Source organism: Rhodococcus sp. HM1, assembly GCF_023218075.1.
GTDB lineage: Bacteria > Actinomycetota > Actinomycetes > Mycobacteriales > Mycobacteriaceae > Rhodococcus.
Genome location: NZ_JALPTB010000003.1, coordinates 55,978 through 169,138, shown reverse-complemented (window position 1 = coordinate 169,138; position 113,161 = coordinate 55,978). Strand labels below are relative to the sequence as shown.

At 69.2% G+C, this 113,161-nt stretch carries 112 protein-coding genes and 1 pseudogene (2 of these 113 running past the window's edge); 48 read left to right on the top strand and 65 right to left on the bottom strand.

What is annotated here, in order from left to right:
- The 4 genes from M1M07_RS03065 to M1M07_RS03050 form a co-directional block, all read right to left on the bottom strand.
- Positions 1-1,409, bottom strand: partial view of a sensor histidine kinase gene (locus tag M1M07_RS03065; RefSeq protein WP_197252778.1) — the 5' portion only. The gene continues 70 nt to the left of window position 1, outside the view; the window shows 1,409 of its 1,479 coding nt (coding positions 1-1,409); its start codon is at positions 1,407-1,409; its stop codon lies beyond the left edge, outside the window.
- Between the two features lie 14 nt (positions 1,410-1,423).
- On the bottom strand, positions 1,424-1,639 hold the full coding sequence (locus M1M07_RS03060) for a biotin/lipoyl-binding carrier protein (protein ID WP_197252777.1): 216 nt from the start codon (positions 1,637-1,639) through the stop codon (positions 1,424-1,426).
- A 259-nt stretch (positions 1,640-1,898) separates the two neighbouring features.
- Complete coding sequence (gene rsrA / locus M1M07_RS03055) at positions 1,899-2,180, bottom strand: mycothiol system anti-sigma-R factor (protein WP_197252776.1); 282 nt, start codon at positions 2,178-2,180, stop codon at positions 1,899-1,901.
- On the bottom strand, positions 2,177-2,827 hold the full coding sequence (locus M1M07_RS03050) for a sigma-70 family RNA polymerase sigma factor (RefSeq protein ID WP_248673298.1): 651 nt from the start codon (positions 2,825-2,827) through the stop codon (positions 2,177-2,179). Before M1M07_RS03050 ends, rsrA begins: the two co-directional genes overlap by 4 nt.
- Before the next feature lie 205 nt (positions 2,828-3,032).
- Here M1M07_RS03050 and ybaK point away from each other — a divergent pair, with 205 nt between their 5' ends.
- The 7 genes from ybaK to M1M07_RS03015 all read left to right on the top strand — a co-directional run bounded on the left by ybaK (position 3,033) and on the right by M1M07_RS03015 (position 9,667).
- A complete protein-coding gene (gene ybaK, locus M1M07_RS03045) occupies positions 3,033-3,530 on the top strand; it encodes a Cys-tRNA(Pro) deacylase (protein ID WP_197252774.1) in 498 nt (165 codons plus the stop codon).
- 155 nt (positions 3,531-3,685) lie between these two features.
- On the top strand, positions 3,686-4,480 hold the full coding sequence (locus tag M1M07_RS03040; RefSeq protein ID WP_197252773.1) for an enoyl-CoA hydratase-related protein: 795 nt from the start codon (positions 3,686-3,688) through the stop codon (positions 4,478-4,480).
- Between the two features lie 35 nt (positions 4,481-4,515).
- The gene (locus M1M07_RS03035) at positions 4,516-5,247 is read left to right on the top strand and encodes an SDR family NAD(P)-dependent oxidoreductase (protein ID WP_197252772.1); all 732 of its coding nucleotides are present in this window, start codon (positions 4,516-4,518) and stop codon (positions 5,245-5,247) included.
- A gap of 26 nt (positions 5,248-5,273) precedes the next feature.
- Positions 5,274-6,944, top strand: coding sequence for a class I adenylate-forming enzyme family protein (locus M1M07_RS03030; protein WP_197252771.1), 1,671 nt, complete (start codon positions 5,274-5,276; stop codon positions 6,942-6,944).
- Between the two features lie 32 nt (positions 6,945-6,976).
- Positions 6,977-8,125 (top strand): acyl-CoA dehydrogenase family protein, encoded by a 1,149-nt coding sequence (locus M1M07_RS03025; RefSeq protein WP_197252770.1) that lies wholly within the window; start codon positions 6,977-6,979, stop codon positions 8,123-8,125.
- A 59-nt stretch (positions 8,126-8,184) separates the two neighbouring features.
- Positions 8,185-8,937 (top strand): enoyl-CoA hydratase/isomerase family protein, encoded by a 753-nt coding sequence (locus M1M07_RS03020; RefSeq protein WP_197252769.1) that lies wholly within the window; start codon positions 8,185-8,187, stop codon positions 8,935-8,937.
- A gap of 61 nt (positions 8,938-8,998) precedes the next feature.
- Complete coding sequence (locus tag M1M07_RS03015) at positions 8,999-9,667, top strand: TetR/AcrR family transcriptional regulator (protein WP_248673269.1); 669 nt, start codon at positions 8,999-9,001, stop codon at positions 9,665-9,667.
- Positions 9,668-9,670: 3 nt separating this feature from the next.
- On the opposite strand, the gene M1M07_RS03010 is transcribed toward M1M07_RS03015, so the two are convergent.
- Positions 9,671-10,444 (bottom strand): SOS response-associated peptidase, encoded by a 774-nt coding sequence (locus M1M07_RS03010; RefSeq protein WP_197252767.1) that lies wholly within the window; start codon positions 10,442-10,444, stop codon positions 9,671-9,673.
- Between the two features lie 75 nt (positions 10,445-10,519).
- On the opposite strand from M1M07_RS03010, the gene aroA reads away from it, so the two are divergent.
- Both aroA and rsgA read left to right on the top strand, forming a co-directional pair.
- Positions 10,520-11,806 carry a 3-phosphoshikimate 1-carboxyvinyltransferase gene (gene aroA / locus M1M07_RS03005; RefSeq protein ID WP_197252766.1) on the top strand — a complete coding sequence of 429 codons (1,287 nt, stop codon included), beginning with the start codon at positions 10,520-10,522 and terminating at the stop codon, positions 11,804-11,806.
- A complete protein-coding gene (gene rsgA, locus M1M07_RS03000) occupies positions 11,773-12,798 on the top strand; it encodes a ribosome small subunit-dependent GTPase A (RefSeq protein ID WP_197252765.1) in 1,026 nt (341 codons plus the stop codon). The genes aroA and rsgA overlap by 34 nt, the downstream gene beginning before the upstream one ends.
- 60 nt (positions 12,799-12,858) lie before the next feature.
- Here the strand turns inward: rsgA and M1M07_RS02995 are convergent, their stop codons facing one another.
- From M1M07_RS02995 to M1M07_RS02970, 6 genes are all read right to left on the bottom strand, one after another.
- On the bottom strand, positions 12,859-14,094 hold the full coding sequence (locus M1M07_RS02995) for an acyl-CoA desaturase (RefSeq protein WP_197252764.1): 1,236 nt from the start codon (positions 14,092-14,094) through the stop codon (positions 12,859-12,861).
- 67 nt (positions 14,095-14,161) lie between these two features.
- Entirely contained in the window at positions 14,162-15,418 is a 1,257-nt protein-coding gene (locus tag M1M07_RS02990; RefSeq protein ID WP_248673268.1) for a fatty acid desaturase, read from the bottom strand.
- Positions 15,419-15,451: 33 nt separating this feature from the next.
- On the bottom strand, positions 15,452-16,582 hold the full coding sequence (locus M1M07_RS02985) for a ferredoxin reductase (protein ID WP_248673267.1): 1,131 nt from the start codon (positions 16,580-16,582) through the stop codon (positions 15,452-15,454).
- 109 nt (positions 16,583-16,691) lie between these two features.
- The gene (locus M1M07_RS02980; RefSeq protein WP_197252761.1) at positions 16,692-17,237 is read right to left on the bottom strand and encodes a hypothetical protein; all 546 of its coding nucleotides are present in this window, start codon (positions 17,235-17,237) and stop codon (positions 16,692-16,694) included.
- Complete coding sequence (locus M1M07_RS02975) at positions 17,224-18,642, bottom strand: wax ester/triacylglycerol synthase family O-acyltransferase (RefSeq protein WP_248673266.1); 1,419 nt, start codon at positions 18,640-18,642, stop codon at positions 17,224-17,226. Before M1M07_RS02975 ends, M1M07_RS02980 begins: the two co-directional genes overlap by 14 nt.
- Positions 18,639-19,127 (bottom strand): HAD-IA family hydrolase, encoded by a 489-nt coding sequence (locus M1M07_RS02970; protein ID WP_197252759.1) that lies wholly within the window; start codon positions 19,125-19,127, stop codon positions 18,639-18,641. Before M1M07_RS02970 ends, M1M07_RS02975 begins: the two co-directional genes overlap by 4 nt.
- A gap of 180 nt (positions 19,128-19,307) precedes the next feature.
- Between M1M07_RS02970 and M1M07_RS02965 the strand changes: the two genes are divergently transcribed.
- The gene (locus M1M07_RS02965; protein ID WP_197252758.1) at positions 19,308-19,811 is read left to right on the top strand and encodes an Rv3235 family protein; all 504 of its coding nucleotides are present in this window, start codon (positions 19,308-19,310) and stop codon (positions 19,809-19,811) included.
- A gap of 34 nt (positions 19,812-19,845) precedes the next feature.
- Here the strand turns inward: M1M07_RS02965 and secA are convergent, their stop codons facing one another.
- The 13 genes from secA to M1M07_RS02900 all read right to left on the bottom strand — a co-directional run bounded on the left by secA (position 19,846) and on the right by M1M07_RS02900 (position 35,781).
- Positions 19,846-22,653: a preprotein translocase subunit SecA gene (gene secA / locus M1M07_RS02960; RefSeq protein WP_308200763.1), complete on the bottom strand. Its 2,808-nt coding sequence runs from the start codon at positions 22,651-22,653 to the stop codon at positions 19,846-19,848.
- A 134-nt stretch (positions 22,654-22,787) separates the two neighbouring features.
- A complete protein-coding gene (gene raiA / locus M1M07_RS02955; protein ID WP_197252756.1) occupies positions 22,788-23,453 on the bottom strand; it encodes a ribosome-associated translation inhibitor RaiA in 666 nt (221 codons plus the stop codon).
- A gap of 187 nt (positions 23,454-23,640) precedes the next feature.
- On the bottom strand, positions 23,641-24,288 hold the full coding sequence (locus M1M07_RS02950) for a ComF family protein (RefSeq protein WP_197252755.1): 648 nt from the start codon (positions 24,286-24,288) through the stop codon (positions 23,641-23,643).
- A 34-nt stretch (positions 24,289-24,322) separates the two neighbouring features.
- Positions 24,323-26,104, bottom strand: coding sequence for an MtrAB system accessory lipoprotein LpqB (gene lpqB / locus M1M07_RS02945; protein WP_248673265.1), 1,782 nt, complete (start codon positions 26,102-26,104; stop codon positions 24,323-24,325).
- On the bottom strand, positions 26,101-27,801 hold the full coding sequence (gene mtrB / locus M1M07_RS02940) for an MtrAB system histidine kinase MtrB (protein WP_197252754.1): 1,701 nt from the start codon (positions 27,799-27,801) through the stop codon (positions 26,101-26,103). Before mtrB ends, lpqB begins: the two co-directional genes overlap by 4 nt.
- Positions 27,798-28,484, bottom strand: a complete 687-nt coding sequence (gene mtrA, locus M1M07_RS02935; RefSeq protein WP_197252797.1) for an MtrAB system response regulator MtrA — start codon at positions 28,482-28,484, stop codon at positions 27,798-27,800. The genes mtrB and mtrA overlap by 4 nt, the downstream gene beginning before the upstream one ends.
- The gene (locus M1M07_RS02930; RefSeq protein ID WP_197252753.1) at positions 28,481-29,146 is read right to left on the bottom strand and encodes a dTMP kinase; all 666 of its coding nucleotides are present in this window, start codon (positions 29,144-29,146) and stop codon (positions 28,481-28,483) included. Before M1M07_RS02930 ends, mtrA begins: the two co-directional genes overlap by 4 nt.
- A gap of 23 nt (positions 29,147-29,169) precedes the next feature.
- Positions 29,170-30,639: an adenosylhomocysteinase gene (ahcY, locus tag M1M07_RS02925; protein WP_248673264.1), complete on the bottom strand. Its 1,470-nt coding sequence runs from the start codon at positions 30,637-30,639 to the stop codon at positions 29,170-29,172.
- A 101-nt stretch (positions 30,640-30,740) separates the two neighbouring features.
- On the bottom strand, positions 30,741-31,400 hold the full coding sequence (locus M1M07_RS02920) for a TetR/AcrR family transcriptional regulator (RefSeq protein WP_197252751.1): 660 nt from the start codon (positions 31,398-31,400) through the stop codon (positions 30,741-30,743).
- Between the two features lie 93 nt (positions 31,401-31,493).
- On the bottom strand, positions 31,494-32,729 hold the full coding sequence (manA, locus tag M1M07_RS02915; protein WP_197252750.1) for a mannose-6-phosphate isomerase, class I: 1,236 nt from the start codon (positions 32,727-32,729) through the stop codon (positions 31,494-31,496).
- Positions 32,729-33,814, bottom strand: a complete 1,086-nt coding sequence (locus tag M1M07_RS02910) for a tobH protein (RefSeq protein ID WP_248673263.1) — start codon at positions 33,812-33,814, stop codon at positions 32,729-32,731. Before M1M07_RS02910 ends, manA begins: the two co-directional genes overlap by 1 nt.
- 103 nt (positions 33,815-33,917) lie before the next feature.
- A complete protein-coding gene (locus M1M07_RS02905; protein WP_197253090.1) occupies positions 33,918-35,291 on the bottom strand; it encodes a phosphomannomutase/phosphoglucomutase in 1,374 nt (457 codons plus the stop codon).
- 94 nt (positions 35,292-35,385) lie between these two features.
- Positions 35,386-35,781, bottom strand: a complete 396-nt coding sequence (locus M1M07_RS02900; protein WP_197253089.1) for a DUF3499 domain-containing protein — start codon at positions 35,779-35,781, stop codon at positions 35,386-35,388.
- A gap of 89 nt (positions 35,782-35,870) precedes the next feature.
- Here M1M07_RS02900 and M1M07_RS02895 point away from each other — a divergent pair, with 89 nt between their 5' ends.
- Positions 35,871-36,365, top strand: coding sequence for a metallopeptidase family protein (locus M1M07_RS02895; RefSeq protein ID WP_197253088.1), 495 nt, complete (start codon positions 35,871-35,873; stop codon positions 36,363-36,365).
- Positions 36,366-36,521: 156 nt separating this feature from the next.
- Here M1M07_RS02895 and M1M07_RS02890 read toward each other — a convergent pair whose 3' ends face one another.
- Positions 36,522-36,782 (bottom strand): WhiB family transcriptional regulator, encoded by a 261-nt coding sequence (locus tag M1M07_RS02890; protein ID WP_169917902.1) that lies wholly within the window; start codon positions 36,780-36,782, stop codon positions 36,522-36,524.
- Between the two features lie 430 nt (positions 36,783-37,212).
- On the opposite strand from M1M07_RS02890, the gene cofD reads away from it, so the two are divergent.
- From cofD to M1M07_RS02875, 3 genes are read left to right on the top strand one after another with little or no spacing between them, the layout of a single operon-like run.
- Positions 37,213-38,202, top strand: coding sequence for a 2-phospho-L-lactate transferase (gene cofD / locus M1M07_RS02885; RefSeq protein ID WP_197253087.1), 990 nt, complete (start codon positions 37,213-37,215; stop codon positions 38,200-38,202).
- A complete protein-coding gene (locus M1M07_RS02880) occupies positions 38,202-39,572 on the top strand; it encodes a coenzyme F420-0:L-glutamate ligase (RefSeq protein ID WP_197253095.1) in 1,371 nt (456 codons plus the stop codon). Before cofD ends, M1M07_RS02880 begins: the two co-directional genes overlap by 1 nt.
- Positions 39,573-39,574: 2 nt before the next feature.
- Positions 39,575-40,195, top strand: a complete 621-nt coding sequence (locus tag M1M07_RS02875; RefSeq protein WP_197253086.1) for an NUDIX hydrolase — start codon at positions 39,575-39,577, stop codon at positions 40,193-40,195.
- Here the strand turns inward: M1M07_RS02875 and M1M07_RS02870 are convergent.
- From M1M07_RS02870 to rfbD, 5 genes are all read right to left on the bottom strand, one after another.
- Positions 40,121-40,891, bottom strand: coding sequence for a crotonase/enoyl-CoA hydratase family protein (locus M1M07_RS02870; protein ID WP_248673262.1), 771 nt, complete (start codon positions 40,889-40,891; stop codon positions 40,121-40,123). The genes M1M07_RS02875 and M1M07_RS02870 overlap by 75 nt on opposite strands.
- Before the next feature lie 13 nt (positions 40,892-40,904).
- Complete coding sequence (locus tag M1M07_RS02865) at positions 40,905-41,696, bottom strand: SGNH/GDSL hydrolase family protein (RefSeq protein ID WP_248673261.1); 792 nt, start codon at positions 41,694-41,696, stop codon at positions 40,905-40,907.
- A gap of 41 nt (positions 41,697-41,737) precedes the next feature.
- The gene (locus M1M07_RS02860) at positions 41,738-42,823 is read right to left on the bottom strand and encodes a sugar phosphate nucleotidyltransferase (RefSeq protein WP_248673260.1); all 1,086 of its coding nucleotides are present in this window, start codon (positions 42,821-42,823) and stop codon (positions 41,738-41,740) included.
- Positions 42,820-43,740: a glycosyltransferase family 2 protein gene (locus tag M1M07_RS02855; RefSeq protein ID WP_248673259.1), complete on the bottom strand. Its 921-nt coding sequence runs from the start codon at positions 43,738-43,740 to the stop codon at positions 42,820-42,822. Before M1M07_RS02855 ends, M1M07_RS02860 begins: the two co-directional genes overlap by 4 nt.
- Before the next feature lie 107 nt (positions 43,741-43,847).
- Positions 43,848-44,717 (bottom strand): dTDP-4-dehydrorhamnose reductase, encoded by an 870-nt coding sequence (rfbD, locus tag M1M07_RS02850; protein ID WP_248673258.1) that lies wholly within the window; start codon positions 44,715-44,717, stop codon positions 43,848-43,850.
- Positions 44,718-44,974: 257 nt separating this feature from the next.
- Between rfbD and M1M07_RS02845 the strand changes: the two genes are divergently transcribed.
- Both M1M07_RS02845 and M1M07_RS02840 read left to right on the top strand, forming a co-directional pair.
- Entirely contained in the window at positions 44,975-46,435 is a 1,461-nt protein-coding gene (locus tag M1M07_RS02845) for an LCP family protein (protein ID WP_248673296.1), read from the top strand.
- Between the two features lie 22 nt (positions 46,436-46,457).
- Positions 46,458-47,165 (top strand): TIGR03089 family protein, encoded by a 708-nt coding sequence (locus M1M07_RS02840; RefSeq protein ID WP_197253080.1) that lies wholly within the window; start codon positions 46,458-46,460, stop codon positions 47,163-47,165.
- 99 nt (positions 47,166-47,264) lie between these two features.
- On the opposite strand, the gene M1M07_RS02835 is transcribed toward M1M07_RS02840, so the two are convergent.
- From M1M07_RS02835 to M1M07_RS02795, 9 genes and pseudogenes are all read right to left on the bottom strand, one after another.
- Positions 47,265-47,636: a hypothetical protein gene (locus tag M1M07_RS02835; RefSeq protein ID WP_197253093.1), complete on the bottom strand. Its 372-nt coding sequence runs from the start codon at positions 47,634-47,636 to the stop codon at positions 47,265-47,267.
- A gap of 38 nt (positions 47,637-47,674) precedes the next feature.
- A pseudogene (locus M1M07_RS02830) lies at positions 47,675-48,676 on the bottom strand (HEAT repeat domain-containing protein); the annotation flags it as partial.
- A 16-nt stretch (positions 48,677-48,692) separates the two neighbouring features.
- Positions 48,693-49,466: a HEAT repeat domain-containing protein gene (locus M1M07_RS02825; RefSeq protein ID WP_248673295.1), complete on the bottom strand. Its 774-nt coding sequence runs from the start codon at positions 49,464-49,466 to the stop codon at positions 48,693-48,695.
- 57 nt (positions 49,467-49,523) lie between these two features.
- The gene (locus tag M1M07_RS02820) at positions 49,524-51,992 is read right to left on the bottom strand and encodes an FtsX-like permease family protein (RefSeq protein ID WP_248673257.1); all 2,469 of its coding nucleotides are present in this window, start codon (positions 51,990-51,992) and stop codon (positions 49,524-49,526) included.
- A complete protein-coding gene (locus tag M1M07_RS02815) occupies positions 51,989-52,789 on the bottom strand; it encodes an ABC transporter ATP-binding protein (RefSeq protein WP_248673256.1) in 801 nt (266 codons plus the stop codon). Before M1M07_RS02815 ends, M1M07_RS02820 begins: the two co-directional genes overlap by 4 nt.
- 114 nt (positions 52,790-52,903) lie before the next feature.
- Positions 52,904-53,626: a response regulator transcription factor gene (locus M1M07_RS02810; RefSeq protein ID WP_248673255.1), complete on the bottom strand. Its 723-nt coding sequence runs from the start codon at positions 53,624-53,626 to the stop codon at positions 52,904-52,906.
- Between the two features lie 10 nt (positions 53,627-53,636).
- Positions 53,637-54,815, bottom strand: coding sequence for a histidine kinase (locus tag M1M07_RS02805; RefSeq protein ID WP_248673254.1), 1,179 nt, complete (start codon positions 54,813-54,815; stop codon positions 53,637-53,639).
- Between the two features lie 13 nt (positions 54,816-54,828).
- Positions 54,829-55,341, bottom strand: coding sequence for a 5-(carboxyamino)imidazole ribonucleotide mutase (purE, locus tag M1M07_RS02800; protein ID WP_308200762.1), 513 nt, complete (start codon positions 55,339-55,341; stop codon positions 54,829-54,831).
- Positions 55,334-56,608: a 5-(carboxyamino)imidazole ribonucleotide synthase gene (locus M1M07_RS02795; protein ID WP_308200761.1), complete on the bottom strand. Its 1,275-nt coding sequence runs from the start codon at positions 56,606-56,608 to the stop codon at positions 55,334-55,336. Before M1M07_RS02795 ends, purE begins: the two co-directional genes overlap by 8 nt.
- Before the next feature lie 165 nt (positions 56,609-56,773).
- Between M1M07_RS02795 and M1M07_RS02790 the strand changes: the two genes are divergently transcribed.
- Entirely contained in the window at positions 56,774-57,307 is a 534-nt protein-coding gene (locus tag M1M07_RS02790) for a GtrA family protein (RefSeq protein ID WP_248673253.1), read from the top strand.
- Positions 57,308-57,334: 27 nt separating this feature from the next.
- Here the strand turns inward: M1M07_RS02790 and M1M07_RS02785 are convergent, their stop codons facing one another.
- From M1M07_RS02785 to M1M07_RS02770, 4 genes are read right to left on the bottom strand one after another with little or no spacing between them, the layout of a single operon-like run.
- A complete protein-coding gene (locus M1M07_RS02785) occupies positions 57,335-58,633 on the bottom strand; it encodes a HAMP domain-containing sensor histidine kinase (RefSeq protein WP_248673252.1) in 1,299 nt (432 codons plus the stop codon).
- Positions 58,634-58,645: 12 nt separating this feature from the next.
- Positions 58,646-59,329 carry a response regulator transcription factor gene (locus tag M1M07_RS02780; RefSeq protein ID WP_197253070.1) on the bottom strand — a complete coding sequence of 228 codons (684 nt, stop codon included), beginning with the start codon at positions 59,327-59,329 and terminating at the stop codon, positions 58,646-58,648.
- Between the two features lie 38 nt (positions 59,330-59,367).
- Positions 59,368-59,964, bottom strand: a complete 597-nt coding sequence (locus M1M07_RS02775; RefSeq protein WP_197253069.1) for a PH domain-containing protein — start codon at positions 59,962-59,964, stop codon at positions 59,368-59,370.
- A 33-nt stretch (positions 59,965-59,997) separates the two neighbouring features.
- On the bottom strand, positions 59,998-60,864 hold the full coding sequence (locus M1M07_RS02770; protein ID WP_248673251.1) for a biotin--[acetyl-CoA-carboxylase] ligase: 867 nt from the start codon (positions 60,862-60,864) through the stop codon (positions 59,998-60,000).
- Positions 60,865-60,998: 134 nt separating this feature from the next.
- Here M1M07_RS02770 and M1M07_RS02765 point away from each other — a divergent pair, with 134 nt between their 5' ends.
- From M1M07_RS02765 to M1M07_RS02755, 3 genes are read left to right on the top strand one after another with little or no spacing between them, the layout of a single operon-like run.
- Entirely contained in the window at positions 60,999-62,639 is a 1,641-nt protein-coding gene (locus tag M1M07_RS02765; protein ID WP_197253067.1) for an acyl-CoA carboxylase subunit beta, read from the top strand.
- Entirely contained in the window at positions 62,636-62,974 is a 339-nt protein-coding gene (locus M1M07_RS32980) for an acyl-CoA carboxylase subunit epsilon (RefSeq protein WP_197253066.1), read from the top strand. The genes M1M07_RS02765 and M1M07_RS32980 overlap by 4 nt, the downstream gene beginning before the upstream one ends.
- Before the next feature lies 1 nt (position 62,975).
- Positions 62,976-63,635, top strand: a complete 660-nt coding sequence (locus M1M07_RS02755) for a nucleoside triphosphate pyrophosphatase (protein ID WP_197253065.1) — start codon at positions 62,976-62,978, stop codon at positions 63,633-63,635.
- Here the strand turns inward: M1M07_RS02755 and M1M07_RS02750 are convergent.
- A complete protein-coding gene (locus M1M07_RS02750) occupies positions 63,625-64,029 on the bottom strand; it encodes a group III truncated hemoglobin (RefSeq protein WP_197253091.1) in 405 nt (134 codons plus the stop codon). The genes M1M07_RS02755 and M1M07_RS02750 overlap by 11 nt on opposite strands.
- A 63-nt stretch (positions 64,030-64,092) precedes the next feature.
- Between M1M07_RS02750 and M1M07_RS02745 the strand changes: the two genes are divergently transcribed.
- The 8 genes from M1M07_RS02745 to M1M07_RS02710 all read left to right on the top strand — a co-directional run bounded on the left by M1M07_RS02745 (position 64,093) and on the right by M1M07_RS02710 (position 70,748).
- On the top strand, positions 64,093-64,986 hold the full coding sequence (locus M1M07_RS02745) for a sulfurtransferase (protein ID WP_248673250.1): 894 nt from the start codon (positions 64,093-64,095) through the stop codon (positions 64,984-64,986).
- Positions 64,983-65,396, top strand: a complete 414-nt coding sequence (locus M1M07_RS02740; RefSeq protein WP_248673249.1) for a SufE family protein — start codon at positions 64,983-64,985, stop codon at positions 65,394-65,396. The genes M1M07_RS02745 and M1M07_RS02740 overlap by 4 nt, the downstream gene beginning before the upstream one ends.
- 186 nt (positions 65,397-65,582) lie before the next feature.
- Positions 65,583-67,373: an acetyl/propionyl/methylcrotonyl-CoA carboxylase subunit alpha gene (locus M1M07_RS02735; RefSeq protein ID WP_248673248.1), complete on the top strand. Its 1,791-nt coding sequence runs from the start codon at positions 65,583-65,585 to the stop codon at positions 67,371-67,373.
- Between the two features lie 113 nt (positions 67,374-67,486).
- Positions 67,487-68,977: an HNH endonuclease signature motif containing protein gene (locus M1M07_RS02730; protein WP_248673247.1), complete on the top strand. Its 1,491-nt coding sequence runs from the start codon at positions 67,487-67,489 to the stop codon at positions 68,975-68,977.
- 46 nt (positions 68,978-69,023) lie between these two features.
- Positions 69,024-69,656: a DUF1707 domain-containing protein gene (locus tag M1M07_RS02725; RefSeq protein WP_197253790.1), complete on the top strand. Its 633-nt coding sequence runs from the start codon at positions 69,024-69,026 to the stop codon at positions 69,654-69,656.
- 43 nt (positions 69,657-69,699) lie between these two features.
- Positions 69,700-70,134 (top strand): DUF1707 domain-containing protein, encoded by a 435-nt coding sequence (locus tag M1M07_RS02720; RefSeq protein ID WP_197253792.1) that lies wholly within the window; start codon positions 69,700-69,702, stop codon positions 70,132-70,134.
- Positions 70,134-70,391: a hypothetical protein gene (locus tag M1M07_RS02715; protein WP_197253794.1), complete on the top strand. Its 258-nt coding sequence runs from the start codon at positions 70,134-70,136 to the stop codon at positions 70,389-70,391. Before M1M07_RS02720 ends, M1M07_RS02715 begins: the two co-directional genes overlap by 1 nt.
- 3 nt (positions 70,392-70,394) lie before the next feature.
- Positions 70,395-70,748, top strand: coding sequence for a VanZ family protein (locus M1M07_RS02710; protein ID WP_248673246.1), 354 nt, complete (start codon positions 70,395-70,397; stop codon positions 70,746-70,748).
- Between the two features lie 50 nt (positions 70,749-70,798).
- Here the strand turns inward: M1M07_RS02710 and M1M07_RS02705 are convergent, their stop codons facing one another.
- The 4 genes from M1M07_RS02705 to M1M07_RS02690 form a co-directional block, all read right to left on the bottom strand.
- Positions 70,799-71,641: a tyrosine-protein phosphatase gene (locus tag M1M07_RS02705; protein WP_197253796.1), complete on the bottom strand. Its 843-nt coding sequence runs from the start codon at positions 71,639-71,641 to the stop codon at positions 70,799-70,801.
- A gap of 10 nt (positions 71,642-71,651) precedes the next feature.
- Positions 71,652-72,071, bottom strand: a complete 420-nt coding sequence (locus tag M1M07_RS02700; RefSeq protein ID WP_248673245.1) for a pyridoxamine 5'-phosphate oxidase family protein — start codon at positions 72,069-72,071, stop codon at positions 71,652-71,654.
- 182 nt (positions 72,072-72,253) lie between these two features.
- A complete protein-coding gene (lat, locus tag M1M07_RS02695) occupies positions 72,254-73,588 on the bottom strand; it encodes an L-lysine 6-transaminase (protein ID WP_248673244.1) in 1,335 nt (444 codons plus the stop codon).
- A gap of 69 nt (positions 73,589-73,657) precedes the next feature.
- Complete coding sequence (locus tag M1M07_RS02690) at positions 73,658-74,107, bottom strand: Lrp/AsnC family transcriptional regulator (protein ID WP_197253800.1); 450 nt, start codon at positions 74,105-74,107, stop codon at positions 73,658-73,660.
- A gap of 36 nt (positions 74,108-74,143) precedes the next feature.
- On the opposite strand from M1M07_RS02690, the gene M1M07_RS02685 reads away from it, so the two are divergent.
- Positions 74,144-75,679 (top strand): aldehyde dehydrogenase family protein, encoded by a 1,536-nt coding sequence (locus M1M07_RS02685; protein WP_248673243.1) that lies wholly within the window; start codon positions 74,144-74,146, stop codon positions 75,677-75,679.
- Between the two features lie 3 nt (positions 75,680-75,682).
- Here the strand turns inward: M1M07_RS02685 and M1M07_RS02680 are convergent, their stop codons facing one another.
- From M1M07_RS02680 to M1M07_RS02640, 9 genes are all read right to left on the bottom strand, one after another.
- Positions 75,683-76,069, bottom strand: a complete 387-nt coding sequence (locus tag M1M07_RS02680) for a hypothetical protein (RefSeq protein WP_197253804.1) — start codon at positions 76,067-76,069, stop codon at positions 75,683-75,685.
- The gene (locus tag M1M07_RS02675; protein WP_197253806.1) at positions 76,066-76,677 is read right to left on the bottom strand and encodes a hypothetical protein; all 612 of its coding nucleotides are present in this window, start codon (positions 76,675-76,677) and stop codon (positions 76,066-76,068) included. Before M1M07_RS02675 ends, M1M07_RS02680 begins: the two co-directional genes overlap by 4 nt.
- Positions 76,678-76,689: 12 nt before the next feature.
- Positions 76,690-77,838, bottom strand: a complete 1,149-nt coding sequence (locus M1M07_RS02670) for a zinc-dependent alcohol dehydrogenase (RefSeq protein ID WP_197253807.1) — start codon at positions 77,836-77,838, stop codon at positions 76,690-76,692.
- 50 nt (positions 77,839-77,888) lie between these two features.
- Positions 77,889-78,038 (bottom strand): hypothetical protein, encoded by a 150-nt coding sequence (locus M1M07_RS02665; protein ID WP_197253809.1) that lies wholly within the window; start codon positions 78,036-78,038, stop codon positions 77,889-77,891.
- Positions 78,039-78,095: 57 nt separating this feature from the next.
- Positions 78,096-78,839 carry an MBL fold metallo-hydrolase gene (locus M1M07_RS02660; RefSeq protein WP_248673242.1) on the bottom strand — a complete coding sequence of 248 codons (744 nt, stop codon included), beginning with the start codon at positions 78,837-78,839 and terminating at the stop codon, positions 78,096-78,098.
- A gap of 7 nt (positions 78,840-78,846) precedes the next feature.
- Complete coding sequence (locus M1M07_RS02655; protein ID WP_197253815.1) at positions 78,847-79,362, bottom strand: DUF1360 domain-containing protein; 516 nt, start codon at positions 79,360-79,362, stop codon at positions 78,847-78,849.
- Positions 79,363-79,440: 78 nt separating this feature from the next.
- Positions 79,441-79,884: a pyridoxamine 5'-phosphate oxidase family protein gene (locus tag M1M07_RS02650; protein ID WP_248673241.1), complete on the bottom strand. Its 444-nt coding sequence runs from the start codon at positions 79,882-79,884 to the stop codon at positions 79,441-79,443.
- Positions 79,881-80,243: a hypothetical protein gene (locus tag M1M07_RS02645; protein WP_248673240.1), complete on the bottom strand. Its 363-nt coding sequence runs from the start codon at positions 80,241-80,243 to the stop codon at positions 79,881-79,883. Before M1M07_RS02645 ends, M1M07_RS02650 begins: the two co-directional genes overlap by 4 nt.
- A gap of 20 nt (positions 80,244-80,263) precedes the next feature.
- Positions 80,264-81,202, bottom strand: coding sequence for a hypothetical protein (locus tag M1M07_RS02640; RefSeq protein WP_197253818.1), 939 nt, complete (start codon positions 81,200-81,202; stop codon positions 80,264-80,266).
- Between the two features lie 136 nt (positions 81,203-81,338).
- Here M1M07_RS02640 and M1M07_RS02635 point away from each other — a divergent pair, with 136 nt between their 5' ends.
- From M1M07_RS02635 to M1M07_RS02625, 3 genes are read left to right on the top strand one after another with little or no spacing between them, the layout of a single operon-like run.
- On the top strand, positions 81,339-82,883 hold the full coding sequence (locus M1M07_RS02635) for an AMP-binding protein (protein WP_197253819.1): 1,545 nt from the start codon (positions 81,339-81,341) through the stop codon (positions 82,881-82,883).
- Positions 82,880-84,265, top strand: a complete 1,386-nt coding sequence (locus M1M07_RS02630) for an FAD-binding oxidoreductase (protein WP_248673239.1) — start codon at positions 82,880-82,882, stop codon at positions 84,263-84,265. The genes M1M07_RS02635 and M1M07_RS02630 overlap by 4 nt, the downstream gene beginning before the upstream one ends.
- A gap of 44 nt (positions 84,266-84,309) precedes the next feature.
- Positions 84,310-84,873, top strand: coding sequence for a hypothetical protein (locus tag M1M07_RS02625; protein WP_248673238.1), 564 nt, complete (start codon positions 84,310-84,312; stop codon positions 84,871-84,873).
- Positions 84,874-84,885: 12 nt separating this feature from the next.
- Here the strand turns inward: M1M07_RS02625 and M1M07_RS02620 are convergent, their stop codons facing one another.
- A complete protein-coding gene (locus M1M07_RS02620; RefSeq protein WP_248673237.1) occupies positions 84,886-85,872 on the bottom strand; it encodes a helix-turn-helix domain-containing protein in 987 nt (328 codons plus the stop codon).
- Between the two features lie 674 nt (positions 85,873-86,546).
- Here M1M07_RS02620 and M1M07_RS02615 point away from each other — a divergent pair.
- The 9 genes from M1M07_RS02615 to M1M07_RS02575 all read left to right on the top strand — a co-directional run bounded on the left by M1M07_RS02615 (position 86,547) and on the right by M1M07_RS02575 (position 96,832).
- Positions 86,547-87,824, top strand: a complete 1,278-nt coding sequence (locus M1M07_RS02615; RefSeq protein WP_248673236.1) for an amidohydrolase family protein — start codon at positions 86,547-86,549, stop codon at positions 87,822-87,824.
- 41 nt (positions 87,825-87,865) lie between these two features.
- Positions 87,866-88,660 carry a hypothetical protein gene (locus M1M07_RS02610; protein ID WP_248673235.1) on the top strand — a complete coding sequence of 265 codons (795 nt, stop codon included), beginning with the start codon at positions 87,866-87,868 and terminating at the stop codon, positions 88,658-88,660.
- 3 nt (positions 88,661-88,663) lie between these two features.
- Positions 88,664-90,625, top strand: a complete 1,962-nt coding sequence (locus tag M1M07_RS02605) for a YhgE/Pip domain-containing protein (protein ID WP_248673234.1) — start codon at positions 88,664-88,666, stop codon at positions 90,623-90,625.
- Positions 90,626-90,710: 85 nt separating this feature from the next.
- On the top strand, positions 90,711-92,129 hold the full coding sequence (locus M1M07_RS02600) for a glutamate decarboxylase (RefSeq protein ID WP_248673233.1): 1,419 nt from the start codon (positions 90,711-90,713) through the stop codon (positions 92,127-92,129).
- A gap of 71 nt (positions 92,130-92,200) precedes the next feature.
- Complete coding sequence (locus tag M1M07_RS02595; protein ID WP_248673232.1) at positions 92,201-92,893, top strand: hypothetical protein; 693 nt, start codon at positions 92,201-92,203, stop codon at positions 92,891-92,893.
- Between the two features lie 7 nt (positions 92,894-92,900).
- Positions 92,901-93,818, top strand: a complete 918-nt coding sequence (locus M1M07_RS02590; protein WP_248673231.1) for a mechanosensitive ion channel family protein — start codon at positions 92,901-92,903, stop codon at positions 93,816-93,818.
- The gene (locus M1M07_RS02585) at positions 93,815-94,270 is read left to right on the top strand and encodes a hypothetical protein (protein WP_248673230.1); all 456 of its coding nucleotides are present in this window, start codon (positions 93,815-93,817) and stop codon (positions 94,268-94,270) included. Before M1M07_RS02590 ends, M1M07_RS02585 begins: the two co-directional genes overlap by 4 nt.
- A 101-nt stretch (positions 94,271-94,371) precedes the next feature.
- The gene (locus M1M07_RS02580; RefSeq protein WP_248673229.1) at positions 94,372-96,024 is read left to right on the top strand and encodes an MFS transporter; all 1,653 of its coding nucleotides are present in this window, start codon (positions 94,372-94,374) and stop codon (positions 96,022-96,024) included.
- 142 nt (positions 96,025-96,166) lie between these two features.
- Positions 96,167-96,832, top strand: coding sequence for a hypothetical protein (locus M1M07_RS02575; RefSeq protein ID WP_248673228.1), 666 nt, complete (start codon positions 96,167-96,169; stop codon positions 96,830-96,832).
- Here M1M07_RS02575 and M1M07_RS02570 read toward each other — a convergent pair.
- Entirely contained in the window at positions 96,816-97,523 is a 708-nt protein-coding gene (locus M1M07_RS02570; RefSeq protein WP_248673227.1) for an SGNH/GDSL hydrolase family protein, read from the bottom strand. The genes M1M07_RS02575 and M1M07_RS02570 overlap by 17 nt on opposite strands.
- A gap of 94 nt (positions 97,524-97,617) precedes the next feature.
- Between M1M07_RS02570 and M1M07_RS02565 the strand changes: the two genes are divergently transcribed.
- Positions 97,618-98,244 carry a TetR/AcrR family transcriptional regulator gene (locus tag M1M07_RS02565; RefSeq protein WP_248673226.1) on the top strand — a complete coding sequence of 209 codons (627 nt, stop codon included), beginning with the start codon at positions 97,618-97,620 and terminating at the stop codon, positions 98,242-98,244.
- A 27-nt stretch (positions 98,245-98,271) separates the two neighbouring features.
- Here the strand turns inward: M1M07_RS02565 and M1M07_RS02560 are convergent, their stop codons facing one another.
- Entirely contained in the window at positions 98,272-98,712 is a 441-nt protein-coding gene (locus tag M1M07_RS02560; RefSeq protein WP_197253864.1) for a DUF4383 domain-containing protein, read from the bottom strand.
- Positions 98,713-98,973: 261 nt separating this feature from the next.
- Between M1M07_RS02560 and M1M07_RS02555 the strand changes: the two genes are divergently transcribed.
- Positions 98,974-103,518, top strand: a complete 4,545-nt coding sequence (locus M1M07_RS02555; protein WP_248673225.1) for an ATP-dependent helicase — start codon at positions 98,974-98,976, stop codon at positions 103,516-103,518.
- Position 103,519: 1 nt separating this feature from the next.
- A complete protein-coding gene (locus tag M1M07_RS02550) occupies positions 103,520-104,311 on the top strand; it encodes a DNA-formamidopyrimidine glycosylase family protein (protein ID WP_248673224.1) in 792 nt (263 codons plus the stop codon).
- 73 nt (positions 104,312-104,384) lie between these two features.
- Here M1M07_RS02550 and M1M07_RS02545 read toward each other — a convergent pair whose 3' ends face one another.
- Positions 104,385-104,642 (bottom strand): Rho termination factor N-terminal domain-containing protein, encoded by a 258-nt coding sequence (locus M1M07_RS02545; protein ID WP_248673223.1) that lies wholly within the window; start codon positions 104,640-104,642, stop codon positions 104,385-104,387.
- 71 nt (positions 104,643-104,713) lie between these two features.
- Positions 104,714-105,307 carry a TetR/AcrR family transcriptional regulator gene (locus M1M07_RS02540; protein ID WP_197253833.1) on the bottom strand — a complete coding sequence of 198 codons (594 nt, stop codon included), beginning with the start codon at positions 105,305-105,307 and terminating at the stop codon, positions 104,714-104,716.
- Positions 105,308-105,357: 50 nt separating this feature from the next.
- On the opposite strand from M1M07_RS02540, the gene M1M07_RS02535 reads away from it, so the two are divergent.
- From M1M07_RS02535 to M1M07_RS02525, 3 genes are all read left to right on the top strand, one after another.
- Positions 105,358-106,305: an oxygenase MpaB family protein gene (locus M1M07_RS02535; RefSeq protein WP_248673222.1), complete on the top strand. Its 948-nt coding sequence runs from the start codon at positions 105,358-105,360 to the stop codon at positions 106,303-106,305.
- 72 nt (positions 106,306-106,377) lie between these two features.
- Positions 106,378-106,914, top strand: coding sequence for a hypothetical protein (locus M1M07_RS02530; protein ID WP_248673221.1), 537 nt, complete (start codon positions 106,378-106,380; stop codon positions 106,912-106,914).
- A 53-nt stretch (positions 106,915-106,967) separates the two neighbouring features.
- Positions 106,968-107,516, top strand: coding sequence for a hypothetical protein (locus M1M07_RS02525; protein WP_248673220.1), 549 nt, complete (start codon positions 106,968-106,970; stop codon positions 107,514-107,516).
- A gap of 43 nt (positions 107,517-107,559) precedes the next feature.
- Here the strand turns inward: M1M07_RS02525 and glpD are convergent, their stop codons facing one another.
- Positions 107,560-109,293: a glycerol-3-phosphate dehydrogenase gene (gene glpD, locus M1M07_RS02520; RefSeq protein ID WP_248673219.1), complete on the bottom strand. Its 1,734-nt coding sequence runs from the start codon at positions 109,291-109,293 to the stop codon at positions 107,560-107,562.
- 109 nt (positions 109,294-109,402) lie between these two features.
- Here glpD and glpK point away from each other — a divergent pair, with 109 nt between their 5' ends.
- On the top strand, positions 109,403-110,917 hold the full coding sequence (gene glpK, locus M1M07_RS02515; protein ID WP_248673218.1) for a glycerol kinase GlpK: 1,515 nt from the start codon (positions 109,403-109,405) through the stop codon (positions 110,915-110,917).
- Here glpK and M1M07_RS02510 read toward each other — a convergent pair.
- Entirely contained in the window at positions 110,902-112,113 is a 1,212-nt protein-coding gene (locus M1M07_RS02510) for a PLP-dependent aminotransferase family protein (protein ID WP_248673217.1), read from the bottom strand. The genes glpK and M1M07_RS02510 overlap by 16 nt on opposite strands.
- A 186-nt stretch (positions 112,114-112,299) precedes the next feature.
- Positions 112,300-113,161: the 3' portion of an NAD(P)H-quinone dehydrogenase gene (locus M1M07_RS02505; protein WP_197253845.1), read on the bottom strand. 536 nt of this gene lie beyond the right edge of the window; the window shows 862 of its 1,398 coding nt (coding positions 537-1,398); its start codon lies off the right edge, out of view — the gene reads right to left on this strand; its stop codon occupies positions 112,300-112,302.

The window sequence follows — 113,161 nt, the reverse complement described above, 5'->3', positions numbered from 1 at the left end:
AGCCGCAGCGTCCCGCCGAGCTCTGCAGCGACCAGCGTCCGCACGATCTGCAACCCGAGCCGGTCGGCCTCCTCGAGCACGAAACCTTCCGGCAGGCCCTTGCCGTCGTCGTGGACGACCACGTCGAGCCACCGCGCCGAACGGTCCGCACGCAGCGTCACGGTCCCGTGCGCGCCCGGCTCGAATGCGTGCTCGACGGAGTTCTGCACCAGCTCGGTCAGCACCATGACGAGTGGGGTGGCCCGGTCCGCCGGGAACACGCCGAGACTGCCTTCGCGTCGCACCCGGATCTGGTTGCCCACCGTCGCGACGTCGATGACGATCGGGATCAACCGGTCGACGACATCGTCCAGGTCCACTTCCTCGTCGACGGACATCGACAGCGCCTCGTGCACCAGCGCGATCGACGTCACGCGTCGCACCGCCTCCCCGAGGGCCTGCTGGGCCTCGGCGTTCCCGGTGCGCCGCGCCTGCAGCCGCAGCAGCGCCGCGACCGTCTGCAGGTTGTTCTTCACCCGGTGATGGATCTCGCGGATCGTCGCGTCCTTGCTCAGCAACGCGCGGTCGCGACGCTTGACCTCGGTGACGTCGCGGATCACCACCGCCGCACCCTCGAGTCGGCCGCCGGGTGCCAGAACCAGCGCCCGCAGCAACACCGTCGCACCGCGCGCCTCGATCTCCATGCGCTGACCGATACGGCCCTGCACGGCACCGCTGAGGTAGTCGGCGACGTCGCCGCTCTCGAACGGATCGGTGACCAGCGCCCTCGTCGTCTCGATCAGGTCCTGGCCGACCAGGTCGGAGTTCAGACCCATGCGGTGGTAGGCGGACAGAGCGTTGGGGCTCGCGTACACCACGCGCCCCTCACGGTCGAGACGGATGAACCCGTCACCGGCGCGCGGGCTCGACTTGGTGTCCGACCGGGACTCCGGCGTCGGGAACGTGCCCTCGCAGATCATCCGGTACAGCGCGTCGGCGCATTCCAGATAGGCGGTCTCGAGCGCACTCGTCGAACGACGGGACACGCGCGCCGCATCACGGCTCAGCACCGCGATGACCTTGCCGTCCCAGCGCACCGGCACGGCCTGGCGGCGCAGCGGCACCGGGTCGTTCGGATCGACGTCCGCGACGACGATCTTTCCGCTCTCGAACGCCTTCCGGACGTACGGGTGCTCGTCCTCGGACACGATCGTCCCGACGGAGTCCTCGGGCAGCACGGTCGAGGCCGTGGTGGGCCGGCACTGGGCGACGCACACGATGTCGCTGGGTTCCGCATTGACCCACAGCAGCACGTCCGCGAACGACAGATCCGCGAGCAACTGCCATTCCCCGACGACGCGCTGGAGATGGTCCACCGCCGCACCCGGCAGGTCGGTGTGCTGGGCGAGCAGGGCACTGAGTGTGGACACCGGTTTCCCGCCGTTCAGGAGATGACTGCGATGAGATCGCCCGCCTGGATGACATCACCCACGGCGACATCGAGCGCGGTGACCGTGCCGGCGGACTCGGCGATGACCGGGATCTCCATCTTCATCGATTCGAGGATCACGAGGGTGTCGCCCACGTCGACGACGTCCCCCTTGCTCACCACCACCTCGAAGACGGTGGAAACCATCTCGGCGCGTACGTCTTCAGCCATCGAAACCCCAATCCGTGGACGTGACGGTGGACCTGCCGACAGGCCCACCCAACCACACGTGAAACACTGTAATGAACGAGAAAGGAGTCCCGACCATGGGTAAGCGAGGCCGCAAGAAGCGCAGCCGCAAGGGTAACGCCGCCAACCACGGTAAGCGTCCCAACGCCTGAGGCGTAGGCACAGACGTCGAAGGGGCCGGAAAGCACACGCTTTCCGGCCCCTTCGATGGTTCTCGGGCGGTTCGATCGGCCTTCGGCCGTCAGCCCTCCGTCTCGGTGCGCTTCACCACGACGTTCCGGCGGATCTCGATCATCAGGCGTTCCCGCAGCCCTTCGGGAGCGTGCTCGCCCCCGCACTTGCGGCTGAGCAACGATTTGATCTTCTCCTCGATGCCGTACGCCTCGAGGCACGGGCCGCACTCGTGCAGGTGATGCTCCAGCCGCGCGCGGGACGTCTCGTCGCACTCGGAGTCGAGCAGCAGGTACACGTCCGCGATCACCGCGGAGCAGTCGATCGGTTCGAATTCGGTCGGCTCGCTCACCGAGCTCCCCCCTTCTCGTTCGCGGTCTTCGTTTCTGCTGCCGCGGCGACGGCGGCGTCGACCGCGCCGTCCCGGTTGAATCCCCGTTCACGCGCCACGTCGGCGAGCAGGCCGCGCAGCTGCTTGCGTCCGCGATGCAGGCGCGACATCACCGTGCCGATGGGCGTGCCCATGATCTCGGCGATCTCCTTGTAGGGGAATCCTTCGACGTCGGCGTAGTACACAGCCATCCGGAACTCCTCGGGAAGTTCCTGCAGCGCCTGCTTGATCGCGTCGTCCGGCAGCGCGTCGAGGGCCTCGACCTCGGCCGACCGCAGACCGGTGGACATGTGTTCGGCGGTCGCGGCGAGCTGCCAGTCGGTGATCTCGTCCGTCGGATACTGCGCCGGTTGACGCTGCTTCTTGCGGTACGAGTTGATGTAGGTGTTCGTCAGGATCCGGTACAACCACGCCTTGAGGTTGGTGCCTTCCTTGAACGACGCGAACGCCGAGAACGCCTTGATGAACGTCTCCTGGACCAGATCCTCCGCGTCCGACGGGTTGCGGGTCATCCGCAGGGCCGCGCCGTAGAGCTGGTCCAGCATCGGCAGCGCGTCACGCTCGAACCGTTCGGCCAGCTCCGCACCTGACTCTTCGACCACACCGATCCCTTCACTTGCCGTATCCGTGAAGGCTACCGGCCGCGGTGGGCACAGCACAGGCACGCGGTACTCCGATCACTGTTCGATCACTGTTCGTCGTTCACGGTCGTCCCCCGACCGGGGGCGGCCACCCCGGATCAACAACGCGTCCGGGCGAGTTGTTCCCCGTGGCCGGCGCTGTCCTGGAACGTGCGGCCCTAGAGTGTCCGGCATGGCCTCGACCTCCACGCCCGCGACGAAACTGCTGACCCGGGAGAAGGTGTCGCACCGGGTTCACGAATACGACCACGACGCCCGCGCCGCGTCGTACGGCACCGAGGCCGTCGACGTGCTGGGCGAGCGGCTCGGCGTCGAGGCCGCGCAGATCTTCAAGACGCTGGTGGTGAAGCTGTCCGACGGCAAACTCGCGGTCGCGGTGATCCCGGTGCCGGCCAAGCTCTCCCTCAAGGCCGCGGCCGGGGCACTCGGTGGCGGTAAGGCGGTGATGGCCGAACGCGCCGACGCCGAACGCGCCACCGGGTACGTGCTCGGCGGGATCTCTCCGCTCGGCCAGCGCAGCCGGTTGCGCACGGTCGTCGATTCGTCCGCGCAGAATTGGGAGCAGGTGCTGTGCAGCGCGGGCCGCCGCGGGCTGGAAATCGAACTGGCGCCCGCCGATCTGATCCGGCTGACCGGCGCGGTCGTGGCCCCGATCACCGCAGGCCCGTAGCCCTTTCCCTGCCCGATCCTCCACCCGTCGCGACGGGTCGCGATCTCTGTGATGGTTGACACACCTTCGGGAATGAATGTACATTCACTCACAGTGAAGGGGCATTCATTCACATCGCGAAACACCCCGCGAACCCGAGCCGACGAGGAGTCACCATGTCCGGATTCGAAGACATCACCTACGAGGTCGAAGACCACGCCGCGATCATCACGATCAACCGCCCGGAGCGCTACAACGCCTTCCGCGGCAAGACGGTCGAAGAACTGATCAAGGCGTTCCGCTCCGCCTGGGCCGACAGCCGTGTCGCCGCGATCATCCTCACCGGCGCGGGCGAGAAGGCGTTCTGCACCGGAGGCGACGTCAAACAGCGCGCCGAGACCGGCGACTACGGCCCCACCGAGTCCGGCATGTTCGAAATCGGCAACCTGCACAAGCTGATTCGCGACGTCCCCAAGCCCGTCATCGCGGCGGTCAACGGCATCGCCGTCGGCGGCGGTCACGTCCTGCACGTCCTGTGCGACCTGACGATCGCCTCGGAGAACGCGAAGTTCGGCCAGGCCGGCCCGCGTGTCGGTTCGTTCGACGCCGGCTTCGGCTCCGCCTTCCTCGCCCGCGTCGTCGGAGAGAAGCGCGCCCGCGAGATCTGGTACCTGTGCCGCCAGTACGACGCCGCCACCGCCGAGCGCTGGGGTCTGGTGAATTGGGTTGTCCCGCAGGACAAGCTGCTCGAGGAGGCCAAGGCGATCGTCGCCGAGATCGCCGAGAAGAGCCCCACCGCGATCCGATTCCTCAAGCAGTCGTTCAACGCCGACACCGACCACCAGGCCGGGCTGAGCAATCTCGCGATGTCCGCACTCGACCTGTTCGGCAAGTCCGACGAAGGACTCGAGGGAGCCAAGGCCTTCGCGGAGAAGCGCCCCGCCGACTTCGCCAAGTACGTCAACGCCTGATCCGCCGGTCACACCCCTCGAAAGGACATTCCGCAATGGGCAACATCGCATTGGTGACCGGCGCCGGCTCCGGTATCGGCAAGGCCATCGCGCTGGCGTTCGCCGCGCAGGGCGACCGAGTGATCGCCGCCGACCTCGATCTCGCCGCCGCCGAAGCCACCGCCAAGGAGAACACCGAACTCATCACCGCTCTGCCGGTGGACATCTCGGTCCGCGCCCAGGTCGACGAACTGCGCGATCGGACCTTCGCCGAGGTAGGCGTCCCCAACGTCGTCGTCAACGCCGCCGGCTGGGACCGGACCGACCAATTCCTCAACGCGACACCGGAATTCGCGGAGAAGGTCGTAGCGATCAACTACCTCGGCCCGGTGCACGTCTGCAGCGCTTTCCTCCCCGGCATGATCGACGCGGGCAACGGGGGCCGCGTGATCAACCTCGCGTCCGACGCCGGCCGCGTCGGCAGCTCCGGCGAGTCCATCTACGCGGGCGCGAAAGGCGGCGTCATCGCCCTCACCAAGTCGCTCGCACGAGAGATGGCCCGCCACGGCATCTCCGTCAACTGCGTCTGCCCCGGCCCCACCGACACCCCGCTGTTCCAGGCGCAGGACGAGAAGCTCAAGGCAGCACTGATCAAAGCGATTCCGTTCCGCCGGCTCGCCCGGCCCGAGGAGGTCGCCGCGCCCGTCCTGTTCTTCGCATCGGAATCCGCGTCGTTCATCACCGGCCAGGTGATCAGCGTCAGCGGCGGCCTCACCATGGCCGGCTGAACCGGCAACCAGGAGGGACGGACACCATGACCGCGTCGTACAACGCCCGGGCCTACCGGGAGTACTTCGAGAACGATTTCACGTACCTCAACGGCTTCCGGCGCAACACCGGGCGGTTCGGGAACCGGATCGCCGTCAGCGATCCGGACACCGGACAGCAGTGGACCTACGCCCAGCTCGGTGCACGGGTGGACCGCATCGCGACCGGTCTCGCGGACGCCGGGGTGGTCGCCGGGGACGTCGTCGCCTACCAGCTGTTCAACGGTGTCGAATTCGCCGAGCTGTATCTCGCCACCCAGGCCGTGGGCGCGGTCGGGTCACCGGTGAACTACCGCCTCGCCGCCGGGGAGACGGCCTTCGTGCTGGACAAGAGCGCGCCGACGGTGTTCGTCTACGACACCGAACTCACCGACACGGTGCGCGAGGCGTTACGGCTCGCGCAGCACACCCCGAAGGTGATCGTGGCGGTCGGCGACGGCGACCCCGTCGAAGCGGACGGCGTCACCGTGATCCGCTACGGTCACCTGGCCGCCGACCGCGTGGCCCTGCCGCCGCTGCACCGCACGGTGTGGGACGAGACCACCCGCCTCTACACCTCCGGCACCACCGGAATGCCGAAGGGCGTGCCGCTCAACAGCATGATCGAGGTCTTCAGCGCGCACGACGTGATCATGCACTTCCCGCTGACCCCCGAGGACCGGACGCTCAACATGACGCCGTGGTTCCACCGCGGCGGCCTGTACTCCGGCGGCCCGAACCCGGTGTTCTACGTCGGCGGTGAGGTGGTGCCGCTGCGGACGTTCGACGCGGACCGGGTGCTCGATCTCGTCGCCGAGCGCGGACTGACGTTCCTCATCGGCGCCCCCACCAACCTCGCGATGCTCGCCACCGCCCAGGAGGCACGCCCGCGCGACCTGTCCAGCCTGCGCGGCATCGTGACGATGGGCGCCCCGCTCGAACGCGAAGCGGCGCTGCGCTACCAGCAGGTGCTCAACCCCCGGATCTTCAACGGCTACGGCAGCACCGAAGGGTTCTGGAACACCTTCCTGCGGCCGGCGGACCTGCCCGACCGGGCCGGCAGTGCGGGCCGCGCCTGCACCGACGACGACGTCCGCGTGGTCCGCGTGTACGCGGACCGGCTCGCGGATCCGGACGACGTGGTCGCCAAGGACGACGAGGACGTCGGTGAGATCATCGTCCGCTCCCCCAAGTGCGCCAACGCCTACTTCGACTCCCCCGATCAGGAGAAGGCGAAGTTCCACCGCGGATGGCTGCACATCGGCGACCTCGGCACGTGGGACGCCGACGAATTCGTCACCGTCGTCGGCCGCAAGGACGACATGCTCGTCTCCGGCGGGGAGAACGTCCACCCGGTGCAGGTCGAAGAAGCCCTCAACGCCCATCCCCAGGTGCGTGACTCGCTCGTCGTCGGCGTTCCCCACGACACGTGGGGCCGGATCGTCGTGGCCTACATCGTCGCCGAGGAACCCACCCTGACCGCCGATGCCCTCGACGCCCACTGCCGGGACCACCCGATGCTGTCGTCGTTCAAACGACCGCGCGCCTACCGCTTCGTCGAGTCGCTGCCGGTCAGCGCGACCGGCAAGAAACTCCACTACCGGGCGACCGACACCGCCGCCGGCGAGTACGCCGCCGGCCTGTTCACGACCCCCACGGCCTCGAAGATCGCCCGGTGAGCACCGCCGCACCCGGGCCAAGGACGGACACCATGAACGCACGACTGGAATACGACTCCGAACACCGGCAGTTCCGCGAGGTCGCCCGCGACTTCGTCCGGGACCGGATCACCCCGGTGCACGAGGACTGGGAACGGGCGTCGCGCCTCGACCGGTCCCTGTTCACCGACGCCGGCAAACTCGGGCTGCTCGGTTTCTCCGTCGACGAGAAGTACGGCGGCCCCGGCGTCGACGACTTCCGCTACAACGCCATCCTCATCGACGAAGTCAACCGCGCCGGGAACGCCGCCGCAGGCATCGCATTCTCCCTGCAGAACGACGTGGTCCTGCCCTATCTCACGGACATGACCGACGACGAGCAGAAGGCCCGATGGCTGCCCGGCGTCGTGACCGGCGAGACGGTGCTGGGCATCGCGATGACCGAGCCCGGCGCCGGCAGCGACCTGACCGGCATCCGCACCACCGCCGTCCGCGACGGCGACCACTACGTGGTCGACGGAGCCAAGACGTTCATCTCCAACGGACAGAACGGGGACCTGTTCGTCGTCGCGACCCGCACCTCGCCCGACCCGCACAACGGGCTGACGCTGCTCGTCGTCGAGGCCGACACCCCCGGGTTCTCCCGCGGACGCAACCTCGAGAAGATCGGCCTGCACGCCCAGGACACCAGCGAGCTGACCTTCACCGGCATGCGTGTGCCGGTCGCGAACCGGCTCGGCGAGGAGGGACAGGGCTTCCACCAGCTCGTGCACAACCTGCCGCAGGAACGACTCTCGCTGTCGATCGGCGCAGTCGCCGCCGCGGAGGGGGTGTTCGCGCAGACCGTCGAGTACGTCAAGGAACGCAAGGCGTTCGGCAAGCCGGTGGCCGGCTTCCAGAACACCCGGTTCGTGCTCGCGGAACTGGCCACCGAACTGGATCTGGCCCGCACCTTCCTCGAGGACTGCATCGCCGAGCACGTCGCCGGTGAGCTGTCCGCGGCCCGCGCGGCGCGGCTCAAGTGGTGGACGACCGAACTGCAGGTGCGCGTGGCGGACCGCTGCCTGCAACTGCACGGCGGCTACGGATACATGCGCGAATACGCGGTGTCCCGCGCGTTCGTCGACGCCCGCATCCAGACGATCTACGGCGGCACCACCGAGATCATGAAGACGATCGTCGCCAAGGACCTGGGCATCTGAGACTACCGGGCGAATTGCGTTCCGGAACAACACGATCCACCATCGGAAACGGAGAAGCCATGACTGTCCTCGTCGGACGCGAAGGCCACGTCGGCATCATCACCCTCGACCGTCCCGCCGTGAACGCGTTCGACGAGGAGCAGACCGCCGGATTCGCCGCGGCGGTCGCGGAACTCGGCGCCGACACCCACGTGCGGTCGCTGCTGATCCGCGGGGTGGGCCGGCACTTCTGCGGTGGAGCCGACATCGCGATGATGGACTCCTGGCGGACCGCCCCCGATCGCCGCGAACGTCTCGCCCGTTTCGCCGAGAGCCTCCAGGAAGCTCTGGAGACGCTGGCGGAGCTGCCGAAACCGTCGATCGCGGCGATCACCGGCGCCGCGACCGGCGGCGGCCTCGAACTGGCGCTGGCCTGCGACTTCCGCATCGCCGGCACGTCCTCCCGGATCGGCCTGCCCGAGGTCGGGCTCGGGCTGCTACCCGGCGCCGGCGGAACCCAGCGGCTGACCCGGATCGCCGGGCCCGCCGTCGCCACCCGGCTCGTCCTCGGCGCCGAACTCGTCGACGGAGCGGAGGCGCACCGGCTCGGGATCGTGCACTGGGTGGTCGACGGCGGTGTCGAGGAGGCTGCGATGCGGCACGCGCAGCGGCTCGCGGCACTGCCTCCGGCCGCCTACGGCGCGGCCAAGCGCTGCATCGCCGCCGCACGCGGCACCGACGGTTTCGCCACCGAGATCGACGAGATCGGCCGGCTCATCGAGACCGACGAGACGGCCCGGCTGCTCGAACGGTTCGTGACCGCCGCACGCTGACCGGGCCCATCCGCCCGATCGGTACTGTGAATCCACCCATCGGCGACGAGGAGCACCCACCATGACCACCCGAGACGACGCGCTGAACGTCGACGAGGCCGTGCGCGCCGTGCGCGCCCACTCGCGTCGCAAGCAGGTGCTCGAGGCCGCGGTGCGCCTGATGGAACAGACCGGATTCCACCAGATGTCGATGCAGGCCCTCGCCGACGAGGCGGGGGTCAGCGTCGGCCTGATCTACAAGTACTTCGGCGGCAAGGAGGACGTGCTCCTCGCGACCGTCACCTCGATCCTCGACGCCTTCCGCGACCAGCTGGAACCGGCGATGGACGCCGTCGGCGACGACCCGGTCGAGCGGTTGGCGGCGGGCATGCGGCGCTATCTCGAGGTCGTCGACACCAACCTCGACGCGGTGGTCCTGACCTACCGGGAGAGCCGCACGCTCGACAAGACGGGCCGGGAACGTATCAAGGAACTCGAGGTCGCCACTGCGGCACCGCTGCGCGCCACCCTCGAAACCGGCATCGCGTCCGGGGAGTTCAGCCCGGTCGACGTCGACCTCATCGTCTTCGACTTCATGCTCCTCGCCCACGGGTGGGCGCTGAAGCAGTGGCACTTCGGCCGGCACTACACACTCGACGAGTACACGACCCTGCAGATCCGGTTCGTGCTGAACTCGATCGTGCCCGCCGACCGTCGCGCGCGGTACCCGCACCTGCTCCGGCTGACCTAGCGTCTACAAGAGAGCCATCTGCTCGCCGCTCCCGTCGTCGGGCACGAGCAGCTCGGGACCGTTGTTGCGCACGCTGTTGACCTTCGGGGAGACCCGGCGGACCGAGATCGCCGAGACCGCCTCGAGGCTCGGACGGATCAGGTCCGGATGCCCCAGGCTGTCCGGGTCCAGCCAGGCGTCCCACCGGTCCGGCGGCAGGATCAGCGGCATCCGCTCGTGGACGTTGCGCAACTGCGCGACCGAGTCGGCGGTGAGGATCGTGGTGCTGACCAGCGGCGCCGCGTCGGGAACCTTCGGGTCGCGCCACACCGCCCACAGGCCCGCCATGCAGATCCGCGAACCGTCCTCCGGGGACATGTAGTACGGCACCTTCGAGGTCTTCCCGTCCGGTGTCGGTTCGACCTGCCACTCGTACCAGCCGTCCATCGGCACCAGGCAGCGCTTGTACCGCAGCGACTGCGCGAACGACGGCTTCGTGGCCACCGACTCGGAGCGGGCATTGAACAGCGGCGCGCTTCTGCCGATCTCCTTCGCGAACGGCGGCACGAGACCCCACCGCATGCGACGGATCCGCCGCGTGACCGGCTCGTCCGGATTCTCGCGATCGTGCCGGGCGACGACGGTGAGCACCCGGGTCGTCGGGGCGACGTTGAAATTGACGGCGTCGAAGTCGGTGGTGCTGTCGCTACCGTCTCCTCCCCCGCCCGTCTCGTCGATCGCGTCGAGTTCCGCCCCGAGGGTCGCCGGGTCCGCCGTCGTCGCATACCTGCCGCACATAGGGCGAGTCTGACAGCCGGCTCCGACGACCACTTCCCCGCGTCGGACGCGCCGGGTGCACACCCGGCTGCGACGATGGGAGAAGATGGTCGGGTGAGTCTGTGGAGAGCCCCCCGAGCCGAGTCCCCCGTCGACGCGATCGTGACACTGCCCGGATCCAAGTCGATCACCAACCGCGCGCTGATCCTCGCCGCCCTCGCCGACGGTCCCTCGACGATCACCGGGGCCCTGCGCAGCCGCGACACCGACCTGATGATCGCTGCCCTGGGCGGACTGGGCACGACGATCACCGAGCGTGACGGCGGCACCACCCTCGACGTCGCTCCCGGCGACCTGCACGGCGGCGAGGTCGCCTGCGGGCTCGCCGGCACCGTCATGCGGTTCGTGCCGCCGCTCGCGGCACTCGCCGACGGGGACGTCTTCTTCGACGGCGACGAGCAGGCCAAGACCCGGCCGATGGGAACCGTCCTGGACGCCCTGCGTTCCCTCGGCGCCGACATCGACGGCGAGCGGCTGCCGTTCACCGTGCACGGCGCCGGCGCACTGCGCGGCGGAACCGTCACCATCGACGCGTCCGGGTCCTCGCAGTTCGTCAGCGGCCTGCTGCTGTCGGCCGCCCGCTACGACGAGGGCGTCACCGTCCGGCACAGCGGCGAGCCGGTGCCGTCGATGCCGCACATCGACATGACCGTCGAGATGCTGCGCGCCGCCGGTGTCGACGTCGACACCGCCGACGCGAACACATGGCGTGTGGCGCCGGGCCCGATCCGGGCGATCGACGTCGAGGTCGAACCGGACCTGTCGAACGCGACGCCCTTCCTCGCCGCCGCGGCCGTCACCGGCGGCGCGGTGTCGGTCCCGATGTGGCCGAAGTCGACCACGCAGGCCGGAGACGCGATCCGCGACATTCTCGAGCGGATGGGCGCGACCGTCACCTGGTCGGACGGCACCCTGACGGTGCGCGGCCCCGAGCGGCTCACCGGCATCGACATCGACCTGCACGACGTCGGGGAACTCGCCCCGACCGTCGCGGCCCTCGCCGCTCTCGCGACGACCCCGTCGCAGCTGCGCGGCATCGCGCACCTGCGCGGCCACGAGACCGACCGGCTCGCGGCGCTGGTGACCGAGATCGCCCGGCTCGGCGGATCGGCGACCGAAACCGAGGACGGACTGCGTATCGAACCGGCCACCCTGCACGGCGGCCAGTGGCAGTCCTACGCCGATCACCGCATGGCCACCGCCGGGGCGATCATCGGTCTCGTCGTCGACGACGTCGACGTCCACGACATCGGCACGACCTCCAAGACGCTGCCCGGATTCGAGTCGCTGTGGGCGGCGATGTTGACGGGAGCGCGCTCCTGAACCGGCGGCGCCGCCAGTACGACGAGTCCGACGTCCGGGTCCGCCCGGGCAAGGGCTCGCGGCCGCGCACCAAGGATCGACCCGCCCACCTCGACGCCGTCGAGGGCATGGTCGTCTCCGTCGACCGCGGTCGCTGGGGCGTGGTGCTCGGCGGCGACCCGAACCGCCCGATCGTGGCGATGCGCGCCCGCGAACTCGGCCGCACCCCGATCGTGGTCGGTGATCGCGTCGGCGTCGTCGGCGACCTGTCGGGCCGTCCTGACACGCTCGCGCGGATCGTGCGGGTCCACGACCGCGAGACGGTGCTGCGACGCACCGCCGACGACACCGATCCGTTCGAGCGGATCGTAGTCGCGAACGCGCAGCGGCTGCTCATCGTCGTCGCGCTCGCCGATCCGCCGCCGCGGACCGGTCTGGTCGAACGTGCGCTGGTCGCGGCCTATGCCGGCGGACTGACCCCCGTGCTGGGCCTGACGAAGTCCGATCTCGCCGACCCCGCCGAGTTCACCGCCCAGTTCGCGGATCTGGACCTGCCGGTGATGCTGGTCGGCAAGGATGACGACCTGACCGAGCTCACCGAGCTGATCACCGATTCGGTGACGGCGCTGATCGGGCACTCCGGCGTGGGCAAGTCGACGCTGGTCAACCGGCTGGTGCCGGACGCGGCCCGCGCGACCGGCGAGGTCTCCGGCGTCGGCAAGGGCCGGCACACCTCGACCCAATCGGTCGCTCTGCCGTTGCCCGGCGGCGGCTGGGTCGTCGACACCCCCGGCATCCGCTCGTTCGGGCTCGCGCACATCTCCGCGGAGAACGTCGTCGCCGCGTTCTCCGACCTGGCCGAGGCGGTGGAGGACTGCCCGCGCGGGTGCACCCACCTCGGCCCCCCGGCCGACCCGGAGTGCGCGCTCGACAACCTCGAGGGCAAGTCGTTGCGCCGCGCCCAGGCCGTGCGGGGACTGCTCACGGCGCTCACCGAGAACGAAGCCTGGTGACGCGGATCGGCCCCCGGCTCCGAAAAGGAGCCGGGGGCCGATCCGTAGCAGCAGAGTCGCTCAGCGCATCCCCAGGACGCGACGGACGAATCCGCGCTTGCGGGTCTTCTCGATCGCGGTGGCCAGTCCGACCCGGCGACCGGTGAGCGGATCGATCTCGGCCTTGCCGCCGAAACCGCGTTCCGATGCCGTCTCGGGAGCGGCGTCCCGGGTGTCCTTGAGGTACTTGTCGGGCAGCGACAGCTTCGCGATGGTGCGCCACGACTTCCAGTACTGCACCGCGAGCGGACCCGTGGTGTACGGAAGGTCGTACTTCTCGCACAGCGCCTTCACCCGGAGCGAGATCTCGTGGTACCGGTTGGACGGCAGGTCCGGGAAGATGTGGTGCTCGATCTGGTAGCTGAGGTTGCCGGTCATGAAGTCCATGACGCGGCCACCGGAGATGTTGGCCGAACCGAGCATCTGCCGCAGGTACCACTCGGCGCGCGTTTCGTTCTCGACGTCTGCCTTGGTGAACTTCTCGGCACCGTCCGGGAAGTGCCCGCAGAAGATCACGGCGTTGGTCCAGATGTTGCGCACGAAGTTCGCGGTCGCATTCGCGGTGAGCGTCGACTTCCAGGCCTTGCCGGTCAGCGCCGGGTGCACCACGTAGTCCTTGAGCGTCTGCTTGCCGAGCTTGACGAGCACCTCGCTACCGAGTTCCTTGGTGCGCTCGCGGTCGTCGCGACCCTGGATGACCTTGCCGAGCTCGAGCAGCTGGATCGCGATGCCGTACTGGAACAGCGACGCGAGGATCGCGTTGTAGGCGACGTTGCCGAGGTAGAACGGCTTCCAGCGCTGGTCGCGGGTCACGCGCAGCAGCCCGTATCCCACGTCGTCGTCCATGCCGAGGATGTTCGTGTACTTGTGGTGCAGGTAGTTGTGGGTCTGCTTCCAGTGCGCCGACGGATCGACGTTGTCCCACTCCCAGTTCGCCGAATGCACCTCGGGGTCGTTCATCCAGTCCCACTGCCCGTGCATCACGTTGTGCCCGAGCTCCATGTTCTCGATGATCTTCGAGAGCGAGAGCATGGCGGTGCCCAGGACCCACAGCGAGCGCTTGCGGGAACCGAAGAGCACTGCGCGCCCGCCGACTTCGAGTCCACGCTGGAGCCGGATCGTGTTGCGCACGTAGCGGGCGTCCCGCTCGCCGCGCGCCTCCTCGATGTCGCGGCGGATGGCGTCGAGTTCGCGGCCGATGGCCTCGACGTCGGCCTCCGTCAGGTGCGCATACTCTTTGATGTCCGAAATGGCCATGCGGCTACCCTACCGTAGGTTACGGCTCCGTAGGTTAGCCGGATCCGCGCTGTGAGGGGAATCACAATCAAGATCGTTTCGCGCGGCGAGCCGCGAGTTTCGCCTCCGCCTGGGCGCGCAACGCCGTCAGCAGACCCCGGCGCCGGCCCGTCACCGGATCCACCGCGAGCTCCGCGGCCCAGGCGCCCTGCACCCGCGAGAACTTGCGCTCGGACGAGGTCTCCGGGGCGTCGTCCGACGTGGCGCGCAGGAACCGGTCCGGCAACGCGAGCTTGTGGATGGTCCGCAACGCGAGCAGATACTGCCGGCCGAGCGAACCGGTCGTGTACGGAAGGTCGTATTTCGCGCACAGCGCGCGCACCCGGGCCGCGATCTCCGGATACCGATTGCTCGGCAGATCCGGGAACAGATGGTGCTCGATCTGGTAGCTCAGGTTCCCCGTCAGGAATCCCATCACCGGACCGCCGGAGATGTTCGCGCTGCCGAGCAGCTGCCGCAGATACCACTGCGCGTGCGTCTCGTTCTCGAACTGGTCGACGGTGAACTTCTCGGCCCCGTCCGGGAAGTGCCCGCAGAAGATCACCGCGTACGCCCACAGGTTCCGGACCAGGTTCGCGGTGAGATTCGCGGACAGCGTGCTGCGCCAGGCCGGGCCCGTCAACGCGGGGAACAACACCACGTCCTTGACGACCTGACGGGCCGCCTTGCGCGCAAAGTCCTTGTTGGGCTGCGAATTCCACTGCATGTGCGGAACCCCGTCGGCCTCCTTCTGCGCCGACAGGTCGTGCAGGGCGATGCCCCACTCGAAGGTCGCGGCGAGGATCACGTTCGCGATCGGCTGGAGCAGGTTGCGCGGCCGCCACGCCTCGTCGCGGGTCATCCGCAGGATCCCGAATCCCACGTCCTCGTCCATGCCGACGATGTTCGTGTACGTGTGGTGCGCGTAGTTGTGGGCACGCTTCCAGTGCGCCGACGGCCCCGTCTGATCCCACTCCCACGACGTGGAGTGGATCTCCGGGTCGTTCATCCAGTCCCACTGCCCGTGCATCACGTTGTGCCCGAGCTCCATGTTCTCGATGATCTTCGCGAGCGAGAGCATCCCGGCACCCAGCACCCACAACGGACGTCGGCGGGAGCCGAACAGCACCGCCCGCCCACCGAGCTCGAGCACCCGCTGCAGCCGGATCGTGTTGCGGATGTAGCGGGCGTCCCGCACCCCGCGCGAGTCCTCGACGTCACGGCGGATCGCGTCGAACTCACGACCCAGCGCTTCGATGTCCGAATCGCTGAGGTGCGCGAACGCGCGGATGTCGGTGATGGCCACTCAGGGTCCTTGCTGTGGAACGGGCGGTGGGCGTCAGGCGTCGAGAGTGCAGTCCCCGGCAGCCGCGGAAATGCAGGTCTGGACACGCTCACCCTCGGCGTGTTCCTGGCCGGACCGCAGATCGACGATGTGCCCCTTCTCGAGCGGGACCACGCAAGTCTGACAGATCCCCATCCGGCATCCGAACGGCATCAGTGCGCCGACGCTCTCACCGGCCTCGAGCAATGTGGTCGCGCCGTCGACGGTGACGGTCTTGCCCGACTTCGCGAAGGTCACGGTGCCGCCGGAACCGGAGGTGTCGGCGCGGGTGACCGCGAACCGCTCGAGGTGCAGACGATCCTCGATGCCGGCCTTCTTCCAGAATGCCTCGATGTCGTCGAGCATCTGCTGCGGTCCGCACGCCCAGGTCTGACGCTCACGCCAGTCGGGGCAGGCCTCGTCGAGCCGGTCCAGGGTGAACTTCCCCTGCGAGCGGGTGAGCTGGACGTGCGACCGGAACCGGTCGTGCGTGGCGTCGAACTTCTCGAGCTCGGCACGGAACATCACGTCGTCCGCGGTCGGCGCCGAGTGCACGTGCACGACGTCGGGCAGCTCGACGGCGCGGTCGACCGCGCGACGGTCGAGCGTGCGCAGCATCGACATGATCGGGGTGATCCCACTGCCGGCGGTGAGCATCAGGATCCGCTCCGGCGGCGGGTCGGGCAGCACGAAGTCGCCCTTCGGTGCCGCGAGCCGCACGATCGTGCCCGCGGGCACGCCGGTGACGAGGTGGCTCGACAGGAAGCCTTCCGGCATCGCCTTGACCGCGATCGAGATGAGCTTGTCGTTCCAGGTGGGCGACGATGTCAGCGAGTAGGACCGCCAGTGCCACCGGCCGTCGATGTGCAGGCCGATGCCGATGTACTGACCCGGGTTGTAGCCGAAGTCGAATCCCCAGCCGGGCTTGATGACGAGGGTTGCCGAATCCGTCGTCTCCGGGCGCACCTCGACGATGCGGCCACGCAGCTCACGCGCAGACCACAGCGGGTTGACCAGGTGCAGATAGTCGTCGGGCAGCAGCGGGGTCGTGAATCGCGCGACCGCGCCTCGTACGAGATTCGACACGGATCGCTCGGACGCCGAGACGTGCGCCGCGGGACGCTCGATCCACTCCTTCAAACCCATCGACCACTTCTCCTCACCCGGTATGCCTACGGTGCCGTAGGTTACCAGAAAGCTACGGTGGCGTAGGTTACGGACACGTGGTCGACAAACAGCTGGAACGGATCCGGAACTAGAGCAGTTCCAGAAGGAACGGCAACTCCTGCGGCGCATACCAGGCGAGCTGGTGGTCCTCCGCGTCGCCGAGCACGAACTCGGCTTCCTCGTCACCCATGTCCGCGGCGTCGATGACCTCGACGGCCCGCGCCACGTCCGCTTCGGCTCCTTCGAGGTCGACGTGCACCGACGCCACCGACTTCAGCGTGACGGGCGCGGCGAGGCGGACGACCGCATCGTCGAGATCCGGACGCGGGGTGGCCTCCTCGACGTCCGCGGCCACCACCACCCGACGCACCGGCAGATCCTTCGCCGACTCGTCGGTGGCCGATTCGTCGTCCACCCGTGCCGCCAGGAGCCGCAGCGAGGCCCGGGCGGCCTCCGCCATGGCGACCTCGGCGAGTTCGTCGTCGTCCCCGGACGTGTAGGCCTCGCGCAGCGCGGCCGTCACCGCGAACGCCGTGCGGTTCACCGCTTCGACCTCGCCGTCGGCCACCAGCCGCTGCAGCATGTCGATCGTGGCCGGCACGTAGACCCGCGTCTTGCCCTTACCTACTGGCATCCAACAACTCCTCGAGTGCTTCCTGGAGCAGCGACGTCAGGACCCCCACATCGGGCATCGCATCGCGGTCCGCGTTCAAACCGTAGTAGACGGACCCGTCGTAGGACGTCAGCGCAATGCTCAACGCCTGGTTCTTCAGCAGCGGCGACACCGGGTACATCTCCAGGACCGGTATGCCGGCCAGGTAGAGCGGGTGCTGCGGGCCGGGTGCGTTGGTGATCATCAGATTGAACATGCGCTGCGAGAAGCCGCTGGCCACCCGCACCCCCACCGCGTGCATGGTGGCCGGTGCGAAACCGGACAACCGGATCATGGCCTGCGCCGCGATGCGGCGGCGCTGCCGCGCGTAGGCCTCACCGGCGTGCGCGATGTGCGACAACCGCACCACCGCGTTCGGCTCCCCCACCGGCAGGTCGACGAGGAAGGTCGACACCTCCCCCTGCGGGTGCACCTGGATCGTCTCGGCACCGTCGGCGTCGTCGGCGTCCGCCGGATCCTGCGTGTACACCGACATCGGCACCATCGCGCGCACCACCGACGCCTCGGTCACCGGTTCGCCGCGCGAGAGCAGCCAATAGCGCAACGCCCCGGAGATCACCGCGAGCACGACGTCGTTGATGGTGCAGCCGTACCGGGAATGGATCTTGCGGTACAACTCCAGATCGGACCGCACCACCGCGAACCGGCGGCTGCGCGAGATCGATTCGTTGAGCGGGCTCTCCGGCGCCGACTGTGCGGCGGTCCGCGCCAGGCGCCCGACCACGTCGACGGCCTCGGTCGCCGTGGCGGCGAGGTTGCCCACGGCCGAACGCAGCAGCGCGATGCCCTCTCCCGGTCGCGCGACCAGGTCGGCGAGCGCACCGACCACGAGCGCGGTGTCCGACGGTTCCTGCTCCGGCATCCACAGCTCTTCGGGCACCTGCCGGGGTTCGACATCGGAATCGAAGAGAACCTGCCCGATGTCCAGCGCGTCCTCACCGTCGACGAGCGCCGAATGCGACTTCGTGAACAGCGCACACCGGTTTCCCTCGAGCCCCTCGACGAGGTACATCTCCCACAGCGGGCGGGTCCGGTCCAGCGGACGCGATATCAGCCGCGCCAGCAGATCGTGCAACTGGTCGTCCGATCCGGGGCGGGGCAGCGCCGAACGGCGCACGTGGTAGGCGATGTCGAAGTCGCGGTCGTCCACCCACACCGGCCGCGCCAGTCCCAGCGCCACCTCCCGCACCTTCTGCCGATACCGCGGTACCTCCGAGATACGGCGTTCCACGAGCTGCAGCAGCGTCTCGAAGTCCAAGCCGCCCTCCGGTTCGGAGAGGATCGCCAGCGACCCGATGTGCATCGGCGTGTTCGTCGTCTCCAGGAAGTAGAACGATGCGTCCTGCGCGGTCATGCGGGTCGTCATCTGCGAGTGTCCCCCTCACCCCGGTCCGTGACCGTGTCCCCTGCCGCCGAGGTCTCAGGCGCCGAGGTCACGGGCGCCTCGTCGGCGCTCAGCTCGAAGAGTACGGTCAGTTCTGCCACAACGGCATCCGGACACTCGTGGTGCACTCCCACCATCCCGGTGGCGGCCGCTGCGCGCACGTTCACGACGAGATCGTCGACGAAGACGCACTGCGCCGGTTCCAGTCCCAGTCGCTGCGCCACGAGCAGATAACTCCGCGGGTCGGGTTTGGCCACGCCCACGTCACCGGAGAGCACCACCTCGTCGACGAAGCGCCCACCGCCGAGCTCGCGCAGCCGGTCCGCTCCGGGCCCACCCGGGTCGTTGCTGAGGATCGCCGTCCGCACACCTCGTCCGCGCAACGCGGCCACCACGCCTGCGAGCGCACGCCCGTCCGTGCCGGGTCCCGCGAGCACCCCACCGAAATCCAAGACCAATCCCCGCACGTATCCACCCTAGAGTTCGTGCGCCGGTCTCTGCGACAGGAGCGTCCCGGCGGGCACGGAGTGTCTCGACGGGCACACGCGCCGCAGCTGTGGCACGATGACCGCGGCTCCGTCCTCTCCCGGGGTCGACCCGTGCACCGTCGCGGGTCGCGACCGTCACGCACGTCACCAGGGAGATGCATGTCCGAAAACCCCGGGATCCGCCACGTCCTGCGGATCCCTCCGTACGAGCCACCCGCCCGGCACAACTGCGATCGGCCCCGCCGGTACGCGACGCGGCGCACCACCACGCACGACGGCAGATCACCCCGCCCGGCCCGGTCGGGGCCGGCCACTCCTCCGCACACAGCGGCAATCGATCCGACGGCGAGCGCATTCGCCGAACGCGCGGTGCGGCTGGTGCTCGAAGTTCTCGACCGGCGGCGGCCGGAGACGCAACTGGAGACGGTGCTCGATCCCGTCCTGCGCGACGCGATGGCGCCCGCACGGTCGGCATCCCCGGGTGCGGGCAGTGCGACGTTGCTGCGCACCCGCTTGCGTGCCGTCGACGCCGACACCGCGGAACTGTTCGGTTCCTACACGCGTGGCCATCGCGTTCTCGCGCTGGCCGGTCGCATCAGCCGGGTCGCGCCATCGCGCCGGGCCCCGCACGGCTGGCTCATCACCTCGCTGTGGCTGGGCTGATCCGGCGCGACGACCGACAGCCGACGATCGGCGTTCAGCGGCGGCGGGAACCGCCCTTGGCGTCCTTGCGGGCGGCCGCGCGACGCTCCTTGCGGCTGCCGGCCTGCGCTGCCGCGGCGGCCCCGCCGGTGCGGCTGACCTGCGCGCTGCCGTCCTCGGCGGGACCCGAGTAGGTCAGGCGCTGCTGCCGGCCCCCGTCGTCGAGGCCTTTCGCACGCAGCGGGGCCGGGGCGGGAGCAGGTGCCGGAGCCGGAGTCGGCTTGGTCAGCGACGGCGCGTTCTGCGCGGCCGTGGCGGCGGAGGCCGCCGTCACGCTGACCCCGCCCGCTGCCGGTGCCTGCGGCTGCGCCGCTTCGACCTGCAGGTTGAACAGGAACCCGACCGACTCCTCCTTGAGCGCGTCGAGCATGCCGGTGAACATGTCGAAGCCCTCGCGCTGGTACTCCACCAGCGGGTCGCGCTGCGCCATCGCGCGCAGCCCGATGCCTTCCTTGAGGTAGTCCATCTCGTAGAGGTGCTCGCGCCACTTGCGGTCGAGCACCGACAGCAGGACACGACGCTCGAGTTCGCGCATCGCGCCCTCACCCGCGATGCTCTCGATCTCGGCCTCACGCCGCGCGTACGCCTTCTCCGCGTCCTCGAGCAGGATCTCCCGCAGCTCGTCACGGCCGAGGTCCTCGTTCGCCGCGACCAGTTCCTTGTAGTCGACCCCGACGGGGTAGAGCGTCCGGAGGGCCGTCCACAACTGCTCGAGATCCCAGTCCTCGACGTAGCCCTCGGAGGTGGCGCCGTCGACGTAGGCGGTGACCACGTCGCGGATCATCGACTCGATCTGACCCTCGAGGTTCTCTCCGCGCAGGATCCGGCGGCGCTCGTCGTAGATGACGGTGCGCTGCTGGTTCATCACCTCGTCGTACTTGAGGACGTTCTTGCGGATCTCGAAGTTCTGCTGCTCGACCTGCGTCTGGGCGCTCTTGATGGCCTTCGAGACCATCTTCGCCTCGATCGGCACGTCGTCGGGCAGGTTGAGCCGCGTCATGATCGATTCGAGCGCGGCGCCGTTGAAGCGGCGCATCAGCTCGTCACCGAGCGAGAGGTAGAACCGGGACTCGCCGGGATCGCCCTGACGTCCGGAACGGCCGCGGAGCTGGTTGTCGATACGCCGGGACTCGTGCCGTTCGGTGCCGAGCACGTACAGGCCGCCTGCCGCCTTGACCTTCTCGGCGTCCGCCTTGACCTCGGCCTTGATCTTCTCGAGGGTGTCGTCCCACGCGGCCTCGTATTCCTCGGGCGTGTGCACGGGATCCAGGCCGCCGCGACGCAGCGCGATGTCGGCGAGAATGTCCGGGTTGCCGCCGAGCACGATGTCGGTACCGCGACCGGCCATGTTCGTCGCGACGGTCACCGCACCGGAGCGTCCGGCCTCGGCGATGATCTGCGCTTCCTGCTCGTGGAACTTCGCGTTGAGCACGCTGTGGACGACGCCGCGCCTGGTCAGCTGCCGCGACAGGTACTCCGAACGCTCGACGCTGGTGGTACCGATGAGGACCGGCTGGCCCTTCTGGTGCCGCTCGACCACGTCGTCGACGACGGCTGCGAACTTCGCTTCCTCCGTCTTGTAGATCAGGTCGCCCTGGTCGACGCGGATCATCTCCCGGTTCGTCGGGATGGGGATGACGCCGAGGCCGTAGATCTGGTGCAGCTCGGCTGCCTCGGTCTCGGCGGTACCCGTCATACCCGAGAGCTTGTCGTAGAGACGGAAGTAGTTCTGCAGCGTGATCGTGGCGAGGGTCTGGTTCTCGGCCTTGATCTCGACCTTCTCCTTGGCCTCGATCGCCTGGTGCATGCCCTCGTTGTAGCGGCGGCCCGTCAGCACGCGGCCGGTGAACTCGTCGACGATGACGACCTCGCCGTCGCGGACGATGTAGTCCTTGTCCTTGGTGTAGAGCTCCTTGGCCTTGATGGCGTTGTTGAGGTAGCTCACCAGCGGCGAGTTCGCGGCCTCGTACAGGTTGTCGATGCCGAGCTGGTCCTCCACGAACTCGACGCCCGCCTCGTGGACACCGACGGTCCGCTTGCGGATGTCGATCTCGTAGTGGGTCTCCGGTTGAAGCATCTGCGCGATCCGCGCGAACTCGGAGTACCACTTGCTCGACGCGTCCGCGGGGCCGGAGATGATCAGCGGCGTCCGGGCCTCGTCGATGAGGATGGAGTCGACCTCGTCGACGATCGCGAAGTTGTGCCCGCGCTGGACCAGGTCGTCGAGCGAGTGCGTCATGTTGTCGCGCAGGTAGTCGAAGCCGAACTCGTTGTTCGTGCCGTACGTGATGTCCGCGGCGTAGGCCGCACGGCGCTGCGCGGGGGTGAGCCCCGACAGAATCACGTCGGTGCTCAGGCCGAGGGAGCGGTGCACGCGGCCCATCCACTCGGAGTCGCGCTTGGCGAGGTAGTCGTTCACGGTCACGACGTGCACACCGTCGCCGGACAGGGCGTTGAGGTAGGCCGGCAGCACACAGGTGAGGGTCTTGCCCTCACCGGTCTTCATCTCGGCGATGTTGCCGAAGTGCAGCGCCGCGCCACCCATGATCTGCACCGTGTAGTGCTTCTGTCCGAGAACTCGCCAGGAGGCCTCACGGGCCACGGCGAACGCCTCCGGCAGCAGGTCGTCGAGGGTTTCCCCGTCCGCGTACCGCTTGCGGAACTCGTCCGTCTTGGCGCGCAGTTCCGCGTCGGTGAGCGCCTCGAACTCCGGCGACAGGGATTCGACGTGCTCGGCGATGTGCTTCAGTCGCTTGACCATGCGACCTTCACCGATCCGGAGCAGCTTCGTCAGCGACAGCACTGGGTGTTCGTCCTCAATCTCGGGTTCGTGCACGGACAAGAAAATCCGGCCGAGGGCCTCGTCGGTCCCCGGCCGGATTCCATGGTAGGCGTTCGGCCGGAGCGGTTGCGATTGCGACCGCTCCGACCGGGCATTCAGACCAGGCTGATCAGGCCGTAGTCGAACGCGTGCCGACGGTAGACGACCGACGGCCTGTCCGTTTCCTTGTCGTGGAACAGGTAGAAGTCGTGGCCGACCAGTTCCATCTCGTACAGGGCGTCGTCGACGGTCATCGGCTCGGCCTTGTGCTCCTTCGTCCGGACGATCCGGCCGGGACCGGACTTGTCTTCCGCTTCGAATTCCTGCGCCAGATCCCGCGAGATGCCGAGCGAATCGTCCTGAGCGAGCGCCGCAGTGGCGGCGGCAACGGAAACGGGAGTCTTGTCACCGTAGGAGACCTTGCGACGCTCCTTGGTACGCCGCAGACGGGATTCGAGTTTGTCGGTAACCGACTCGAAGGCCGCGTAGAAGCTGTCGGCGGACGCCTCGGCACGGACGACCGGGCCCTTGCCCCGGGCGGTGATCTCGACGCGCTGACAACTCTTCATCTGACGGCGGTTGCGCTCGTGCTGCAGTTCGACATCGAACAGGAAAATGGTCGGATCGAATCGCTCCAATCGGGCGAGTTTCTCGGACACGTAGATCCGGAAGTGGTCCGGAACCTCGACGTTGCGTCCCTTGACGACGATGTCAGCCTTGGGGCCGGCGGCTTCGCCATCGAGACCTGCAGCGGAAACCTTGGACTTCGAAGGGGTCGTCACTCGTACCTCCCGAGTACGGCCGGTGCAGCCCGCGCACCGGCATGTTCGATGAGCGCATCAGCGCTCCGCCCGGAACCGGCGGATCGAACGTTTCCACCCGTCTACCAGTGTTTTCCGGGTCTGAGGGCGACGGTAGTACGTAACCTCCGCGAGTGCCACCGTTCCGCTGAATTTCACTCGCGCACACTTACGCGGCAGCAATCACAAGCACTCCCCGTGGACAGAAGCCGGCTGCCGTGAGCACTCGCACGGACTCCGCCGCGGTCGTGCCGGTGGTCGTCACGTCGTCCACGACGAGCACCGGGAACCCGCGCGGCACGCCGCTTCCCCGGCGCAGCCGCACCCGTCCGGCGAGGTTCCGGTGCCGCTGCGCGGCGGACAGTCCCACGGAGTCCCGGACCCCCCGAGCGGTCTCGAGGATCGGCATCACACGCAACGCGCGATCGTGCGCCGCAGCGGCGCGCACGGCCCGCGTGACCGGGTCGCCGCCCCGGGCTCGCGCCGCCCGCGCCCGGGTCGGCGCGGGCACCACGCCCAACGGCCCGGCCGGAAGCTCACCCCACCGGCGCAGCCGCACGATCGCCGCCCCCAGTGCCACCCCCAGCGGCTCCGCGAGGTCGCGACGACCCTGCTCCTTCGCGGCGATCACCGCGCGCCGGTGGGCACCCCGGTACGACCCGAGCGCCCAGACGGGAACACCCGGATCGACACGCGGCCGTACGGTCGCGGGCGCATCGGCGAGGTCGCGGGCGCAGTGACGGCACCATCGGACGCCGGGCCGGCCGCAGCCGCCGCAATCCACCGGCAGCACGAGATCCAGCAAGACGTGCAACATGCGGCGCACTGTGCCCTACGGCACCGACAGGCGCTCAGCCGGGCAGCACCGGAATCGCGGTCAGTCCCGCCAGGCCCGGAACCTCACGCCAGTAGCGGTCGCCGGCGGGATCACTGTTGTTGAGCTGGAACACCGCGCGTGAATCGGCCACGAACTCGGTGGTCGTCGACGCCTCGACGGCACCCACCGGCGGGGTCAGATTGCGGCTGGGCAGCGCGTCCATCCGGGAACCGTCCACTGCGACCTGGACGACGGGGATGTCGGACGCCGCCCGCGCCACGACCACCGTGTCCGAGGTACTCCAGTCGAGCGAGAGAGCGGGACTACCGAGCCCGATGGCGATCTCGCGCGGAGAGGTCAGCGCGAACTCGCCGTTCGGGTACTGCACCACGATCGCCGTGTACACCCGGCCGTCGACGATGAGCGCCGCGCGGACACCGTCCCTCGACAGACGCAACTCGGTGATCCGGTCGCCCAACTCCAGGATGGCGCCCGCCTCGACCGGAACCACCGTCACCCGTCCGGTACCGGGTTCCCGGATCGCCCGCACGACGGAGGTGCCACCCACGACCGCCCACACGGAGTTGTCGTCGACCGACCACGACGGTCTGCTGATCGAGCTGCCTTCCGCCGCATGCACCGCTGCCCCGTCCCCGTACCCGCCGATCATCAGCTCGGCGGCGGGTTCCGGCTCCGGCCGTCCGGTTCCGAGGACACCGGCCACGAGCTGTCCGTCGTGCGAGATCGCGACGGACTGCAGGCCGGTGGTGCTGCCGAAGAAGCCGGGCACGGGCGTGACACCCGTCTCGGCGACGGCGACCAGCCCACCGCCACGCACCGCATGCAGGCCGATGGTCGCGCTCGAGGTGGCGAGCGGATTCGTCGACGCCACGTCCGCGGTGGTCCAGCCGTTCGGGAACCGTTCGTCGAGCGGTTGCCCGTCCGCGAGCAACACGTACGGACCGGAGATCTCGGCGTTCGCCAGCGTCCAGATCACCTGGGCCGCGAGAAGCTCCCGGTCCTGCTTGGCCAGCCCGGTCGCGCCCTGGAAGTCCACCCGGATGCCGCCGAGTCCGACACCGACCTGCGCGGTGCGACCGTCCGCCTTGGTGATGGGACCGATGACGTCGACGTCGTGGAGGAGGTTGCGCACGGCCGGCTCCAGCGACGGCTTCGGGCCCTCCACCAGCAGCTCGATGAGCTGGGAGGCGGTCTGTTCCTGGGTGCCGGCGATCCAGCGGGGATCGGGCACGACCGTCTGCCCGGAGGGGTCGACGAAGAACAGCGAGCGTCGCTGGTAGGTGTTGAGGAACTGCGGCCGGTCCATCACGACGCCGGGCGGCAGATCGTCGATCCGCCATTCGCCGTCGGACCGCACGAGGGTGACCTTCTCCTCGAAGGGACCCTGGTCCGCGCGGTAGACGCCGCCCTCCTCGAGGAAGCCGACGCGGGTCGCCCGGATCACGTAGGTGGCACGGTCGCCGCTGCGCGATTCCGGCAGCACGTCGACCTTCTCGACGATCGTGGCGCTGGCCGCGTCGTCCCAGCGACTCGTCATCTCGGGGGTGAGGTACTGGCGCGCCGCCTGGTGCCTGTTGGTGGGGTCCGTGCTCGCGAGGAGGAAGTCGCGCAGCAGCAGATCCGGCTCGCGGCCGGGCGCGGGCGCGGCGACCTCCGTGGTCGCGGGGGGACGGGCGATGGTGCCGATCGCCTGCGGGGACGACGAATCCGGCAGGCTCGCACAGCCGGAGACCCCGAGCAGGAGCGCCAGCAGCAGAACCGGCCCGGCGACGCGCCGCGACAGCGAACTGCTCACGGGGTCGCTCCCTCGGGCGGGACGGATTCCACGACCGTCGGCGCTGCGCCCTCGGCGGCGGGGGGCGTCTTGCCCTGCACCGCGTGCCCGTTCGTCGGCACGAGCGGCAGTGGACTGCGTCCCACCTTGCGTCCGAGCTCGCGCGGCAGCGTCAGCCGGAAGCACGCACCCTTCCCGGGCTCGCCCCAGGCCTCGAGCTTGCCCTTGTGCAGGTTCGCGTCCTCCACGCTGATCGCCAGTCCCAGACCTGTGCCGCCGGACCGTCGCACCCGGGACGGGTCGGAGCGCCAGAACCGGTTGAACACGAGCTTCTCCTCCCCCGGCCGCAGGCCGATGCCCTGGTCGCGGACGACGAACGCCGCCGCGGCGTCGTCGGCGCGCAGCCGCAGCAGGATCGGCTTGCCCTCACCGTGATCGATCGCGTTGGCGAGCAGGTTCCGCAGGATACGTTCGACGCGCCGGGGATCGACCTCGGCCATGACCGGCTCGTTCGGCAGATCCACGATGAGTTCGGTTCCGGTCTCGCGGGCCAGGTGCCGGACCGTGGACACCGCTGCCCGCGCGCACATCCGCAGATCGAGTTGCTCGGCGGCGAGTTCGGCGACACCGGCGTCGTGCCGGCTGATCTCGAGCAGGTCGCCGAGCAGGCTCTCGAACCGGTCGAGTTCGGCGACCAGCAGTTCGGAGGCGCGTTTCAGCGACGGATCGAGTTCGTCGCTGCCGTCGTGGATCAGGTCCGCCGCCATCCGCACGGTCGTCAGCGGGGTCCGCAGTTCGTGGCTGACGTCCGAGGTGAACCGCTTCTGCAGGTTGCCGTACTCCTCGAGCTGGGTGATCTGTCGCGACAGGCTCTCGGCCATCTCGTTGAACGACATCGCCAGCCGGGCCATGTCGTCCTCGCCGCGCACCGGCATGCGTTCCTTGAGGCGGCCGTCGGCGAAGCGCACCGCGATCCGCGACGCGGATCGGATGGGCAGCACCACCTGACGGGCGACGATCATCGAGATGGCGGCGAGCAGCACCAGCAGGACCAGCGCACCGACGAGCAGGGTGCCGCGCACGAGCGCGAGTGTGCTCTCCTCTCCCGCCAGCGGGAACACCAGGTACAGCTCGAGCGTGCCGATGTTCGACGACGTCGGGCTGCCGACGATCAGCGCCGGGCCGGAGTAGCCGTCGGGGTCGTCGACGGTCGCGAACTGGTAGGCGATCTGGCCGTTCTGCACGAAGGCGCGCAGGTTCTGCGGGATCTGATCGGCGGGGCCGCTCGACGTCGGTGCGCGCGGCCCGTCGCCGGGAACGATGAGCACCGGATCGAAGGTACCCGCGACACCGGTGTCCTGACCGGCGTCGCTGCCACGGTTCGTGAGCGTGGCCCGGGCGCTGTCGAGCCGGACGCTCAGCGATCCGGTGTCGTCGGCGCCGGCCAGCTGGCCTTCGACGAGCGCCCGGGATCGCTCCATCTCCTCGGTGGCCGCGTTGATCTTCACTTCGAGCAGACGATCGGTGATCTGGCTGGTCAGCACCACGCCGAGCACCAGCATCACCACCAGCGACAGTGTCAGGGTGGACACCACGACCCGCAGCTGGAGCGACCGGCGCCACGTGTGGGTGAGCCAGCTGCTCAGCGAACGGGACCACCTCAGCAGCGGCAGAGTCCTACGAGTGATCCGCCGCCGCAGTCGGTAAGCACGGATCACGGCGGTCCGGCCTTGTAGCCGACGCCGCGCACCGTCAGCACGACCTCGGGATTCTCGGGATCCTTCTCGACCTTCGCGCGCAGCCGCTGCACGTGCACGTTGACGAGGCGCGTGTCCGCGGCGTGGCGGTAACCCCAGACCTGTTCGAGCAGCACCTCACGAGTGAACACCTGCCGCGGTTTGCGGGCCAGTGCCACCAGCAGGTCGAACTCGAGCGGGGTGAGAGAGATGAGTTCCTCGCCGCGGCTGACCTTGTGCGCCGGGACGTCGATGGTGATCTCACCGATCGACAGCATCTCGGCGGGTTCCTGCTCGGTCCGACGCAACCGTGCCCGCACGCGGGCGACGAGTTCCTTCGGCTTGAACGGCTTGACGATGTAGTCGTCGGCGCCCGATTCGAGCCCGAGCACAACATCGACCGTGTCCGACTTGGCCGTGAGCATGACGATCGGCACACCCGAATCGGCCCGCAGCACGCGGCACACGTCGATGCCGTTCATGCCGGGCAGCATCAGGTCGAGCAGAACGAGGTCGGGCCGGATCTCGCGCACGGCACCGAGTGCCTGTGTGCCGTCCCCGACCACAAAAGGTTCGAAACCTTCGCCCCGCAGGACGATCGTGAGCATCTCGGCCAGCGCGGTGTCGTCGTCGACGACGAGAATCCTCGGCTTCATACCGTCTATCGTGTCACTCCTTCACCGTGCTGAAGCTGATTTGAGATCTGCGCGGCGAGTTGTACCGGATCGGTGTCGGGTCCGGCGACCATCCACGGCGACATCCAGTTCTGTTGCACCAACTGGTCGTACACCTCACCGGTACGGATCTGGAGGTCCCCGTCGCGTTCGTACGCGTCCCGGTCGCGGGTCGCGTCGGCGGTGGCGCGGTCCCGCGCCCGCTGTGCCGCGAGCTCGACGGGAACCTTCAGCAACAACTGCAGATCGGGCACCGGCAATCCGAACCGGTCGAACTCGATCTCGCGCACCCACTCGGCCGCCGGTCCCGAAGCTCCCTCGTGCCTGCGGGCCGCGGTGTACGCGACGTTCGACGCCACGTAACGATCCAGCAGCACGATGTCGTTGTCGGCCAGGAGTTTCCGCAACTCGTCGGCCGCGTCGCGACGGTCGAGCGCCCACAGCAGGGCCATCGCCTCGACGCTCGACGCCGTGTCCCCGTGACGGCCCCGCAGGGCCTCGGCGCCGAGATCGGCGTGCACGGACTGCCCGTAGCGCGGAAATGCGAGCGTGGCGACGCGGGCACCCGCGGCCCGCCAGGACTCGACGAGACCGGCGGACAGTGTCCGCTTACCGGCCCCGTCGAGTCCCTCGACGACGATGAGAACGCCCATGCTGCTTCGGTTCCCGACCCCGATCAGTAGCGGTAGTGCTCGGGCTTGTACGGGCCCTCGACGTCGACACCGATGTACTCGGCCTGCTCCTTCGTCAGCTTGGTGAGCTTGCCACCGAGCGCCTCGACGTGGATCCGCGCGACCTTCTCGTCGAGGTGCTTGGGCAGGCGGTACACCTCGTTGTCGTATTCGTCCGGCTTGGTCCACAACTCGATCTGGGCGATGACCTGGTTCGCGAACGAGTTGCTCATCACGAACGACGGGTGCCCGGTCGCGTTGCCGAGGTTGAGCAGGCGACCCTCGGACAGCACGATGATCGAATGGCCGTCGGGGAAGACGAATTCGTCGACCTGCGGCTTGATGTTGATCCGCGTGACGTCGGCGGCACGCTCGAGGCCCGCCATGTCGATCTCGTTGTCGAAGTGACCGATGTTGCCCAGGATCGCCTGGTGCTTCATCTGCTTCATGTGATCGAACGTGATGATGTCCTTGTTGCCGGTCGAGGTGATCACGATGTCGGCCTTGCCGACGAAGTCCTCGACGGTGACGACGTCGAAGCCGTCCATCATCGCCTGCAGCGCGTTGATCGGGTCGATCTCGGTGACCGACACGCGCGCGCCCTGGCCGCGGAGGGCCTCCGCGCAACCCTTGCCGACGTCACCGTAGCCGCAGACCAGCGCGGTCTTGCCGCCGATGAGGACGTCGGTGCCGCGGTTGATGCCGTCGAGCAGGGAGTGGCGGGTGCCGTACTTGTTGTCGAACTTGCTCTTGGTGACCGAGTCGTTGACGTTGATCGCCGGGAACACGAGCTCACCGGCGGCGGCAAGCTGGTAGAGGCGCAGCACGCCGGTGGTGGTCTCCTCGGTGACACCGCGCACCGACTGGGCGACCGTGGTCCACTTCTTCGAATCCGCAGCCAGCGACTCGCGCAGGAGCTGCAGGAAGACCTGGTACTCGGTGGAGTCGTGCTCCTCGTCGGTCGGCGGCACGACGCCGGCCTTCTCGAACTGGGCGCCCTTGAGAACGAGCATCGTGGCGTCGCCGCCGTCGTCGAGGATCATGTTCGCGGGCTCGCCGGGCCACGTGAGCATCTGCTCGGCCGCCCACCAGTACTCCTCGAGCGTCTCACCCTTCCACGCGAACACCGAGACGCCCTTGGGCTCCTCGACCGTGCCGTGCGGGCCGACGACGACCGCGGCCGCCGCGTGGTCCTGGGTGGAGAAGATGTTGCAGGACGCCCAGCGCACCTCGGCGCCGAGCGCGACGAGGGTCTCGATGAGCACGGCGGTCTGCACGGTCATGTGCAGCGAACCCGAAATGCGCGCGCCCTTCAGCGGCAGCACCTCGGCGTACTCGCGGCGCAGCGCCATCAGGCCGGGCATCTCGTGCTCGGCCAGCCGGATCTCCTTGCGCCCGAATTCGGCGAGGGACAGGTCGGCGACCTTGAAGTCGATGCCGTTCAGCCGGTCGGCCACGAGCTTGTTGTCGGACACGTGTGAGCGCCTCTCCTGTTGACAGTCGTTTTGTCGAACAGGCTATACAACCACGCCGCGGAGTGCCGCTGCCGTACCCGCCGGTATCCGTGCGGGGACGGTCACTGTCCGCCGGTGACGCGGTCCAGGAACGGACCGACCAGATACGCCATGTCCGCGGCGACGTCCCGGTCGGACTCCGGCGGCATCGCGATGTAGCTCATGGCGATGCGCACGATCGCCCGCGCCAGGATCGTCGCGTCGGTCTCCGAGGCCTGCACCCAGCTGCGCCGGAACGTCTCGACGAGCCGGCCCGACGCCCGGTCGATCAGCGGTGCCGATTCGGTGGTGATCAGTCGCAGCAGGTCCGGTTTGGCGTCCCCACGCAGCAGCGATTGCACGAGCGGATCGGAACCGCTGTCCGCGAAGAACGCGGCGAAACCGACCGCCAATGCCCGCCGGGCGTCGCCGACGTTCGAGTAGACCGCATCGTCGACGGCGTCGACGAACTGGTCGGCCAGTCGCAGCGCGTACGCCTGGGCCAGCCCCTGACGGGACGCGAACTCGTTGTAGAGCGTCTGGCGGCTCACCCCGGCGCGGCGCGCGACGTCGGTCATCGTGATCGAGGACCAGTCCCGCACGGTCAGCAGGTCCCTCATCGCATCGAGCACGGAGTTGCGCAACAGCATCCGGCTGGCCTCGTGGAACTGCACACGCCGCCTTCCATCGCGGGGCGCGACATCGGAGTCGTCTGCGGACGCTGGCTCGTGCACGATCGACATGCGCCGACGTTGCCACGCTGCGACACGCCGCGTCAACGCCGTGGGTGGCGTGCAGCGTGTGGCAGAGACCACAACCGGCCGCCGTGGTGACGGCTACAGGGCGGATCGGTCGCCGAGACAGGCCCGGAACACCTGAGTCCCGGCGGTCAGCGCCTCGACGGTCAGTTCGGGATCGGCCGCCGAGATCCACACCGAGTGGCCGGGTGTCAGGTCGAGGCCGGCACCGCCGCAGTCCAGGTGCGCCGCGCCGGCGGTGCACAACAGGATCTGCGGGCCGCACGGCGCGAGCGACACCTTCGTGTGCGGCTCGGGTTCCAGACGCGACAGCGCGAACTCCGGCGCCGGGGTGCGGTAGCAGACCTCGGCCTCGCCCACGGGGACGGCTTCGAGGATCGGCACGTCCGGGGACCGGAAGTCCAGAACCCTGAGCAACTCCGGCACGTCCACGTGCTTGGGCGTCAGTCCCCCGCGCAGCACGTTGTCGGAGTTCGCCATGATCTCGACCCCCATGCCGCTCAGATAGGCGTGCAGGTTGCCGGCGTCGAGGTACAGCCCCTGTCCCGGTTCGAGGGTGATGCGGTTGAGCAGCAGCGACGCGAGCACACCGGCGTCGCCGGGATAGAACTCGGCCAGCTGGAGGGCCGTCCGCACCTCCTCCGCGAACACCCGCGGGCGCCCGTTGGTCGCCAGGTAGGTCACGCAGCCGTCGAGCACGCGCGGCAACAGCGACGTCAGTACCGGCTGGGGCAACGTGATCCACGTGGTGAACAGGGCACGCAGCCCACCCGAGTCGGGCTGACCGGCCAGCAGGCCCACGTACGGATCGAGTTCCGGCACGCCGAGCGCCTCGAGCAGCTCCACGGTGCGTGCCGCATCCCGGAATCCGGCGAGCGCCTCGAAGCGCGTGAGCGCGACCACGAGCTCCGGTTTGTGATTCGGATCCCGGTAGTTGCGGATCGGGGAATCGAGGGGCACCCCCAGCTCCTGCTCGCGGGCGTAGCCCTGCGCGGCCTGCTCCGCGCTCGGATGCGCCTGCAGCGACAGCGGCTCCTCCGCCGCGAGCAGCTTGAGCAGGAACGGCAGGCGGGCGCCGAACCGGTCGACGGTCCCGGATCCGAGCTGCCCGTGCGGGTCGGACTCGACGACGTCGAGCAGCGACACCGGGGCCTCCCCGTCCTCCGAGAGCACCTTGGCCGGATCTGCCGGATGCGCGCCGAGCCACAGCTCCGCTTCCGGGTGATCGGACGGCACCGGGCGCCCGCACAACTCTGCGATCGCGGTGCGCGAGCCCCAGGCATAGGAACGCAGCGCACCTTCGAGTCGGCGCACTACCGGCCTCCGGCCAAACGCAGGTACGCGGCGGCCATCTCGATCCGGGCCGCGAGCACCAATGCTTGTTCCAACACGGGCGGCACTGCCCGCGACTCCGTTTCCCCCACTACAGACACCAATTCCATATCCGGTAATGCAGCTGCGCGACGCTGCGCAGCCCGTCGATCGTCGTCCGTGCTGAGCACGAATACCCGCACGGGTGCCTCCGGAATCGGCCCGTCGAGCTGCTCGTCGTGGAAGAACGGGTCGTACGGTTCACCGGTCCCGGTGGTCGTGGCCACCAAGCGATCCCGCGCGGCGAGCGTATCCGGCAGCGACGCGGCTGCGGCGATCATCCCGGCCCCGAGCAGCAGCATCTCCGCGCCGTGGCGGGCGAGGGAGGTGGTCGCGGGGGAATCCCCGGCCAGCGCGACCCGACGCGAATACATGCGCACCGCGAGCGACTTCGCCGGATTGTGGAACACCTCGTTGGACGGATGGTTGCGGGCTGCCTCGTTGTCCACCGCATCGGCGAGTTCGGCGAGGTCCGGCACGTGCGAGCGCACCTTGGTCGCGGCCATCGCCGTCAGCACCGCGCAGAACACCGCGACGTGGCGGGCCAGCGCGTAGGCGGACGGCAGGTGGATGCGTGGCGGCAGCAGCAGGGCCCGCCCGGCGACCGCGGCCCGGATCGGGCCCTCGTCGGGTGCGCCCACGACCACTTCGGCGCGGCGCTGCAGCCCGGCGGCCACGGATTCGACGAGCGTCGGGTCGCCCGCGTCGTCACCGGCGACCACCACCACATCGAGCGGTCCCACCCAGGTCGGGGTGGTCGGTGCGACGACCAGCGGCACGGTCGCGTGCGCGGCCAGCATCGCGACGACCAGTTCGGCGGCCCGCGCCGAGCGGGCGTCCCCGCCGACGAGGACGACGCTGCGCGGGTGCAGGTCGTGCAACCGGTCCAGGGCCTGTTCGTCGACCGCGGATGCCGTCGCTCGGATCTGCGCGCCGCCGAGCGCCGACATGCGCAGGATGCCGTCGATGTCGGCCGCGATCAGAGCGCTCGAGTCATCGAAGTCGAACAGCGGCGAGGGAGCCGTCATCACTGCGCCACCTTCCTTCAGCCGATTCGAACCGGCCCGACGCAGCAGCCCGGGCACACCCGATTATCCCCGTCACGAACATTTCCGCCACGAACGCGCGCCGTCACGAACGCACGATGGCCAGAATTTCCGTCGCCAGCGAGTCGACCTCTTCCGCCGTGCGCGCCTCCACGTTGAGGCGCAGCAGCGGTTCGGTGTTCGAGGCGCGCAGGTTGAACCATGCGTTGCCGGGCAGATTCACGGTGACCCCGTCGAGCCGGTCCACCGACTCGGCGCGGTCCGCGAACGCGCTGAGCACCGCCTCGGTCCGTGCCGCGGCGTCGTCGACGGTCGAGTTCAGCTCACCGGACGCGGCATACCGCTCGTAGGAGCTCATCAGTTCGGAGAGCGGGAGGTCCTGCCCGCCCAGCGCGGCCAGCACGTGCAGGGCCGCGAGCATCCCGGAATCGGCGCCCCAGAAATCGCGGAAGTAGTAGTGCGCGGAATGCTCCCCGCCGAAGACCGCACCGGTCTCGGCCATCTGCTGCTTGATGAACGAGTGACCCACCCGGGTGCGGACCGGCTCGCCACCGAGTTCGGTGACGAGTTCGGGCACGACCCGCGAGGTGATCAGGTTGTGGATGATCGTCGCGCCGGGTTCCTTCGCGAGCTCGCGGGCTGCGACGAGTGCGGTGACCGCGGAGGGGGTGACCGGCTCGCCACGCTCGTCGACGACGAAGCAGCGGTCGGCGTCCCCGTCGAACGCCAGACCGACGTCCGCGCCGGACTCGCGCACCAGCTGCTGGAGGTCGACGAGGTTCGCCGGATCGAGGGGGTTCGCCTCGTGGTTCGGGAAGGTGCCGTCGAGTTCGAAGTACAGCGGCACGAGTTCGACGGGGAGCACATCGAACACCGCGGGCACCGTGTGCCCGCCCATGCCGTTCCCGGCGTCCACGGCGACCTTCAGGGGCCGCATCTCGCTCAGATCCACCAGGCCGCGGACGAACGAGGCGTACTCGTCGAGGACGTCCTGCTCCGTGATCGTGCCCGGCGCGCCGTCGTGGGCGGGTACCCCGGCAACGAGTTCGGCGGTGATGGTGGCGAGACCGGTTTCCTGGCCGACGGGCTTCGCGCCGGCACGGCACAGCTTGATGCCGTTGTAGCGGGCCGGGTTGTGGCTGGCGGTGAACATGGCGCCGGGGGCGTCGAGGAGCCCGGAGGCGAAGTACAGCTGGTCGGTCGAGGCGAGCCCGATGTGCACGACGTCGAGCCCTTGGGCGGTGACGCCCTCGGCGAACGCGCGGGACAACTCGGGCGAGGATTCGCGCATGTCGTGACCGATGACGATCCGCGTCGCCGGGTTCCCGCCGTCGCGCACGAGCCGGGCGAAGGACGCACCGACCTCGCGGACGAAATCCGCGTCGATCTGGTCACCCACCACGCCCCGCACGTCGTATGCCTTGACGACGGCGGCCACGGATTCGGCAGATCTCGCCACTGTTATTGCTCCTGATCGTCGTACACGCACGCCACCCTCCGCAGCGCGGCAGCGATCAGCCTAGTGGAGTACTCGGAACTGCCGTGCCCAGCGCTCAGGACGTGGGGTCCGGCAGCACACGCAGGTGTCCGCGACGCCCGGTGCGGGTCGTCGGCTGCGCGACCTGCCGCGGGGCGGCGTCGGACTCGTCGGCGTCGCCGTGACCGTGGCCGCGATCGCCCAGACCGGCCTCCCGCACCGCCTCGGCGAGCGCGGTCAGATCGTCCTCGTCGGGTGTGCCCGACGAGAACGCACCTTCGTACCGGACCAGTTCCCAGCCCTTCGGCGCGGTGATCCTCGAGCCGTGCGATTCGCACAGATCCCACGAGTGCGGCTCGGCCACCGTGGCCAGCGGTCCCACGACCGCCGTGGAATCCGAGTACACGTAGGTCAGCGTCGCAACAGCAGGGTTCTTGCACCCAGGCCGGCAGCATCGACGCAGTGTTCTCACGGATGGGAGCGTAGCGCGCCCGTCGCGTCGCGACTATCCGGACACACCGGAACGGCACAATTCGAGTCGCGTGTCGTAGTGTCGCCTACATGTCTCGCGTTCGCCGGCCCCGCCCCGTGACGTCCCGATCCGTCGCGCGTCGCGGACGCGGAATCCGCGGGCCGATGTTCCCCCACGACCTTCCGGTGTGGAAGTCGCGGGCCGAGAAATTCGACCTGCTCGTGCTCGGTGCGTTCGCTCCGATCGACGCGCAGTGGCACGACCGCCTCACGAAGCTCGACATCGCGGTCGACGAGGTCCCGAAGATCCGTGCGCTGGATCCGGACTCGGTGAACTGGCCGGACGAGGTCGTCGCGGACGGTCCGGTGCCGCTGTCGCGGCTCGTCCCGGCCGGCATCGATCGTCGGGGCGCGGCCACGCGGGCACGCATCGTCCTGTTCCGCCGGCCCCTCGAATTGCGCGCGAAGGATCCCGACGACCTGACCGATCTGGTCCACGACGTGCTCGTGCACCAGGTCGCAACGTATCTGGGAGTCGAACCGGAGGTCGTCGATCCCGAACTCGGGGATCTCGGCGAAGACTGAACCGGCTGATCCCGGCGAGGACCGCTCGTCGGTGGCGGCTGCTTCGGAAAAGAGTGAGGGCCGGATACTCGACCCCCATCGAGTACCCGACCCTCACCCCCAAACAGACCGGCATTCCACCTTGTCCGAACTCCCCGTACCGGACCGGTCCCGATCTCAGACGATGCCCCGCTTGAGGCGCCGCCTTTCCCTCTCCGAGAGACCACCCCAGATGCCGAACCGCTCATCGTGGGCCAGGGCGTACTCGAGGCATTCGTCCTTCACCTCGCACCCCATGCAGATCCGCTTGGCCTCCCTCGTCGATCCACCCTTTTCGGGGAAGAACGCCTCCGGATCGGTCTGCGCACACAGCGCACGGTCCTGCCACTGTTCCTCGACGTCCGACGGATCGGAAAGTCCTGCAATCAGACTCAGCACCGACGACGTCGGCTCTCCGTCGTGCCCGCCTTCGGCACAGATGCCCTCGACTGCAGTCTCGATCCGAGTGTCCTCGAACCATTCGCGCTCGTCGGCCATACACGCCTCCTAACCTGCAGCGCTGCATCCTTCACATTCGGGGATCTACCCCGGGCCATTCCGCGAAGGCCGGTCGTATATGCATATTCCGCATACGATCCCGCGTTTCGAAATGTCGGAATGACACGTATGTGATTACACACGTTGGGCGTGTCGCGGTCAAGCCGAACGGACGTATTCGCTACCATCGAGCACTTCGGAGTAGGCCGCGTCACGCTCGGGGCAATTCACCCGGTGACATCCGGCACAATTCACCCTGTCGCATTCCTCACATTTCACCCCATCGGGCGGTGCCTCACCAGTCACGAAACGGACCCCCTAGGCTTGTGCTGTGAACGTGACAGTTTTGGTCGGAGGCGTCGGCGGGGCCCGGTTCCTCACCGGCTTGCGCCGCCTGCTCGGCATCGAACCCGGGCGAGACCTCGCCGTGGACGCCCCGCACCGCATCACCGCGGTCGTCAACGTCGGTGACGACGTCTGGATGCACGGGCTGCGAATCTGTCCCGACCTCGACACATGCATGTACACGCTCGGCGGCGGCATCGACCCCGAACGGGGCTGGGGCCGCACCGACGAAACGTGGAACGCCAAGGAAGAGCTCGCCGCATACGGCGCGAATCCCGACTGGTTCGGCCTCGGTGACCGGGACCTGGCGACCCACCTCATCCGCACCCAGATGCTGCGCACCGGATATCCGCTCTCCGCGGTCACCGAAGCGCTGTGCACCCGATGGAAGCCCGGGGTGACGCTGCTCCCGGTGTCGGACGACCGCAGCGAAACCCACGTCGTGATCACCGACCCCGCCGACGGCGAACGCCGCGCGATCCACTTCGAGGAATGGTGGGTGCGGCACCGCGCGGCGGTCGAGACCCATTCCTTCGCGCACATCGGCGCCGACGAAGCGAAACCTGCACCGGGAGTGCTGGAATCGATCGAATCGGCGGACGCGGTGATCCTCGCTCCGTCCAACCCGGTGGTGAGCATCGGCGCGATCCTCGCCATCCCCGGCATCCGAGGCGCCCTGCGCACCACCTCCGCGAAGGTCGTCGGCCTGTCCCCGGTCGTCGGCGGGAAGCCGTTGCGCGGCATGGCCGATGCGTGTCTCGACGTGATCGGCATCGAATCGACCGCAGAAGCCGTCGGCCGCCACTACGGCGCGCGCAGCGGCACCGGCATCCTCGACGGCTGGCTCGTCCACGAGACCGACACCGCCGACGTTCCCGGGGTCGCCGTCCGCAGCGTTCCCCTGCTCATGACCGACCCCGCGGCGACCGCCGAGATGGCGCGCGCCGCACTCGAACTCGCCGGAGTCAGCCTGTGATGTCCCCCGACGCGACCGCCAGCACCGACGTGCGCGACCACGCACCCGGCCGGCCGATCGAGATCATTCCGGTCACCGGACTGCCCGAGTTCCGGCCCGGCGACGATCTCGCCGAGGCGATCGCCGCCGCCGCGCCGTGGCTCGTCGACGGCGACATCCTCGTCGTCACCAGCAAGATCGTCTCCAAGGCCGAGGGACGCATCGTCGAGTCCCCCACCGACCCGGACGCGCGCGATGCGCTGCGGCGGCGACTGGTCACCCAGGAGGCGGTCCGCGTGCTGGCCCGCAAGGGACGCACGCTCATCACCGAGAACCGGCTCGGCATCGTCCAGGCCGCATCCGGAATCGACGGTTCCAACGTCGACTCCGGCGAACTCGCGCTGCTCCCCGAGGACCCCGATGCCAGCGCCGCCGGACTGCGTGAGCGCTTGCGCTCGCTGCTCGGGGTGACCGTCGCCGTCGTCGTCACCGACACGATGGGCCGCGCCTGGCGCGTCGGCCAGACCGACGCCGCGATCGGCGCCGCGGGCCTGCCGGTTCTGCACGGCTACGCCGGCTCGCACGATTCGCAGGGCAACGAACTGTTCGTCACCTCCGTCGCCCTCGCCGACGAACTCGCCGCCGCCGGCGATCTCGTCAAGGGCAAGCTCGGTGGGGTTCCGGTGGCGGTCGTGCGCGGTCTCGACACCGTCGACGACGGTTCCACGGCCCAGGACCTGATCCGCCGCGGCGAGGAGGACCTGTTCCGGCTCGGTGCCGACGAGGCCCTCGAGCAGGGCCGTCGCGAGGCGTTGCTGCTGCGACGGTCCGTGCGGACCTTCTCGGCCGAACCGGTCGATCCGGAGGATCTGCGCGACGCGGTCGCCGATGCGCTCACCGCCCCCGCCCCGCACCACACGCGTCCGGTGAGGTTCGTGTGGGTGCGCACCGAGCAGGTGCGCCGCCGGCTGCTCGACCGGATGCGCGACCGCTGGGCCGACGACCTGGCGGCGGACGGCCTGGACGCGGCCGCGATCGAACGCCGGCTGGCCCGCGGTGCGATTCTCTACGACGCCCCCGAGGTGCTCGTCCCGTTCTGGGTGCCCGACGGCGCGCACACCTATCCCGACGCGCGCCGGACCGCGGCCGAGGCCACCATGTTCACGGTCGCGGCCGGTGCCGCCGTGCAGGGGCTGCTCGTCGCGCTCGCCGTGCGTGGGCTCGGCAGCTGCTGGATCGGATCGACGATCTTCGCGCCCGACGTCGTGCGCGAGGAACTGGGTCTGCCCGCCGACTGGTCGCCGCTCGGCGCGATCGCCGTCGGGCATCCGCTCACCGCACCCGAGCCGCGCGAACCCGCATCCGCCGACGCCGCGCTGCTGGAGCTGTAGCGATGTCGGCGCGATCGCTGCACGAGTCCGCCACCGAACGGCTCCTGGCCTGGGACACCGATTCCGCCGACGCCGAATCGCTGCGGCACACGATGCTCGCGTTCCTCGGCTCGGCGCCGGACGGCTGCCTGCGCGCCCACGCGCCGGGACACATCACGGCGTCGTCGCTGGTGCTCGACGCAGAGCATCGCAACGTGCTGCTCACCCTGCATCCGAAGGTGGGCCGGTGGATCCAGCTCGGCGGGCACTGCGAGGAATCCGACGACACCGTCGTCGACGCGGCACTGCGCGAGGCCACCGAGGAATCGGGCATCGAGGGCCTCGTCATCGATCCGGACCTGCTGTCGGCGCACACCCACCCGATCACGTGCTCGCTCGGGATTCCCACCCGGCATCTCGACCTGCGGTTCCTGGTGACGGCACCGCCCGGCGCGGTGCCGACGCGCAGTGCCGAATCCACGGATCTGCGGTGGTGGCCCGTCGACGCGCTGCCCGACGACGCCGAGCGCGACACGATCGAGCACCTGGTCGCGCTGGCGGCGGCCCGCTCAGTCGAACGAGCCGTGCCGGCCGGAACCGGCGGCGAACCGGGCGGCGCCGGCCACGGCACCGTCGGCCAGTGAGGTCGTCCCCCGGCGGAATTCGTTGAGCATCGCCTGATCCTCGCTCAGGCCCGCCTGTTCGAGCACCGACAGCCGGTCCTGCCGCAGGCACGTCTGCGGGAATCCGGCGATCTCGGTGGCCAGTTCGACGGCCGCGTCCAGCGCGGTCCCGGCCGGAACCGTGCGGTTGACCAGTCCCATGCTCAGCGCCTCGTCGGCGGCGACCGGGCGGCCGGTCAGGACGAGGTCCATCGCGCGGCTCTCCCCGATCAGCCGCGGCAGCCGGACGGTGCCGCCGTCGATGAGCGGCACGCCCCATCGGCGGCAGAACACGCCGAGGACCGCGTCGTCGTCGGCGACCCGGAGGTCCGCCCACAGTGCCAGCTCCAGGCCGCCGGCGACGGCGTGCCCGGAGATCGCCGCGATCACCGGTTTGGACAGCCGCATCCGGCTCACGCCCATCGGTCCGTCCCCGTCGGGCGCGACGCGGTTGCCGTCGCCAGTGCTGATCGCCTTGAGATCCGCCCCGGCACAGAATGTTCCGCCCTCGCCGTGGAGGACGGCGACCGCCGCGGCGGGATCCGCGTCGAACGCCCGGAACGCCGCAGCGAGCGCGTCGGCGGTGGGTCTGTCCACGGCGTTGCGCACGTGCGGGCGGTTCAGTCCGATCGTGGTGACCGGACCGACTTTTCGGACGACGACCGTGTCGGGAGTCATCCCCGGAGCCTACTCACGCGACCGGCGAGCCACCCCGGTTCCCGGTCTCGACGGGCGTGAGCGTCGGCCGTTTGGGGGTGATCCCGTCACCGGAGGAGGTGCCGCGGACGCGGCGCCCGACCCAGGGAACCAGGAAGTCCCGCATCCACCGCAGGTCCTCGCGTCGCTGCTCGGCGGGCGCGGGTTCCGGGATGCGTTCGAGGACGACCGGCTCGATGCCGTGCTCGACGCCGAGCGCGTCGAGCACCCGTGCGGCCATGTTGCGGTGCCCGAGCGGCGACATGTGCAGGCGGTCGAAGTCCCACATGCGGTAGTCCCGGTACTCGCCGAAACGCCAGTAGTCGACGAGCGTCGCACCCCGCCGGTCCGCGATCTCACGGACGAGTTCGTTGTAGGTCGCGATCCGGCCGCGCAGGTGCCGGAACACCGGCGCCCATCCGACGTCGTAGGCGGTCCACATCACGACGGTCGCGCCGGTCGCGGCGAGGCGGCCGATCGCGGCGTCGTAGTCGGCTGCCATCGCGTCCAGGTCCAGCTTCGGCCGCATGACGTCGTTGCCGCCGGCGTAGATGGTGACCAGGTCGGGGTTCAGGGCGACGGCCGCGTCGACCTGCTCGGCGAGGATCTGCCGCATGAGCCGCCCGCGCACGGCGAGATTCGCGTACGCGAAATCCGGCCCGGCAGCGGCCAGTTCGTCCGCTACCCGATCGGCCCATCCGCGTACCCCGTTGGGACGCGACGGGTCCGGGTCACCCACTCCTTCGGTGAACGAATCCCCCAGGGCCACGTAGCGTTCGAATTTCACAGGTCACCACCCACGCAGTCGGTCGAAGGTATCTCGTGCGGTCAGACGTCGGTACTGAACCGGATGCCGCCGTCGGGGATGGTCACGCCCGGCCACACCCGCGCACCGCGAAGCAGTTCGCAGCGGGCGCCGATGTCCGCGCCGTCACCGATCACGCCGTCGCGGATCAGCGCGCGCGGTCCGACCCGCACGCCGAATCCGATGATGGACCGCTCGATCACCGCGCCGGCCTCGACCTTCGCACCGTCGAAGATCACGGCACCGTCCAGTCGCGCCCCTGCGCCGATCTCGGCGCCGCGGCCGACGACGGTTCCGCCGATCAGCAGCGCACCGGGAGCGATCGACGCGCCCGGGTGCACGAGCGACTCGCCGCGCTGCCCCGGCAGAGCCGGCGACGGCGCGATGCCGCGGACCAGGTCCGCCGATCCGCGCACGAAGTCCTCCGGGGTACCCATGTCGCGCCAGTACGCGGCGTCGACGTGCCCGAACACGCGCTTGCCCTCGGTGAGCAGCGCCGGGAACACCTCGCGCTCCACCGAGACGGGACGACCCTCGGGGATGGACTCGATGATCTCCCGCTTGAACACGTAGCAGCCCGCGTTGATCTGATCGGTCGGCGGATCCTGCGTCTTCTCGAGGAACGCGGTGACCCGGCCGTCGGCGTCGGTCGGCACGCAACCGAACGCCCGGGGGTCCCCGACCCGCACCAGGTGCAGGGTCACGTCCGCGTCGGTCCGGGTGTGCGTGTCGAGGATCGCTCCGAGATCGGTGCCACCGAGGACGTCACCGTTGAACACCATGACGTTGTCGGCGCGCAGCTTGGGCAGCACGTTGCGGATACCGCCGCCGGTGCCGAGCGGTTCGCTCTCGGTGACGTACTCGATCTCCAGACCGAGATCGGAGCCGTCGGCGAAGTGTTCCTCGAAGACCTCCGCCTTGAACGAGGTGCCGAGCACGACGTGCTTGATCCCGGCCTCCCGGATGCGGGCCAGCAGGTGCGTCAGGAACGGCACACCGGCGGTGGGCAGCATCGGCTTCGGCGCCGACAACGTCAGCGGCCGCAGGCGGGTGCCCTGGCCGCCGACCAGGATGACCGCATCGGTGTGCGGTGCGGTGTCACTCGTCATCTCGTCTCCCCTGATCCACTCTGCCGGCAGTCCGTCACGGTGCCGGAATTCTCTCGATCGCGTTCGCGGACCGCAGCCGCGACCGCCACTCTGGAGCGCACCGCGAGGCCGGCGCGCAGCGCCCACCGCAGCGGGGCCTGCCACACGTGCGGGTGCCGGTCCGCCTGGAACCGGTAGGCACTGTCGTGATGGGCAGGCAGCATCAGCTCGGGATGGCGTCCGGCGGCGTGCCCCTTGGCGTGGGTGACCTCGGCGTCCGGGATGTAGACGTTGAGCCAACCGGCACGGCCGAGTCGGTCTCCGAGGTCGACGTCCTCCATGTACATGAAGTAGCGCGAATCGAAACCGTCGACCGCGTCGAACGCCGCGCGCCGCAGCAACAGGCACGATCCGGACAACCAGCCCACCGGCCGTTCGGCGACTGCCTCGTTGTCCTGGCGGTAGCGCAGGGTCCACGGGTTCGACGGCCACACCGTGCCGAGCAGGGCGTGCCCGGCGCCGGAGACCAGCGTCGGCACGCTGCGCGCCGACGGATAGATGCTGCCGTCCGGTTCGCGGATGAGCGGGCCCAGCGCACCGGCCCGCGGCCAGCGCTGCGCGGCCTCGAGCAGACGGTCCAGCGATCCCGGTCCCCACCGCACGTCCGGATTGGCGACGACGACGAACTCGGCCGACGGATCGACCTCGGCGACAGCGCGGTTCACGGCGCCGCCGTAGCCGATGTTCCCGCCGGTGTGCAGCAGCCGCACGTTCGGGTGCGCGGCCTCGGCGGCCTCCGGCGCCCCGTCGGTGGACCCGTTGTCCGCCATGATCACCTGGGTCGGCAGTTCCGTCGCACCCGTCAGCGTCGCCAGGAAATGCTCCAGGTGCTCGCCGGGCGAGTAGGTCACCGTCACCACGGCCAGCTTCGCACTCACGCGGGCAACCTTAGCGGCCGCGTCCGAGTGCTCCGAATCACGCAGTCCGTCCTCGGACACCGCCCCCGGCCGGTGCGTGTCCGGCCCGGCCTCCACGGCCTCGCGCGTCACCCACGGACCTCCGTCGTGCTCAGCGCGGCGTGCAGCGCCTCGCGCCACGGGCGCAACGGCGTCAGGCCCGCCGCGGCCCACGCGCTGCCGTCGAGCACCGAATACGCCGGGCGCGGGGCGGGCCGGACGAACTCGGCACTGCTGCACGGCCGCACCCGCTCGGGGTCCGCGCCGATCTCCGCGAACACGGCCCGGGCCAGATCGAACCAGGTCGCCTCCCCCGCGTTGGTGGCGTGCAGCACCCCGCCGGGCACCGGATCCGGTCCGCCCGCGCGAGCGGCCAGTTCGAGCAGCGCGTCCGCGAGGTCGCGGGCGAACGTCGGAGATCCGCGTTGGTCGTCGACCACCGAGACGGTGTCGCGTTCGTGTTCGAGGCGTCGCATCGTGGCGACGAAGTCCCCGTCGTCGCCGGTGTACACCCACGCGGTGCGCACGACGTGCGCGGACGGCAACGCGGCGAGGACGCCACGTTCCCCGGCGAGCTTCGTCCGCCCGTACGCGCTGCGGGGGCCGGTCGGCGCGTCCACCCGGTACGGCTCGGTTGCGTCGCCCGCGAACACGTAGTCGGTGGAGACGTGGACGAGGTGGGCGCCCGCACGGGCGCACGCGGCGGCGAGCACCGCCGGACCGTCACCGTTCACCGCCGCGGCGCGGTCCTCGTCCGTCTCGGCAGCGTCGACCGCGGTGTAGGCGGCGCAGTTGACGACCACGTCCCCGGGCCGGACGGCGTCGGCGACGCTGCGCGGATCCGTGATGTCGAGCTCGTCGGAACCGTATCCGCGGACCGCCGTACCCGCGGCCGTGCCGCGCGCGAGCAGCTGCCGGCCGAGCTGACCGCGGGCACCGGTGATCAGAACTGTGTTCACGGCCAAAGTCTGGCACGCCGGAGAGGCTCCCGACGATGCGCCGGTGCCCGCAGTAGCCTTGGTTCCGCGCCGCCCCCACCCCGGCGTACGCCATCCGAGCCACCCGACAGGAGGACCTGCACGTGCCGCCAGAGCCGCCCACCCGCAGCGATCGGGAGAGGCCGGCGCCACGCAGGACCAGGCAGCAGACCGCGCCCGTGCAGCGTGGCCCGAGCATCGCCGCGCGGGTGTTCGAAGGTCGTCCGCTGCGCATCGCGATGGCGATGCTGGCGGCGTTGACACTGGTGGTGACCGGTTTCGCATGGCGGAGCATCGACTCCCTGCGGGCCTCGCTCGCGACGATCGGCGGTCTCGGACTCGGCGGTGGCGAGGACGGCGCCCTCGACATCCTGCTGGTCGGCACCGACAGCCGCACCGACGCGCACGGCAACGCGCTGTCGCAACGCGAACTCGACGCGCTGCGGGCCGGCGAGGAGGTCGCCAACAACACCGACACGATCATCCTGATCCGGGTGCCCAACGACGGCAGTTCCGCGACGGCCGTCTCCATCCCCCGCGATGCGTACGTCGAGGTGCCGGGAATCGGCATGTCGAAGATCAACGCGGCGTACGGCGCGACGAAGGAACTCGAGCGCATCCGACTCGTCGAGGACGGCGAATCGGACGCGACCGCGGAGAAGGACTCCTCCCGGGCCGGTCGCGAGGCCCTGATCGACACGGTGGCGAACCTGACCGGCGTCACCGTCGACCACTACGCGGAGGTCGGCCTGCTCGGATTCGTGCTGCTCACCGACGCGGTGGGCGGCGTGGACGTCTGCCTCGACAATGCGGTCGACGAGCCGCTGTCGGGCGCACGGTTCGCTGCCGGCAAGCAGACCCTGCAGGGAGCCGACGCGCTGAGCTTCGTCCGGCAACGCCACGATCTGCCGCGCGGCGACCTCGACCGCATCGTACGACAGCAGGTGTTCATGGCGTCGCTGGTGCAGAAGGTGCTCAGCGCGAAGACGCTGAGCAATCCGTCGAAGCTGAGTCAGCTCACCGCGGCGGTGCAGCGGTCGGTGGTGCTCGACGACGACTGGGACATCCTCGATCTGGCGACACAGATGCAGGACCTGTCGGGCGGAGCGGTGCAGTTCTCCACCATTCCCGTCGAGGACATCAACGCCATGACCGACTACGGCGAGTCGGTCGTGCAGGTCGATCCGGCCGCGGTGAGGGCCTTCGTGGCGTCCCTCAGCGGTGTCGAGACCGCAGAGGCCACCGAGGTCGCCGCGACCACCGCGGTCGCACCCGACATCGACCGCTCCTCGGTGACGGTCGACGTCGCGAACGCCGGGGACGTCGCCGGTCTCGCCTCCACCGTGTCGGCCGCCCTGACCGCGGAGGGTTTCACCGAGGGTGAGGTCGGCAACTACGGGGTCGTCGGGAGCGGCGATCCGGTGGACACGTCGACGGTGTTCGCGGCCGATCCCGATTCCGACGAGGCGAAGGCCGTGGCCGCCGTGCTCGGTGGTCTCGACGTCGCCGCCGACCGGTCGCTGCCGAAGGGGCAGGTCACGGTCGTGCTGGCAGCCGGCTACGACGGCCCCGGTTCCGGTGCGTCCCGGTCGACCACCAGCACGGCCGCGTCGGAGCTGACACCGGCCGGCGGCACCGCCACACCCGCCCCGCCCGCCGACCCGATCGACGCCGGCAACGGAACCCGCTGCGTCAACTGACCACCCGACGAAAGAGATTTCCGTGACCACCCTGACCGACGCCCTGCTCGACCCGATCCTGGCCGCCGACCCGGCAGGTCCGCGCATCACCTGGTACGACGATGCGGCCGGCGCCCGCATCGAGTTGTCGGCGGTCACGCTCGCGAACTGGGCGGCAAAGACCGCCAACATGATTCGCGACGAATTCGGGCTGCTGCCCGGCGGCCGGGTCGCGGTGCTGCTACCCGCGCACTGGCAGACGGCAGCGGTGCTCCTCGGTGCGTGGTGGGCGGGCGCCGACGTCGTGCTGGACGCCGATCCCGATGCCGAACTGGCGCTGGCCACCGCGGACCGGCTCGACGACGTCGCCGATGTCGCCGAGGTCGCGGCGCTGTCCCTCGACGCGTTCGGGATGCCGGTGCCGAACCTGCCGGTCGGGGTGACCGACTACGCCACGCACGTGCGCATGCACGGCGATCAGTTCCGGTCGTCCGGCGACGCCGGGGCCGCGCTCGACGGACGGTCGTCTGCCGAAATTCTTTCCGCTGCACGCGAATCCGCATCGTCGTCCGGGATCGGCAGCGGCGACCGGGTGCTGTCGGGTCGCGAATGGTCCACCGCGGACGACCTGATCTCGGGGCTGCTCGCGGTCCTCGCGGCCGGCGCGTCGCTGGTGCAGGTGAGCAACCCCGACGCCGACGCCACCGAACGGCGGGTCGCAACGGAGAAGATCACCGTCCGGCTCGACTGAACAGTCGCCCCACCCGCGCGCTCCCTCTCCCCCGGGTTTCCGAGCGAATGTATCGCTCGTCTCCTTCGATCGAGTGAATGTACCGCTCGCTCAGGGCGTTCAGGGGCGCTCGGGGCGCTCAGGAAGGTAGCCGCCGTCGGCGAGGCCGGCTTCGACCTCGAATCGGTTGCGCGGACCCGGGTTCCGCATCTCCTCGACGAGATACCGCACCGCGAATCCCACCCCGAACCTTGCCCACTGGTCGGCATGGACCGCCTCGTGGCGCAGCAACCGATCCGACGGCCACCGGTTCGTGAGGAAGACTCCACCGATCGTCGTACCGCCGCGGGCGAATCCGAACCGCAGACCTGTGCACACGTAGAGACCGGACCGCTCGTCGAATCCGATCGTCGCGCCGCACAACCGCGCCCAGCACAGCGCCAGCACCGTCACGACCCGCGCGGACGGCACGCCCCGCGACGCCCGCGTCATCCTGCCCGTTCCTGCCACGCCGGGAGCGTAACCGGTCAGGACCCGTCACCTCGCGCCCGGACGATCGCGGTCGCGGTGAGTGCGACGGTCCGGTCCTCGTCCCGCGCGAGCCGGTCGAGAACGTCGCGGGCTGCGCGGCCGGGGATCTCGGCGAGCGCCTGCGCCAGACGCAGCCGAGCGGCACCGTCGGCGGCGTCACCCAATCGGTGTTCGAGCGCGGACACGACGTCCTCGGCCGCGATCGGACCGCCGGCCAGTGTCCCGAGCACCTCGGCGGCTTCGACGTCGCGCCGGCCCTCGACGACGAGATCGACGAGCCCCGGGAGCGCGTCGGCGCTGCCGCGGGACCCGAGCGCCAGGGCCGCGCGACCGCGGATCGTGGTATCGGGATCGTCGAGTGCGCGACGCAGCAGCCTCGCCGCGTCCGCGTCCGGCACCGCGGCGATCGCCGTGATCGCGCGCCGTCGCACCTCGGCGTCCGGCGAATCCAGGCCGGCTTCCAGTTCGGAAAGGCCGTGCCCGTCGGCGCGAGCGAGCGCCCATTGCAGCGCCCCGGCGACGTTCGGATCGTCCTCGGCGAGCAGGGCTTCGACCAGCGCGGCAACAGGTACCGGTGCCGACTCGTCCTGTGTCAGGACGGCTCGCTGCCGGTGACCTCCCGAGTCCGATTCGAGCGCGTGCAGCAACGACACGACCTGCAGCACGTCGCTCCAGTCCGCGGGAGCGGAGGCGTCGACCCGCAGCAACCGGGCGAGCAGTTCCTCTTCGGCGCGGATCCGGGCGCGGGTGTGCCCGATGAGGTCCGCGACCAGGGTGGCCGGTGCGAAGCCCGGCTCGTCGAGTGCCCGCTTGGCGTCGGTGAGCGACAACCCGAGGGTGCGCAGGCATTCGACGTGGAACAGCCGCCGGATGTCGTCCGCGGAGTACTCGCGGTACCCACCGGTCGTGCGACCGGTGGGTACCACCAGCCCGAGCGTGTCGTAGTGACGCAGCATGCGGACGCTGACACCGGAACGTCGTGAGACTTCCCCGATCAGCACTGCGCGACCTCAGCCATCAGGATCCCTCCGGTCCGGTCACCGCCACCCGCTTCGCCGTTTCCGGATCAACGGTCACCCGCTTCGCGGCTTCCGGATCAACGGTCACCCGCTTCGCGGCTTCCGGATCAACGGTCACCCGCTTCGCGGCTTCCACGGACAACGCGAATGCACTGTCGGGGTCACGATAGAGCGCTTCGGTGGCGGCGGCATGCGCGCGGATCTTCGCATCCGGACTTGCCTTCGCCGCGTCCAGCACCGGGAGCATCGGCTCGCCCAGCCCGACCAGTGCCCGGGACAGGCTGCGCTGCAGCTCCCGGTCACCCCGCCCGAGCGCGGCCCCGAGGTCGGCGGCAAGCTCGCCCTCGACGCCGGCCGGTACGAGCGCCAGGGCCGCACGCCACGCACTGCGTGCGACGTCGTCGTCCCGGTCGTGCAGCCGCGCCGACACGTCGGGCCACGCCCGCCCGTCCCCGATCTTCGACAGCGTGTGCAAGGCCTGACTGCAGGCCTGCGCATTCCCGGATCGCACCTCGTCGAGCAGCCTCGGCACGGTGACGTCGGGGGGCATCCGGCACAGTGCCCAGGTGAGCATGTCGCGGACGTAGAAGTCCGGTTCCACGGCACACCGGCCCACCAGGATCTCCACCAGGTGCGGCTCGGGATCGGTCCCGGCGCGCAGCGCCGCCTTCAGCCGCGTCGACGGGCTCGCATCGGACAGTGCCTCCACCAGCTTCGCCTCCACCTGCGCGGAATCGGTTCGGCCGTAACGGGTTGTGTTCACGACAACCACCTCCTTCCGCGACCAGTGGAAGCCCTGACACCGTGTGAGGGTCAAGTGGTGTGAGGGTCAAGCACCGAGCGCAGCGACCGGTGGGACGCGGCTTGCGCGCAGTGCCGGAATCAGCGACGCGATCACCCCGGCAAGACCACCGGCGACGACGATCCCGGCGAGTTGCAGCCACGGCACACCGCCGAAGCCGATCTTGTCGGGTCCGATGACCGATGCCGTGCCCGCCGTGCCGAGAAGCAGCCCGAGCGTCACGCCGAGCGCGGACGCGACCGCCGCGACGAGCAGCGCTTCGCGCATCAGCAGGCTCCGCACCCCGGACCGGGACAACCCGATCGCCCGGAGCATCGCGGTTTCGCGTCGGCGTTCGAGCACCGACAGCGCCATGGTGTTGCCGACCCCGATCAGCGCGATCACCACCGCGACGGACAGCAGGCCGCCGACGATCAGCAGCATCGTGTCGAGCACCTTCTCGATCATGCGGCGCATGGCCACCACACCAGCGACCTCACCGCCGGGGACGACCGTCGCCGCGACGCGGGTCACCTCGTCGGTGACGGCGACGAGTGCGTCGTCGGTCATGCCGTCGTCGAAGCGCAGCCACACGGAGTCGGCCGGTACCGGGCCGGCGACCTCCCGCAGGTCGGCGAGGTCGATCAGGGAGGGTTCGCCGGCGGACGTCGCCGTGACCGACAACTCGCGGGCTCCGCTCGGGCCGGTGACGGTGACGGTGCTGCCGTCGGCGGCAGCGAGGCTGTCGGCGAGCGACTGCTCGAGCACGATCGTGCCCGGCTCCGGCAGGCGGACGTCGGCACGGACCGTCGTTGCGGCAGTGGTCGTGTCGACACCCGTCACGGCAACCTCGGTTCCGGCGACGGTAATCTTCGCGGCGGCGGTCTCGGTGGCGGCACGCACCCCCTCGACGCCGGTGAACAGCTCTGCCGCACCGGAGGGAACCCCGTCCGACGGTGCCTCGACGATGGCGTCGACCGGGAAGTTGTCGTCGACGATTCCGGGTGCCCCGGCCTTGAGCGTGCCGGTGCCGACCACGATCGTCGACGTCAGGGTGATGCCGATGAGCAGTGCGGTCGCGGTGGCCGCGGTGCGTCGCGGGTTGCGGACGGCGTTGCCCGCGGCGAGGGCGGCGACGGGACCGCCGAACCGGCCCGTGGCCCGCCCGACCGCGCCGACCGCGACAGGAACGAGTCGCCGAGACGCGAGGACCACCCCGACGAACACCAGCACCCCGCCGGGACAGGCGATCATCACGTTCGCGCCGGCGACGCCGACGACGAGCAGCGCCGCACCCGAGACGAGGGCGAGCGCCGCGCAGACACGGCGCATCCGCGAGTCCGCCACGGGTTCGGGTTGCGTCTCGATCGGGTGCAACGCGGCCAGCGCCGGGATCCGCGTGGCCCGGCGGGCCGGGCCGCTCGCCGCGACCACCGTGACGACGGTGCCGAGCACGATGCCGGCCACGACGGTGATCGGGCCGATCGCGATCGAGGTCAGCGGGATCGGCACGTCCGCGGCCCGTGCCAGCGCGACCACCAGCGCCGCGAGACCGCATCCGGCGAGCACACCCAACGTGGCGGAGACGAGACCCACGACGAGGGCTTCGCCGCGCACACTGCGCCGCACCTGTTTCGCCGACACTCCCACACATCGCATGAGTGCGAGTTCGCGGGTGCGGGCTGCGAGCAGGACCGCGAAGGTGTTGGCGATGACGAGACCGGCGACGACGACCGCGATCGCGACGAAACACAGCAGCACGTCGCGCAGCACCGAGATGTTGCCGACGTTTGCTCCGGCGACCTCGGTGGCACGGTCGGCGCCGGAGACGACATGCACACCGGGCAGGGCCGCGGCCAGCGCGTCGACGAGGCCGTCCCCGTCGCCGGCGACCCGCAGTTCCACCTCCGCGTCGGCGCCCGCCCAGGAGCGCACCTGCGCGGTCTCGCCGAACACGAGCCCGGAGTCCATGGCCTGCGGTGTGCCGTCGAGGTCGACGGTGCCGACGACCGTGACGAGGTCGGGCGCAGCGTCGGAGGCGGCAGCGTCGGAGGCGATGACGGTGAGCGCTTCGCCCAGCGCGTATCGCGATCCCGAACCGACGACCACCTCGCCGGGACCGCCGGGCCAGCGACCGTCGGCGAGCCGCTGCCAGCGCAACGAATCGTCCGGGGCCAGGCTGGTCACCCTGGCCGATTCGGGAATTCCCTCGGCCCCCACGATCCGGACGTATCCCGTCACGTCCAGCACCGCCGCGCGCACACCGGGTACCGCGGCGGCGGCCGCCGCCGTGTGCTCCGGAGCGACGTCCGGCTCGGAACCTCGCGCATGGTCGAGGACCGCTGCGGCTGCAACCCCTTCGTATTGGGCGGCAGTCGCTTTCGTGATCGAGGTGTTCACGGTGTCGCCGAGCACGAGGGTGCCGACGGCGAACGCGACGGACACGATCACGGCGAGGGCGGACGCGATGTAGCGGCCGCGGTGGGCGCGAGCCTGGGCCAGAACGAGATGCATCATCGCGCCACCACACCGACCGCGCCGAGGCCACGCATCGCGTCGAGCACGGAATCCGCTGTGGGATCCGCTATTTCACCGGCGAGTCGTCCGTCGGCGAGGAGCACCACCCGGTCCGAGTACGACGCAGCGACCGGATCGTGGGTGACCATGACGACGGTCTGGCCGGTCTCGCGCACGCTCGACCGCAGCAGCGCGAGCACCTCGGCGCCGGCCTGCGAATCCAGGTTCCCGGTCGGTTCGTCCGCGAAGATCACGTCGGGCTGCGGCAGCAGGGCTCGCGCGACGGCGACGCGCTGCTGCTGTCCCCCGGACATCTCGTGGGGCAGGTGATCGAGACGGTCCGTCAGGCCGAGGCGTCCGACGACCTCGTCGAACCACTGTGGTGCGGGCCGGGTTCCGGCCAGGCGCATCGGCAGCAGGATGTTGTCGCGGGCGGTGAGCACGGGCAGCAGGTTGAACGCCTGGAACACGAAACCGATACGGTCGCGGCGCAATCCGGTGAGCACCGCGTCCGATGCCGTGCTGATCTCGACCGCCGCGCTGTTCTCGGCTGCCGCGCCGCTCCCGGCTCCGCCGTGCAACACCACCCGACCGCCGTCGACGCCGTCGAGTCCTGCCAGCACATGCATGAGCGTGGACTTGCCGGACCCCGACGGGCCCATGATCGCGGTGAACCGGCCGCGCTCGAACTCGACCGAAACACCGTCCAGGGCACGGACTTCGGCGTCGCCGTGACCGTAGACACGGACCACGTCGTGCGCCGAGCAGGCGGGCGCGAAAGCTCTGATGGAAGTCATGCTCCGACAGTAGGAATCACCGCGATCCCGACGCATCGGCGCGACACCCGATCCTGCGGCGCCGAGCGTCATACCGGGGTATGACGCGCCGCTGCCACCGGCGATACCGGGGTCCTACTGCGCGGTGTGCAGCAGCTCGTCCGGACGCACCAGCCCCGCGCGGAAGGCGAACAGCACGGCCTGCACCCGGTCACGCGAACCGGTCTTGGCGAGCACCCGGCCGACATGGGTCTTGACGGTCGCCGCGGACAACACGAACCGTTCCGCGATCTCGCCGTTGCTCAAACCGTGGGCCATCGCGGTGAGCACCTCGACCTCGCGCGGGGTGAGATCGTCCGGAAGGTCCACGTACGTGTCCTTCGTCGCGGCGGTCTGTTCGAGCATGGGCGACACGTGCCGGAGCAGACGCCGGGTCGCGCGCGGGGCCATGACCGCGTCACCGCGATGCACGGTGCGCACCGCGTCGAGCAGATCCTCCGGCGGCGCATCCTTGAGCAGGAATCCGCTCGCGCCGGCCGCGATGGCCTGAACGACGTAGTCGTCGTTGTCGAAGGTGGTGAGCACCACCACCTTCGGTGCCTCCGGGTCGGCGAGCAGGGTGCGGGTCGCCGAGATCCCGTCGACCCGCGGCATCTGCACATCCATGAGCACGACGTCCGCGCGGACGCGCCCGAGTTCGGTCAGCGCGGCCGCGCCGTCGGACGCTTCGGCGACGACGACGATGTCCGGCTGGGATTCGAGCACCATGCGCAGGCCGGCGCGAACGAGCTGCTGGTCGTCGACGAGTGCGACGCGGATGGGTGCGGTGGGTTCGGTCGGTGCGGCGGGTTCGGTCATCGCTGCCACCCTATGCGGGGAGCTCGGCGCGCACACGATAGCCACCCCCGTCGCGTGGTCCCGCGACGGCACGTCCACCGTGTAGGCGGGCGCGTTCCTCGACCCCGGTCAGACCCTGTCCACCGGGCGGCGACTGCACGAGGGCGGCGGCACCACGCCCGTCGTCGACGACCTCCACGACCAGCACGTCCGGCCGCCAGTCCAGCCTGACGTCGGCGTGCGCGTGGGGCCCTGCATGTTTGAGCACGTTCGTCAGCGACTCCTGCACGATCCGGTAGACCGACAACTGCGTTCCGACCGGAAGGTCGCGGGCCTGCCCGGCGACGGTGTACGTCACGTCCAGGCCGCTACCGCGCATCTGACCGACGAGCGCGTCGAGGTCGTCGAGACCGGGGGTCGCGGTGAACTCGCGGGGCGTGTCCTCGCGCAGCACCGACAGCAGCGACCGCATGTCGGTCAGGGCGCGGCGCCCGGTTTCGGCGATCGTGGTGAGCGCACCGGCCGCCGCCTCGGGATCGGATGCGGCCGCGTACCGGCCGCCGTCGGCCTGCGCGATCATCGCGGTGAGCGAGTGCGCGACGATGTCGTGCATCTCCCGTGCGATGCGGGTGCGTTCCTGGGTGGCGGCCAGTTCCGCCTCCTTGAGCCGGTCGAGTTCGAGCAGACGGTTGCGTTCGGTCAGCGACTCCATCTCGCGCAGCCGCAGTCCCCGCATCCGGCCGAACGCCCAGATGCCGGCGAGGAGCACCGCGACGAACACCGCCGCCGCGACCGTCTCGAAGAGGGTGCGGCCCTCGTACTGTCCCATGTACTTCACCCCGGCCGCCGCACCGCCGATCGCCGCCGCGGAGAGCGCACCGTTCGCGGCCCAGCGCGGCGCGTAGGCGGCGAGCGCGTACACCGAGGCCGGCACAGCGATCGGGACGATCACGGACATCTGCGGCAGCACCAGCAGGTGCGCGTACGCCGCCGCCGCGACCAGCCCCCCGGACAACACCGGTCGGGTGCGCCGCCACGCCAGCGGACCGGTCAGCGCGAGCGCCACCAGCACCCCGCGCGCACCCTCGTGCCCGGTCACCGCTCCGGCGACGCCGGCCACCGCCAGCAGGACGGCGACGACCCCGTCGATCGTCGCGACGTGGGCACGGCTCCACCGGCTCCATCGCTCGATCAACGGGGTCGTCTGCACGGAACCGCCGGGTTCAGCCGAGCAGCTTCTGCCGCAGCGCGTCGTCCTTCTCGAGCACCATCTGCTCGAGGCCGGCCTGGAAGCGTTCCATCTGCTCACGCAGCACCGGATCGGAGGCGCCGAGGATGCGGGCGGCGAGCAGGCCGGCGTTGCGGGCTCCGCCGATCGACACGGTCGCGACGGGAACACCGGCGGGCATCTGCACGATCGACAGCAGCGAATCCATGCCGTCGAGGTACTTGAGCGGCACGGGGACGCCGATCACGGGCAGCGCCGTTGCGGAGGCCACCATGCCCGGCAGGTGCGCGGCGCCACCGGCACCCGCGATGATCACCTTGATGCCGCGACCGGCCGCCGACTTCGCGTAGTCGAGCATGCGCTGCGGGGTGCGGTGCGCCGAGACGACCCCGACCTCGAATCGGATCCCGAACTCGGCCAGCGCCTCCGCTGCGGCCTCCATCGTCGGCCAATCCGAGTCGCTGCCCATGATCAGGCCGACCTGTGCGCCCTGCGCCACGTCACTCACCCTGCTCTCCCGTGTGTTCGTTCCAACCGTCGGTCCATACGCCGTGCGAGAGCCAGTGCGCGGCCCGTTCGGCACGCTCGCGGACCGCCGCCACGTACTCCGGATCGGTGATGGATCCGGACGGGTCGCCGAGCACGTTGACGTGCCCGATCTTGCGGTCCTTGCGTTCACCCTTGCCGTACAGGTGCACACGCACGTCGGGCATCCGCGCGAACAGATGGTGCAGGCGCTCGTCCATGCTCATCTCCGGCGCCTCGGGCGCGCCGAGCACGTTCGCCATCACCGTGACCGGGGCGAGCGGCGTGGTGTCGCCGAGTGGATAGTCCAGGACCGCGCGCAGGTGCTGCTCGAACTGTCCGGTGCGGGCACCGTCCATACCCCAGTGGCCCGAGTTGTGCGGACGCATCGCCAGTTCGTTGACGACGAGTTCGCCGCCCTCCGTCTCGAACAGCTCGACGGCCATCACGCCCACGACGCCGAGTTCCCCGGCGATGCGCAACGCGAGCTGCTCGGCCGCCGTCTCCACGTCCTCCGGCAGGTCCGGGGCGGGTGCGATGACGACCGCGCACTGCCCGTCGCGCTGCACCGTCTCGACGACCGGCCACGACGCGCCCTGCCCGAACGGGGACCGGGCGACCATCGCGGACAGCTCGCGGCGCCACGACACCCTCTCCTCGGCCAGCAACGGCACCCCGGCGGCGAGCCGATCCTCGACGACGGCCTCGAGTTCCTGCTGATCGTCGAGGATCCACACGCCACGGCCGTCGTACCCGCCGCGGGCAGCCTTGAGCACATAGGGCCAGCCCAGCTTCTCGCGCGCGGCCTTCGCATCGGCGACGGACCGGATGACCGCGAACTTCGGCATCGGGACGCCCAGCTCACCGAGCCGCTCACGCATGGCGATCTTGTCCTGCGCGTAGATCAGGGCCTGCGGCGGCGGGAGCACGTTGACGCCCTCGGCCTGCAGCACCTTCAGGTGCTCGGTGGGAACGCCCTCGTGGTCGAAGGTCAGCGCGTGTGCGCCGATCGCGGCGCTGCGCAGTGCCTCGAGATCGTTGTGGCTGCCGAGCACCACGTCGGGGCTGACGCGGGCGGCGGGTTCGTCCGCGCTGCCCGCCAGGACCCGTAGGGTCTGACCGAGGGCGATCGCGGCCTGATGGGTCATCCGGGCGAGCTGGCCGCCGCCGATCATCGTCACGACGGGCATTCCGCCGGTCAGCGCGCGGGGGGTGTCGGATCTGGGGGGCGAATCAGGTCTACCGGTCACGACTGTCCATGGTGTCACATCGGAACGGTCACATCGGAACGCTGGCCCTGCCGCACCGTACATGCACTGTCACAGCGTGTGAGGCGCCCGACACATTCCTGTGCTAATACTGAAAATTTCATCCGGATGCGAAAGTCTGCGATCCGGTTTCGTAGACTTGTCCGAGTGTCTTTCGTCGATGTCGCCATGAACCGCGTTCCCCAGCCGCTGCGAGGCCTGCTCCTGCGGCACAGCGAGCTGGTCAAGTTCGCCATCGTCGGCGGCACGACCTTCGTCATCGACTCGGGCATCTTCTACACCCTCAAGCTGACGGTGCTGGAGGAGAAGCCGGTGACGGCCAAGATCATCGCCGGCATCATCGCGGTGATCTGCTCCTACATCTTCAACCGCGAATGGTCGTTCAAGAACCGCGGTGGCCGTGAACGTGCCCACGAGGCGTTCCTGTTCTTCTTCGTCAGCGGCATCGGTGTCGTACTCAGCTTCATCCCGCTGTGGATCTCGAGCTACGTGTTCGGGCTGCGGGTACCCGAGGTGAGCCTGACGGTCGAGAACATCGCCGACTTCATCAGCGCCTACATCATCGGGAACCTGCTGCAGATGGCGTTCCGCTTCTACTGCTTCAAGCGGTTCGTCTTCCCCGAGGAAACCGGCCCCGACGCCGAACTCGGCGAGCTCGCCGACGAACAGATCGGACGCTGACCCACCCGCTGCTGCCGGCCCACCGGTTCAGCGAGGCTCCCGACTCGCATCCGACGTCCCGTGCCCGCGGTCCCGGGACGTGCCGAGGAACAACGCGAACAACGCCGGCCTCCGCCGTTGCAGTTCGAGCCGGCCGCCGTCGGCGGAGACCAGCGCGCGGGCGAGCGCCAGCCCCACCCCCGTCGATCCGCTACCGGAGAACCCGCGATCGAAGATGTGCGGGGCGAGTTCGTCGCTGACACCCTCCCCCTCGTCGGTCACCTCCACACACACCGTGTCGTCGCCCGCCCGCCGCACCGATACCGTGCAGGTCCCGCCGCCGTGGACCAGCGCGTTGTCGACCAGCACGGCCACGGCCTCACGCAGGCGCGAGCCGGTCACGGTCGAGCGCAACGCCGGGTTGCCCCGCAACACCAGATCGCGTCCGGCCTCCCGGAACGGTCCGCGCCAATCCGCGATGACCCCCGACATCTCCCCCACCACCGACACCTCGGTGCGCAGGGCGGAGCCGCTGTCGCGGGACTGTCGCACCAGATCGTCGATCGCGGCGGTGAGCCGGTCCACCTGGGCCATGGCGGCCTCGGCTTCCTCCACGACCGCAGGATCGGAGTGCGTGGACAGTTCGTCGAGCCGCAACCGCACCGCGGTCAACCGCGAACGCAGCTGGTGCGACACGTCACCGACGAGCATGTGCTCGCGCTGCAGGCGCCCCGCGATCTCCACCGCGGCGGCATCGAGCACGTCGGAAACCCGATCGAGCTCCGGGATACGGTGCCGTCGCGGATCCGGCCGGAAGTCGCCCTGGGTCAGTCGCGCCGCGCGGGCGGCGACGTCGCGCAGCGGATCGGACAGGCGCCGCGCGGTGACGACGGCGACGATCGCGCCGGCTACCACGGTCAACAAGACGATCGTGGCCACGGCCGCCAGTACCTGACGTTGCACGGTGCGCACGCCCGCCGACGGCGCCTCCAGCCGCAACGACCCGGATGTGCCCAGCGACAGGGACTCCAGGATCGGCGCCGAGACTGCCGGAGCGCCGATGTCGAGACGGGCAGCGGCGTCCTCCGGGGTTGGATAGACGATCACCAGGCGGCCGCCGTCGGGCACGAGCAGACGCATCGAACTCGTGTCGAGGCCGCCGGCGATCACCCCCTCCGCGCCTTCCTGGGCGATGATCTCGGAGGCCATCAGCTCCAGCCGTCCCTGCAGATCCCGGCGCATGGTGTCCTCGACGAACAGGTACGCGGTGTAGGCGAGCGGAAGGCCGAGCAACAGCGCGACGAGCAGCACCACGGCGAGAACCGCGATGAGAATGCGACGACGCACGAGCGGCCCCGGCTAGTCGGTGTTCACTCGGAAACCGACACCGCGGACGGTCGCGATGCGGCGTTCCCCGGCCGGCCCCTCGTCGCCGATCTTCCGGCGCAGCCACGACATGTGCATGTCCAGAGTCTTGGAACCACGCAGGTCGACGTCTCCCCACACCTCCTGGAGGATCGCGTCCCGCGAGACGACCTGCCCGGCGTGTTCGAGCAACACCCGCAGCAGCTCGTACTCCTTGTTGGCGAGGACGACCTCGGAACCGTCGACGAGCACGCGCCGCGCGGCGCGTTCGAGCCGGATCCCGGCGACCTCGACCACGTCGTCGGTGTCACCGCCGCCCCGGCGGCGCAGCAACGCCCGCACACGCGCCATCAGTTCGGCGAGGCGGAACGGTTTGCCGACGTAGTCGTCGGCGCCCGCGTCGAGACCGACGACGAAATCGACCTCGTCGGTGCGAGCGGTGAGCATGAGTACGGCCAGGTCGGAGCGGTTGGTCCGGATCTGCCGGCACACCTCGAGACCGTCCATACCGGGCAGTCCGAGGTCGAGGATCAGCAGCTCGTACCGGCCGGACAGGGCCTCTTCCAGTGCGGCGGGGCCTTCCTGGGCGATCGTCACCTCGTACCCCTCGCGACCGAGGGCTCGCGAGAGGGGCGCGGCGATGGCTTCGTCGTCTTCGGCGAGCAGGACAGCGGTCACGGAACCAGGGTACGGATCCGCCGGGGGCGCTGTCCGAATTACCACGCTTTGCGGCCGGTGCCCCCACCCGAGTCGTCACGTCCCCGGTCGTCACCGCCCCGATCGTCGCGGTACTCGCCGGTCCCGTAACCGCCCCTGTCGGCGCTGCTGTCGAACGCCTGCCGGTAGAGCAGCGTGTGCACGGTCTGCACGTCGGGGATGTCGTCGAATTCGAGCGGATCGTCGGCCGCGGAGACGATCACCAGGGTGCCGGTACGCAGCATGCGGTCCACGATGCCGTGCCGGAACTGCACGTTGCTGATGCGACCCATCGGAATGTCGATGCCGGTGTGGGTGATCACGCCCTGCCGCACGAGGACCCGCCGGTCGGTGACGATGAAGTGCGTCGTGAGCCACCGCACGAGGGGCGCGACACAACGCCAGCCGACGAGAACGACCCACAACACCAGGACCGCGACGGTCAGGACACCGGCCGCGGCGCCTTCGAGACGCGTACCGGCGACACCGAGCAGGAAGCCCGCGACCGCGGTTGTCAGCAGGAAGATCGCGGTGGGGACGATGAGCATCTTCCAATGCGGATGCCGGTGCAGCAGCAGCTCTTCGTCGACGGCGAGTGCGTCCTCGGGGTAGCCCATGCCGCCGAGGATCGCACGTCGCGCGACCGGAGGTCAGCCCACGGGTCGCAGATGGGTGATGTCGCCCGCGGCGATCGCCACCGGGTCGCCGTCGCGGTCGGGACGGACGACGATCCGACCCTGCTCGTCGATGTCGACGGCGACGCCGTGCAGTTCGGTGTCGCCGGGCAGGACCGCCCGCACCCGCTGTCCGACGGTGCTGCACCGTTCGCGGTAGGCGTCGGCGAGTGCCGCGGTGTCCCAGTCGTGGTCGTGCCACCGACGCATCCGCTCGGCCAGGTTGGTCAGCAGCACCTGCGCGAGGCGGGTGCGGTCGAGGTCGGTGGCTCCCGCCAGCATCAGCGACGTCGCGGTCGGCACCGGCAGTTCGTCCTCGGCCAGCGAGACGTTGAGGCCGATGCCGACGACGACCGCGGGGACGGGTGCGGTCGCGGCGATCTCGACGAGGATTCCGGCGACCTTGCGGCCGTCGACGAGCACGTCGTTGGGCCATTTCAGTTCGGCGGGCACGCCGGTGACCGAACGGACGGTGTCGACGGTCGCGATTCCGGCGAGCAGCGGCAGCCAGCCGAGGTCGGCGAGGTCCACCCCGGGCAGGGTGACGAGTACGGAGGCGATCACCTGCGCGTTCGGAGTGCCCTCGAACCGGCGCGAGTGCCGTCCGCGGCCGCCGGACTGGAATTCGGCGAGCAGCGCGCGCGGCGCGTCGCCTTCACCTGCGACGGCGAGCAGATCGGCGTTGGTCGATCCGGTTTCCTCGACGACGTCGAGCCGCCGGTAGAACGCGGCGGGTCCGGTGGCCGCGACCAGGGCGTCGCGCAGGTGCTCGACGTCGAGCGGGGCGCGCAGCGCGGCCGGATCTGTCGAGGCGGGACGAGGGGATTGCGGGTCCGGGGACATGCTCACAGCCTAGGGCCGGATGGCGCCGCGCCGGTGCTGCGAAAACGTACTGGCCGGTAGCTTCAGTTCAATGATTCAACACAACTGGGAGTCGATTCGGAGCCCTAGTATGACGCTCGCTAAGCTGACTGGCCATGACCACTGTCCAGGAGCCGTCCGCGCCCGAGGCGGCGAGTACGCCCGATATCCACACCACCGCCGGCAAGCTGGCAGACCTGCGCAATCGTCAGGCCCAGGCCCACGCCCCGAGCGGTGAGGCTGCCATCGAGAAGGTCCACGCGAAGGGCAAGCTCACCGCCCGCGAGCGTATCCACGCTCTGCTCGACGAGGGCTCGTTCGTCGAACTCGACGCCCTCGCACGGCACCGCAGCACCAACTTCGGCCTGGCCGACAACCGTCCCGTCGGCGACGGTGTCGTCACCGGCTACGGCACCATCGACGGTCGCGATGTGTGCGTGTTCTCCCAGGACGCGACGGTCTTCGGCGGCAGCCTCGGTGAGGTCTACGGCGAGAAGATCGTCAAGGTCATGGACCTGGCCCTGCGCACGGGCCGTCCGCTGATCGGCATCAACGAGGGCGCCGGCGCCCGCATCCAGGAAGGCGTCGTCTCGCTCGGCCTGTACGGCGAGATCTTCCACCGCAACGTGCAGGCCTCCGGCGTGATCCCGCAGATCTCGCTGATCATGGGCCCCGCCGCCGGTGGTCACGTGTACTCCCCCGCCCTGACCGACTTCGTGGTGATGGTCGACCAGACCAGCCAGATGTTCGTCACCGGTCCCGACGTCATCAAGACCGTCACCGGCGAGGACGTCACCATGGAGGACCTCGGCGGCGCGCACACCCACATGGTCAAGTCGGGTGTCGCGCACTACGTCGCCGACGGCGAACAGGACGCCCTCGACTACGTCAAGGACCTGCTGTCCTACCTGCCGTCGAACAACCAGGCCGCGGCTCCGCGCCTGGCCCCGACCGACCCGATCCTCGGGTCCATCGAGGACTCGCTCACCGACGAGGACCTCGAGCTCGACACGATCATCCCGGACTCGGCGAACCAGCCGTACGACATGCACGAGATCATTCGTCGGCTGCTCGACGACGACGAGTTCCTCGAGGTGCAGGCCGAGCGCGCCGCCAACGTCATCGTCGGTTTCGGCCGCATCGACGGCCGCAGCGTCGGCATCGTCGCGAACCAGCCCACCCAGTTCGCCGGCTGCCTCGACATCGACGCCTCCGAGAAGGCGGCCCGGTTCGTGCGGACCTGCGACGCGTTCAACGTGCCGATCATCACCCTGGTCGACGTCCCGGGCTTCCTGCCGGGTACCGAGCAGGAATACAACGGCATCATCCGCCGCGGCGCCAAGCTGCTGTACGCGTACGGTGAGGCCACCGTCGGCAAGATCACCGTCATCACCCGCAAGGCCTACGGCGGCGCGTACGACGTCATGGGTTCCAAGCACATGGGTGCCGACGTGAACCTGGCGTGGCCGACCGCGCAGATCGCCGTCATGGGTGCCTCCGGCGCCGTCGGCTTCGTCTACCGCAAGCGCCTTCTCGAAGCCGCCAAGAACGGCGAGGACGTCGATGCGCTGCGCCTCGAACTGCAGAACGAGTACGAGGACACCCTGGTGAACCCGTACGTCGCGGCCGAGCGCGGATACGTCGACGCGGTCATCCCGCCGTCGCACACCCGCGGCCAGATCGTGTCCGCATTGCGACTGCTCGAGCGCAAGATGGTTTCGCTTCCGCCGAAGAAGCATGGGAACATTCCGCTGTGACCGCCGTGACGGAGGAAAAGATCATCACCGACATCGACTCGACCGAAGCATCCGACGCCCCTCTCGAGGACGTCGTGGTCGAAGCTGCCGGTGAGAACTCGGCACCGGAGCCCGTGACTGCCGAGGCGGTAGTCGAGACCGCGGCTGCCCTGCGCATCGTGAAGGGCAACCCGACCGACGAGGACATCGCCGCGCTCGTGTGCGTGCTCGCCGCGGCTTCCTCGGGCGCCGAATCCGAAGGCGACGGCCGTCCCGCGGAGACGTGGGGCGACCCGACCCGGATGCATCGCCAGTGGGCGCCGTTCTCGCCGTATTCGTACCCGAACCTCGGCTGAGATGACCCGATTGGTGCTCGCGTCGGCGTCGCCGGCACGGCTGTCCGTGCTGCGCGCCGCCGGCGTGGAACCGCTCGTGCTGGTGTCGGGGGTCGACGAGGACGCGATCGTCGCGTCGCTCGGCCCCGACACCGCGCCCGAGGTCGTGGTCACCGAACTCGCCCGCGCCAAGGCCGCCGACGTGGTGCCCCGGCTGAGCGGTGACGGCGTGGACGACGCAGTGGTCGTCGGGTGCGATTCGATGCTGCACGTCGACGGACGGTTGCAGGGCAAGCCCGGCACCGCCGAGGTCGCGCGGGCCCGCTGGCGCTCGATGGCCGGCCGCAGCGCCGACCTGCTCACCGGGCACAGCCTGCTGCGGGTCCGCGACGGTGAGATCGTCGCGGAAGCCTCCGCGCACAGCGGCACGACCGTCTATTTCGGCACCCCCACCGACGACGAACTCGAGGCCTACCTCGCGAGCGGCGAACCCCTCCAGGTCGCGGGTGCCTTCACCCTCGACAGCCTCGGTGGCTGGTTCATCGAGCGTCTCGAAGGCGACCCGTCGTCGGTCATCGGCATCGGTCTGCCGCTCGTTCGGCGGCTCCTCGGCGAGGTCGGAGTTTCCGTCGCCGACCTCTGGTCCACGTCCGCGAAGTCGACGGGAACCGTCACCCGCTAGCGAAGGGCCGCCGGACCCCGCGTTCCAACGACCGCGCCATCGCCTCGGCCTTGCTCTTGGCCCGCTCGGCGTGAACTCCTGCGAACAGCTCGTCGACCGTCCCGACCCACAGTTCGAGCCACCGTTCGAACCGTGCCGGGGTGAGGCCGTGGTGCGCGTGCAGTGCCCGGTGCACCGGCAGGAAGTTGCCCTCGTACCGCGTGGTGCGGAAGAGGATCTGTTCCCAGAAGTCACCGACGACGAGCAGATGCTCGTCGAGACCGACGATCGCGAGCACCTCGAACACCGGCGCGAGCGTCGGATCGGTGAGGGCGCGTTCGTAGAACCTGCGGACGAGCCGGTCGATGTCGGCGCGATCGGACACGTCGAAGACCGGGGCGCCACTGGAAATCACATCCACCGAACCTACCGCCTAGTATTGACGGCGCACCTGCCACCACTGCCTCAGGAGCCCTCTGTGCCCGTCGAGCCCGACGCCAATCCCTCATTCGCCGCATACGCCGACCCCACTCGCCTGGTGTCGACGGAATGGCTGTCCGCCCACCTCGGACATCCCGAGGTGAAGGTCGTCGAATCCGACGAGGACGTGCTGCTCTACGACGTCGGCCACATTCCCGGCGCCGTGAAGATCGACTGGCATCTGGACCTGAACGACCCGGTCACCCGCGACTACATCGACGGTGCCGCGTTCGCCGACCTGATGAACCGCAAGGGCATTCGCCGCACCGACACCGTCGTGATCTACGGCGACAAGTCGAACTGGTGGGCCGCCTACGCGCTGTGGGTCTTCACGCTGTTCGGCCACGAGGACGTGCGCCTGCTCGACGGCGGCCGCGACGCGTGGATCTCCGAGAACCGCGACACAACCTTCGACGTCCCGTCCACCACCACGACCGGATACCCGGTGGTTGCGCGCAACGACGCCCCGATCCGGGCCTTCAAGGACGAGGTGCTCGCATCCCTCGGCACGTCTCCGCTGGTGGACGTGCGCTCGCCGCAGGAGTACACCGGCGAGCGCACCCACATGCCGGACTACCCGGAGGAAGGTGCCCTGCGCGGCGGCCACATCCCCACCGCGGTGTCCATCCCGTGGGCGAAGGCCGCGGCGCCGGACGGCCGGTTCCGTTCCCGCGCCGAACTCGACGAGATCTACGCGGACATCTCCCGCGACGCGGATGTGATCGCCTACTGCCGCATCGGTGAGCGGTCCAGCCACACGTGGTTCGTGCTCACACACCTGCTCGGCTACCAGAACGTCCGCAACTACGACGGTTCGTGGACGGAGTGGGGCAACGCGGTGCGCGTGCCGATCGTCAAGGGCGAAGAGCCCGGGGAAGCGCCCGCCCGATGAGCCTGCCCTCCGCGCTCGCCGAGATCGTCGACGACTTCGCCGCCGTCACCGGTCAGGACAAGCTGCAGCTGCTCCTCGAGTTCAGCCGGGAGCTTCCGCCCCTCCCGGCCGAACTCGAGGAAGCCGCGATGGAACCGGTGCCCGAGTGCCAGTCGCCGTTGTTCCTGTCCGTCGACTCGTCGGAGCGTGATCGGGTGCGGCTGCATTTCAGTGCTCCCCCGGAGGCGCCGACCACGCGGGGGTTCGCATCGATCCTGCATCAGGGCCTCGACGGGCTCAGCGCACAGGAGATCCTCGATGTGCCGGACGACTTCTACTCGGCGCTCGGACTGGCCGATGTGGTGAGTCCGCTGCGGCTGCGCGGCATGAGCGCGATGCTCGCCCGGATCAAGCGGCATCTTCGGGCCTGACCTCGCCGGAGGCGCTGTCCCGACCTCGCCGGGGGCCGCTGTGCAGTTTCGGCTACCGGCCGGTAACGTTGCGGGGTTCGATCTTGCTCGTAGTGTGTAGGGGCTATCCGGTTACATCGTCTATCGGATTGACGCCTACACTCTCCGTGACGGCAATAACCTAACGATCGATCAACAGGAGGCTCCGTGCCCAGTCATGCCAGCGCGCACATCACGAAAGTGCTCGTCGCCAACCGCGGCGAGATCGCTGTGCGGGTCATCCGAGCTGCCAAGGACGCCGGTTACGGCAGCGTAGCCGTCTACGCCGAGCCCGACGCGGATGCGCAGTTCGTGAAGCTCGCCGACGAGGCGTTCGCGCTCGGCGGCCAGACGTCGGCCGAGTCCTACCTGGTCTTCGACAAGATCCTCGACGCCGCGAAGAAGTCCGGCGCCGACGCGATCCACCCCGGCTACGGCTTCCTGTCCGAGAACGCCGACTTCGCCCAGGCCGTGATCGACGCCGGCCTGATCTGGATCGGCCCCTCGCCGCAGTCCATCCGCGACCTCGGCGACAAGGTCACCGCCCGCCACATCGCCGAGCGCGCCAACGCGCCGATGGCCGCGGGCACCAAGGACCCGGTCAAGAACGCCGACGAGGTCGTCGAGTTCGCCAAGCAGTACGGCGTGCCGGTCGCGATCAAGGCGGCCTTCGGCGGCGGCGGTCGCGGTATGAAGGTCGCGCAGACCATCGAGGAGATCCCCGAGCTGTTCGAGTCGGCCACCCGCGAGGCGATCGCCGCCTTCGGCCGCGGCGAGTGCTTCGTCGAGCAGTACCTGGACAAGGCCCGCCACGTCGAGGCGCAGGTCATCGCCGACCAGCACGGCAACGTCGTCGTCGCCGGCACCCGCGACTGCTCGCTGCAGCGCCGCTTCCAGAAGCTCGTCGAGGAGGCGCCCGCGCCGTTCCTGACCGACGAGCAGCGCAAGCGCATCCACGAGTCCGCCAAGGCCATCTGCCGCGAGGCCGGTTACTACGGCGCCGGCACCGTCGAGTACCTGGTGCAGGGCGACACCGTCTCGTTCCTCGAGGTCAACACCCGCCTGCAGGTCGAGCACCCGGTCACCGAGGAGACCGCCGGCATCGACCTCGTGCGTCAGCAGTTCCGCATCGCCAACGGTGAAGAGCTCGAGATCAAGGAAGACCCGACGCCGCGCGGCCACTCCTTCGAGTTCCGCATCAACGGTGAGGACGCCGGTCGCGGCTTCCTCCCCGCCCCCGGCCCGATCGCCGTCTACAAGGAGCCCTCGGGCCCGGGCGTGCGCGTCGACTCCGGCGTCGTGCAGGGTGACGTCATCGGCGGCCAGTTCGACTCGATGCTCGCCAAACTGATCGTCACCGGCGAGACCCGCGAGCAGGCGCTGCAGCGCGCTCGCCGCGCCCTCGCCGAGTTCGAGGTCGACGGCCTCGCCACGGTCATCCCGTTCCACCGGCACATCGTCGAGAACCCGGCCTTCGTGGGTGACGGCGAGAAGTTCGACGTCTACACCAAGTGGATCGAAACCGAGTGGGAGAACACCATCGAGCCCTATGCGGGTGCCGGTGCCATCGACGACGAGGACGAGGCCCTGCCGCGTCAGAACGTCGTCGTCGAGGTCGGTGGCCGTCGCGTCGAGGTGTCCCTGCCCGGCCAGTTCTCGCTCGGCGGTGGTGGCGGCGCGGCCGGTGCCACCCGCAAGAAGCCGAAGGCCCGCAAGCGTGGCGGCGCCCACGGTGGCAAGGCGTCCGGCGACGCCGTGACCGCGCCGATGCAGGGCACCGTCGTCAAGGTCGCGGTCACCGAGGGCCAGGAGGTCGCCGAGGGCGATCTGATCGCCGTCCTCGAGGCCATGAAGATGGAGAACCCGGTCACCGCGCACAAGGCCGGTGTCGTGACCGGCCTGGCCGTCGAGCCGGGTGCTGCCATCACTCAGGGAACGGTGCTCGCCGAGCTCAAGTGATGTTCTGACCAACGCGGCGTGCCCCGGGCGGATCCGACGATCCGCCCGGGGCACGCCCCGTTTCGGCTCTCGAATCGGCTGCACCCTCGTTCGAACACATGTACTATTCGAACATGAGTTCGATAGCAGAGGTTCATACGGCGGAGTGCCCCACCGTGGACGAACTCTGCGCACTCGACGTCGACCGCCTCTCCGACGAGGACATCGCCTCGACACTCCGCACCGTCGAACGCCTCCGCCGCCGACTCGACGGCCTCGACGCGCGACTGGTCGCCCAGGTCGAACAGCGCGGACTCGAGAACGCCGTGAAGCTGTCGACGCCCCAGAAATACCTGGTCGAACTCCTGCACCTGTCCCGCGCCGACGCGGTTCGGCGCGTCAAGAACGCCCGCCTCCTCGCACCCCGCACGACTCCCAGCGGTACCGCCCTCGCCCCGATCCTGCAGGTCACGGCCGCTGCCGTTGCCGACGGGGACGCGTCCGCCGCGCACGTCGATGCCATCCGCAAAGTGACCGAGAAGATTCCGGGGCGGTTCGGGAACGACGTCGTCGAGACCGTCGACCGCATCCTCGGCACCCTCGCCCGGACCGCGACCCCCGACGACATCACCACCGCCGGCATCGACCTGCTCGCCCGACTGGACCCCGACGGCAACCCATCGGACGACCGCGACCGCAAGGCCCGCCGCTCCCTGAGGCTCGCACCGCAATCGGCCGATCTGATGTCCCGCCTGCACGGCGACCTGCATCCGGCCACCCGAGCCAAACTCGACGCCATCCTCGCCACCTGGGCCCGACCGGGCATGAACAACCCCGACGACCCCGACTCACCTGCCGGCAGCATCGACCGGCCCGACCTCGACCCCGCCGTTCTCGAGCGGGCGGCCCGCCGCGACCGGCGCACTCCCGACCAACGACTCCACGACGCCTTCGACGCACTCTGCACCCACGCACTGGCCTCCGGCGCTCTCGGCCGCCACCGCGGTCTGCCGGTCACCGTTGTCGTCACCATGACCCTGCGCCAACTCGAACGGGCCACCGGCCTCGCTACCACCGCCACCGGCGGGGTCGTGCCCGTCACCAACGCCCTCGCCATGGCCGAGCACGCCCATCCGGTCCTGGCACTTTTCGACCACGCCGGCGCTCCCCTGCATTTCGGACGGTCCAGACGCCTCGCCACCGCCGACCAGCGTCTGTTGCTCACCGCCTGGCAACGCGGCTGCACCCGGCCCGGCTGCGATGCTCCCGCCTCGCACTGCGCCGTCCACCACCTGACCGAATGGCAACACGGCGGCGGCACCGACATCGACAACCTCGCGCTGGTCTGCGACGCCGACCACGCGCGCGTCACCGACTCCGGGTGGCGTACCACCGCCGATCCCCACGGCCACCGCCCTCTGTGGACCGCACCGCACCTCCTCGATCCCACCCGCACACCCCGGCGCAACCATCGCCATCACCCCCACGAGCTCGTCACCCACGCGATCCTGAACGCGTCCCCACCCCGTCGCAGGCGCGGCCCGGCAGCACCGACCCGTTGCCGGGATCGGAACGGCTCCGACTCGGCTGAGGATCACCACCCACGAACGGAGCGCAGTTCGTAGCGTTCCGGGGCAGATTTCCGTGAACGCTCGAGACTAGGGTGGACATATGGCCGAGCCGCACGAGATACGCATCGGCACCGCCGAACGCGAGCAGGCGCAGCGTCTGCTCGGAGAACACTTCGCTGCCGGACGGCTCACCCTCACCGAGTTCGAGGAACGGTCCGGACGCATCGAAGCGGCGACGACACGCGGCGAGCTGGTGGCCCCGTTCTCCGATCTGCCCCTCATCGAACCGGCACGACGGCAACGGCGCGGACGGGGACTGGTTCTCGGCCTGCTGCCGCTGGTCCTGTTCGCGGTGTTCGTCGTGGCGGACCGGTTCGGCATCGGCCTGTGGCTGCCCGCGGTCGCAGCGGTTGCCGCCGCGGGGACGGCGATGTTCGTCGGCCGGTCCCGTCCCGAAGACCCGGCACCCGGGTCCGCGCGTCTCCTGCCCGCACGCCTTCTCGACGAGAACGCACCCGAACCGTCCTACGCACGCGACACCCGTTACCGCACAACACCTTCAGGGGCCGCGGTACTCGACGTGCTCACCCTGTTGCCGATCGGGCTGGTGGCCGCGGTGTCGATGGTGGCGATCCGCTTCCCGCTCGTCATGGTGATCTGCGCCGTCGTGCTCGTCGCAGTCGTGGTGAAGGCGTATCGGATCATGACCGGAGGACCCGGCTTCGGCCCGTGAGACCGGCCACGCGGCGCCAACTTCGGGCAACTAGTCTGTGGGCATGTCCGATACACCCGAGGTTCGCATCGGCACCGCCGAACGCGAGCGTGCGCTGCAGTTGCTCGGTGAACATTTCGCAGCCGGACGACTCACCCTCGCCGAATTCGAAGAACGCAGCGGCAAGGCCTCGGCGGCGACGACCCGCAGCGACCTCGACGGCCTGTTCACCGATCTGCCGACGGAAACGGCGAACGTCCCTGCTCCGGCAGCCGTGACTGCCCCCGCCAAGCGCGGACTGCCGGATCGGTGGCGCGACGTGGTCGCGGGCGTGACACCTGCCGTCGCGCTCGTCCTGTTCTTCCTTACTCACAGCTGGCTGTGGTTCCTGCTCATCCCCGTGGTCAGCGTCGTCCTGTATGCGGGACTCGATCAGAACGACCGTTCGCGTGACCGCAAGCGCGACAGAAAGAATCGCAGGGACAGGGGCGACGCCTGATGGAACCGGTCGAGATCAACGCGGGCAACTGGTATCTGCTCGCCGAGGACACCGAGTCCTGGAACGCCGACACTCGCTACCGCTGGTCGGTGCGCGAGGCGACGACCGCGGAATCGGTTGCGGACGTGACACTGATGCCGGACGGGACGTTGACCGGCACCGCCCGCGACGGCGAGGACGCCGCGCTGACCGCTGCGCGCCGCGCGGTACGCGGATTCGCCGAGGCCGCACTCGGTCTGACCGTCCGGGACGCCTGACCGGTGCCTACCCTCACGTGGCGGCGCACGCTGCCTCTCCTGCTGGCGACGGTCGTCGTCACCGCGATGCTCCTGTCCCCCGGAGGCACCGCACCGGAAGGCCCGCCGCACGCCGACAAGGTCACGCACGCAGTCTTCTTCGCGACCCTCGCCTACTGCTCGCTGTATGCGCGGATCCCCGTCGCCTGGACGATCGGCTGGCTCGCCGCGTACGGCGTGCTGACCGAGATCCTGCAGGAGACGATTGCGGTGCGCCGCTCGGGATCCGTGTGGGACTGGTGCGCCGACCTGGTCGGTGTGCTCGTCGGTCTCGCGGTGTTCACTGCGGTACGCCGTCGCACCCGAGCCGCGCGCTGACCGATCGGGTGCGACGACGCACTGCGCCCAGATGAGGCACTGCGCCTACATCATTCGCTGCGGACGGACGTACGTTCCGTGTCGACCAGCCGGGTCCGCAATGCCTGGAGGGTGTCGTCGTCGAGACCGAGTCCTTCCGCGAAGTACTGCTCGATCGTCCCGTAGCGGTTGGTGACCTCGTCGAGCGACGCCTCGAGATAGTTGCGCTGCACACCGAGGAGTGGGCGCAGCACGTTCGGATCCCCGCCGAGTTCGCGGAACTTCGTGAACAGCGGCTCGAACGTCGGAAGCAGCAGATCGTTGGTGCGCAGATAGTCGGCGAACACGTCGTCCTCGCCGGCGCCGGCGAACAGCAGCAGCGACGCGGCCGCCCATCCGGTCCGGTCCTTCCCCGCGCTGCAGTGCACGAGCGCCGGAACCTCGCCGTGCGCGATTCCGGTCGCCAAACGTCGATAGGACGCGGCAGCGCTGGGCATGGAGACGAAGTCCCGGTAGCTGCCCAGCAGGTAGTTCTCGGCGCGACCGTCCGACAACTCCTTGGCGACAACCTCGGGGTTCGCGACGAGTTCGGGCAGTGCGGCCGCGATGGAGGCGTCCTCGCGATCGGCGAAGACGTCGAGCCCGACGTGGACGGCACCCTCGGGCAGACGGTCGGGGCGCCGTTCCATCTCGGCGGCGGTCCGCAGGTCGAAGACAGTGGTGATCTGCAGGGCGTCGAGCGTCTCACGGTCGGTGTCGGTGAGTCGGCTCAGATCGGTGGAGCGGAACACCACTCCGGTGCGGACCACGCCGCCGAACCGGCTCGCACACCCGCCGATGTCCCGCAGGTTGGCGAGCGACGGTATCGCGAACGTCGTGTCCTCGCCCGCGCCTTCTCCCACTGTTTCTGTCATGTACGACAAACTACGCGGCCGGGCGACGGACTGCGGCACAGCCCGGGCGACGCCGTTTCCCGGTGAGCGGACGGCAATCGGCGCTGCATCCCGGGTTCTGCGGCGGGGTCTCCGGCGTCGCCGGCCGGTGCAGCACGGCCGAGGTGGGCCGGACCCGCAGCGCGTCGCCGTCGAGAACGGCTTCACCGTCGACGATCAGCGAGTACCCGCCCGGTTCGGCGGGTGGGTGCACGAGGGAGACGACCGGGTGCACACCGATGTTCGCGGTGGTGCGCCGGCCGGGTTCGCCGACGGTCAGATCGGTGCCGTTCCACTCGGCCGTCACCGCGACCGCGTGCGGTCTGAAGTCGGCGCCGGTGGTCAGGAGGTAGGCGTATCCGAAGTCTGCGAGTGCCGCGTCGAGGGCGGCGAGATCGACTTTGATGCTCACGGCACCGAGCGTGCGCGGGCAAGGGGCTCACGGTCAAGACACAGCCTCGCGCCGCACCACCCGAAGGCGACGCGGCGCGGCCCGAAACCGATGTTGTTTGCGGAATCTGCGGGAAAGTCGCAAACAACGCCGGTCTCGACGGGCATCTCGAGGCGAACTACTCCTGACGGAATTCAGCGGGTTCAGCCGCGGGAGAGCACCCGGTCCAGCGCCCCGACCGCTTCGTCGAGTTCGGCGGTCGTGACGATCAGCGGCGGCCGGAAACGGATTCCGCGCGAACCGGTTCCGATCATGAGGACGTGTTCGTCGGTGAACAGCCGGGACAGGACGGCGTCGCGTTCGGCCGGGGACGGCAGATCGACGGCGCACATCAGCCCGCGTCCGCGCACTTCGGTGATCTCGGGATGCCGGTCGGCGAGTTGCCGCAGTGCCGACAGCAGGTGCGCGCCGGTGAGCCGGGCCCGATCGACGAGCCGGTCCCGTTCGATCACTTCGAAGACGCGGCGGGCCCGCACCATGTCGGTGAGGTTGCCGCCCCACGTGGAGTTCAGGCGGGAACTCACGGTGAAGACGTTGTCGGCGACGTCGTCGAGTCGGCGACCGGCCATGATGCCGCACACCTGCGTCTTCTTGCCGAACACCACGATGTCCGGGACGACATCCATCTGCTGGTAGGCCCACATGGTGCCGGTCATGCCGACCCCGGTCTGCACCTCGTCGAAGATCACCAGCGCATCGTTCTCGTGACACAGATCCGCCATGGCACGGAAGAATTCGGGGCGGAAATGATGGTCGCCGCCCTCCCCCTGGATCGGTTCGGCGATGAAGCACGCGATGTCGTGCGGGTTCTCGGCGAAGGCACGCCGGGCCTGCTCGAGCGCCCGGGATTCGGCTTCCGCGACGTCGCGTCCGTCCCGCAGACAGGGCGCGTCGATGCGTGGCCAGTCGAACTTGGGATAGCGGTCGGTCTTGACGGGATCGGTGTTGGTCAGCGACATCGTGTATCCGGTCCGGCCGTGGAACGCTTCGGTCAGGTGCAGCACCTTGCTGCCGAGGTTCGGGTCGCGGCCGTGGGCTTCGTTGAGCCTGCTGGCCCGGTCGAACGCCGCCTTGAGTGCGTTCTCGACGGCGACCGCACCGCCGTCGACGAAGAACATGTGCGGCAGGGCCGGGTCGCCGAGGATCCGGGCGAAGGTCTCGACGAACCGGGCCATCGGCACCGTGTAGATGTCGGAGTTGCTGGGCTTGTTCACTGCCACCGCGGCCAGTTCGTCGACGAAGTCGGGGTCGCCGACGAGGTCGGGATGATTCATTCCGAGCGCGGAGGACGCGAAGAATCCGAACATGTCGAGGTAGGTGGTGCCGTCGCGCTGATCGACCAGGCGCAACCCCGAGGACTTGTCGAGATCGAGGACGAGATCGAACCCGTCGGCCAGGATGTGGCGGCCCAGTGTGTCGTGTACCCGGTTCGGCGGCAGTTCTTCGGCACCGCCCGAGTTTCGGAATGCAGTGCTCATGCCCAGAGGCTACGCCAAATTCTTTACTGCGGCGCGGGCTTGCAGCCGGAGAATATGCTTGCGCAACGGCTAACGATCGTAAAATGTTTGGAGTATGACGGTGCTGCGGGTCGCGACGTTCGCGGTCGCGCGGATTTGCTGCAGCAGCTGTTCGAGTTCCCGCGGCGAACCGACCCGCACGAGCAGGATGTAGCTCTCGTCGCCGGCCACCGAGTGACAGGATTGGATGGCGTCGATGTGCCGCAGCCGGGCGGGCGCGTCGTCCGGTTGCGAAGGGTCGAGAGGGGTGATCGCCACGAACGCCGACAGCATGAGCCCGAGCGCCTCGGGATCTACCGACGCCGTGTACCCGCGGATCACCTCCCGCGCCTCGAGCCTTCGCACTCGCGACTGCACCGCCGACACCGACAGGCCGGCCTTGTCCGCCAGCGCCGACAGCGTGGCCCGGCCGTCGGCGACGAGCTCACGCAACAACAGCCGATCGATCTCGTCCAGGTTTTCTCTCGAGGATTCCGGCACGAGCGCAGGTTATCCGAGCACGGAAGGACCGCACCCATGAATGCGCCCTCAGGGCATCCGGCCCCACCGCATCCGAGCGCAGATCTCGCCACCCGCGCCGCACAGGCCCTGCAGCGATGCGGGGCACCGAGTCCGGCGCGCGACGGCTCCCTCGTCGTGACCACCCCGATCGACGGCACCGAGCTCGCACGCCTCCACCCGCACACCGCCGCCGACCTCGACGTCGCGATCTCCGCCGCCGCCGAAGCCTTCACCGTCTGGCGGGCGGTGCCGGCGCCGCAACGGGGGCGGCTCGTGCGGCGGCTCTCGGAGCTGCTCACCGAGCACAAGGCCGATCTGGCCGAGCTGGTCACCCTCGAGGCCGGGAAGATCACCTCCGAGGCACTCGGCGAGGTGCAGGAGATGATCGACGTCTGCGACTTCGCGGTCGGACTGTCGCGTCAGCTCTACGGTCGCACGATGCCGTCGGAGCGCCCCGGGCACCGGCTCATGGAGACCTGGCATCCCCTCGGTGTCGTCGGCGTGATCTCCGCGTTCAACTTTCCGGTCGCCGTGTGGTCCTGGAACACCGCGATCGCCCTGGTGTGCGGCGATCCGGTGGTGTGGAAGCCGTCGGAGACCACCCCGCTGACCGCGCTGGCCTGCGACGCGCTCCTGCGCCGCGCCGCGAGCGACGTGGGGGCACCGGATGCACTGCACCACGTGCTGCTCGGGGACGCCACCGTCGGCGAGGCACTCGTCGACGACCCCCGCGTCGCGCTGGTCAGCGCGACGGGGTCGGTGCGCATGGGCCGCATCGTCGGCCCCCGGGTCGCGGCGCGCTTCGGCCGGGTGCTGCTCGAACTCGGCGGGAACAACGGCGCGATCGTCGCTCCGTCGGCCGATCCGGACCTGACGGTGCGGGCCGTCGTGTTCGCCGCCGCCGGCACCGCCGGACAACGCTGCACCACACTGCGCCGGCTCATCGTGCACCGGTCGGTGGCCGACGAACTGGTCCGCCGCATCGCGACCGCCTATTCGGGTCTGCGGATCGGCAACCCGTTCGACGACGGAGTCCTGGTGGGCCCCTTGATCTCCGGTCGCGCGTACGAGGCGATGTGCAAGGCGCTCGAACGTGCCGAGCTCGACGGCGGCGTGCGCGTCACCGGCGGCGAACGTGTCGAGAGTCCCGGCGAGTCGTTCTACGTCTCCCCCGCGCTCGTCCGCATGCCCGCGCAGACGGAAGTGGTTCGGGAGGAGACCTTCGCGCCGATCCTGTACGTGCTGACCTACGACGATTTCGACGAGGCGATCGCGCTGCACAACGCGGTGCCGCAGGGCTTGGCGTCGTCGATCTTCACCACCGATTCCCGTGAGGCCGAACGCTTCCTGGCCGCATCCGATTGCGGCATCGCGAATGTCAACATCGGCACGTCGGGCGCCGAGATCGGCGGCGCTTTCGGTGGCGAGAAGGAGACCGGCGGCGGCCGCGAATCCGGATCGGACTCGTGGAAGGCGTACATGCGCCGCGCCACCAACACGATCAACTACTCCGACGAGCTGCCTCTCGCGCAGGGCGTCGAGTTCGGCTGACGGTCACGGTCCCCGCGTCCGCGCGTGCCACGCCCAGGCGGCGAGCAGCGCGCCTTCCATGGCCGCGTCCAGAAGGTAGGTCTTCGGGATCCGTCCGGCGGGAACATAGACGAGGTCGACGGTGAGCAGGGTGGCGGCGGTGGCCACCCCGACCCGCCGCGCCGCGTGTGTTCCCTCGACAGTGCCCTCGGATCGCAGTTGCACCGCTCCGTTGCCCACGAGCAGACCTGCCACCGTGTACATCAGCCACCGGTCCTTTTTCGGACCGAAGATCGCTTCGAAACTGCGTCTGTGCACGAGCGGCCACAGCCCGCCGAGAAAGTTGCACCATCCATGGACGCGCGCGAGCCCGACGCCGAGACGATCGGCTTCGGCAACGGCGGTGGTCATGATGACGGGCTACCGCTGCGGGTCCGCATCAGCGCACCCCGCACGGCGACGGCCGCCGCTGCACCGATGCCGAGAACCCAGGGTCCGCCCACGAGAATCGGATCCATCCACTGATGGGCCGTGTCGACGCGTCGCCGTCCGAGGCGCGAGCGGGCCCCTCCGTGCGTGAACTCGCTGCGGATGCCGGTCTCGGTGAACGGGTTGTCCGGGCGCGTGGACACGAACGACCTCAGGTGGGATTCGACGGCGTCGATCCGGTCGGCGCCGAGCAGCAGCAGCCAGTGCGCAGCGCGTCCTTCGCTGAATCGGCGGTAGGCGTACTTGCGGACGACTCCCGACAGCCCCTTCGGCGGGCAGGAGGTGCCGAACACCGGGGTCAGCAGGGCATGTTCGACCGAGCGTTCCCGGGGCCACTTCTCTTCCTGCCGATCCGGGAAGTCCCAGTGCGCTCCCGTGGCTTCCGGCGCGAAACGCTCCTTCGGCACCGCCGGCCGGTCCTTCGGATCGAGGTCGACCCCCCATCCCGGTATCCGTGCGCGCAGAGCGTCCGAGTCCGGACGCGGGTGCGGGCTCGCGGTGTACGCGGCGGGTGTCGGTGGCTTCGTCATCGCGCAGTCCTTTCACGCAGTGTCCGGCACGATGACCGGCTTGATGCAGTCGTCGAGTTTCGCGGAGAAGATGTGATAGCCCTCGGCGATGTGTTCCAGCGGGATGCGGTGCGTGACAATGTCGTTCGGCTTGATCACGCCACTCCGGATGTGCTCGAACAGGCGCGGCCACTGGCGTTTGACCGGACACTGGTTCATCCGCAGCGTCAGCCCCTTGTTCATCGCATCCCCGAACTTCACGGCGCTGAACATCGGCCCGTAGGCACCCATCACCGAGACCGTTCCACCCTTGCGGACCGAGTCGATGGCCCAGTTCAACGCGATGGGTGACCCACCCTGCAGCTTGAACTTGGTCGAGGTCACGTGCTGCAGCAGGTTGCCGTCGGCTTCCGCGCCGACCGCGTCGATGACCACGTCTGCCCCGAGATGATCGGTGGCCTTCTTCATCTGCACGACGATGTCGTCGTACTCGGCGAAGTTGTAGGTCTCGGCGTGGGCGAAGGTACGCGCCTTCTCGAGCCGGTATTCGAGGTGGTCGATCACGATCACCCGCCCGGCACCCATGAACCACGAACTCTTCGCGGCGTACAGACCCACCGGGCCGGCGCCGAACACCACCACGGTGTCACCCTCGACGATGTCACCGAGCTGCGCCCCGAAGTATCCGGTCGCCAGGGCGTCGGTGCATAGCAGCGCGTCCTCGTCGTCCATCCAAACCGGAATCTTCTGCGGCCCGACGTCCGCGAACGGCACGCGCACGAACTCCGCCTGGCCGCCGTCGTATCCGCCGCACGTGTGCGAATACCCGTAGATCCCCCCGACCGCGGTGGCGTTGGGATTGACGTTGTGGCAGTTCGAATACAGGCCCCGCGCACAGAAATAGCACGAGCCGCAGTAGATGTTGAACGGCACCATCACCCGGTCCCCGGGTTGCACGTTCCGGACCGACGACCCGACTTCGTGCACCACGCCGACGAACTCGTGACCGAACGTCATGCCCACTCGGGTGTCGGGCATCATGCCGTGATAGAGATGCAGATCCGACCCACAGATCGCGGCGCGCACGACCCGCACGATCGCGTCGTTCGGGTGCTCGATGCGCGGAACATCCTTTTCCTCCACCCGGACCTTGTACGGTCCGCGGTACACCATCGCTTTCAATTCGCCTCCCGGCTCTGGATTCTCGATCCCGGCTCTGCGCCGGAATCCTTCTACGGAACCTCGGGGTGGTCGGCGAACATGGCTTCGATGCGGGCCTTGATCTCGGCCGTACTGAAGCCTGCTCCCGTCGTCCACGGCCGTACCGGCTCCGGTCCCTCCGCCTCGGCCGGGCCGAGGTCTTGCACATCGGTCGTAGTCATCTGTCCCGGAACTCCTTTCACCTCTGTCGTGAACGCCTACTCACAGCCTGCGGATGGTCAGTGTTCCCCGCGTTCGACCGCTCGACGCACCGCCTCCTCGACCCCGTCGGTCCACGGCGCTCCGTGGCCGGGCAGGACCGTGCCGGCACCGGTGGCGGCAATGGCGGTCAGCGATTCGATCGCGCGGCGGGTGTCCTTGGTGGCCGCCGAGGCGACGATCTGGGGTCCCTCACCGCCGGTGTAGGGATCGAGCGTGACGAGCGCGTCACCGCTGAACACCACACCGCGATCGGCCAGGTGCAGGATGCAGTGGCCGTCGGTGTGCCCGGGCGTATGCGCGGCCACCGGTCGCCCCGGTACATCCAATGCGGTTCCGGTGGAAAGCTTTTCGACGTCCCGGACACCCTTCACCGTGAGCGCGCCGGCGGCCGCCATGCGAGCGAGGATCGGAAGGGACCGGGGGTGGGTCAGCGCGTAGAGGAACCGGTTGCGTTGGGGTGTGTAGCGGTAGGGGTGCGCGGCCAGACGTTCGTCGCCGGGATGGACGAGGATCGGCACATTCCACTCGCGGCGCGCCCGGGCGGCGAACCCGAGGTGGTCGAAGTGGGCGTGGGTCAGGATCAGAGCGCGGATGTCGACGGGGGCGCGCCGGCAACGCGCGAGCACCTCCTCCACCATCTGCCACATGCTCGGCAGGCCCGCGTCCAGCAAGGTCACCCCGTCGTCGTCCTCGACGACGTAGCAGTTGACGTGTGCGTGGCCGATCAGATGGATGCCGTCGGCGACGCCGAGAGTGATCATGTCCGCCTCACCCCGCGACCTGCTGGGCCCTCGCGTACGCGAGATGAAGAAAGTCCGCTCCTGTCAGGACCGCGAGGGCGTCCACACAGAGTGCGGTCGGGCGCGGCGCGAACACCCGCCCCACGGTGAGAACGGCAACGGCCCAGACGTCGAAGCAGAACGGGCAGGTCAGTAGTTCACCCAGGCTGCGCCGGGCTCCGTTCCGGTACTTCGGGGACTCCATCACCTCTGCGGGCCCGCAGTCGCCGTCGTGGTCGGTGAACGGTGCGCGAAGCGGGTTGGTCACCTCGTCCTTGGTGATCGTGCGCGACAGTTTGTGGACCGCAACCGCGGCGAGAAGCAGATCGCGGGTGCTCATTCTCCGGGGCAGCTGTCTGCCGGTCACCACCGACAACGCAGCGATGCCTACAACGAGAACGCCGTACAGAACCAGGACCATCAGGTGCCCGCCGAGATTCCGCTCGTCCTCCGGTTCGTCACGGGGGCTGTCGAGCTTCGCTGCGGGTTCCGAGGTGAGAGTCATCGGGGTTCCTTCGTTCGCGGGTGCAAACGAGTTACCCGTCCTCGCCGACCTCAATCATCCGGCGCCCACGAGTTCACGTCAGGGGCGAGGCAGCAGCTCCGCGCTGAGCGGTTCGATCTCGATCACCGCGCCCTCCGCCTGACCGTAGTAGCGCGTCCGCAGCCGCCACAGGCGGATGTGCCCGAGCTCCGAGCGCCAGCCGCCGAGGTAGTACTTGCGGCCGAGCAACGCCAGCGCGCGCAGCGACGGGGCTCCGGGGTGTACCTTCGCGCGTCCGCGGACCCGGAGGACGTGGTCCGAGCGGCCCTTCCCCTCCGCGTCGAGCAGCACGACGACCTCGGGGTTCACCGTGGTGTTGCGGGCCGCGACGGTGTCCCGGCCGGTGGCCAGGAACAGCCGGCCTCGGTCGTACAGGAACCACAGAGGTGTCATGGCCGGACGCCCCTTCGGCGACCGGGTCGCGACCCGCGCGACGAGCGAATGCTCGAAGAACGTGGCGGCGATCGGATCGTCCGGGGTCACGACGGCTCCTCGTGCAGCTTGGCGTAGTCCCATCCAGTGGCGCGGCGCTGCTCGAGATCGAACCAGGCGAGGCCGTCGGTCGTGACATCGGCGGCCCGCACCATCCGGCCGCGCAGGTTCACCGCGCGCAGCTCGAACCAGAACGATCCGTCGTCGAGGATCAGCGTGACCCGGTCGAACGCGGCATCCGCCGGGAGGGATTCCGGGTGGAGTCCGGCCCGCAGCTTCTCGCCTTCGGAAACGACGCGTGCGGGCAGCGCGTCGACGCGCTCGTCGTGGTCGAATGCGACGGCCGCGCGACCGCGGGCCAGCAACTCCGCGACGAGCGGTTCGGGGTCGACTCTCTGGGTGACGCCCATGTTGTACGAGGGTAGCGGGTCTATCCGCGGCGGTCGCGGGTTCGGCGCTCACGCCGGATCCGGATCGGCTCGGGCGGCTCGACGTGCTCGTTGCCGGGAAGCGGGGATTCACCGCGCCGGGCGCGCACCTCGGACACGGTTTCGACCCCGGCGAACTCGTCGGAGCCCTGACGGGCGGGGGTTTCCTCGTAGAGCGAGAACCACGGGTATCCGCGCTTCGTGTATTCCTCTGCGGTCACGGGTTCGGTCGGCGGCTGCTCGCCGGTGAGCGCTTCCCAGCGGTCGCTGTTGACCAGCTCGATCCGGACGGCCGAGTGATGGTCGAGGTCCCACGCGTCGTGTTCCTCGACGGGCGTCGCGACGCCCTGCTCGATCGCCCCTCCGGCCCCGAATCCCATCGACGACGTCGGCTCGGGCGCCGCGAACGCCCGCATCGGCCGCTGTGCGTCGAACTTCTTGCGCTCCTCCCAGATCGGTCCTCGGATCGGGTACGCGACGATCCGCACTCCCCCGATCGCGACCCCGGCGGCGAGCTGTTCCTCGAGCGTGTATCCGGCTCCGAGCGGTGCTGCCACGAACTGCCGGACCTTGCCCGCGGCCACCTGGAAGCCGTCGAGCCACGGTTGTTCCGGCACCTCGAAGTAGTCCTCCCGCTCGAAATCCGGGTCCTCGGACCACTTTCCGCCGGTCACCGCGTCGACATCACCGACGCCGACCTTGACGAGGAAGGGGTAGCGGCCATCGAACTTGATCCAGCACGCCTCCGACTGCCACATCGGCAGCACGAGCACGTCGTCGACGACACGCAGCGGGAATCGGCCCAGGCTCGGCGGCAGCGGATAGGTGGTGCCGTCGTCCGGGACCCGCACCGTGCGATGGAAGGAGACGGAGAGTTCGGCATCGGCATGCACCTCGGGGAATTCGAAGTACAGCCTGTCCTGATCGACACTGAGCGCCATCTCGTTCCTCCCGCCCCGGCCCGCCGTGTGTCGGCGAGCCTACGCCCGGACGGCCCCGTCGGGTGGGCTCCCGGGCCGCACCACGCGATCCCACTTCTGTGTGGCGTACGCCACACGGTGTGGTAAGACCGTGGGCATGTACCCCGGGAATTTCGTGTCCGTCACCCCTGACAAGCCGGCCATCATCCGGCCCGCGACCGGAGAGTCGCTGACCTACCGGCAACTCGACGAGAATTCGCTGCGATTCGCGAAGTACCTCCGCGACCTCGGTCTCCGACCGGGCGACCACATGGCGCTGATCTCGAACAACGACCTGCGCGTGATGGAGGTCTACTGGGCGGCCCTGCGGTCCGGTCTCTACATCACCGTCGTGAACTGGCATCTGACCGCCGCCGAAGCCGCCTACGTGGTGAACGACTGCGGCGCGAAGGTACTCGTCGTGTCCGCGGACGCGGTCGAGGCCGTCGACCTCGCACCGGACGCGTACCCGGCCGTGACCCATCGCGTCGTGTTCGGCGGCGACCTTCCCGGTTTCGACGACTACGCGCAGGCCGTCGCCCGGTTCGACACCACTCCCCTCGCCGATCAGCCCCGCGGCCAGGACATGCTGTACTCGTCCGGTACGACCGGCCGCCCCAAGGGCATCAAGCCGAAGCTGCCCGACGGGCAGGTGCAGGACATCCCCGATCCCTACACGGCCGTGTTCGCGCCGATGTACGGATTCGACGCCGAGACGGTCTACCTGTGCCCGGCGCCGCTGTATCACGCTGCGCCGCTGCGTTTCTGTGGGACGATCCAGTCGGTCGGCGGCACCGTCGTCCTCATGGATCGGTTCGATGCGGAGGAGGCACTCGCCCTGATCGACCGGTACCGGGTGACCGCGAGCCAGTGGGTGCCGACCATGTTCGTGCGCATGCTGAAACTCCCCGAGGAGGTTCGCGCGAAGTACGACGTGTCCAGCATGAAGGTCGCGATCCACGCTGCGGCCCCGTGCCCGCCGGAGATCAAGCGCGCGATGATCGAGTGGTGGGGCCCGGTCGTCAACGAGTACTACGCGTCCACGGAGGGTTCCGGCGCGACGTTCATCGACTCCGCTCAGGCTCTCGCGCACCCCGGTTCGGTGGGTCGCGACGGGGTCATGGGAATCGTCCACATCTGCGACGACGAGGGCGAGGAACTGCCGATCGGCTCGATCGGCACCGTGTGGTGGGAGCGCGACGAGCGCCCGTTCGAGTACCACAACGATCCTCAGAAGACCGAGGAGGCAACGCACCCCGCGCATCCGACGTGGACGACGAGCGGTGACATCGGCTATCTCGACGAGGAACGGTTCCTGTACCTGACCGACCGTGCCGCGTTCACGATCATCTCCGGCGGCGTCAACATCTACCCGCAGGAATCGGAGAACGTGCTCACCCTGCATCCGAAGGTGTTCGACGTCGCGGTGATCGGTGTGCCGAACGAGGAGATGGGTGAGGAGGTCAAGGCGGTCGTTCAGCTCGTCGACGGTGTCGAGCCGAGCCCCGAGGTCGAGCAGGAACTGCTCGACTATGTGCGGGAACGGGTGTCCCGGTTCAAGGCGCCGCGCAGCATCGACTTCTCCGACGACCTGCCGCGCACCCCCACCGGCAAACTCGTCAAGCACAAGCTGCGGGCCCGCTACCTGACCGCCACACCATGAGCGCAGGCGGCACCCAGCACACAGCCGACCTGGACGCGCTGGCCCGGCTGCTGCCCGAAGGCGCAGTGGTCACCGACCCCGACATCCTCGCCGGCTACCGGCAGGACCGGGCGATGGATCCGGACGCGTCCGTGCCGCTCGCGGTGGTTCGGGCGCGTTCGACCGCGGACGTGTCGGCGACCCTGAAATGGGCGAACACCCATCGGGTTCCGGTGGTGCCGCGCGGGGCAGGCACGAGCCTGTCCGGCGGCGCCGGCGGTCTCGCCGCCGGGATCGTGCTGAGCACCGAGAAGATGCGTGAGATCACCGTCGACCCGGTGACCCGCACCGCGGTCGTCCAGCCGGGACTGCTCAACGCGGAGGTCAAGCGAGCCGCCGCGGAGCACGGTTTGTGGTACCCACCGGACCCGTCGTCGTTCGAGATCTGCACGATCGGTGGCAACGCCGCCACCAATGCGGGCGGATTGTGTTGTGTGAAGTACGGAGTCACCACCGACTACGTGCTCGGCCTCGAGGTCGTGCTCGCCGACGGCACCGTCGTGCGGCTCGGCGGCCCGCGCCTGAAGGACGTCGCGGGACTTTCCCTGACGAAACTGTTCGTCGGGAGCGAGGGCACGCTCGGGATCATCACCGAGGTGACCTTGCGGTTGCTGCCGCCGCAGCCACCCGCGTCGACGATGGTCGCGACGTTCTCGTCGGTGCAGGCCGCCGCGGACGCGGTGCTGGCGATCACCGGGAAACTGCGCCCGGCGATGCTGGAGTTCATGGACCGTGCATCCATCAATGCGGTCGAGGACGCCCTGCACATGGGCCTCGATCGCGCGACCGAGGCCATGCTCATCGCGCGGTCCGATGCGCCGGGTGCCGCTGCCGCGCAGGAGATCGCACTGATGGTGCAGGCGTGCCGCGACGCCGGCGCGGACGAGGTGTTCGACACCGACGATCCGGAGGAGGGTGAAGCGTTCGCGGCGGCGCGGCGGATGGCCATCCCCGCGGTCGAGCGCACCGGCAGTCTTCTGCTCGAGGATGTCGGGGTTCCGTTGCCGGCGCTTCCCGCGCTGGTCGGGGGTATCACGGAGATCGCCGAGCGGAATGCGGTGACGGTCGCGGTGATCGCCCATGCCGGGGACGGGAACACCCACCCGCTCATCGTCTTCGACCCTGCCGACGAGGACATGACGGCGCGGGCGCACGCCGCGTTCGGCCAGATCATGGATCTGGCGATCGGCCTCGGCGGGACCATCACCGGCGAACACGGGGTCGGCCGGTTGAAGAAGGCGTGGCTGCCCGACCAGGTCGGCCCGGACGTCATGGATCTGACGCGGCGGGTCAAGGAAGCGTTGGACCCGAACGCGATCCTGAATCCGGGCGTTCTGTTCTGACCTGTGATCGAGTACCGTGTCGTCGTGCAAGAGGAGCCCGACGAGTGACCGGACAGACGCGAAACGACGCAGCCGCCCTTCCGCTGCGCGACACCCGGTATCGGGAACTGGAGACGTACCCGGAGTTCGGGACGGTCACCGAGTGGTTGCACGATTACGTGCAGTCGTCGGTGCCCAACCCGAAGATGGGTGAACGCGAGTACTGGGCGGTGGTGTGCCTGCCCTTCACCTCCGAGGCGGACACCGCACAACGGCTCTGCAGCGTGCACGCGGGCGCGTACGAGACCGCGTGCCTGTATGTCGAGACGATGCCCGACGGACAGCGCCGGCTCGGTGGGTTCGTCACCGTCGACACCGCCGTGTTCGAACGTGACGCCGGCACCGATGTCGCTGGTCTCGAAGCCGCCAACCCCGAGTTGCGGTTCCGGACGCAGCCGACGACGACAACCATCTGGTGGACGGACACGGCGGGCAGCAGGGAGCAGTTCGACGCTCTGCCGTGGCGGCCCGCCGCACGGCACCTGGTCACCGAGTTGATGCGTCAGGGCAAGTGCCTCGAAGCGTCCAACCACAGCGCACAACTCGCCAGGTTCGCGCAGGCGCACTGACCTCCGTCGGCCTCACACCGCGGCGCTGCGGCTCAGCTCCGGCACGGGCACGCACAGTTCGGGCGCCGGCGCGTCCGGACCCTGCGTCCGCGGGCGCAGATCCGACGGACCGACGCCGTACATGTTCCGCAAGGCCCGGCGCAGATCACCGGCGGCACCGAATCCGCACAGGGCGGCGATCTGTGCGACCGTCGTACGCCGATGCGCGGGATTGGCGAGTAGTTCGGAAGCGCGCTCCGCCCGAACCTGGGTGATCTTCGCGGCGACCGCCGAGTCCTGTGCGGTGAAAGCGCGCTGCAGCGTGCGCAGAGACACCCCGAGACGCTCTGCGAGCCACGACGGGGTCAGTGACCGGTCCCCGTAGTTCTCGCGGATCAACAGCATGGCCCGCTCCACGACGCTGCCGCCCAGTTCTTCCGAGATCCCGCCGTATCCGTGGCCTTCCTGGTGGAGGCCGACGACGAGATCGAGCACTGCATCCGTCACTGCGGGAGGAACCGGCGACACCCGGTCCTGGGCACGTTCCTTCAGGATCCGCAATCCCAGTGCGTCGAGGGCATGGGTGGACAACGACGGACGACGCGGACCGAACGCGACCGTATCCCCGATCAGATCGACGCCGCGATCCCGAAGGACGACGCGGGGAATCCGGAAGAGCAGCAGATCCGATCCGAACAGGTCGTCGATCGAGTACCGGAACCATCCGACGTGTGCTGCCATACAGCCGGATTCGACTCTCACGAGCCGGTCACCGATCGTGACGCGCCGGCTTCCCGAGCGGATGAGCAGTAGGTTGACCCAATCTGCTCCCTCCACGGTTGCCGCAGGACAGTGATGTCTCGAAATCCGTATCTGCGAAACCGATATCGTGCCGAAGTCGGCGGCTTGCATCCGGAACTCGAATGTGTCGGGGTCAGGCGTCCACAGACGTTTCCGGCCGCCGACCGACGAGATCGCTTCGAATCCTCCGCTTCCTCGAAGCTCCACGCTGGTGTACATCCGGCAAACGCCCCTCCTGATCCACGAACAGAAAACGCCCGAATTCCCGGACGAAATCCACGAGCTGCGAGACAGCGGCCGGAAATCGACCGGCGAGCGAATCCGATTCAGCCCGCCGCACGAAATACAGCCACTTCCGCGCATTCCGTTGAAATGTACCCGGAGGGACGAAATGCGCAATCCGAGTCCAGGGAAATTCGGAAAGGCGGATTCGGCCACTCCACGCGGCATTCGACTAAGGGTTGCCACCTCCTGCGAGCACAATTCTGCGGTCCTGTCGGCGCCGACAGCCGAGACCCCCGTCGCGCGTCGGACTCTTCAAGATCGCAATAGTACGACGGGGCCACCCGTCGGGGTGCATTTGTCGCATTTCGAGCCCGGTTGGCGCGTTTCGAACCATCAATAGCCTGACTACGGAAGCACCGAAAAGTCGAGATATCCGCAGGTAGAAGCGCATGAATCTTCGACCACTTACACCGGGATGCGCGCTCACACGAGCTCGACGCCACCCGAGAGGTCGAAGCCCCGGCCAGGTGACCACCGCCACCCGCACATGCCCCGCCCATATCCTCGTGACATTCTTCGAATTGGCATCCGGCGTCACCCGGAATGCACATTTCTGCAAAATCGGAAAAGTTCCGACAGATATTCGACCCGGTGTTACCGTTCGCTGCATGACCGGAATCGAAGAAAATCACCGATTGCTGTTCCGCAATGTTCGAATCTTCGACGGGATCTCCGAACACCTGTCGAACGGCGACGTCCTCATCGAGGGAAACAGGATCACCGCGGTATCCGAGAATCCGATCGGTGAGGCACCCGGACAGCAGACCGTCGAGATCGACGGTGGCGGTCGCGTCCTCATGCCCGGCATGAGCGACGTCCACGTGCACCTGGTCGGCAACGCGAACACGTTCGTCGACCTGCTCGGGGAGTCCGAAAGCCTCCTCGCCGCAAACACTCTCGCCGAAGCAGGACGGATGCTCCTGCGCGGCTTCACATCCGTGCGCGACATGGCCGGCGACACCGCGGGACTGAAGAAGGCCATCGACCGCGGTTCCTTCCCCGGCCCCCGCATCTACCCCTGTCAGGCCGCGATCTCGCAGACCGCCGGTCACGGCGACTTCGGATTCGTCTACGAAACACCTTCGGCGCTGGGCGGCAACCAATCCCGGGCCGAGGACATCGGGTTCATGCGGGTCGCCGACGGCCCCGAACGCATGCTCGCCGCCGTACGCGAGCAGCTGAAGAAGGGCGCCTCCCAGATCAAGATCATGGTGGGTGGCGGTGCGGCGTCGATGTACGACCCCCTCTACACACTGCAGTTCACTCCCGAGGAACTCCGCGCCGGCGTGCGGGCGGCGGAGGACTACGGCACCTACGTCGCGACCCATGTCTACACGGACGCGGGGATCCGCCGCGCCGTCGAGGCCGGGGTGAAGTCCGTCGAGCACGGCCACCTCGCGTCGGAAGACACCATTGCGATGCTCGCCGAACGGGACGTGTGGCTGTCGATGCAGCCGTTCGCCGAAGCCGACCACCACTATCCGGACCCTGACCGGGCCGCGAAGAACCGAGAGATCTGCAACGGCACCGACCAGGTATACGGGTGGGCGAAGGCGCACGGCGTGAAGGTCGCCTTCGGGACCGACCTGCTCCTCGAACCGCAGGCCGCGCCACTGCAGAGCACGATGGTCACGCGGCTCGCCGACTTCTACACCAACATCGAGGCCCTGAAGATGGTGACGTCGGGCAACGCAGCCCTGCTGCACATGTCCGGCGAACGGGACCCCTACCGGCACGCGAAACTCGGCGTGATCACCGAAGGTGCGTGGGCCGACGTCCTCCTCGTCGACGGTGACCCCACGGTCGACCTGTCGGTTCTCGGAGACCCCGGCAAGAACCTCGTCGTGATCGTGAAGGACGGCAGGGTCTTCAAGAACACCCTCTGACCCCCACCCCGACACATCGCCCGGCACCGTGGAGACCACCGATGAGCGACAGCACCATACCGATCGACGACGAGGCACCACCCGTACGACCCGAACAGCAGTCGATCCTGCGCGCGGACGGCATCGTCGTCCGCGCGTCCTGGGGACACATCTTCGGCCCCCTCGACCTGACCGTCCGAACCGGTGGCGTGACGATACTTTCGGCTCCGGGCGGCAGGGCACGCACCGCTCTGCTGATGGTCCTGTGCGGTCGGATGCGCCCGTCACAGGGCACGCTCACCAGCTTCGGGGCCATCCGGAATCCCCACGCGCTGTTCACGAAATCCGCGGTCGCGTTGATCCCCGAAGTCGACTACATCGAGCAGGCGATCACGGTCCAGGACGTGGTCACCGACCAGCTTCGCTGGAATGCGCCGTGGTACAAGTTCGTTCCGCGCGCGAGTGCGGACGACATCGAACGAGTCTGCCGCCCGGTGTTCGGCGTCCATCCGGTCCCGAACCCGAAAGCGTTCGTCGAGGAACTGCCCGAGCTGGACAACGCGCTGCTGCGGATCGCGCTCGCGAACCTTCGGCGACCACCGCTGCTGGTCGTCGGCGGTATCGACGGCATGACCCGCGACCACAACCGGCAACTGCTGCTCGAGCAGCTGATCGAGCTGGGCCGGGAGCAGACGGTCGTCACCGCCGACGTCAACGCCTACGAACCGGAACCCGGTGTCCGTGAGGTCATCGCCGTGAACGAACTCATCGAGAGCGAGTTCGACGCCCTCGGGGACGCGGACGACGATCCCCTCTCCGACGAGCTCGCCCGTATCCAGCAGGAAGACGTGAGGTGATCGATGCTTGCCGGACTGTCACCGGGCAGTGACCTCGAACGCTATTTCCGCGGCCGCATGCCACGCATGGCGCTCGCCGTCCTCGTTCTCATGCCGCTTCTCTACGGGGCCATGTACCTGTGGGCCTTCTGGAATCCGTTCGGCGAAGCCGACAAGATCCCGGTGGCGCTGGTCAACGCGGATCGAGGAACGATCGCCGACGGGAAGCCGATGAACGCCGGCGACCAGGTCGCGAAGGCGTTGATCGACTCGGGCCAGCTCGATCTGACACTTGTCTCCGTCGACGAGGCGAAGGACGGTGTCGCAAGCGGCAAGTACTACTTCTCGGTGACCCTGCCGGAGAACTTCAGCGAGGCCGTCGAGTCACCGAACGGCGACCATCCCGAGCAGGCCCAGCTGATCTTCACCTACAACGACGCGAACAACTATCTGGCCACCGTCATCGGCCAGGACGCGGCCGAGCAGGTCGTCAACCAGGTCAACGCGCAGATCGGAGAGCAGGGTGTCGGGACCGTCCTCACCGGGATGAGCTCGGCAGGTGCGGGTCTCGAGAAGGCGGCATCGGGCGCCGAGGAACTTGCCGCCGGACTCGTCACCGCGAACAACGGCGCCCAGGAACTCGCGACGAACATGGTGACCGCGCGGGACGGCGCGGCCCAGCTCTCCTCCGCGATCGGCGAGATCGACCGGGCCGTCGACGCGGCGACCGATCCCGTACTGGCCGCGATGGGTACCGTGTCCGGCAGCGGGGCCGATCCCGGTAACCTGGGAGCCCGCGCGGCCGCGCTGGGCGGACGCATCGACGCGATCGTCGCGGGACAGAGCAGCGGCGGGGGTGGTCAGCAGCAGGCTGTCGCGCTGATCGATCAGGCCCTCGGAGTGCTCGGCACCGTTCCCGGGCCGCAGGCGCAGCAGATCGCGGACGCACTCGGCCCGGTCCGCACCATGCTCTCCCCACAGGTCGATTCCGCCGCGCTGAACGAACTGTCGGTGCTGCGCGCGGAGGCGCTGGCCCTGGCCGCCGAGCTCAACGATCCTGCAAGCCCACTCCGGGTCGGCCTGACCTTGTTGCAGGACAACGATGTTCGCGCCGATATCGAGGCGGTACGCAACGCTGCGGGCGAGCTCGACAGCGGTGCGGCGCAACTGAGTTCCGGCCTGGTGGAACTCACCGACGGCGCCGCGCAACTCGCCGGTGGCACCGAGCAACTGGTCACGGGCGCACAGGAACTCGCGAGCGGACTCGACGCCGGTGTCGCCCAGATCCCGCAGTGGACCGACCAGGAACGCGACGCGGTGGCCAAGACCCTCGCCAGCCCGGTGGCCCTCACCACCGAATACACGCAGGAAGCGCCGACCTTCGGCACCGGATTCTCGCCGTTCTTCATGTCGCTGTCCCTGTTCGTCGGCGGCATCATCACGTGGATGTTGCTGACGCCGCTGCAGTCCCGTCCGATCGCCGCGGGTGTCGGATCGTTCCGGGTCGTGCTCGCATCGTATGCACCGGCTCTCGCGGTCGGCTTCCTGCAGGCACTGATCCTGTATCTCGTCGTGCATCTCGCGGTCGGGCTGAAACCCGTCCACGCGCTCGGCACCTTCCTGTTCCTGATTCTCGTCAGCGCGACGTTCCTCGCGATGATCCAGGCGTTCAACGCGGTCTTCGGTGAAGCGGTCGGACGCGTCGTCACGCTGGCATTCCTTATGCTGCAGCTGGTTTCGGCAGGAGGCATCTACCCGGTGGAAACGACCGCGAAGCCGTTCCAGTACATCCACCACTTCGATCCGATGAGCTACACGGTCACCGGCCTGCGCCAGCTCACGGTCGGCGGAATCGACTCGCGCCTGTGGATTTCCCTCGCCGTCCTGATCGGAATCCTCGCGGCGTCGTTGACGGCCAGTGCCCTGTCCGCCCGCCGCGACCGGCAGTACACGATGGACCGTCTCTACCCCACGGTCGTCGTCTGATCCGCTCCGAAGCACGGCCCGGCCGTGTCCTCGGACGAACACCCATCCGCAGTACACCGCAAGATCCGAATCGATGGAGGAAGTCATGACACTGGACGAACGTGCGGGACTGTTCCCGACGGACACGGACGAGGACGCGAACGACACGATCGCGCTCAATCCGGTCTTCACCCGGCCCGGCGAAGCCAGCCTGCTTCCGAAATTCCGTATGCCGAAAGGTGAATCGCTTCCGGAGACGGCCTATCAGATCATCCACGACGAGGCAATGCTCGACGGGAACGCGCGACTGAACCTCGCGACGTTCGTCGGCACCTGGATGGACGATCACGCGGCCCGGTTGTTCACCGAGAGCGCGGACAAGAACATGATCGACAAGGACGAGTACCCGGCCACCGCCGCGATCGAGGCACGCTGCTGGAAGATGCTCGCCGACCTGTGGCACGCGGCGGACCCCGAGAACACGATCGGAACGTCGACGATCGGCTCGTCCGAGGCGTGCATGCTCGGCGGACTCGCGCTCAAGCGACGCTGGGAGGCGCGCCGGCGCGCCGAGGGCAAGCCGACCGACAGACCGAACCTGATCCTGTCGAGTGCGGTGCAGGTCTGCTGGGAGAAGTTCTGCAACTACTGGGACGTCGAGGCTCGCTACGTTCCGATCAGCGAGGAACACCGCGTCCTCGACGGTCACGACCTCGACAAGTACGTCGACGAGAACACCATCGGTGTCGTCGCGATCATGGGGGTCACCTACACCGGAATGTACGAGCCGGTCGCGCAGATCGCGGCTGCCCTGGACAAGATCCAGGCCGACACCGGGCTCGATGTGAAGATCCACGTGGACGGCGCGTCCGGCGCCATGATCGCACCGTTCTGCCAGCCCCATCTGGAGTGGGACTTCCGGGTCGACCGGGTCGCGTCGATCAACACCTCCGGCCACAAGTACGGCCTGGTGTACCCGGGCATCGGATGGATCGTGTGGCGCGACCGCGAGGCGCTGCCGGAACAGATGATCTTCTACGTCAGTTACCTCGGCGGAAACATGCCCACCCTGGCCCTGAACTTCTCACGGCCGGGTTCGCAGGTACTGCTCCAGTACTACATGTTCCTTCGGCTGGGCTGGGAGGGCTACCGGCGGGTGCAGCAGAATTCGCTTGACATCGCGCAGTTCCTCGCCCGGAAGATCGACGAGTTCGACGCGTTCGAGCTGTGGAACGACGGCTCCGACATCCCGGTCTTCGCGTGGCGGATGAAACCGGGCCACACCGAGAACTGGAACCTCTACCATCTGTCGGACCGGTTGCGGCAGAAGGGCTGGCTCGTCCCGGCGTACCCGATGCCCGACGACCTCACCGATGCCACGGTCCAACGCATCGTGGTTCGCAACGGGCTGAGCTTCGATCTGGCGAACTCCCTAATCGACGACATCCGTACCGAGGTCGAATTCCTCGACGGGCTCACGTCGCCGATGCCGGGTGCGGGGCAGGGCCCGCACTTCCACCACTGACGGATCCGATCACCGGGTGCGTTGCCGGCCCGGCGCCGGCAGCGCACCCGCTCGTCATCACGAGGTTCCAGATGCAGATTCTCACGCCCACCGGACGTCCGGGATTCCACGTACGGCCGACTCTGCCGAAGCAGTGCTGGGGATTCGTCATCGGATCGGCCTGCTTCGCGATCGGTTCCGCACCCGGGCTCACCGGCCTGCTCGGCTCCGCCGGCGCCAACCTGGTGTTCTTCGTCGGATCCTGGTTCTTCACCGCCGCTGCGCTGATCCAGCTGCTGCTCAGCGGACCCATGACGACGGACGTCGACGGCGCACAGCTGGTCCGGGCCGAATGGCTGTCGTCGGCAGTGCAGTTCTTCGGCACGCTGCTGTTCAACGTGAGTACCGGGGCGGCGTTGCGCGCCCACACCATCGCCGCGGAGAAGCACTTCGTGTGGAACCCCGACGCTGCCGGTTCGGTGGCGTTCCTGCTCAGCGGCGTCCTCGCCGTCATCGCCTATTCGCACGTGGCGCGGATGTGGGAGCCAGGATCCCGGGACTGGTGGGCCATGTGGATCAACATGGCGGGATCCGTCGCGTTCGGGATCTCCGCGGTCGGCGCGTACATCACCGCGGCCGGGACCGCCGAGAGCGACTTCTGGTCGAACGCGGGCACGTTCGCCGGTGCATTGTGCTTCCTCGTCGCGGCACTGCTCTCCTTGCCGCGGAGCAGCACGACGAATCTCGCACCGGCCGATCCGGTGACGGCCGAACCGGCCGGGTAGGTCCACGATGTCACCGAGCCCGGCTCCCGTCGTCGGGATCGACCAATTGGTGCGGTGGCTGTCGCTCCACGGGTTGAGCATCGTCCTCTGGGTGACGGGTGCGTTGATCACGGCCCGCTTCGTCCAGTGGTCCATCGGACGGGTCACCCGGCGCATCGACGACGCCTTCGAAGAGTCCGACGCACTGGTACGAACCGAATCCGCCAAGCACCGGCATTCCGTCGCCCAGGTGATCGCGTGGATCCTGTACTCGATCATCTACATCGTCGCGGCGGTCGGGGTTCTCCGCAATCTCGGTCTACCTGTCGCGGGCATCGTGGCCCCGGCCACGATCATCGGTGCAGCACTGGGATTCGGAGCCCAGCGAATCGTGCAGGACCTGCTCGCCGGCTTCTTCATCATCACCGAGAAGCAGTACGGTTTCGGTGACCTCGTCAGCCTCGGTGTCTCCGGTTCGAGCGTGCCTGCGGACGGCACCGTCGAGGATGTGACCCTGCGCATCACCCAGTTGCGTTCCACCGACGGTGAACTCGTCACCGTCCCCAACGGGCAGATCATCAAGGCCGTCAACCTGTCTCGGGACTGGGCCCGAGCTGTCGTCGACATCCCGGTCCCGGTGGGTGTGGACATGACGCGGGTGAACTCGTTCCTCGATCGGGTGGGCCACGAGGCGTATCACGACCCGTCCATCGGTCCCCTGCTTCTCGACGAGCCCACCGTCCACGGACTGACCTCGATCGGGATCGAGACCATGACCGTGCGGATGGGGGCGCGAACCCTGCCCGGCAAACAGTTCGAGGTCGACCGCGATCTGCGTCTCCGCATCACCCACGCGTTCGGAGAGGCCGATATCACCCTCTCCCCCAGCACGATCACCCACCCCGCCGCCCCCGAGGTGCCGGCCGAGCAGAGAACCGGCGCATGACACCCGACGATCGGGCCCGCAACGCACGGGCCGCAGGAGCACCCCGCCGAATCGGTGTGCCGCGGTATCTGTTCGGCGGTCGCGCACGAACCACGACGGTCCTGCTCGTGGTCGTGTTCACCGCCTCACTCCTGCTGTACTGGCAGCGCGCCGCGTACTACGCCGAACTCGACCGGCAGACCGCGGTACCGCCTCCCGTCCCGGCGACGACCACCGACATGCCGGTACCGACGACCTCGGTGCTCCCCACCGCCACGTCCTCCCTGCGGCTCGATACTCCCCCGGTCGCCACCAGTGAGGTTGTCACGCCGACCCCGAACGCCGGAACCGAGCCCGAAACCGGCTCGGCCACAACACCTCAACCGACTGTCGGCGGGACCGAGCCCGGCGATCCGCCGTCCTCCGGCACCACGACGACAGACACCACCTCGATACCTCCGGGCACCCCGTGAGCGACCGCCGATCGAATCACCGAGCACTCGACGGCGACACCACCGACTGGCCGTCCACTCGAGCTTCCCCGACATCATCTCTTCGAACGAGCGAGGTCATCATGGACACAGACGAACCCACCCGACGCGACACCTCCGCGAACACACCGGAACCGGCCGAACCGGCCGACTGGCTACCGCTGGTCCTCGTCTGCGTCACCGGCCTGATCGTGGTCTTCAACGCCACGGTCCTGTCGACCGCGATCGGGCGGGTCGTCGCCGATCTCGGAGCCACCGTCTCCCAGGTACAGCTCGCGATTGTGGCGTATGCCCTGATGGTCACGGCATTCACCGTCACGGGCGGAAAGATCAGCAGGCTCCTCGGCCCGGCCCGAACTCAGCTGCTCGGTCTCGGTGTCTACGCCGTGGGGATGCTCGTGGGCTTCACTGCCGTCACTCCCCGGATGCTGATCGCGGGCGAGACAGTCGCCGGACTCGTTGGCGCACTTCTGATCCCGAACGCACTGGCAATCCTCGGGCAGGCGTACAGCGGTGCCCGGCGCACGTTCGCGGTGTCCGTCCAGGCGGGGACGGCAGGCATCGCTGCGGCACTGGCACTGCTCGTCGGCGGCGCGCTCGTGCAAACCTGGGGGTGGCGAGCCCCGTTCCTCCTTCTGCTCATCGCACTGGCCGTGGCACTCCTGATCGCGCTCCGCACCCACCTGCCGAGTAGCGATGCAACCGGGCGTCTCGACGTCCCGTCGATCGCACTGTCCGCAACGGGCGTGCTGCTACTGGTGATCGGCATCAACCAGGCCGGAGAGTGGGGACTGCTCGTAGCGCGCGACGCGGCGCCCCTCAGCCTCGCCGGCATCTCCCCGGTGCCACTGCTGCTCGTGCTCGGTGTGCTCGCCCTGCATGCCTTCCTGTCACGGCAGCGCCGGCTGTCCGGGTCCGGCCGAGCGCCTCTGCTCGATCCGGCGGTCCTGTCGACGCCCACGGCCCGGGCCTGCCTGATCGGTCTCCTCGCCATCAATCTTCTGATGGCCGGCACCAGCTACCTGTTGCCCCTGTACACGCAGATCGTGCTCGGCAAGAGTCCGTTGTCGTCCGCGATCATGATCCTGCCGGTCTCGATCGCCGCCCTCCTGTCGGCGATGTCGACCCCGGTGCTGATGCGGAGGCTGCCGCCTCGGACCCTGCTCATCGCCGCACACCTCGTCTCGGCGTGCGGGGCGGCGCTGCTGGCACTGACAGTGTCGAATCCGTGGACGGGCGTGTGGACGTTGGTCGCGGAGATCCTCGTCGGTCTCGGCCTGGGAGCGGGTCTGAGTGCGGGCAGCGCGACGCTGATGGAATCGGCGCCCCCGGAACTGTCCGGTGAGGTGGGCAGCGCGCGAGGGGTCGCGGACTTCCTCGGCATCTCGGCAGGCACCGCGATCAGCGGGGCGATCCTGTTGACCACGCTGGCGCAGGCGGCGGCCGCACTGGTGACGAAGAACCCGGAACTCGGACGGCTGACGGTACTGGACCTGACGCCCTCGTCGGTCGGTTTCGTCGACAACGACGACCTCGCGGTCCGGCTCGGTGAACTGGGCTTCGACTCTGCCGACATCGGCGGCGCCGTCGAGGTCAATATCGAAGCCCGGCTCGTGGCACTGCGGGCAGCGCTGTTCACCCTGGCAGTTCTGACCCTTGCGCCGATCGTCGCATTCCGAAACCTGCCGTCACGGATCGTCCGGCACGGGGAAGCGCGTCCGACCACAACCGAATGAGTCGAATCCGCTCGGACGTCCGAGCCGGTCGACCCTGCCTTTCATAGGACAACCGTGCGGCGACAGCACCGGCGATACTCGATGGACCGTCTCTACCCGACCGCCATCGTCCATCCGGCGGTGACGTCGACCGGAGGTTGCCATGGACAACGTTCCGCCCGCTGCGCATCCCGGAATCCACGTGCGGCCGACGCTGCGGAAGCAGTGCTGGGGGTTCGTCATCGGATCGGCCTGCTTCGCAATCGGATCCGCACCCGTGCTCGCCGGTCTCCTCGGTAATTCGCGCGCCAACGCCTTCTTCTTCGTCGGAGCATGGTTCTTCACCGCCGCGGGGTTGATCCAGCTTCTGCGCAGCGGGCCCATGACGACGGAGACCGACGGGGAACCCCTGCTCCGAGCCGAATGGCTGTCGGCTGCCGTACAGAGCGTGGGGACGGTGCTGTTCAACGTCAGTACCGCTGCCGCCCTCCAGTCGTACGACGTCACCGAGGAGCGGCACCTCGTGTGGCGACCCGATGCGGCGGGATCGGTGGCATTCCTGATCAGCGGCGCACTGGCGTTCCGCGTGTACCAGGAAGGTACGCGCACCTGGGCACCGCGCGGTCGCGACGGATGGGCCGTGTGGGTGAATCTGGTCGGATGCATCGCGTTCGGGATCTCCGCGGCCGGTGCGTTCATCACCTCCAGCGGCGCCGAGGCCAGCGACTTCTGGGCCAACGCAGGGACATTCGTCGGTGCCCTGTGCTTCCTGGTCTCCGCGCTGCTCTCGCTGCCCCACCGCGATCGGTCCGCTACCGAAGCGGGTTGACGGACTGCGACATCCTCGCGTGCAGCGCCCGGACCATTTCGGTGGCCAGCACCGCGTGCCCGGTCATCGTGAAGTGGATCCGGTCGGCGCTGAGCAGTTCCGGCCGCAGTCGCAGCGGGTGCTGCCACAGATCCAGCAGCACCGCGTCGTACTCGGCGGCGAGCGTGCGGACCAGGTCGTTCACCGCCATGACGCCGTCGCGGAGCGCGAGCATGTCGTCGCCGACGAACGCGTCCGCCAGGGTGAGCGTGGTGACGGTGGCACCGGTGTCGTGAGCCGCCGCGAACAGCGACTCGAGATTGTCGGCGGTGCGCCGCAGGTCCGGACGGGCGGACCACAGGTCGTTGGAACCGCACGTGATGTGGATCAGATCGGGCGCGAAGTCCAGCACGGGTGACAGCTGCGTCGCCACCACCTGCCCGCTGGTGGCGCCCAGGCGCCCGGTGTTGAGATACGCCAGGTCCGGATGGGTGGCGCGCAGCGCGGCCGCGACCCGATCGGCCCACGGTGAGGTCGCGTATCCGGGGCTGGGATCGCCGATGCCCTCGGCGATCGAGTCGCCCATCACGGCGTATCTCGACCAGGGGGCGTCGGCGAGGAGTGCCGCTTGCGTCGCTGCGGGCAGGCACATCGGGTCCGTCGCCTCGGTCCAGGGCGAGGCAGGGACGGTTCGGGAGATCGAGTTCGTCATGGCTGACCCTCCGGGTCTCGACTGAAGAAGGGAGTACGATCGTTCGTGCATATGACAGTACGACCGTTCGTCTACTTCGGCAAGACGTGAGAGGATGATTCGCGTGACGGAACCCGCATCGACGTCCGACCTGCGACTGCTCAAGGGCGCACGCACCCGCGCGACCATCACCCGGCACGCGGTGGACGTGGCATCGGTCGAGGGCCTCAACGGGGTGAGCATCGGACGCCTCGCGACCGACCTCGGCCTCAGCAAGAGCGGGGTCGCGACACTGTTCGGCAGCAAGGAGAACCTGCAGGTGGCCGCCGTCGACGCGGCCAGGGAGGTGTTCGTCGAACGGATCGTCCGGCCCGCCCTGCGCGAACCCGCGGGAGTTCCGCGACTCCGCGCCCTGATCGACCGGTGGCTCGACTACGCGATCGAACCGGCGTTTCCGGGCGGATGCTTCCGCGCCGCCACGATCGCCGAGTTCGACAGCCGCCCCGGACCGGTCCGCGACGCACTCGCCCGCGACCGCCGCGACTGGCTGGACCTGCTGGCCGGCGAGTACCGGCACGCGCGCGAGGACGGCACCGTCCCGGATCGCGACCCGGACGAGGTCGCGTTCGAGATCGATGCCGTCCTCGCGGCCACCAACACCGCACTGCGCCTTGACGATCCGCGCGCCGCCGAGACCGCTCGCTCGATCGTCGATCGGATCCTGAACGCCGATCCGGACTGAACCGGCGCTCGGACGATCCGCGGACGTTTACCGCGCGCGCTCGCTGCGCAGCGCCCGATCGTTACGCGGCTCCAGCAGCGCACCGGCCGCGATCATGATGACCGCCAGTCCGAAGTGCAGCCAGTTGTCCGCCGTGTTGAGCGGAACGAAGTTCGCGGAGCTGTCCGCGTCGACCACCAGTCCGTAGATCCACAGCACCGCGTAGATCACGCCGCCGCCCACGAGGAACGCCCTGGCAGCAGGGACGGTGCGCGCCATCGCGAGCCCGGCCACACCGAAGAGCAGATGCACGATGTTGTGGAGGATCGAAACGTTGAACACGCCGAGCAGCATCGCCTCGGAGTGGTGACCGGCGAAGGTCATGGTGTCGTAGTTGGTCGTGATGCCGGGGATGAACCCGAGAATCCCGACGAGGAGGAACAGTGCCCCGATCACCAGGGCGGCGGTCTGGACAGGTGTCCGCGTCATACTGCGTGTCGCGTGCTCGGCCATGACGGTTCCCTTCTTTCGAGTTCTGCCGGCCGGCAGAACCCTCGTGCCTTCCGGCCAGGAGGATCGCTGGCAGGGACCTCCGTGGCCTACCCGTGGGAACAGCCGGGCAAACCTGCCCCTGGCGGCAGCCGGGCAAACCTGCCCCCTGGCGACAGCCGGGCAAACCTGCCCCCTGGCGACAGCCAGGCAACCTGCACAGCTGCGACGCATGTCGGACCCCGGGTGCACCATGGACGAGTGACCGATGCCGTCCTCGACCGCTTCTCCGCGCCCACCCGCGAGTGGTTCGCGGGCGCGTTCGCGGCCCCCACTCCCGCCCAACTCGGGGCGTGGGAGGCGATCTCGTCGGGGCTGCACACCCTCGTCGTCGCGCCGACGGGCTCCGGCAAGACCCTGTCGGCGTTCCTGTGGTCGCTCGACCGGCTGGCGGCCGAACCCCGCGACACCCGCACGACGCGGGTTCTCTACGTCTCGCCGCTGAAGGCGCTGGCCGTCGACATCGAACGGAACCTGCGCTCCCCCCTGGTGGGGATCACCCAGACCGCGAAACGCCTCGGGCTGGACCCACCCGAGATCACCGTCGGGGTGCGCTCGGGCGACACCACCCCCGCCGACCGGCGCAAGCTCGTCCAGAAGCCGCCGGACATCCTCATCACCACCCCCGAGTCGCTGTTCCTCATGCTTACCTCGGCGGCCCGCAGCACGCTCGCCGGTGTGGAGACGGTGATCGTCGACGAGGTGCACGCGGTCGCCGGAACCAAACGCGGCACGCACCTCGCGGTCTCCCTCGAACGGCTCGACCTGCTCCTGTCGCGCCCGGCGCAACGGATCGGCCTGTCCGCGACGGTGCGTCCCCACGAGGAGGTCGGCCGGTTCCTGACCGGGCAGGCCCCGATCCGTATCGTCGCGCCCCCGGCGACCAAGACCTGGGACCTCACCGTCCGGGTGCCGGTCGAGGACATGACCGAACTCGGCGTCGCGGCGCCGGAGAACGAGATCGCGGGCGAGGATCCGTTCCCGGCCACCCCGCAGGCCGGCTCGATCTGGCCACATGTCGAGGAACAACTCGTCGACCTCATCACCGCCCACCGGTCGACGATCGTGTTCGCGAACTCGAGACGCCTGGCCGAGCGACTGACGGCGCGGCTCAACGAGATTCACGCCGAACGCGCCGGGGCCACCGTGGACCGGGAACCGCGTCCGCCCGCGCAGATCGGTGCCCCGACCGAGGTGAGCTACGGCGCCGAACCGCTGCTGGCCCGCGCCCACCACGGCTCGGTGAGCAAGGATCAGCGCGCGCTGATCGAGGACGATCTCAAATCGGGCCGGCTCGCGTGCGTCGTCGCGACGTCGAGCCTCGAACTCGGCATCGACATGGGCACCGTGGATCTCGTGATCCAGGTCGAGGCCCCTCCGTCGGTGGCCAGCGGACTGCAACGCGTCGGGCGCGCCGGCCACCAGGTCGGCGAGGTCTCCCGCGGTGTGCTCTTCCCCAAGCACCGCACCGACCTGATCCACTGTGCGGTCACCGTCGAACGAATGGTCGCGGGCCGCATCGAGGCCCTGCAGGTACCGGCGAACCCGCTGGACGTGCTGGCCCAGCAGACCGTGGCCGCAGCCGCGCTCGAACCACTCGACGTCGACGACTGGTTCGAGACCGTGCGCCGCACCGGATCGTTCGCGACACTCCCCCGTTCGGCCTACGAATCCACTCTGGATCTGCTGGCCGGACGGTACCCCTCGGACGAATTCGCCGAACTGCGACCGCGTCTGGTGTGGGACCGTACCGAAGGCACCCTCACGGGGCGTCCGGGAGCGCAGCGTCTCGCGGTCACCTCCGGCGGGACGATTCCCGACCGCGGTCTGTTCACCGTCTATATGGTCGGCGAAAAGGCCACGCGGGTAGGCGAACTCGACGAGGAAATGGTGTACGAGTCGCGGGTCGGCGACGTCTTCGCGCTCGGCGCGACCAGCTGGCGGATCGAGGAGATCACCTTCGACCGTGTACTGGTCTCCCCCGCCTACGGCCGACCCGGCCGGTTGCCGTTCTGGCACGGCGACGGCCAGGGCCGGCCAGCCGAACTCGGCGCAGCCCTGGGCGAATTCGTCCGCGAACTCGGACACGCCACCCCGGAGGACGCCGAAACCCGCTGCAAGGAAAGCGGACTCGACGACAACGCCACCAGGAACCTGATCCGGCTGCTCGACGAACAACGCACCGCGACCGGGCACCTGCCCACCGACCGCACCCTCGTCGTCGAACGGTTCCGCGACGAACTCGGCGACTGGCGGCTCGTATTGCACTCACCGTTCGGGCTGCGGGTGCACGCACCCTGGGCACTCGCGGTGGGCGCACGCCTGCAGGAGCGGTTCGGTGTCGAATCCAATCCGACGGCCTCCGACGACGGCATCATCGTCCGGTTGCCCGACACCGAGGACGACCCGCCCGGCGCGGAGATCTTCGTCTTCGACCGCGACGAGATCGAGGATCTGGTCACCGAACAGGTCGGCGGGTCGGCCCTGTTCGCGTCCCGGTTCCGGGAGTGCGCGGCCCGCGCCCTGCTGCTGCCGCGTCGCAACCCCGGCAAACGCGCCCCGCTGTGGCAGCAGCGGCAGCGCTCGGCCCAGTTGCTGGACGTGGCACGCCGTTACCCCACGTTCCCGATCCTGCTCGAGACTGTCCGCGAATGCCTGCAGGACGTCTACGACCTGGCCGCCCTGCGGGACCTGTTCGGACGCATCGCCCGTCGGCAGATCCGCCTGGTGGACGTCGAGACCGCCACCGCGTCCCCGTTCGCGAGTTCGCTGCTGTTCGACTACGTCGGCGCATTCCTCTACGACGGGGACAGTCCCCTCGCCGAACGCCGCGCGGCCGCCCTGTCGCTGGACTCGTCGCTGCTCGCCGAACTGCTCGGGCGCGTCGAGTTGCGGGAACTGCTCGACGCCGACGTCATCGCCGCGGCCGAACACGAACTGCAACGGCTGGTGCCGGACCGGCGCGCCCGGGACGCCGAGGGTGTCGCGGATCTGCTGCGTCTGCTCGGGCCGCTGACCCTCGCCGAACTACGGGAACGGAGCACCGCCGACCCGGCGGAATGGATCGCCGATCTGGCCGCCCGCAACCGGGTGCTGGAGGTGTCGTTCGCCGGCCACGTGTGGTGGGCGGCGATCGAGGACGCATCCCGGTTGCGCGACGCCCTCGGCGTGCCGCTGCCGATCGGCGTGCCCACGGCGTTCGTCGAACCGGTCGCCGATCCGCTCGGCGACCTCGTCGGGCGGTACGCCCGCACCCACGGACCGTTCACCACTGCCGAGGCTGCGGCGCGGTTCGGTCTCGGCGCCGCCGTGGTCCAGGACGTCCTGCACCGCCTCGCCGACGAGAAACGCGTCACGACAGGAGAATTCCGTCCCGGTGCGACCGGATCGGAATGGTGTGACACCGAGGTGCTGCGACGATTGCGTCGCCGCTCCCTCGCGGCCGCGCGCCAGGAGGTGGAACCGGTCAGCACCGCGACCCTCGGACGATTCCTGCCCGCGTGGCACAACATCGGCGGCGGGCTGCGCGGCATCGACGGGGTCGCGGCCGTCGTCGACCAGCTCGCCGGGTTCCCGGTCCCGGCCAGCGCCCTGGAACCGCTCGTGCTCGCACCCCGGGTGCGGGACTACTCCCCCGCGATGCTGGACGAGCTCACCGCGACCGGTGAGGTGCTGTGGTCGGGCGCCGGCTCGATCTCGGGCAAGGACGGCTGGGTGTGCCTGCACCCGGCCGACGCGGCATCGACCACCCTGGCGCCACCCACCGACATCGAGTTGAACGACACCCACCGGGCGATCCTCGACGCGCTGGCCGGCGGCGGCGGGTTCTTCTTCCGTCAGCTCGCCGACGCGCTGGCGGCGCAGGGCCTCCAGGTCAGCGACGCGGCCGCCGCGGCGGCGCTGTGGGATCTGGTGTGGGCGGGGCACATCGGCGGCGACACCCTCGCGCCTCTGCGCGCCCTGATCGGGGACACGTCCCGCGCCACCCCGGCGCACCGCGCACCCCGCCGCGCACCGCGTTCGCGCATGTACCGGGGTCGCCCGGCGCTGCCGTCGCGGACCGGACCCCCGACAGTGGGCGGGCGGTGGTCGCTGCTACCCGAACCCGAACCGCAGTCGACGGTGCGCGCCCACGCGACCGCCGAACTCCTGCTCGAACGGTACGGGGTGGTGACGCGCGGGGTGGTGGCCGGCGAGTCCGTGCCCGGTGGATTCGCCCTGATGTACAAGGTGCTCGCGCGTTTCGAGGAATCGGGCCGCTGCCGTCGCGGCTATTTCGTCGATTCGCTCGGCGGTGCCCAGTTCTCGACGCCCGAGGTCGTGGATCGGTTGCGTTCCTACGGCGAATCCCTCGAAGGTCGCCACGCCGAGACCCCGGCGGTGACGCTCGCGGCATGCGACCCCGCCAATCCGTACGGCGCGGCGCTGCCGTGGCCGGCGCCGCGCGCCGACGACACGACCCGGCATCGTCCGGGCCGCAAGGCCGGCGGGCTGGTGGTGCTGGTCGACGGGAGGCTGGTGCTGTTCGTCGAGCGCGGGGGCCGCACCCTCCTGACGTTCGACGACGATCCCGGCGTGCTGCGCGTGGCGTGTGCGTCGCTCGCGGCCACCGTCAAGCGGGGCAGCGTCGACAAGATCGTGGTGGAGAAGGTCGACGGGCGTTCGATCCACGGGCACGACTTCGCGGCGCTGCTGTCCGAGGCGGGATTCTCGGCGACACCGCGCGGCTATCGGTTGCGGGCCTGACATGCCCGAGGGCGACACCGTGTTCCGGACCGCGGCGCGGCTGCACGCGGCGCTGGCGGGAAAGACGTTGACGCGCTCCGACTTCCGGGTTCCGCGCTACGCCACCGTGGATCTGTCCGGGGCGGAGGTGACCGGCACCGTCGCGTACGGTAAGCACATCCTGACGCGGTTGCCCGAGTACACGGTGCACACGCACCTGATGATGGACGGCGAATGGCAGATCTACGCCCGTGGCGCCCGCTGGCGCAAACCCGGATTCCGTGCGCGCCTGGTTCTCGAGACCGCCGATGTGCAGGCGGTGGGTTTCGACCTCGGGATCGTCGAGGTCCTTCCTCGCGACCGCGAGTCCGATGCCATCGGGCATCTGGGCCCGGATCTGCTCGGCCCGTCGTGGGATCCGGCTCCGGCAGCCGCCAATCTCGCACGCGATCCTGCTCGGCCCGTCGGACTGGCGTTGCTCGATCAGCGGGTCCTCGCCGGTGTCGGGAACGTGTACCGCAGCGAACTGTGTTTCCTGCGCGGGGTGCATCCCGCAGTGCCCGTAGCAGACGCCGGCGACCTTGCCGCGTGGGTGGATCTGGCACGCAGGCTGCTCGTCGCCAACCGCGACCGCGCCGTGCGCATCACGACGGGCGACCGCCGTCCGGGCCGGAACCTGTGGGTGTACGGGCGGGCCGGACGACCGTGCCTCCGCTGCGGCAGCACGGTAGTGTCCGGCACGCTGGGCGCCGCGAACGACCCGGAGCGGATCTTCTACCACTGCCCGCGCTGTCAGCGAGGCGCGGATCGGTGATCGCGCACCTCAGTGATTGCGCACCTCAGTGATTGCGCACCTCAGTGATTGCGCACCTCAGTGATTGCGCACCTCAGTGATTGCGCAGGGCCTTGATCAGCTCACCCTTGCGCTTGGACGAGTATCCGGTGAGCCCGATCTCCTTGGCGCGCTTCTTCAGTTCCGCGACGGTCCAGTCCTCGTACGAACCGGACTTGCCGCCCTTGTGCCCCACCGACGACCGTCCGCGCGAGGCGGCGGCATTCGCGATTCGCGCGGCCTTCTCCTTCGAAGCACCGTCGTCACGAAGCTCCTCGTAGAGTTTCTCGTCCTTGATCGAGGGGTTCGGCATCGCATTCTCCCTTCGTCGGGTGACGGATACCCATCCTCGAGGCCGTGCAACCGTGTACCCCAGGTGCAGGATCAACCGCGTCCGGCGCACTCGACGAGTTCGACGCAGTGCTGCACGAGCGTTTCTCGGGGCACGACGATCGTGCCTTCGAGGTAGCCCATGAACAGGCTGGTCAGCGCACCGACCAGCCCGACCGCGACCATGTGCCGTTTCTCCGGGTCCTCGATGGGGAGCTGCTCCCGCACGAGTGTCACGAACTGAGGCGCCAGCTCGACGCCGCTGGTGCCGATCGCCGGTTCACGCAGCGGCGCGAGCAGCAGTACCCGTCCCATGGCGGGCTGATCGACCATCAGCTCGACGAACACGCGCACGGCGGCGTCCGCGCGCTTGTTCGGGGGCGCTCCGGCGACGGCTTCGATCAGTGCCGTCCGTGCGCGGTCACCGACCTCGTCGTAGACGGCACGGACGAACTTGTCCCGGTCGCCGAAGCTTTCGTAGAAATACCGTTCGGTGAGTCCGGCAGCGCGGCACACCGCTCGCACGTTCGAGGCCGACCGGTCGACGGCCCCGAGCAGCTCTATTCCCGCCTCCAGAAGGGCCTCGCGTCTCACGCGCCGACGCTCCTCGAGGGCGGTGCCCGCCCAACTGCGGCGCGTTGGTTCCACGGCTCGATCCTGTCGTTGACCCCTGCGCGCCGGAATTCTACTCTGACAACATGCGTAGTCAGAACTCGCCGGTGCCGCTCGGGCCGGATTCGCTCACCTGGAAGTACTTCGGCGGGTGGCGCGGCATGCTGTTCGGGCCGTGGGCCGGGTCGATGCAGAACATGCATCCGGGCCTCGGCGCCGGCGTCGAACAGCATTCGAAGTTCTTCGACGAACGCTGGGAACGGTTGTACCGATCGCTGTATCCGATCTACGGCGTCGTGTTCGACGGACCCCGTGCCGCCGAGACCGCACGCCAGGTGCGCGGATACCACGACACCATCAAGGGCGTCGACGCCCGCGGCCGCAAGTACCACGCGCTGGACCCGGACACGTTCTACTGGGCACACGCCACCTTCTTCTACAGCCTGGTCGTGTCGATCGAATGGTTCGACGGCCCGCTGTCACTCGCCGACAAGCACCGGCTGTTCGACGAACACGTGCAGTGGTACCGCCTCTACGGGATGTCGATGCGCCCGGTCCCCGAGTCGTGGGAGGCGTTCCTCGAGTACTGGGACCACATGTGCCGGAACGTTCTCGAGGACAACAAGGCCACCCGGGACGTCCTCGACCTGTCGCAGCTCGACCGGCCGCCGTTCCTCCGGTGGTTTCCGGCACCGGTCTGGCGGGCCGTGCGTTCGGTCGTCACCCGCGGATTCCTGTGGCTGACCGTCGGCCTCTACGACCAGCCCGTGCGCCACCTGCTCGGCCTGTCGTGGTCACGCCCGGAGGAGCGGCTGCACCGGGTGATCGGCCGGGCGATCGGTCTCGGTACCCGGCTCGTGCCGTGGCGTTATCGCTACCATCCGCGGGCCCGCGCCGGGTGGGACCGGGAAGCCGGCCGGATCCCGGGCGATGCGCCGCTCGTGCACACCCCGGCGCGGAACCTGCCGCCGCTCGACCGCCGCGACCTGCCCATCCACTACAGCCCGAAGGTTCCCGCACACGAAAGCCGGTGACAACCACAGACGACGACCCACAGACGACACAGAAGCACGCAGACGCGGTCATCGCATGCCACCCTTGTGTGCATGAAGGTCGATGCCCACGCCGTGCTGCACGGTCCCCTGTTCTCGCGGAGTCAGCCGCTCGACCGCAGCAACGCCGCCAGCCGCATCAGTGCCTACATCTACGGCAACATCCTGGTGCTGGCGGCGCTCGTGCCGGTGGTGACCGAAGACAAGTACGTCGGCATCGCGATCGTCCTCGGCACCACGTTGTCGACGTTCGTCGCCCACATCTTCGCCGAGGCGGTCGGGCACAGTGTCCGGGAGGGTGCGCAGCTGACCGCTGCCGAGCGCCGGGCCGAGGTCCGCAACTCGGTACCGATCCTCAGTTCGGCGGTGATGCCGTGCGTGATCCTGGCGATCGGATGGATCGGCTGGCTCGAGCCGCACACCGCGCAGCTGCTCGCCGAGATCGCGGTGCTCGTGCGGATCGGCGGCATCGTCCTCGTCATCGGCAGACTCAACGGCAAACGTCCCAGCAAGGGCTGGCTCACGAGTGCCGCGGTCATCATGCTGGTCGCCTTGTCGGTCGTGCTCACGAAGGTCCTGCTCACCCACTGATCCGGGACCGCCGAATGCGGGATCCCGGGCCGTACCGGGACTAGTGTCGGAGCATGACCGCGCCCGCCAACGTCACCGCCATCGAGCGCAGCACCTCCCGGCCGTGGGAACAGTGGGTCCGCTGGCTCGACGAACTCGGCGCAGCCGAGCTGGATCACCGGGACATCGCCCCGCACGTGCAACGTGAACTCGATTCGCTCGGCGTCGCGAACGCGGGATGGTGGGCCCAGTCCGTCACCGTCGCCTACGAACAGCACATCGGCCGGCGCGTTCCCGGCCAGCAGTCGGACGGAACCTTCTCCGCCGCCACGAGCCGCACCGTCGACGGATCACCGGACGACGCGCTCGCGGCGTGGACCGCACTGGTCGGCGGCCGTACCCGCCTCGCCGACCGGGATCTCGCCGGCGACCCGACGACCTCCACGACGCCGAAGTGGCGATACTGGCGCTGCGCGCTCGACGACGGCACCCGCGTCGAGGTCACCATCGGTGAGAGCGGCCCCGGCAGGAGCCGGATCGCGGTCGCGCACAACCGGCTTCCGTCCCCGGATTCCGCGGACGATGTGAAGGCGTTCTGGAAGGACCTGCTCGCCGGGCTGTGAGCGGGCCGCGCGGTTCCCGGCCGGCGCGATGGTTCCCGGGTGGTCAGCCCCAGACCGGCACCGGTTCGAGGATCTCGGCGCGGGCCTCGGGTGCCGCCGCGCGCAACGCGTCCGCGGACTCGTCGTCGGGTCGGCTCTGCGACCGGACCTCGGCGTCGACCCGCGCGCGGTACGTGCTGATCTCCCGATCCACCGTCTCCGTGTCCCAGCCCAGGATCGGAGCGACGAGCCGCGCGACCTGCTCGGCGCAGTGCACCCCGCGGTGCGGATACTCGATGGAGATCCGGGTGCGCCGCGCGAGCAGGTCCTCGAGGTGCAGCGCGCCTTCGGCGGCGGCTCCGTAGACGACCTCGACCTGCAGGTACTGCGGCGCATCGGTGAGAGGTTGCAGCAGTTCGGGTTTGCCGTCGGCGTGGGCGAGCACCTCCTCGACGAGCGAGCCGTACCGGTCGAGCAGATGCTTGATCCGGTACGGGTGCACCCGGTACCGATCGGCGAGGTGCATCGTCTGGTTCACGAGCGCGAAGTACCCGTCGGCGCCCACCAGCGGCACCCTCTCGGTGATCGACGGCGCGATGCGCGACGGAATGTCCTCGGCGGCCAGATCGACGGCGTCCTCGGCCATGACGCGGTAGGTGGTGTACTTGCCGCCGGCGATCGCCACCAGCCCGGGCGCCACGCGCGCGACCGCATGCTCGCGGGACAGCTTCGAGGTCTCGTCGCTCTCCCCCGCGAGCAGCGGACGCAGACCCGCGTACACCCCGTCGATGTCCTCGGGGGTGAGCGGGGTGACGAGAACCTCGTTGACGTGGTCGAGGATGTAGTCGATGTCGGCCTTCGTCGCCGCGGGGTGCGCGAGATCGAGATTCCAGTCGGTGTCGGTGGTGCCGATGATCCAGTGGTTGCCCCACGGGATGACGAACAGTACCGACTTCTCGGTGCGCAGGATGATCGCGGAATCGGCGACGATGCGGTCGCGGGGCACCACGATGTGCACGCCCTTCGAGGCACGCACCCGGAACCGGCCGCGTTGACGCGACAGCGCCTGGATCTCGTCGGTCCACACCCCCGTCGCGTTGATCACCACGTGTGCCTTGACCTCGGTGACGGTTCCGTCCTCGGAATCGCGCACCTGTACACCCGACACCCGGTCCGCTTCCCGCAGGAACCCGACCACCTGCGTCGACGCACGCACGACCGCGCCGTAGTGCGCCGCCGTCCGCGCCACCGTCATCGTGTGCCGGGCGTCGTCGACGACCGTGTCGTAGTAGCGGATCCCGCCGATGAGCGACGACCGCTTGAGACCCGGCGCCATGCGCAGTGCCCCCGACCGGGTCAGGTGTTTCTGCGCGGGTACGGACTTCGCCCCGCCCATCCGGTCGTAGAGGAAGATCCCGGCGGCGATGTACGGCCGCTCCCAGACCCGGTGGGTGAGCGGGAACAGGAACTCGAGCGGCTTGACCAAGTGCGGGGCGAGCGTCGTCAGCGACAGTTCCCGCTCGCGCAGCGCTTCCCGGACCAGACCGAACTCGAGCTGTTCGAGATAACGCAGGCCGCCATGGAACATCTTCGACGACCGGCTCGAGGTGCCCGAGGCGAAATCCCGTGCCTCGACGAGGGCGACCCGCAACCCGCGGGTCGCGGCGTCCAGTGCGGCACCGGCACCGACCACGCCTCCACCGATGACGACCACATCGAACTGTTCGGAACCCAGTCGCTGCCACGCCTCGCGGCGCTGCTCGGGCCCGAGGATCTGCACACCCGCTTGGTTGGTCACCGCGCCACTCCTGTGCCTCGTCGACGTATCCGGACCCAGGCTAGTAGTTTTCGATTCGTACCGCTGACCAGGACGCAACCTTCAGACCACCGATTCGAGCGAGGACGCCGTGAACCAGTACATCGCCGCGATCGACCAGGGCACCACGTCGAGCCGCTGCATCCTGTTCGACCACGACGGCCGCATCGTCTCGGTCGCGCAGACCGAGCACGAACAGATCTTCCCGCGCTCGGGATGGGTCGAACACGACCCCGAGACGCTGTGGACGAACACCCGCGAGGTCGCGGCACTGGCGCTGGCGAAGGCCGACCTGCCGCGCGGAGCGGTCGTCGCGATCGGCATCACGAATCAGCGTGAGACCGCCGTGGTGTGGGACCGCACCACCGGCAAGCCGGTGTACAACGCGATCGTGTGGCAGGACACCCGCACGGATCGGCTCATCGGCGAACTCGCCGGGGACGCCGGCGTCGACCGGTACCGCGAGGCGACGGGACTGCCTCTGTCGACGTACTTTTCGGGCCCGAAGGTGCTCTGGATCCTCGACAACGTCGAAGGCGCCCGGGAGAAGGCCGAAGCCGGAGAGCTGGCGTTCGGCACCGTGGACAGCTGGATCGTGTGGAATCTGACCGGCGGCGTCGGCAACGGCACGCAGGAACCGGGTGTGCACGTCACCGACGTCACCAACGCCTCGCGCACGATGCTGATGAATCTCCGGACGCTGCAATGGGATCCGCAGATCTGCGCGGACTTCGGGATCCCGATGTCGATGCTGCCGGAGATCCGCAGTTCGTCCGAGGTGTACGGCTACGCACGCGAACGCGGTCCGCTCGCGGGGGTTCCGGTCGCGGGCATCCTCGGCGACCAGCAGGCCGCCACCTTCGGGCAGGCGTGCCTGTCGCCCGGCGAGGCGAAGAACACCTACGGCACCGGAAACTTCCTGCTGCTCAACACCGGCACCACGCCGGTGCGCAGCGAGCACGGCCTGCTCACGACGGTCTGCTACCGGATCGGTGACGCTCCGGCGGTGTACGCGCTCGAAGGATCCGTCGCGGTGACCGGATCGCTCGTGCAGTGGCTGCGCGACAATCTCGGAATTATCCGCTCCGCAGCGGAGATCGAGGACCTCGCCGCGACCGTCCCCGACAACGGCGGCGCCTACTTCGTGCCGGCGTTCTCCGGGCTGTTCGCGCCTCGCTGGCGCCCCGACGCCCGCGGCGTCATCGCGGGTCTGACCCGGTTCGTCAACAAGGGCCACCTGGCGCGTGCCGCCCTGGAGGCGACCGCGTACCAGACCCGCGAGGTCATCGAGGCGATGCGCGCGGATTCCGGGGTCGATCTGAGCACCCTCAAGGTCGACGGCGGCATGGTCGTCAACCGCACCCTGATGCAGTTCCAAGCCGACATCCTCGGGGTGCCGGTGGTGCGTCCGGTGGTCGCGGAGACCACCGCGCTCGGCGCGGCCTACGCGGCCGGTCTCGCCGTCGGATTCTGGGAGGGCGAGGACGACATCCGCCGCAACTGGGCGGTCGGCGACACCTGGGAGCCCGCACTCGACGAGACGGAACGCGAGCGGCTGTACGGCGAGTGGAACAAGGCGGTCGAACGAACCTACGACTGGGCCTGAGCCCGGGCCGGCGGGCGGGCGCCCTCGGCGGTCCGCACCGCCGCGCCCAGGCGCCGGACGGCCTCGGCGAGTTCGTCCTCCGCGGAGGTGGCGAAACACAGCCTCACGGAGTGCGTGTGGTCGCCTGCCACCGCGAACGCATCACCCGGAACGAAGGCGACACCGAGATCCGCTGCGACAGGGAGCAATTCCGCGGCCGGAACCGCGGTGGGCAGCGACGACCAAGTGAACATGCCGCCGCGCACCGGCGAATACGTCACGTCCGGACCGAATTCGGCCGTGAGAGCGGCGGCCAGTGCGTGCGCGCGGGCACCGTAGGTGGCGCGCAGGGTCGTCAGATGGGCGTCGAGCCAGGCGGTGTCGGCGAGCAGATCCGCGGCGATCCGCTGGGTCAGCGACGATCCGCACAGATCCGCGCCCTGCTTGAGCAGTTCCACGGACGCGCACACGTCGCGGTCGGCGAGCAGCCAGCCGACCCGCAGCGCCGGGGCGATGATCTTCGACGCGCTCGACAGCCGGATCACCCGGTCCGTGTGGGAGGCGACCGGCGCCGGAGGCGGTGTACCGAACCACAGGTCGCCGTACGGATCGTCCTCGACGATGCGGAATCCGTAGCGATCGGCGAGTGCCGCGAGGTGCGCCCGCCGCGGCGCCGACAGAACCGCCCCGCGCGGATTGTGGAAGGTGGCGACGGTGTGCACGAGCACCGGCCGCGCGCCGCGCACGAGCAGCTCCTCGAGTGCATCGGTGTCGAGGCCGTCGTCGTCGACGGGGACAGAGGCGAGGGTGGCCTCGGCGGCCCGGAACACCTGCAGCGCCCCGGTATACGCGGGTTCCTCGACGACGACCAGATCGCCCGGGTCGAGCAGCGCCTGCGCGATCAGGCTCAGGGCCTGCTGCGAACCGTGGGTGACGACGACCTGCTGCGGATCCACCGTGCGGCCGAGGCGTCCGCTCTCGCGGGCGGCGATCACCGTGCGCAGGTCCCCGAGCCCGCAGGTCTCGGTGTACTGGGCGGTCGCGGGATCGGCGAGCGCGGACGCGGCGGCCTCGGCGAGCCGCGCGGTGGGCAGCAGTTCGGCGGCGGGCAGGCCGCCGGCGAGGCTGATCACCTCGGGACGGGCGGTGACTTCGAGCAGATCTCGGATGGCGGAACTGGTCAACCCGTCCAGACGGCGGGCGCGGATACGTGTCATGGGTACTCCACGAGCAGAGGGGTGGTGAGCGAAGCAGCACCGAGCGTCCGGATCTGCGGGCGGAGGGATGCCGTGACGAGCGGTCGTGGGTACGACCGACCCGGGAAGAGCTTACCTCATCACGGCACCACCATGTGAACACGCCGTCTCACATCGTGAAACGCGCCACCGTCGAACGAGACTCGATCAGTCGAGATCGTCGTGCCGCATGAGCTGCCGCGCCGCCTCCGTGATCGACCCGCTCAGCGACGGGTACACCGAGAAGGTCGCCGCGAGATCGTTGACCGACAGGTTGTTCTGCACGGCGATCGCGATCGGCAGGATCAGCTCCGACGCCGTCGACGCGACCACGACACCACCGATGACGACGCCGGTCGCGGGACGGCAGAAGATCTTCACGAAACCGCGCTTGAGTCCCGCCATCTTCGCGCGCGGGTTGGTGTTCAGCGGCAGCATCACGGTCCGCGCCGGGACCTCGCCGTTGTCGATCGCGGCCTGGCTGACACCGACCGTGGCGATCTCCGGGCGCGTGAACACCGCGGACGCAACGGTTTTGAGCTTGATGGGGCTCACGCCTTCACCGAGCGCGTGGTACATCGCGATGCGGCCCTGCATCGCGGCGACCGACGCGAGCGGCAGCAGACCGGTGCAGTCACCCGCGGCGTAGACGCCCGGCACCGCGGTGCGCGACACGCGGTCGACCGGGATGTAGCCGCCGCGATCGAGCTCGAGCCCGATCTTCTCGAGGCCGAGACCGGACGTGTTGGGAATCGAACCGACGGTCATGAGAGCGTGGCTGCCCTCGACGATCCGGCCGTCGGCGAGCAGCACGCGCACCCCGTCCTCGGTGCGTTCGACCACGTCCGCGCGAGCGTGCTTGACGAGGGTGACACCGCGCTCGGCGAACGCGTCCTCGAGCACGAGCGCCGCATCCTCGTCCTCGTGCGGCAGCACACGGTCACGGCTCGACACCAGGGTGACCTGCACGCCGACTTCGGTGTACGCGGAAACGAACTCGGCGCCGGTGACACCGGACCCGACGACGACC

What these genes read in the sequence shown, in the direction of transcription:
- M1M07_RS03060 (WP_197252777.1), bottom strand. Translation starts at nt 1,639, where the DNA reads ATGGCTGAAGACGTACGCGCCGAGATGGTTTCCACCGTCTTCGAGGTG.
- ybaK (WP_197252774.1), top strand. Translation starts at nt 3,033, where the DNA reads ATGGCCTCGACCTCCACGCCCGCGACGAAACTGCTGACCCGGGAGAAG.
- M1M07_RS03040 (WP_197252773.1), top strand. Translation starts at nt 3,686, where the DNA reads ATGTCCGGATTCGAAGACATCACCTACGAGGTCGAAGACCACGCCGCG.
- M1M07_RS03035 (WP_197252772.1), top strand. Translation starts at nt 4,516, where the DNA reads ATGGGCAACATCGCATTGGTGACCGGCGCCGGCTCCGGTATCGGCAAG.
- M1M07_RS03030 (WP_197252771.1), top strand. Translation starts at nt 5,274, where the DNA reads ATGACCGCGTCGTACAACGCCCGGGCCTACCGGGAGTACTTCGAGAAC.
- M1M07_RS03025 (WP_197252770.1), top strand. Translation starts at nt 6,977, where the DNA reads ATGAACGCACGACTGGAATACGACTCCGAACACCGGCAGTTCCGCGAG.
- M1M07_RS03020 (WP_197252769.1), top strand. Translation starts at nt 8,185, where the DNA reads ATGACTGTCCTCGTCGGACGCGAAGGCCACGTCGGCATCATCACCCTC.
- M1M07_RS03015 (WP_248673269.1), top strand. Translation starts at nt 8,999, where the DNA reads ATGACCACCCGAGACGACGCGCTGAACGTCGACGAGGCCGTGCGCGCC.
- M1M07_RS03010 (WP_197252767.1), bottom strand. Translation starts at nt 10,444, where the DNA reads ATGTGCGGCAGGTATGCGACGACGGCGGACCCGGCGACCCTCGGGGCG.
- aroA (WP_197252766.1), top strand. Translation starts at nt 10,520, where the DNA reads ATGGGAGAAGATGGTCGGGTGAGTCTGTGGAGAGCCCCCCGAGCCGAG.
- M1M07_RS02995 (WP_197252764.1), bottom strand. Translation starts at nt 14,094, where the DNA reads ATGGCCATTTCGGACATCAAAGAGTATGCGCACCTGACGGAGGCCGAC.
- M1M07_RS02985 (WP_248673267.1), bottom strand. Translation starts at nt 16,582, where the DNA reads ATGGGTTTGAAGGAGTGGATCGAGCGTCCCGCGGCGCACGTCTCGGCG.
- M1M07_RS02980 (WP_197252761.1), bottom strand. Translation starts at nt 17,237, where the DNA reads ATGCCAGTAGGTAAGGGCAAGACGCGGGTCTACGTGCCGGCCACGATC.
- M1M07_RS02975 (WP_248673266.1), bottom strand. Translation starts at nt 18,642, where the DNA reads ATGACGACCCGCATGACCGCGCAGGACGCATCGTTCTACTTCCTGGAG.
- M1M07_RS02965 (WP_197252758.1), top strand. Translation starts at nt 19,308, where the DNA reads ATGTCCGAAAACCCCGGGATCCGCCACGTCCTGCGGATCCCTCCGTAC.
- M1M07_RS02950 (WP_197252755.1), bottom strand. Translation starts at nt 24,288, where the DNA reads ATGTTGCACGTCTTGCTGGATCTCGTGCTGCCGGTGGATTGCGGCGGC.
- M1M07_RS02930 (WP_197252753.1), bottom strand. Translation starts at nt 29,146, where the DNA reads ATGGGCGTTCTCATCGTCGTCGAGGGACTCGACGGGGCCGGTAAGCGG.
- M1M07_RS02920 (WP_197252751.1), bottom strand. Translation starts at nt 31,400, where the DNA reads ATGTCGATCGTGCACGAGCCAGCGTCCGCAGACGACTCCGATGTCGCG.
- M1M07_RS02910 (WP_248673263.1), bottom strand. Translation starts at nt 33,814, where the DNA reads ATGACGGCTCCCTCGCCGCTGTTCGACTTCGATGACTCGAGCGCTCTG.
- M1M07_RS02895 (WP_197253088.1), top strand. Translation starts at nt 35,871, where the DNA reads ATGTCTCGCGTTCGCCGGCCCCGCCCCGTGACGTCCCGATCCGTCGCG.
- M1M07_RS02880 (WP_197253095.1), top strand. Translation starts at nt 38,202, where the DNA reads ATGTCCCCCGACGCGACCGCCAGCACCGACGTGCGCGACCACGCACCC.
- M1M07_RS02875 (WP_197253086.1), top strand. Translation starts at nt 39,575, where the DNA reads ATGTCGGCGCGATCGCTGCACGAGTCCGCCACCGAACGGCTCCTGGCC.
- M1M07_RS02870 (WP_248673262.1), bottom strand. Translation starts at nt 40,891, where the DNA reads ATGACTCCCGACACGGTCGTCGTCCGAAAAGTCGGTCCGGTCACCACG.
- M1M07_RS02860 (WP_248673260.1), bottom strand. Translation starts at nt 42,823, where the DNA reads ATGACGAGTGACACCGCACCGCACACCGATGCGGTCATCCTGGTCGGC.
- M1M07_RS02845 (WP_248673296.1), top strand. Translation starts at nt 44,975, where the DNA reads ATGGCGATGCTGGCGGCGTTGACACTGGTGGTGACCGGTTTCGCATGG.
- M1M07_RS02835 (WP_197253093.1), bottom strand. Translation starts at nt 47,636, where the DNA reads ATGACGCGGGCGTCGCGGGGCGTGCCGTCCGCGCGGGTCGTGACGGTG.
- M1M07_RS02820 (WP_248673257.1), bottom strand. Translation starts at nt 51,992, where the DNA reads ATGATGCATCTCGTTCTGGCCCAGGCTCGCGCCCACCGCGGCCGCTAC.
- M1M07_RS02815 (WP_248673256.1), bottom strand. Translation starts at nt 52,789, where the DNA reads ATGACTTCCATCAGAGCTTTCGCGCCCGCCTGCTCGGCGCACGACGTG.
- M1M07_RS02810 (WP_248673255.1), bottom strand. Translation starts at nt 53,626, where the DNA reads ATGACCGAACCCGCCGCACCGACCGAACCCACCGCACCCATCCGCGTC.
- M1M07_RS02775 (WP_197253069.1), bottom strand. Translation starts at nt 59,964, where the DNA reads ATGGGCTACCCCGAGGACGCACTCGCCGTCGACGAAGAGCTGCTGCTG.
- M1M07_RS02770 (WP_248673251.1), bottom strand. Translation starts at nt 60,864, where the DNA reads ATGTCCCCGGACCCGCAATCCCCTCGTCCCGCCTCGACAGATCCGGCC.
- M1M07_RS02765 (WP_197253067.1), top strand. Translation starts at nt 60,999, where the DNA reads ATGACCACTGTCCAGGAGCCGTCCGCGCCCGAGGCGGCGAGTACGCCC.
- M1M07_RS02755 (WP_197253065.1), top strand. Translation starts at nt 62,976, where the DNA reads ATGACCCGATTGGTGCTCGCGTCGGCGTCGCCGGCACGGCTGTCCGTG.
- M1M07_RS02740 (WP_248673249.1), top strand. Translation starts at nt 64,983, where the DNA reads ATGAGCCTGCCCTCCGCGCTCGCCGAGATCGTCGACGACTTCGCCGCC.
- M1M07_RS02730 (WP_248673247.1), top strand. Translation starts at nt 67,487, where the DNA reads ATGAGTTCGATAGCAGAGGTTCATACGGCGGAGTGCCCCACCGTGGAC.
- M1M07_RS02725 (WP_197253790.1), top strand. Translation starts at nt 69,024, where the DNA reads ATGGCCGAGCCGCACGAGATACGCATCGGCACCGCCGAACGCGAGCAG.
- M1M07_RS02720 (WP_197253792.1), top strand. Translation starts at nt 69,700, where the DNA reads ATGTCCGATACACCCGAGGTTCGCATCGGCACCGCCGAACGCGAGCGT.
- M1M07_RS02715 (WP_197253794.1), top strand. Translation starts at nt 70,134, where the DNA reads ATGGAACCGGTCGAGATCAACGCGGGCAACTGGTATCTGCTCGCCGAG.
- M1M07_RS02705 (WP_197253796.1), bottom strand. Translation starts at nt 71,641, where the DNA reads ATGACAGAAACAGTGGGAGAAGGCGCGGGCGAGGACACGACGTTCGCG.
- lat (WP_248673244.1), bottom strand. Translation starts at nt 73,588, where the DNA reads ATGAGCACTGCATTCCGAAACTCGGGCGGTGCCGAAGAACTGCCGCCG.
- M1M07_RS02685 (WP_248673243.1), top strand. Translation starts at nt 74,144, where the DNA reads ATGAATGCGCCCTCAGGGCATCCGGCCCCACCGCATCCGAGCGCAGAT.
- M1M07_RS02680 (WP_197253804.1), bottom strand. Translation starts at nt 76,069, where the DNA reads ATGACCACCGCCGTTGCCGAAGCCGATCGTCTCGGCGTCGGGCTCGCG.
- M1M07_RS02675 (WP_197253806.1), bottom strand. Translation starts at nt 76,677, where the DNA reads ATGACGAAGCCACCGACACCCGCCGCGTACACCGCGAGCCCGCACCCG.
- M1M07_RS02665 (WP_197253809.1), bottom strand. Translation starts at nt 78,038, where the DNA reads ATGACTACGACCGATGTGCAAGACCTCGGCCCGGCCGAGGCGGAGGGA.
- M1M07_RS02660 (WP_248673242.1), bottom strand. Translation starts at nt 78,839, where the DNA reads ATGATCACTCTCGGCGTCGCCGACGGCATCCATCTGATCGGCCACGCA.
- M1M07_RS02655 (WP_197253815.1), bottom strand. Translation starts at nt 79,362, where the DNA reads ATGACTCTCACCTCGGAACCCGCAGCGAAGCTCGACAGCCCCCGTGAC.
- M1M07_RS02645 (WP_248673240.1), bottom strand. Translation starts at nt 80,243, where the DNA reads ATGGGCGTCACCCAGAGAGTCGACCCCGAACCGCTCGTCGCGGAGTTG.
- M1M07_RS02640 (WP_197253818.1), bottom strand. Translation starts at nt 81,202, where the DNA reads ATGGCGCTCAGTGTCGATCAGGACAGGCTGTACTTCGAATTCCCCGAG.
- M1M07_RS02635 (WP_197253819.1), top strand. Translation starts at nt 81,339, where the DNA reads ATGTACCCCGGGAATTTCGTGTCCGTCACCCCTGACAAGCCGGCCATC.
- M1M07_RS02630 (WP_248673239.1), top strand. Translation starts at nt 82,880, where the DNA reads ATGAGCGCAGGCGGCACCCAGCACACAGCCGACCTGGACGCGCTGGCC.
- M1M07_RS02620 (WP_248673237.1), bottom strand. Translation starts at nt 85,872, where the DNA reads ATGTACACCAGCGTGGAGCTTCGAGGAAGCGGAGGATTCGAAGCGATC.
- M1M07_RS02615 (WP_248673236.1), top strand. Translation starts at nt 86,547, where the DNA reads ATGACCGGAATCGAAGAAAATCACCGATTGCTGTTCCGCAATGTTCGA.
- M1M07_RS02610 (WP_248673235.1), top strand. Translation starts at nt 87,866, where the DNA reads ATGAGCGACAGCACCATACCGATCGACGACGAGGCACCACCCGTACGA.
- M1M07_RS02605 (WP_248673234.1), top strand. Translation starts at nt 88,664, where the DNA reads ATGCTTGCCGGACTGTCACCGGGCAGTGACCTCGAACGCTATTTCCGC.
- M1M07_RS02600 (WP_248673233.1), top strand. Translation starts at nt 90,711, where the DNA reads ATGACACTGGACGAACGTGCGGGACTGTTCCCGACGGACACGGACGAG.
- M1M07_RS02595 (WP_248673232.1), top strand. Translation starts at nt 92,201, where the DNA reads ATGCAGATTCTCACGCCCACCGGACGTCCGGGATTCCACGTACGGCCG.
- M1M07_RS02590 (WP_248673231.1), top strand. Translation starts at nt 92,901, where the DNA reads ATGTCACCGAGCCCGGCTCCCGTCGTCGGGATCGACCAATTGGTGCGG.
- M1M07_RS02585 (WP_248673230.1), top strand. Translation starts at nt 93,815, where the DNA reads ATGACACCCGACGATCGGGCCCGCAACGCACGGGCCGCAGGAGCACCC.
- M1M07_RS02580 (WP_248673229.1), top strand. Translation starts at nt 94,372, where the DNA reads ATGGACACAGACGAACCCACCCGACGCGACACCTCCGCGAACACACCG.
- M1M07_RS02575 (WP_248673228.1), top strand. Translation starts at nt 96,167, where the DNA reads ATGGACAACGTTCCGCCCGCTGCGCATCCCGGAATCCACGTGCGGCCG.
- M1M07_RS02570 (WP_248673227.1), bottom strand. Translation starts at nt 97,523, where the DNA reads ATGACGAACTCGATCTCCCGAACCGTCCCTGCCTCGCCCTGGACCGAG.
- M1M07_RS02565 (WP_248673226.1), top strand. Translation starts at nt 97,618, where the DNA reads ATGATTCGCGTGACGGAACCCGCATCGACGTCCGACCTGCGACTGCTC.
- M1M07_RS02560 (WP_197253864.1), bottom strand. Translation starts at nt 98,712, where the DNA reads ATGACGCGGACACCTGTCCAGACCGCCGCCCTGGTGATCGGGGCACTG.
- M1M07_RS02550 (WP_248673224.1), top strand. Translation starts at nt 103,520, where the DNA reads ATGCCCGAGGGCGACACCGTGTTCCGGACCGCGGCGCGGCTGCACGCG.
- M1M07_RS02545 (WP_248673223.1), bottom strand. Translation starts at nt 104,642, where the DNA reads ATGCCGAACCCCTCGATCAAGGACGAGAAACTCTACGAGGAGCTTCGT.
- M1M07_RS02535 (WP_248673222.1), top strand. Translation starts at nt 105,358, where the DNA reads ATGCGTAGTCAGAACTCGCCGGTGCCGCTCGGGCCGGATTCGCTCACC.
- M1M07_RS02530 (WP_248673221.1), top strand. Translation starts at nt 106,378, where the DNA reads ATGAAGGTCGATGCCCACGCCGTGCTGCACGGTCCCCTGTTCTCGCGG.
- M1M07_RS02525 (WP_248673220.1), top strand. Translation starts at nt 106,968, where the DNA reads ATGACCGCGCCCGCCAACGTCACCGCCATCGAGCGCAGCACCTCCCGG.
- M1M07_RS02510 (WP_248673217.1), bottom strand. Translation starts at nt 112,113, where the DNA reads ATGACACGTATCCGCGCCCGCCGTCTGGACGGGTTGACCAGTTCCGCC.